At 65.3% G+C, this 114746-nt stretch carries 101 protein-coding genes (1 of these 101 running past the window's edge); 47 read left to right on the top strand and 54 right to left on the bottom strand.

All coding sequences use genetic code 11. The annotated features are described in order from the left end of the window. The 5 genes from purT to DMX06_RS15895 all read right to left on the bottom strand — a co-directional run. A protein-coding gene (gene purT, locus DMX06_RS15915; RefSeq protein WP_110738363.1) for a formate-dependent phosphoribosylglycinamide formyltransferase crosses the window boundary here: on the bottom strand, positions 1-415 show its 5' portion. 767 nt of this gene lie to the left of the window's left edge; the window shows 415 of its 1182 coding nt (coding positions 1-415); it begins with the start codon at positions 413-415; its stop codon lies beyond the left edge, outside the window. A 119-nt stretch (positions 416-534) separates the two neighbouring features. Further along, positions 535-1002: a VUT family protein gene (locus DMX06_RS15910; RefSeq protein WP_050704194.1), complete on the bottom strand. Its 468-nt coding sequence runs from the start codon at positions 1000-1002 to the stop codon at positions 535-537. Positions 1003-1144: 142 nt separating this feature from the next. Next, positions 1145-1342: a DUF1289 domain-containing protein gene (locus DMX06_RS15905; protein ID WP_110738362.1), complete on the bottom strand. Its 198-nt coding sequence runs from the start codon at positions 1340-1342 to the stop codon at positions 1145-1147. Then, positions 1332-1856 carry a gamma carbonic anhydrase family protein gene (locus tag DMX06_RS15900; protein ID WP_110738361.1) on the bottom strand — a complete coding sequence of 175 codons (525 nt, stop codon included), beginning with the start codon at positions 1854-1856 and terminating at the stop codon, positions 1332-1334. The genes DMX06_RS15905 and DMX06_RS15900 overlap by 11 nt, the downstream gene beginning before the upstream one ends. Before the next feature lie 42 nt (positions 1857-1898). Continuing rightward, on the bottom strand, positions 1899-2498 hold the full coding sequence (locus DMX06_RS15895) for a CoA pyrophosphatase (protein WP_110738360.1): 600 nt from the start codon (positions 2496-2498) through the stop codon (positions 1899-1901). A gap of 137 nt (positions 2499-2635) precedes the next feature. Here DMX06_RS15895 and DMX06_RS15890 point away from each other — a divergent pair, with 137 nt between their 5' ends. From DMX06_RS15890 to DMX06_RS15875, 4 genes are all read left to right on the top strand, one after another. Next, complete coding sequence (locus DMX06_RS15890; protein WP_110738359.1) at positions 2636-3190, top strand: NUDIX hydrolase; 555 nt, start codon at positions 2636-2638, stop codon at positions 3188-3190. A 20-nt stretch (positions 3191-3210) separates the two neighbouring features. After that, positions 3211-3774, top strand: coding sequence for a L,D-transpeptidase family protein (locus DMX06_RS15885; RefSeq protein WP_110738358.1), 564 nt, complete (start codon positions 3211-3213; stop codon positions 3772-3774). Between the two features lie 231 nt (positions 3775-4005). Continuing rightward, positions 4006-8037: a hemagglutinin repeat-containing protein gene (locus DMX06_RS15880; RefSeq protein WP_181427841.1), complete on the top strand. Its 4032-nt coding sequence runs from the start codon at positions 4006-4008 to the stop codon at positions 8035-8037. Positions 8038-8136: 99 nt separating this feature from the next. Next, complete coding sequence (locus DMX06_RS15875) at positions 8137-9843, top strand: ShlB/FhaC/HecB family hemolysin secretion/activation protein (protein ID WP_110738356.1); 1707 nt, start codon at positions 8137-8139, stop codon at positions 9841-9843. 1 nt (position 9844) lies between these two features. Here DMX06_RS15875 and DMX06_RS15870 read toward each other — a convergent pair whose 3' ends face one another. From DMX06_RS15870 to DMX06_RS15815, 12 genes are all read right to left on the bottom strand, one after another. Further along, entirely contained in the window at positions 9845-10504 is a 660-nt protein-coding gene (locus DMX06_RS15870) for a general secretion pathway protein GspN (RefSeq protein WP_110738355.1), read from the bottom strand. Next, entirely contained in the window at positions 10501-10887 is a 387-nt protein-coding gene (gene gspM, locus DMX06_RS15865; RefSeq protein ID WP_110738354.1) for a type II secretion system protein GspM, read from the bottom strand. Before gspM ends, DMX06_RS15870 begins: the two co-directional genes overlap by 4 nt. Next, on the bottom strand, positions 10884-11945 hold the full coding sequence (locus DMX06_RS15860) for a GspL/Epsl periplasmic domain-containing protein (RefSeq protein ID WP_110738353.1): 1062 nt from the start codon (positions 11943-11945) through the stop codon (positions 10884-10886). Before DMX06_RS15860 ends, gspM begins: the two co-directional genes overlap by 4 nt. Beyond that, positions 11942-12532, bottom strand: a complete 591-nt coding sequence (locus DMX06_RS15855) for a prepilin-type N-terminal cleavage/methylation domain-containing protein (RefSeq protein ID WP_110738352.1) — start codon at positions 12530-12532, stop codon at positions 11942-11944. Before DMX06_RS15855 ends, DMX06_RS15860 begins: the two co-directional genes overlap by 4 nt. Further along, positions 12529-12897: a type II secretion system protein gene (locus DMX06_RS15850; RefSeq protein ID WP_110738351.1), complete on the bottom strand. Its 369-nt coding sequence runs from the start codon at positions 12895-12897 to the stop codon at positions 12529-12531. Before DMX06_RS15850 ends, DMX06_RS15855 begins: the two co-directional genes overlap by 4 nt. Further along, the gene (gspH, locus tag DMX06_RS15845) at positions 12894-13331 is read right to left on the bottom strand and encodes a type II secretion system minor pseudopilin GspH (protein WP_110738380.1); all 438 of its coding nucleotides are present in this window, start codon (positions 13329-13331) and stop codon (positions 12894-12896) included. Before gspH ends, DMX06_RS15850 begins: the two co-directional genes overlap by 4 nt. 145 nt (positions 13332-13476) lie before the next feature. Next, positions 13477-13911 carry a type II secretion system major pseudopilin GspG gene (gspG, locus tag DMX06_RS15840; RefSeq protein ID WP_110738350.1) on the bottom strand — a complete coding sequence of 145 codons (435 nt, stop codon included), beginning with the start codon at positions 13909-13911 and terminating at the stop codon, positions 13477-13479. A 14-nt stretch (positions 13912-13925) separates the two neighbouring features. After that, on the bottom strand, positions 13926-15122 hold the full coding sequence (gspF, locus tag DMX06_RS15835) for a type II secretion system inner membrane protein GspF (RefSeq protein WP_110738349.1): 1197 nt from the start codon (positions 15120-15122) through the stop codon (positions 13926-13928). A gap of 2 nt (positions 15123-15124) precedes the next feature. After that, positions 15125-16573, bottom strand: a complete 1449-nt coding sequence (locus DMX06_RS15830) for a GspE/PulE family protein (RefSeq protein ID WP_110738348.1) — start codon at positions 16571-16573, stop codon at positions 15125-15127. After that, on the bottom strand, positions 16573-18525 hold the full coding sequence (gspD, locus tag DMX06_RS15825; RefSeq protein WP_110738379.1) for a type II secretion system secretin GspD: 1953 nt from the start codon (positions 18523-18525) through the stop codon (positions 16573-16575). The genes DMX06_RS15830 and gspD overlap by 1 nt, the downstream gene beginning before the upstream one ends. A 3-nt stretch (positions 18526-18528) precedes the next feature. After that, positions 18529-18936, bottom strand: coding sequence for a pilus assembly protein PilZ (locus DMX06_RS15820; RefSeq protein ID WP_110738378.1), 408 nt, complete (start codon positions 18934-18936; stop codon positions 18529-18531). 8 nt (positions 18937-18944) lie between these two features. Next, positions 18945-20588 (bottom strand): lipoprotein UxpA, encoded by a 1644-nt coding sequence (locus tag DMX06_RS15815; protein ID WP_110738377.1) that lies wholly within the window; start codon positions 20586-20588, stop codon positions 18945-18947. A gap of 218 nt (positions 20589-20806) precedes the next feature. On the opposite strand from DMX06_RS15815, the gene DMX06_RS15810 reads away from it, so the two are divergent. After that, on the top strand, positions 20807-22858 hold the full coding sequence (locus tag DMX06_RS15810) for a PhoX family protein (protein ID WP_110738347.1): 2052 nt from the start codon (positions 20807-20809) through the stop codon (positions 22856-22858). Positions 22859-22933: 75 nt separating this feature from the next. Here DMX06_RS15810 and DMX06_RS26330 read toward each other — a convergent pair whose 3' ends face one another. From DMX06_RS26330 to gspK, 3 genes are all read right to left on the bottom strand, one after another. After that, positions 22934-23104 (bottom strand): hypothetical protein, encoded by a 171-nt coding sequence (locus DMX06_RS26330; protein ID WP_181427840.1) that lies wholly within the window; start codon positions 23102-23104, stop codon positions 22934-22936. Next, the gene (locus tag DMX06_RS15805) at positions 23094-24392 is read right to left on the bottom strand and encodes a hypothetical protein (RefSeq protein ID WP_110738346.1); all 1299 of its coding nucleotides are present in this window, start codon (positions 24390-24392) and stop codon (positions 23094-23096) included. The genes DMX06_RS26330 and DMX06_RS15805 overlap by 11 nt, the downstream gene beginning before the upstream one ends. A gap of 135 nt (positions 24393-24527) precedes the next feature. Beyond that, the gene (gene gspK, locus DMX06_RS15800) at positions 24528-25493 is read right to left on the bottom strand and encodes a type II secretion system minor pseudopilin GspK (protein WP_110738345.1); all 966 of its coding nucleotides are present in this window, start codon (positions 25491-25493) and stop codon (positions 24528-24530) included. A 136-nt stretch (positions 25494-25629) separates the two neighbouring features. On the opposite strand from gspK, the gene tatA reads away from it, so the two are divergent. The 3 genes from tatA to tatC are packed head-to-tail and all read left to right on the top strand — an operon-like array spanning position 25630 to position 26869. Next, positions 25630-25848 (top strand): twin-arginine translocase TatA/TatE family subunit, encoded by a 219-nt coding sequence (tatA, locus tag DMX06_RS15795; protein WP_062574996.1) that lies wholly within the window; start codon positions 25630-25632, stop codon positions 25846-25848. Next, positions 25848-26135 (top strand): Sec-independent protein translocase protein TatB, encoded by a 288-nt coding sequence (gene tatB / locus DMX06_RS15790; protein WP_110738344.1) that lies wholly within the window; start codon positions 25848-25850, stop codon positions 26133-26135. The genes tatA and tatB overlap by 1 nt, the downstream gene beginning before the upstream one ends. Further along, the gene (gene tatC / locus DMX06_RS15785) at positions 26135-26869 is read left to right on the top strand and encodes a twin-arginine translocase subunit TatC (RefSeq protein ID WP_110738343.1); all 735 of its coding nucleotides are present in this window, start codon (positions 26135-26137) and stop codon (positions 26867-26869) included. Before tatB ends, tatC begins: the two co-directional genes overlap by 1 nt. Positions 26870-27010: 141 nt before the next feature. Here the strand turns inward: tatC and DMX06_RS15780 are convergent, their stop codons facing one another. Next, entirely contained in the window at positions 27011-27253 is a 243-nt protein-coding gene (locus DMX06_RS15780) for a DUF3077 domain-containing protein (protein WP_028691619.1), read from the bottom strand. Beyond that, complete coding sequence (locus tag DMX06_RS15775) at positions 27250-27489, bottom strand: hypothetical protein (RefSeq protein WP_110738342.1); 240 nt, start codon at positions 27487-27489, stop codon at positions 27250-27252. Before DMX06_RS15775 ends, DMX06_RS15780 begins: the two co-directional genes overlap by 4 nt. 545 nt (positions 27490-28034) lie before the next feature. On the opposite strand from DMX06_RS15775, the gene DMX06_RS15770 reads away from it, so the two are divergent. From DMX06_RS15770 to nagE, 5 genes are read left to right on the top strand one after another with little or no spacing between them, the layout of a single operon-like run. Beyond that, on the top strand, positions 28035-28766 hold the full coding sequence (locus DMX06_RS15770) for a GntR family transcriptional regulator (protein ID WP_110738341.1): 732 nt from the start codon (positions 28035-28037) through the stop codon (positions 28764-28766). An 11-nt stretch (positions 28767-28777) separates the two neighbouring features. Further along, positions 28778-29866 carry an N-acetylglucosamine-6-phosphate deacetylase gene (gene nagA / locus DMX06_RS15765; protein ID WP_110738340.1) on the top strand — a complete coding sequence of 363 codons (1089 nt, stop codon included), beginning with the start codon at positions 28778-28780 and terminating at the stop codon, positions 29864-29866. Next, complete coding sequence (locus DMX06_RS15760) at positions 29863-30885, top strand: SIS domain-containing protein (RefSeq protein WP_110738339.1); 1023 nt, start codon at positions 29863-29865, stop codon at positions 30883-30885. The genes nagA and DMX06_RS15760 overlap by 4 nt, the downstream gene beginning before the upstream one ends. 18 nt (positions 30886-30903) lie before the next feature. After that, positions 30904-33447 (top strand): phosphoenolpyruvate--protein phosphotransferase, encoded by a 2544-nt coding sequence (gene ptsP / locus DMX06_RS15755; protein ID WP_110738338.1) that lies wholly within the window; start codon positions 30904-30906, stop codon positions 33445-33447. Between the two features lie 12 nt (positions 33448-33459). Beyond that, the gene (nagE, locus tag DMX06_RS15750) at positions 33460-35121 is read left to right on the top strand and encodes an N-acetylglucosamine-specific PTS transporter subunit IIBC (protein ID WP_110738337.1); all 1662 of its coding nucleotides are present in this window, start codon (positions 33460-33462) and stop codon (positions 35119-35121) included. Between the two features lie 127 nt (positions 35122-35248). On the opposite strand, the gene DMX06_RS15740 is transcribed toward nagE, so the two are convergent. Both DMX06_RS15740 and purL read right to left on the bottom strand, forming a co-directional pair. After that, on the bottom strand, positions 35249-35560 hold the full coding sequence (locus tag DMX06_RS15740) for an NIF3 1 (protein WP_023632229.1): 312 nt from the start codon (positions 35558-35560) through the stop codon (positions 35249-35251). A 2-nt stretch (positions 35561-35562) separates the two neighbouring features. Continuing rightward, positions 35563-39462, bottom strand: a complete 3900-nt coding sequence (purL, locus tag DMX06_RS15735; RefSeq protein WP_110738335.1) for a phosphoribosylformylglycinamidine synthase — start codon at positions 39460-39462, stop codon at positions 35563-35565. A gap of 325 nt (positions 39463-39787) precedes the next feature. On the opposite strand from purL, the gene mltF reads away from it, so the two are divergent. Beyond that, positions 39788-41245: a membrane-bound lytic murein transglycosylase MltF gene (gene mltF / locus DMX06_RS15730; RefSeq protein ID WP_110738334.1), complete on the top strand. Its 1458-nt coding sequence runs from the start codon at positions 39788-39790 to the stop codon at positions 41243-41245. A gap of 295 nt (positions 41246-41540) precedes the next feature. Here the strand turns inward: mltF and tadA are convergent, their stop codons facing one another. The 8 genes from tadA to DMX06_RS15685 form a co-directional block, all read right to left on the bottom strand. Continuing rightward, positions 41541-42020 (bottom strand): tRNA adenosine(34) deaminase TadA, encoded by a 480-nt coding sequence (gene tadA, locus DMX06_RS15720; RefSeq protein WP_110738332.1) that lies wholly within the window; start codon positions 42018-42020, stop codon positions 41541-41543. Continuing rightward, the gene (locus tag DMX06_RS15715) at positions 42020-43402 is read right to left on the bottom strand and encodes a multicopper oxidase family protein (protein ID WP_110738331.1); all 1383 of its coding nucleotides are present in this window, start codon (positions 43400-43402) and stop codon (positions 42020-42022) included. The genes tadA and DMX06_RS15715 overlap by 1 nt, the downstream gene beginning before the upstream one ends. A 472-nt stretch (positions 43403-43874) precedes the next feature. Then, a complete protein-coding gene (locus DMX06_RS15710) occupies positions 43875-45359 on the bottom strand; it encodes a Fic family protein (protein WP_110738330.1) in 1485 nt (494 codons plus the stop codon). After that, positions 45356-45991 carry a DUF4062 domain-containing protein gene (locus tag DMX06_RS15705; protein ID WP_110738329.1) on the bottom strand — a complete coding sequence of 212 codons (636 nt, stop codon included), beginning with the start codon at positions 45989-45991 and terminating at the stop codon, positions 45356-45358. Before DMX06_RS15705 ends, DMX06_RS15710 begins: the two co-directional genes overlap by 4 nt. Positions 45992-46139: 148 nt before the next feature. After that, complete coding sequence (guaA, locus tag DMX06_RS15700; RefSeq protein ID WP_011535447.1) at positions 46140-47717, bottom strand: glutamine-hydrolyzing GMP synthase; 1578 nt, start codon at positions 47715-47717, stop codon at positions 46140-46142. Between the two features lie 77 nt (positions 47718-47794). Beyond that, positions 47795-49264, bottom strand: coding sequence for an IMP dehydrogenase (gene guaB / locus DMX06_RS15695; protein WP_050704157.1), 1470 nt, complete (start codon positions 49262-49264; stop codon positions 47795-47797). Positions 49265-49351: 87 nt separating this feature from the next. Continuing rightward, positions 49352-49909: a sugar ABC transporter ATPase gene (locus DMX06_RS15690; protein WP_110738328.1), complete on the bottom strand. Its 558-nt coding sequence runs from the start codon at positions 49907-49909 to the stop codon at positions 49352-49354. Positions 49910-49959: 50 nt separating this feature from the next. Continuing rightward, positions 49960-50715 carry a sulfite exporter TauE/SafE family protein gene (locus tag DMX06_RS15685; RefSeq protein ID WP_110738327.1) on the bottom strand — a complete coding sequence of 252 codons (756 nt, stop codon included), beginning with the start codon at positions 50713-50715 and terminating at the stop codon, positions 49960-49962. 97 nt (positions 50716-50812) lie between these two features. Here DMX06_RS15685 and DMX06_RS15680 point away from each other — a divergent pair, with 97 nt between their 5' ends. The 4 genes from DMX06_RS15680 to leuA all read left to right on the top strand — a co-directional run bounded on the left by DMX06_RS15680 (position 50813) and on the right by leuA (position 56200). Continuing rightward, entirely contained in the window at positions 50813-51691 is an 879-nt protein-coding gene (locus tag DMX06_RS15680) for a LysR family transcriptional regulator (RefSeq protein WP_110738326.1), read from the top strand. A gap of 208 nt (positions 51692-51899) precedes the next feature. Continuing rightward, positions 51900-53279, top strand: coding sequence for an exodeoxyribonuclease VII large subunit (gene xseA / locus DMX06_RS15675; protein WP_110738376.1), 1380 nt, complete (start codon positions 51900-51902; stop codon positions 53277-53279). 3 nt (positions 53280-53282) lie between these two features. Further along, positions 53283-54110: a M23 family metallopeptidase gene (locus DMX06_RS15670; RefSeq protein WP_110738325.1), complete on the top strand. Its 828-nt coding sequence runs from the start codon at positions 53283-53285 to the stop codon at positions 54108-54110. Between the two features lie 416 nt (positions 54111-54526). Next, the gene (gene leuA / locus DMX06_RS15665; RefSeq protein ID WP_110738324.1) at positions 54527-56200 is read left to right on the top strand and encodes a 2-isopropylmalate synthase; all 1674 of its coding nucleotides are present in this window, start codon (positions 54527-54529) and stop codon (positions 56198-56200) included. A gap of 306 nt (positions 56201-56506) precedes the next feature. On the opposite strand, the gene DMX06_RS15660 is transcribed toward leuA, so the two are convergent. From DMX06_RS15660 to zwf, 3 genes are read right to left on the bottom strand one after another with little or no spacing between them, the layout of a single operon-like run. Then, positions 56507-57181 (bottom strand): bifunctional 4-hydroxy-2-oxoglutarate aldolase/2-dehydro-3-deoxy-phosphogluconate aldolase, encoded by a 675-nt coding sequence (locus DMX06_RS15660; protein WP_110738323.1) that lies wholly within the window; start codon positions 57179-57181, stop codon positions 56507-56509. Positions 57182-57198: 17 nt separating this feature from the next. Beyond that, positions 57199-57912, bottom strand: coding sequence for a 6-phosphogluconolactonase (gene pgl, locus DMX06_RS15655; protein WP_110738322.1), 714 nt, complete (start codon positions 57910-57912; stop codon positions 57199-57201). Further along, positions 57899-59368 (bottom strand): glucose-6-phosphate dehydrogenase, encoded by a 1470-nt coding sequence (zwf, locus tag DMX06_RS15650; protein ID WP_110738321.1) that lies wholly within the window; start codon positions 59366-59368, stop codon positions 57899-57901. Before zwf ends, pgl begins: the two co-directional genes overlap by 14 nt. Before the next feature lie 191 nt (positions 59369-59559). On the opposite strand from zwf, the gene hexR reads away from it, so the two are divergent. Further along, entirely contained in the window at positions 59560-60423 is an 864-nt protein-coding gene (gene hexR, locus DMX06_RS15645) for a DNA-binding transcriptional regulator HexR (protein WP_181427842.1), read from the top strand. On the opposite strand, the gene DMX06_RS15640 is transcribed toward hexR, so the two are convergent. From DMX06_RS15640 to edd, 11 genes are all read right to left on the bottom strand, one after another. Then, a complete protein-coding gene (locus DMX06_RS15640) occupies positions 60416-61270 on the bottom strand; it encodes a D-hexose-6-phosphate mutarotase (RefSeq protein ID WP_110738320.1) in 855 nt (284 codons plus the stop codon). The two genes, hexR and DMX06_RS15640, sit on opposite strands and share 8 nt — an antisense overlap. A 118-nt stretch (positions 61271-61388) precedes the next feature. Then, positions 61389-62732, bottom strand: a complete 1344-nt coding sequence (locus tag DMX06_RS15635; RefSeq protein WP_110738319.1) for a carbohydrate porin — start codon at positions 62730-62732, stop codon at positions 61389-61391. A gap of 79 nt (positions 62733-62811) precedes the next feature. Beyond that, on the bottom strand, positions 62812-63960 hold the full coding sequence (locus DMX06_RS15630) for an ABC transporter ATP-binding protein (protein WP_110738318.1): 1149 nt from the start codon (positions 63958-63960) through the stop codon (positions 62812-62814). A 3-nt stretch (positions 63961-63963) separates the two neighbouring features. Next, the gene (locus tag DMX06_RS15625; protein ID WP_110738317.1) at positions 63964-64809 is read right to left on the bottom strand and encodes a carbohydrate ABC transporter permease; all 846 of its coding nucleotides are present in this window, start codon (positions 64807-64809) and stop codon (positions 63964-63966) included. Further along, positions 64802-65710: a carbohydrate ABC transporter permease gene (locus DMX06_RS15620; protein WP_110738316.1), complete on the bottom strand. Its 909-nt coding sequence runs from the start codon at positions 65708-65710 to the stop codon at positions 64802-64804. Before DMX06_RS15620 ends, DMX06_RS15625 begins: the two co-directional genes overlap by 8 nt. Before the next feature lie 144 nt (positions 65711-65854). After that, positions 65855-67141: an ABC transporter substrate-binding protein gene (locus DMX06_RS15610; protein ID WP_110738315.1), complete on the bottom strand. Its 1287-nt coding sequence runs from the start codon at positions 67139-67141 to the stop codon at positions 65855-65857. A gap of 115 nt (positions 67142-67256) precedes the next feature. Then, positions 67257-68474: a D-mannose isomerase gene (locus DMX06_RS15605; RefSeq protein WP_110738314.1), complete on the bottom strand. Its 1218-nt coding sequence runs from the start codon at positions 68472-68474 to the stop codon at positions 67257-67259. A gap of 219 nt (positions 68475-68693) precedes the next feature. Continuing rightward, positions 68694-70148 carry an ATP-binding protein gene (locus DMX06_RS15600; RefSeq protein ID WP_110738313.1) on the bottom strand — a complete coding sequence of 485 codons (1455 nt, stop codon included), beginning with the start codon at positions 70146-70148 and terminating at the stop codon, positions 68694-68696. After that, the gene (locus DMX06_RS15595; protein ID WP_110738312.1) at positions 70132-70854 is read right to left on the bottom strand and encodes a response regulator; all 723 of its coding nucleotides are present in this window, start codon (positions 70852-70854) and stop codon (positions 70132-70134) included. The genes DMX06_RS15600 and DMX06_RS15595 overlap by 17 nt, the downstream gene beginning before the upstream one ends. A gap of 128 nt (positions 70855-70982) precedes the next feature. Then, complete coding sequence (locus DMX06_RS15590) at positions 70983-71939, bottom strand: glucokinase (RefSeq protein ID WP_110738311.1); 957 nt, start codon at positions 71937-71939, stop codon at positions 70983-70985. Beyond that, positions 71936-73762: a phosphogluconate dehydratase gene (edd, locus tag DMX06_RS15585; protein ID WP_110738310.1), complete on the bottom strand. Its 1827-nt coding sequence runs from the start codon at positions 73760-73762 to the stop codon at positions 71936-71938. The genes DMX06_RS15590 and edd overlap by 4 nt, the downstream gene beginning before the upstream one ends. Before the next feature lie 266 nt (positions 73763-74028). Here edd and gap point away from each other — a divergent pair, with 266 nt between their 5' ends. The 7 genes from gap to DMX06_RS15550 all read left to right on the top strand — a co-directional run bounded on the left by gap (position 74029) and on the right by DMX06_RS15550 (position 82181). Further along, positions 74029-75030 (top strand): type I glyceraldehyde-3-phosphate dehydrogenase, encoded by a 1002-nt coding sequence (gene gap, locus DMX06_RS15580; protein WP_110738309.1) that lies wholly within the window; start codon positions 74029-74031, stop codon positions 75028-75030. Between the two features lie 241 nt (positions 75031-75271). Continuing rightward, entirely contained in the window at positions 75272-75784 is a 513-nt protein-coding gene (locus tag DMX06_RS15575; RefSeq protein WP_110738308.1) for an RNA polymerase sigma factor, read from the top strand. 93 nt (positions 75785-75877) lie between these two features. After that, positions 75878-76840 carry a FecR family protein gene (locus tag DMX06_RS15570; RefSeq protein WP_110738307.1) on the top strand — a complete coding sequence of 321 codons (963 nt, stop codon included), beginning with the start codon at positions 75878-75880 and terminating at the stop codon, positions 76838-76840. Between the two features lie 125 nt (positions 76841-76965). Continuing rightward, positions 76966-79572, top strand: a complete 2607-nt coding sequence (locus DMX06_RS15565) for a TonB-dependent receptor (RefSeq protein ID WP_110738306.1) — start codon at positions 76966-76968, stop codon at positions 79570-79572. Positions 79573-79719: 147 nt separating this feature from the next. Next, the gene (locus DMX06_RS15560; protein ID WP_028691979.1) at positions 79720-80325 is read left to right on the top strand and encodes a biliverdin-producing heme oxygenase; all 606 of its coding nucleotides are present in this window, start codon (positions 79720-79722) and stop codon (positions 80323-80325) included. A 49-nt stretch (positions 80326-80374) separates the two neighbouring features. After that, positions 80375-80788: a YbaN family protein gene (locus tag DMX06_RS15555; RefSeq protein WP_062575031.1), complete on the top strand. Its 414-nt coding sequence runs from the start codon at positions 80375-80377 to the stop codon at positions 80786-80788. Between the two features lie 58 nt (positions 80789-80846). Then, positions 80847-82181, top strand: a complete 1335-nt coding sequence (locus DMX06_RS15550; protein WP_110738305.1) for a CoA transferase — start codon at positions 80847-80849, stop codon at positions 82179-82181. Positions 82182-82272: 91 nt separating this feature from the next. Here DMX06_RS15550 and arcD (DMX06_RS15545) read toward each other — a convergent pair whose 3' ends face one another. Then, the gene (gene arcD / locus DMX06_RS15545; RefSeq protein ID WP_110738304.1) at positions 82273-83700 is read right to left on the bottom strand and encodes an arginine-ornithine antiporter; all 1428 of its coding nucleotides are present in this window, start codon (positions 83698-83700) and stop codon (positions 82273-82275) included. Between the two features lie 425 nt (positions 83701-84125). On the opposite strand from arcD (DMX06_RS15545), the gene arcD (DMX06_RS15540) reads away from it, so the two are divergent. From arcD (DMX06_RS15540) to DMX06_RS15480, 13 genes are all read left to right on the top strand, one after another. Next, a complete protein-coding gene (gene arcD, locus DMX06_RS15540; protein WP_110738303.1) occupies positions 84126-85553 on the top strand; it encodes an arginine-ornithine antiporter in 1428 nt (475 codons plus the stop codon). Positions 85554-85586: 33 nt separating this feature from the next. Beyond that, positions 85587-86840 (top strand): arginine deiminase, encoded by a 1254-nt coding sequence (gene arcA / locus DMX06_RS15535; protein WP_110738302.1) that lies wholly within the window; start codon positions 85587-85589, stop codon positions 86838-86840. A 68-nt stretch (positions 86841-86908) separates the two neighbouring features. After that, entirely contained in the window at positions 86909-87919 is a 1011-nt protein-coding gene (locus DMX06_RS15530) for an ornithine carbamoyltransferase (protein ID WP_110738301.1), read from the top strand. 136 nt (positions 87920-88055) lie between these two features. Then, entirely contained in the window at positions 88056-88985 is a 930-nt protein-coding gene (gene arcC, locus DMX06_RS15525; RefSeq protein WP_110738300.1) for a carbamate kinase, read from the top strand. A gap of 56 nt (positions 88986-89041) precedes the next feature. Next, entirely contained in the window at positions 89042-89410 is a 369-nt protein-coding gene (locus DMX06_RS15520; protein WP_110738299.1) for a DUF5064 family protein, read from the top strand. A gap of 193 nt (positions 89411-89603) precedes the next feature. Further along, positions 89604-91112, top strand: coding sequence for a sigma-54-dependent transcriptional regulator (locus tag DMX06_RS15515; RefSeq protein WP_110738298.1), 1509 nt, complete (start codon positions 89604-89606; stop codon positions 91110-91112). A 177-nt stretch (positions 91113-91289) separates the two neighbouring features. Further along, positions 91290-92495 carry a sodium/glutamate symporter gene (gltS, locus tag DMX06_RS15510; RefSeq protein ID WP_110738297.1) on the top strand — a complete coding sequence of 402 codons (1206 nt, stop codon included), beginning with the start codon at positions 91290-91292 and terminating at the stop codon, positions 92493-92495. A gap of 278 nt (positions 92496-92773) precedes the next feature. Continuing rightward, positions 92774-93157 (top strand): glycine cleavage system protein GcvH, encoded by a 384-nt coding sequence (gene gcvH, locus DMX06_RS15505; RefSeq protein WP_110738296.1) that lies wholly within the window; start codon positions 92774-92776, stop codon positions 93155-93157. 9 nt (positions 93158-93166) lie between these two features. Beyond that, positions 93167-96022 (top strand): aminomethyl-transferring glycine dehydrogenase, encoded by a 2856-nt coding sequence (gene gcvP / locus DMX06_RS15500; protein WP_181427839.1) that lies wholly within the window; start codon positions 93167-93169, stop codon positions 96020-96022. Between the two features lie 154 nt (positions 96023-96176). Continuing rightward, positions 96177-97553, top strand: a complete 1377-nt coding sequence (locus DMX06_RS15495) for an L-serine ammonia-lyase (protein ID WP_110738294.1) — start codon at positions 96177-96179, stop codon at positions 97551-97553. Positions 97554-97579: 26 nt separating this feature from the next. After that, positions 97580-98701: a glycine cleavage system aminomethyltransferase GcvT gene (gcvT, locus tag DMX06_RS15490; protein WP_110738293.1), complete on the top strand. Its 1122-nt coding sequence runs from the start codon at positions 97580-97582 to the stop codon at positions 98699-98701. A gap of 347 nt (positions 98702-99048) precedes the next feature. Continuing rightward, positions 99049-99261, top strand: coding sequence for a cold-shock protein (locus DMX06_RS15485; protein WP_050704121.1), 213 nt, complete (start codon positions 99049-99051; stop codon positions 99259-99261). 90 nt (positions 99262-99351) lie between these two features. Next, the gene (locus DMX06_RS15480) at positions 99352-99840 is read left to right on the top strand and encodes an RDD family protein (protein WP_110738292.1); all 489 of its coding nucleotides are present in this window, start codon (positions 99352-99354) and stop codon (positions 99838-99840) included. 216 nt (positions 99841-100056) lie between these two features. On the opposite strand, the gene lptG is transcribed toward DMX06_RS15480, so the two are convergent. Together lptG and lptF are read right to left on the bottom strand one after the other, a co-directional pair. Continuing rightward, positions 100057-101118 (bottom strand): LPS export ABC transporter permease LptG, encoded by a 1062-nt coding sequence (lptG, locus tag DMX06_RS15475; protein WP_110738291.1) that lies wholly within the window; start codon positions 101116-101118, stop codon positions 100057-100059. Next, positions 101111-102226 (bottom strand): LPS export ABC transporter permease LptF, encoded by a 1116-nt coding sequence (lptF, locus tag DMX06_RS15470; protein WP_110738290.1) that lies wholly within the window; start codon positions 102224-102226, stop codon positions 101111-101113. Before lptF ends, lptG begins: the two co-directional genes overlap by 8 nt. Positions 102227-102519: 293 nt before the next feature. Between lptF and DMX06_RS15460 the strand changes: the two genes are divergently transcribed. From DMX06_RS15460 to rlmF, 5 genes are all read left to right on the top strand, one after another. Beyond that, a complete protein-coding gene (locus DMX06_RS15460; RefSeq protein ID WP_110738289.1) occupies positions 102520-104013 on the top strand; it encodes a leucyl aminopeptidase in 1494 nt (497 codons plus the stop codon). A 50-nt stretch (positions 104014-104063) separates the two neighbouring features. Beyond that, positions 104064-104492, top strand: coding sequence for a DNA polymerase III subunit chi (locus DMX06_RS15455; RefSeq protein WP_110738288.1), 429 nt, complete (start codon positions 104064-104066; stop codon positions 104490-104492). A gap of 5 nt (positions 104493-104497) precedes the next feature. Beyond that, positions 104498-104872 carry a DNA polymerase III subunit chi gene (locus tag DMX06_RS15450; RefSeq protein ID WP_110738287.1) on the top strand — a complete coding sequence of 125 codons (375 nt, stop codon included), beginning with the start codon at positions 104498-104500 and terminating at the stop codon, positions 104870-104872. Between the two features lie 150 nt (positions 104873-105022). Next, a complete protein-coding gene (locus DMX06_RS15445) occupies positions 105023-107869 on the top strand; it encodes a valine--tRNA ligase (RefSeq protein WP_110738286.1) in 2847 nt (948 codons plus the stop codon). 162 nt (positions 107870-108031) lie between these two features. Further along, positions 108032-108982 (top strand): 23S rRNA (adenine(1618)-N(6))-methyltransferase RlmF, encoded by a 951-nt coding sequence (rlmF, locus tag DMX06_RS15440; protein WP_110738285.1) that lies wholly within the window; start codon positions 108032-108034, stop codon positions 108980-108982. Between the two features lie 50 nt (positions 108983-109032). Here the strand turns inward: rlmF and DMX06_RS15435 are convergent, their stop codons facing one another. Then, positions 109033-109314 carry an HU family DNA-binding protein gene (locus DMX06_RS15435; RefSeq protein WP_110738284.1) on the bottom strand — a complete coding sequence of 94 codons (282 nt, stop codon included), beginning with the start codon at positions 109312-109314 and terminating at the stop codon, positions 109033-109035. Positions 109315-109705: 391 nt separating this feature from the next. On the opposite strand from DMX06_RS15435, the gene yejK reads away from it, so the two are divergent. From yejK to DMX06_RS15420, 3 genes are all read left to right on the top strand, one after another. Further along, complete coding sequence (yejK, locus tag DMX06_RS15430) at positions 109706-110713, top strand: nucleoid-associated protein YejK (RefSeq protein WP_062360406.1); 1008 nt, start codon at positions 109706-109708, stop codon at positions 110711-110713. A 420-nt stretch (positions 110714-111133) separates the two neighbouring features. Continuing rightward, positions 111134-111376, top strand: a complete 243-nt coding sequence (locus DMX06_RS15425; RefSeq protein WP_046854291.1) for a hypothetical protein — start codon at positions 111134-111136, stop codon at positions 111374-111376. Between the two features lie 119 nt (positions 111377-111495). Beyond that, on the top strand, positions 111496-111759 hold the full coding sequence (locus DMX06_RS15420; protein ID WP_050704112.1) for a DUF3077 domain-containing protein: 264 nt from the start codon (positions 111496-111498) through the stop codon (positions 111757-111759). Positions 111760-111834: 75 nt separating this feature from the next. On the opposite strand, the gene DMX06_RS15415 is transcribed toward DMX06_RS15420, so the two are convergent. The 4 genes from DMX06_RS15415 to DMX06_RS15400 all read right to left on the bottom strand — a co-directional run bounded on the left by DMX06_RS15415 (position 111835) and on the right by DMX06_RS15400 (position 114695). Then, positions 111835-112125 carry a GIY-YIG nuclease family protein gene (locus DMX06_RS15415; RefSeq protein WP_110738283.1) on the bottom strand — a complete coding sequence of 97 codons (291 nt, stop codon included), beginning with the start codon at positions 112123-112125 and terminating at the stop codon, positions 111835-111837. A 43-nt stretch (positions 112126-112168) separates the two neighbouring features. After that, on the bottom strand, positions 112169-112627 hold the full coding sequence (locus DMX06_RS15410; RefSeq protein ID WP_110738282.1) for a nuclear transport factor 2 family protein: 459 nt from the start codon (positions 112625-112627) through the stop codon (positions 112169-112171). A 105-nt stretch (positions 112628-112732) separates the two neighbouring features. Next, positions 112733-114013, bottom strand: coding sequence for a CynX/NimT family MFS transporter (locus DMX06_RS15405; RefSeq protein WP_110738281.1), 1281 nt, complete (start codon positions 114011-114013; stop codon positions 112733-112735). A 13-nt stretch (positions 114014-114026) separates the two neighbouring features. After that, positions 114027-114695: a FadR/GntR family transcriptional regulator gene (locus tag DMX06_RS15400; RefSeq protein ID WP_110738280.1), complete on the bottom strand. Its 669-nt coding sequence runs from the start codon at positions 114693-114695 to the stop codon at positions 114027-114029. Between the last annotated feature and the right edge of the window lie 51 nt (positions 114696-114746).

The following is a 114746-nucleotide window of genomic DNA, read 5'->3' as shown; positions in this document are numbered from 1 at the left end:
CATAGGTGTCGGCGAAGTGGTACGGCGAAGTCGGCAGGTCGAGTTCTTCGGCCGCCAGGCGGCGGATGCCTTCGCGGTTCATGGTCAGCTGGGTGGCGCGGGCGGTAGGCACCACGTTGAAGCCTTCGTTTTCCAGCTCGACCAGGGTGGCGGTGGCGATGGCCTCGATCTCGGGCACGATGTAGTGCGGCTTCTCGGCCTCGATCACCGCACGCAGGGCGACACCGTCGAGCATGTTGATCACGTGGCTGCGGTGCGCGACCTGCATGGCCGGCGCGTTGGCGTAACGGTCCACGGCAATCACCTCGACGCCCAGGCGCTGCAGCTCGATCACCACTTCCTTGCCCAGCTCGCCGCAGCCGCACAGCAGTACACGGGTCGCGGTGGGCGACAATGGGGTTCCGATACGGGTCATTTCAGGTCCTCGAAGGCGTCCGGGGCCGCGCCACGCTGGCTGCCGCCCGCTGAAAAATGGACCGGTATTCTACAAGATTCCGTGGGAGCGGGCTTGCCCCGCGATAGCAGCGACGACGATCAGCCGGCCAGCGCCGCGCGCCGTGCCCGCCAGGCCATGATCAACCACACCGCCGTCACCCCGGCAAATTTCGAGGCCAGCGCCGTGCCGATCACTGCGGGCGTCAACGCGCCGATCATGCCGAAGAAGATGAAGGTGTCCACCGGGATGCTCAGCGCCGAACTCAGCCACAGGCGGTCGCGCAGGGGCCGGCGGGTGACGCTGAACACCAGCCAGTCGATCAGTTCGGAGACGAAGAACGCGGTGGCGCTGGCCAGGGCGATGGCCGGCTCCGACGTCGCGTAGGACAGCACCAGCGCCACCAGCATGGCCAGCAGCGCACCGTGGCCGTAGCGGGTCTGCACCATGTCGCGCAGGATGAACACCAGCCCGCCCCAGGCAGACCAGATCACGTCCAGGTGCGGCGCACTGGAGAAGGCGTAGTTGATCAGCACCACGCTGCTGATGTAGGCGATGAGATAGAACATGGTCTGTGTGTTCGGTGGGCCAGCCGCACAGAGTACTTGAATTTAAAGTCAACGCCAGACTCTTCGCGGGTAAACCCGCTCCCACAGGAGGGGTGCGATCCCTGTGGGAGCGGGTTTACCCGCGAAGATGCCCACGCAGATTCTACGATCCGATGATCAGCCCGGCCGCCAGCGCCCGCTCATGGCACTTCTTCAGCACCTCCCGGCGCTGCTCGTTGTCCATCCGCCCCCAGCGGGTAATCTCGTCCACCGTGCGCTGGCACCCGGTGCAGATATCCTGCTCGTCCAGCGCGCAGATGCTGACGCAGGGCGAGGCCACGGGCCGTTCGTCAGTCTTCATCGATCACCAGCTCGCGCGCATAGCGCTGGGCGTTGTGCACGTAGTGCGCGGCGCTGGCCTCGAGCATGCGTTTCTGCTGCTCGGTGAGTTCACGCACCACCTTGCCCGGCGAGCCCATCACCAGCGAACCGTCGGGGATTTCCTTGCCTTCCGGGATCAGCGCGTTGGCGCCGATGATACAGTGCCTGCCGATACGCGCCCCATTGAGAATCACCGCGTTGATGCCGATCAGGCTGTAGTCGCCCACGTTGCAGCCATGCAGCATGGCGTTATGGCCGATGGTCACGCCCTTGCCGATGTTCAGCGGCGAACCCATGTCGGTGTGCATCACCGTGCCGTCCTGGACATTGCTGTCCTCGCCGATGTCGATCAGCTCGTTGTCGCCGCGCAGCACCGCGCCGAACCACACGCTGGCGCGAGCCTGCAGGCGGACCTTGCCGATCAGGGTGGCGTTGGGCGCGGTCCAACTCTCGGGATGGGTTTCGACCCGCAGGTCGCCCAGGCGGAATTTCATGTATCGCTCCTCACGGTTTGAAGCCGGCGGGGTGTGCCCCGCTCAGTTCTTGATGAAACGCTCGGGTGGGTGGTGCAGGCTGATGCCGGCATCGAACAGCAGGTTGACCAGCTCGACGATCATGATCGCCGACAACCCCCAGATCTTGTAGTCGCCGTAACGGTAGCTGGGCACGTACCAGCTGCGCCCCTGGTAATCGATGCGGTGGGTGTGCTCGCGGGGATCCTGGCGGAAGAACTCCAGCGGCACGGTGAACACTGCGGCAATTTCCGCGTCGTTGGCGCGGTACTCAACATAGTCGGGGATCAAACCGACGAACGGTGTCACCTTCAGGCCGTGCAGCGAAATTACCGGGCTGAGCGGCCCGATCACCTCGACCAGCCCGGGCGGCAGGCCGATTTCTTCCTCGGCCTCGCGCAGGGCGGTGAACACCAGGTCGGGGTCTTCCGGATCGCGTCGACCGCCTGGGAAGGCAACTTCACCGCCGTGGGTCGACAGGCCCTTGGCGCGCAGGGTCAGCACCAGCTCCGGCTCTTCGCTGCGGGTAATGGGCAGCAGCACCGCCGCTTCGGGGAAACGACGATCCGTCTCCAGTGACGCGGGGGTATGGTTGCTCATTCGGCGAAGAAGCTCGTCCAGCATTACGCACTCTCGTGTCCAAGGCCTGCCGTGCATGATGCACCAAAGCCGCGAGGCACCCAAGCCCCGCCCGCAGGCCGCTTGCGGTGGGCGGGCCGGGCGCGCCAAGATAGTCCGACCCCATTGGAATGAATGTAAGCATGAAATTCTGCAGCGCGTGCGGCCAACCGGTCACCCAGCGGATCCCCGAAGGCGACAGCCGCCTGCGGTATGTCTGCGACCATTGCCAGACCATCCACTACCAGAACCCCAACATCGTCGCCGGGGTGCTGCCCACCTGGGGTTCCCAGGTGCTGCTGTGCCGGCGCGCCATCGAGCCGCGCCGGGGCTTCTGGACCCTGCCCGCCGGGTTCATGGAGAACGGCGAGACCCTGGACGCCGCCGCCCGTCGCGAAACCGTCGAGGAAGCCTGCGCCCGGGTCGCCGACATGAGCCTGTACCAACTGTTCGACCTGCCGCACATCAATCAGGTGCATGTGTTCTTTCGCGCCGAACTGGCCGACCTGGACTTCGCCGTGGGGGTCGAGAGCCTGGAGGTGCGCCTGTTCGAGGAACACGAGATCCCCTGGCGTGAGCTGGCTTTCCGCACCGTCACACGCACACTAGAATGCTATTATCGCGACCGCATCAGGCAGCACTACCCGATAGGCCATGAATACCTGCCGCCGATGAACGTTTCGTCGCCCACCACTTAAGTCTTCAGGGATACGGTTTCATGCGCTGGCTGCTTGCCCTCTTCTGCCTCAGTGTCGCCTCGGTGTCGCAAGCCGCCTTCACCGAGACCATCATCCGCAAGACGCCGTCGGCCGTGCCGTCGCCGGTCCAGCCCGCCGCTGGCAGCGCCCAGCAGGAGCGGCTGATCGACAAGGTGCTGGTGATCAAGTCCGAACGCCGCCTGCAATTGATCAGCCGCGGCGAGCCGCTCAAGACCTACCGCATTTCCCTGGGCAAGCAGCCCAAGGGCGCCAAGCAGCGCGAGGGCGACAAGAAGACCCCCGAAGGCCTGTACTGGCTGGACTGGCGCAAGGTCAGCGACCGCTACAACCTGGCCATGCACATCTCCTACCCGAACATCACCGATGCCGCCAAGGCACGCAACGAAGGCGTGGCTGCCGGCAGCATGATCATGATCCATGGCACGCCGATCAACGAGGAATACCCCGAATGGTACTTCCACACCCTCGACTGGACCGAGGGCTGTATCGCCATGCGCAACGACGATATGCGCGAGGTGTGGAGCATGGTCAAGGACGGCACGTTGATCGAAATCCGGCCCTGATCCTTTCGACAGTATCTGATTACGACGAAGGCCTGTCTTGCTCACGCAGGGCAGGCCTTTCTCTTTCGACTTCAAACTCCGTTTCCGTGTTTCGCCGCTCACTTTTCCTACATGTTAAGTGGCATTCCTTCCTACAAAGCGATGGCATTGAGCCACATAAATGCCACTACTAGTCTTCTTAAAATTCCCGCAAATGATTGCTCGATTTCGTACATCACTTGCGAGGTTCTCATGCAAATACCTGCCCCCAAGACCAGTCCCGACACTTTACGCTGGGCTGTCTTTCTCGCCCTGCTGGGCAGCACCCAGGTCCAGGCGCAAGGCGCCCTGACCCCGGCGCCGGGCCCTGGCGGTACCCCGATCATCGACAATGGCCACGGCGTTCCGGTGATCGATATCGTTGCCCCCAATGCCAGCGGCCTGTCGCACAACCAGTTCCTCGACTACAACGTGGGCAAGCAAGGCCTGGTGCTGAACAACGCCCTGCAAGCCGGGCAATCGCAACTGGCTGGCCATCTGGGCGCCAATCCGCAATTCCAAGGCCAGGCCGCCTCGACCATCCTCAACGAGGTCATCAGCCAGAACGCCTCGAGAATCGAAGGCGCGCAGGAAATCTTCGGGCAGAAAGCCGATTACCTGCTCGCCAATCCCAACGGCATCACGGTCAACGGCGGCAGCTTCATCAATACGACCCGCGCCGGCTTCGTGGTGGGTAATGCGCACGTCCAGGATGGGCTGGTCAAACATCTCGACAGCCGTGATGCCAGCGGCGCCCTTAATGTGCTGGGGCGTGGCCTGAGCAATAGCGAAGGCGCCTTGGAGCTTATCGCCCCACGTATCGATGCCAAAGGTTTGCTGCTGGCCAAGGACAACCTGAACCTCACCGTCGGACGTAATACCGTCGATGCCGAAAGCCGCACAGTGCTGCAGCATCTGCCTGGCGTATCCGGATCCATTGACGCCAGCCTGCTCGGCTCGATGCGCGCCGGTCAGATCCGCATCGTGAGCACTGCCGAGGGCGCGGGTGTGCAGATTGGTGGCATGAACCTCCACGCGGAACGTGGTGACCTGAGCATCCAGTCGGCCGGTAACTTGGCGGTACAAGGCGACGAACTAATTCAGGCCAACCTCACCAGCAGCAACGGCAAGCTGGCGCTGAGCGCTGCGCACGACTTGCAGTTCAATGCGGCCAATGGCAAGGGCCGGCAAATCGAGCTCAACGCTGGCAAGAACCTCACCCTCGATACCGTCACCCGTGAAACCTTGCAGAGCGATCCCGTCGATTGGGCGAAGCAGAGCTGGTTCGTCACCACCGAAAGCCGCAAGGGCATTACCGAGACCACCGATCGCAAGATGGTGAGCAGTCGCCTTGTGGCGCAGGACAATCTGGACCTGCTGGCAGGTAATGACCTGACGCTGACCGCCGCACAGCTTGAAGCAGGTAACACCCTGAACCTACGCAGTGGCGACAAGATGACGATCGGCGCCGGCCTGGAAACCCGCGATACCAAGGAGCAGCACAGCCACAGCATTTACCTGGACCGCACAGACACTGACGGCACCTCGCACACAGAACAGGTCAAAGCCAGCACGCTCAAGGGTAACAAACTGGTTGCGCATGCCGGCAGTGACATGCAGATCAGTGGCTCCCACCTCAATGCCAAGCACCACCTCCAGCTGGACGCCAAGGGCAACTTGACCATTGAAAGCGCCGAGGAAAACGACCATAGCCATCGCATCACCGGCGTTCGCGACTTCGTTGCCAGCGCTGGGGAAACTGCAACGGATTCAAACCAGTATTCCGCGAAAATCGGTTACGAGCATTTGCACAAGGATGAAAAGACAGCATCGACTCGCCAGGTGGCGAGCGCGATCAGTGCTGGTACCGTTTCCTTGGCCAGTGCTCGCAAGCTGACGATCAAGGGCTCCGACGTTCAGGCGAATGCCGGCAATCTCACCGCCAACGCCAACGACATCGAACTTGCAGCGGCCTACGATAACGAGAGCAGGCACACCCTGGACACTACCCGCGGCGCGGCGTTGAGCGCCACCATCGGGACCGAGCGTATCGGCGTGAGCATCGACGGCTATCATGGCCCGACCGTCAAGCTCCAAAGCCAGTCCACAGCTCAACGCAGCGTGCTGAAGTCCAGCGGTGACATGAAGATCGATGCCGCAAGGTTGGTTACCTCAGCCGCCCAGGTACAGGCGCAAGGATCGCTGGAAATAAATGCTGACACGATCGACAACCGTGCGGCAGCCGACACAACGGTACGCGAGACCCTCCTGAGCAAGTGGGATGGAGGCCTGGGTGCCAGTGTCGACTATGCATACGTCACAGATCGCGCCAAATACGCCTTCGACCATTTGCGCCAGTTGGCTACAGGGCAGAAAGCCGAATCCACGCTCAACGATTCGCAAAAGCCTAACCTGGAGGCGAAGCTGGCCCTGGAGCACCAGTCGCTCAAGCAGCGGGATACCACCAGCACCGCGCAAGTCAGCTCATTCGACGCAAGCCGTGTCATCGTCCAGGCCTATGACAGCATCAAGGATGAGGGCACCGAATACAATGCCAAGGCGGGTGTCCTTCAGATCGAGGCTGGCGAGCACCAGATGCTGGCTGCCAGTGATCGGACCACCAGCGAGACAAGCCAGGTCAATGCAGGCGGTAGCCTGCGCCTGGATAGCAAAACCTTGTCGGATATCAACGGCAAGCTTGAAGGCCATGGTGGCTCCGAGGCGAACCTGAAGGAAACCACGGTAGCCCGCGTCGGCAGCCTGCAGGGCAAGCACGGTGTTCAGGTTGCGCTCACGGGTAACGGTCATTACGAGGGCACCCGCATCGACGGCGGCGAGGGTGCGGTCCGCCTGGATAGCCAAGGTGACCTGACCCTAGCGGCTGCTCATGACCGCACCGTGGAGAAAACCACGACACTGGACGCAGGCCTGGCGCTGAAAGCGGGTGTCAATCTGATCGGAGCCAATGGAGGGGCGCAGGGGACTCTCAAACGCCACACGCACGAAACTCAGAACAGCAAGGCGCGAGTAGCGCAAATCGACAGCAAGCGTGAGGTTGGGCTTTCCAGCCATGGCGACCTGCGTCTGGAGGGAACACGCATCGGTAGCGGCACCGCGGCCACCGGCGATATCACGCTGCACAGCGAGGGCCTGCTGACCGTGGCCGCAGCCGGCGATACCGAAACCAAGGTGGGCGGTACCTGGGGTGGCAAACTGGATGGCTCGGGGAGCGCTGCGGGTGGCGGCCTGGGCGCTGAAGGCACCTTTGGCCGGACCAGCCAGGAAAAGCGTACGGCCGTCGGCGCGACGTTCGACAGCAACGGGGCGGTGCAGCTCACAAGCCTGGCCAGCAATGATGTTGCCCTCAACGTGCAAGGGTTGCAGGCCAGTGCTCGGAAGATCGGCCTGGAGGCCCGCAATGGTGGCGTGTTGATCGAAGCCGCGGACAACACCGAACAACGCGACAACCTCGAGGTCACCCTCGGCGCCGGAGCCAAGCTTTCAGCAATAGGACTGGGGAGCGCGAACGCCCTGGTCAAGCTTGACCTGGACACGCGCAACAACACGACCTGGAGCGACAGCCGTCTGCGCGCCGACATGGTCGAGTTACAGAGCAAAGGCGATACCCGCATCCAAGGTGCCCAGGTCGAAGCCCATCATGTCGCAGGCGAAATCGGTGGCGATCTGCTGGTGGCGAGTCGCAAGAACCAGACTGACGCCAAGACCCTCAATGTCGATATCAAATTGAACCAGAAAGACGCCGCAGACGCTTCCGGTGATACCAAGCCATCACTGGCGGACGCCTTCGACAAAGGCGACATCGGCGAAATCGTCGGTGCGCTCTGGAGCACGGTCACCGACAAGGTCACACCGGCAATCAAGGGAGGCCTCTCCAGGAAGCTGGACGATACCGTCACACAACAGACCACCCTCTCCGGCACCCAGGGCATCGACCTGGACGTCGGGGGCACAACCCATCTGGTCGGCGCCAAAGTGCAGGCCAGCGATGGCAAGGTCGACGCCGGGAGCAGCATTACCCGACAGAACCTCAGCGGCCGCGACTATCAGAAGGATACGAAGGTCAACGTAGACCTCACGCCTGGGGGCCTGACAAAGAGTGCGGTCGACTTCTTCACCAGCCTGTTCCATGGCAAGGGTGAAGGCAACAGCAAGCCGTACGAAAGCAGTGGCCACGACACCACCACCGAGTACGTCTCGCAGATCGAGCAGGGCCGCAAGCACTGAGGCACGAACACCTCACAAGCAGCGGCCCACCAGCCGCTGCACTGCCCCATCCAACCCTGAATCGCCGACCTGGCGAGGACCGGTATCGGACCCAGACCCATGAACATCCGTACTTTCAGCCGCGTCTCATACCGAGCCACGAGCATCCTGCTCGCCAGCATCTTCCTGGCCTGCCCATCGGCGGTAGTAGCGGCTCCACGCTGGATCGATCCGGCCAGCCAGGACCTACGCGACCAACAGCAGTCACTGCGAAAACTGGAACAGGACCGACGACTCGAACGCTGGGAACATTCACGGCCCACCGACAGAGCAGACCGAAGCGAAACACCGTCCACCGAACAGGGTCAACGCTGCTGGGCAGTGAGTGGCGTGCGACTGGCGGGCAACCGAACACTTCGGTCCCAGCACCTTGAACCCACCGTACGCGCCTTGTCGTCCTCATGCATGGGCTTCGCAGAAATCGACCGATTGCTCAAGGCAATCACCCTGCAGTACGTGGAGGCCGGCTATCCCACCAGTCGCCCCTACGTTGCACGCGCCCCTGAACATGGCGCCCCACTGGATATCGTGATTGTCGAGGGTTTCATAGAATCGATCGAATTCACCGACCAAGGCCTGCCCCTGTCACTGCGCAACGCGTTTCCAGGCACACTCGGCCGCCCCCTGCATTTGCCGGACCTCGAGCAAGGCCTCGACCAACTCAATCGTCTGCGCGCCTACGACCTGGAAATGGCCCTGCTGCCCGGGGAGTTGCAAGGGGGCACCCGTGTCGTGATCGAACCTCGGCGGGTCTCCTCACGCCTGCACCTGGACGCCAGCATCGACAACCGTGGCGGTGAAACGACCGGCCGCCATCGCCTGAACCTGGGCCTGGGCCTGGACAGCCCGCTGGGTTTGAACGACGACCTGCGCCTGTCGTTCAACCGGACCGTTTTCGAAGCACCGGGACAAACCGAAGGCTTGAGCCTCTATTACAGCCTGCCTCATGGTCCCTGGACCTTCAGCCTCAACGCCAGCCAGATGCGCTACGGTGCCCCGGTGCCCAGGACCCGCTACCGCAGCAATGGCGAAAACGAGTTTTTCGGCCTTGGCGCAGAGCGCGTGCTCTGGCGCAATCGCCAAGGCATGCTCAGCGCCAGCACCCGGGTAGACCGCAAATCATTGACCAACCGCTTCGGCCCGAGGGTGCTGGCCCTGCAGAGCCCGACCCTGACCAGCGTCGATGCCGGCCTCAATCTGCTGTGGCTAGAGAACGGGCTATGGAACCTCTACCTGGGCGTGAGCAAGGGCGTGGACTGGTTCGGCGCCGACCAGCCTCACCACAACAAGCGTGCGCCCCGTCCGGACTTCACAAAATACCGCGCCAACCTGCTGCACCTGCATCAAGGCCCTGCCGAGCGCCCGTGGCGTTGGCAGAGTGAACTGGCCCTGCAGTACAGCACCGATGTACTGCCCGCGATCGAACAGCAACAGCTCAGCGATCACTCGGCCGTGCGTGGTTTTCGTCAGCACAACGTGGCAGGCGCCAGTGCCGCCGTCTGGCGCAACACCCTCAGCCAGCCGCTGCCCTCGGGTTGGACCTGGCCTGTGCAAGCACGCCCATCGATAGGCCTTGACCACGGCTGGGCCCGCTACATGCGCGTGAGTCCCTCCCAGCGCCTTACCGGAGCCTCGGTGGGTATTGAACTGAGCGTCCCACGCAGCAGCCTGCGCCTGGACTACCAGCGTGCGCTGCATGCCAGCGATCGACGGCGCAAGGCTTTGGAACAGGGTTTCTGGGTAGCCCAGTGGTCCCTGAGCATTTGAGCTACCAGCTCAGCCGGCGCTGCCCAACGCTGTCTTCCGGCCCCAGCCATTGCAGGCCGCGCAGTACCGGTGTCAGGCCGGCATCGGCCGACATTGCGAAGTCGAGCTGCGCCCGTCGCGCCACCAGGTCGGCCTCCAGGCCGAGCTGGTGCTGGCCTTGGCGAATCAGCCCCGCGACCAGCCGCCAGCCCTGGCGGCAGTCCATTTCCAGCGTCCCCTGCCCCAATCCCAGGGACCACGGGGCGCTCAAGGCCAAGTCGGCCACCGTGATCCGCCCTTCGGCGGCCAGGCAACGCTGCCCCGAGCCTTGCAAGCTGATGCCTCCTTGCCACTGCCCGGTCAGGCGGTATCGCTGGGCAACGCCGGGCTGCGGGCCCACTGCCTGCAGAGCGACCTGCCAGCGCCAAGGCCAGCCGCTGAGGCGCCCTTGCCAGCCCTGGCCTTGAAAGCCCAACCGCACCTGCAGGTCGCGCTGCCACGGTCGCCACGTCCATTGCACCGGTCCCGCAGCACCCAGCCGCTCGGCCTGCCCTTGCCACAAACTGCCGCTTACGCCCTCGGCCGGTAGCCCGAACCCCGCGACCAGCCAACGCGCCGGCAGCTCGGCCAACAGTGTCAGGCAGAACACCAGCGCCACCCACAGCCCAGCCCGCCACGTCATGGCCGCAACCGCACGGTAAAGCGCAGCCCCTCGGTGTCCCGCTCCAATCCCCACTGCAACGGCTGCGCGCCATCATCGCGCAGGGCCTGCAACCAGCCTTGCAGCGCCTGGGCATCGGCCACCTTGCCACGCGCCAGCCAACCTTCGTCCTCGGGCTGCACTTCGGCCAGTTCGATGTGTCGTGCCTGGGCCGACTGGTGCAGCCCTTCCAGGGTCAATGCCGGTTGCTGCGATTGCGCCGCCAGCGATTCGGCCAGTGCCCGCCACTGCGCCTGTTCGCGCCAATAGGCGATACCCTCGCGCAGTGCCAGCAGCATGACCAACAGCACGACGACGCCCCAGGCCAGCGATAACCGATGCTGCTGCAACCATTCGCGGCTCATGCTGCGCTCCCCAGGTCGAACACCACACGGCGCGCTTCGTCTTCCACCTGTACCGGCACACCGATCGCCGTGGCCATGTCCTGCCACGGTGCGACGGCGCCCTCACCTTCCAGCTCCAGGAGCCAACGCTGGCCGTCGAACCGTACCGCCCGCACTTGCCAGCCCGGATGATCGTTCAACCAGGCATGGACCTGCGTCTGCAACGCGTCGAGCAGACGCAGGCGCACCTGGCTTTCACGGGCATCGTCCTGCAGGCGCTTGAGCGCCAGCGCCGCCTGGCGCGGCGTCGCCTGGGCGCCGGTCACCACCAGCACCTGGGCTCGATAAACCTGGGTCTGCCGCCACTGGAGCGCGCACCACAGCCCGCCCCATGTCAGGGCCAACGCCAGGCAGGCGACGGCCAGGCGTGAGTGCCCTCGCTGCAACCGTGGGCGTGAGCGAGTGCGTCGTGCCTCGAACACACCGGGCAGGCCATCGAGCGGCGCCAGTACCTCTGGCCATGGGCCCTCGATGCATTCGGCGCCCTCGGCCGGCCAGCCAAGCACCGGTGGTTGGCCAAACACCTGCGGCCAGGCCAGCCAATGCGCCAGGCCCTTGTACAGACTCATCGCCCCTCGCCGCCAATGCCAACCCGCTGCGCCCACGCTGTCGGGCAACAACTGGAATTCAGCCCAGCAACGCTCAACCGGCAGCGCCCATGCATCACACTGCGCACGCCATTCGCTCAACCGCGCCCGCGCCACCACCAGCAGTTGCAAATGTCCCGCATGACGCCCGATACAGGTACACAGCACCTCATCGGCGCCTTGCAGCAAGCGGTCCTCGACCAGCAACGGCCATTCCTCGCGCTTGAGCCCGGGCGGAGCGGCCAGCTGGAAATGGCTGCAATGCTCGCCGGGGACAATCAGGGCGACGCGGGCCTCGAGCCCTGACGGTGGTTCACCCTGCCCCTGGCGCACGGGACTGCCCTGGATCACCAGCAGCCACTCCCACACCTCGCCTGGGCGCAGCAGCAGCCAGGGTTGTGCCGGTACCCGGCGACGCCAATCAAGGTTCATGAGCGCCCCCAGGGCAGAACGAAGGTGCAGGTAAACGGTGCTCCATCACGCACTAGCTCCACGCGTACACCCCGCCCGGGGTGCGCCGGTTGTTCGGAAGGCCAGGCCAGCCAGCGGCCAGACTGGTGGTAGAGGATATTCATCGCGCTGACCCGCTCCAGTCGTTCGCGCATCACCCACTGTGGGGTCGAGGCGGCGTAGAGGTCGGCCGAGGTTTCCAGCAGCAGGCGTTGTTCGCGAGGCTCGAAACGCAAACGCTGGCGCTGCAGGCGCGAGCCGCCCTCGGCCTGGGGCCAGGCTGCGGCGGCCACCCACAGCAACTGCTGGCGGTCGGGTTGCCAGTCGAGCCAGCGTGGTGCCAGCGGCAGGCGCTGTTCATACAGGCGCCGCAGCACCGGGCTGTCTAAGCGCCGCTCCAGCGCCAGGCAGAAATCCAGCACGCCGGCTTCGCGCACCTGTTCGTCGAGCCGCTCGCGCACCTTCAGCCAACCGTTGACCAGCGCCGACAGCATCACCCCGAGCAAGGCGGTAAGGGCCAGGGCCACCAGCAGTTCGATCAGGGTCATGCCCGCCTGGCGCCGTTTCATGGTCGCTCCAGGAACACGGTGTACTGCCCCAGCGGCAGGCGCTGGTCGCGGTCGGCATGCAGCAGCAGTTCGCCACGACGCAGGTCGCGCACGCCGGTGCGACGCAGCTGCACCTGCCAATGGCAGGCCTGCCCGCCCTCCACCAGCACGCCGCTGTCCTGGTTGGCCGCCGGCCAGTACTGCTCGACCGCGAAACGCGCCTGCAGCTCGCGGGCGCACAGCAGGCCCAGGCGATGCTGCTGCACAGTGTCCTGCACGGCCAAGCGCTGGCGCAGGACCTGGCTGGTGATCACCGCCAGGACCGCGGCGATGCCCAGGGCCACGCTCACTTCGAGCAAGGTGAACCCTCGTTGTCTGCGTTTCATGGCATCACGCTCACGCGTAACTGGCCGCTGCGGTCCCAGTCCCAACGCCGGCCGCCCTCGGCCCAACGCCAGCGCACAGTGCCCGGGCGGGCCCAGCCATCGGGGGTGAACAGCAGCGCGGGCGTCTGGCTGGCCGGCCAGTCCGGGCGCAGGCCCTTGGGCCAATCGCCCAGTGCCACGGTTTCCACCTGCCATTGATCACCCTGGCGGCGCACGAATTCAGGTCGCTGGCCGTTCCAGCGGATCCCCCGCAGTTGCCCGGCATGGCGCGCCAGGTCGGCCTGGGCCACGGTGGCGGCGGCCAGGCGGTCGAGGGCCTGGTCGACGCTGCTCCTGCCGCTGTCGAGCCAGGCCACGGCCAGGCTGGTCATCAGCGAGGCGATGGCCATCACCACCAGCAGTTCGAGCAGGCTGAAGCCGCGTTGATGGCACAGGAAAGTCGGGGCTGCTTTGCAGCCCTTTCGCGACACAAGGCCGCTCCTACAGGCGACCGCGCTTCCCTGTGGGAGCGGCCTTGTGTCGCGAAAGGGGCGCGAAGCGGCCCCGACAATGCCAAGCCGGACACCCATTCCAGTCACCTCAAAGCGCCCAGTTGCCCAGGTCGGCATCCTGGCCTTCACCACCCGGCACGCCATCGGCGCCCAGCGAATAGACATCGACCCGGCCATGCTCACCGGGCATGCGGTACTGATACGGTGTGCCCCACGGATCTTCCGGCAATCGACGGATATACCCATCGCTGCGCCAGCTGCGCGGCAGCGGTTCCTGGGTCGGCTTCTTCGCCAGCGCCGCCAGGCCCTGCTCGTTGCTGGGGAAGCGCAGGTTGTCCAGGCGGTACATGTCCAGCGCCTGCTCCAGGGTCGCAAGGTCGGCCATGACCTTCTGCTTCATGGCCTTGTCCTGGTTGCCCAGCACGCTGGGCGCAACCACGGCGATCAGCAGGCCGATGATGAAGATCACCACCATGATTTCCATCAGCGTGAAGCCACGTTGGCGGTTGCGTCGTTGTTGCATGAGAAGTCTCCTTGTCACAGTTGCAATCCCTGGTTGAGCTGCATGATCGGCAGCAACACCGCCAGCACGATGAACAGCACCACCGCGCCCATCACCAGGATCATGAGTGGTTCGAACAGCGCCATGGCGGTGTCCACCTGGCGGGCGAAGCCGCGTTCCTGGTCATCGGCCACGCGCTCGAGCATGTCAGCCAGGGCGCCGCTGGCCTCGCCGCTGCCGACCATGTTCACCAGCAGCGGCGGAAACTGGCCGGCGCCGTCGAGCGCCCGGTGCAGGCTGGTGCCGCCCTGCACCTGCTGGCGCACCTGCGCCATGGCGGCATGGATACGCAGGTTGCCGACCGTCTCGGTGGCCACCTGCAGGGCTTCGAGCAGGGCCACGCCACTGCCGCAGAGAATCGCCAGGCTGCGCGCCAGGCGCGCGCTTTCCAGCACCTGCAGCACCGCCCCGACACGCGGCAGGCGCAGCAACAGGTCGTCGCGACGCAGGCGCCAGTGCGGCTTGCGCAGCAGCCAGCCGCCGGCAACGGCCAGCCCGATCGCCAGCGCCAGCAAGTACGGCCCGGCATGCACCAGCCCCTGGCTGATGCCGATCAGCAGCGAAGTAATCAGCGGCAGGCTCTGCCCGGAATGGGCGAACTGCTCGGTGAGCTTGGGCACCACGAAGGTCATCAGGCCAATCACCACCGCCAGCGACACGCCCATCAGCACCACCGGATAGATCAGCGCGGTGCGCGCCTTGTGGCGCTGGCGCTGGACTTGCTCCAGGTGATCGGCCAGGCGCGCCAGCACCTGGCCCAGGCGCCCGGAGCGCTCGCCGGCCTCGACCAGCGCGCAGTACAACCCGGTGAACGGCGCGCCTTGGCGTGCCAGGCTACGGGCCAGCCCCAGGCCTTCGGCGAGTGAACCCCGCAGGGTCACCAGCACCGCATGCAGGGCCGGCTGGCGCAGTTGCCGCTCCAGGGTGGCCAGGGCATCGACCAGTGGAATGCCGGCACCGACCAGGGTCGCCAGCTGCCGGGTCAGCTCGCACAGCTGGGCGCGGGTCAGGCGCTGGCGACGGGGCTGCGCGCTGTCGTGGCGCTGCAACTGCCGGGCGAACAAACCCTGCTCGCGCAGCAACTGGCGCGCATGCCGCTCGCTGTCAGCCTGCACGCTGGCCTTGTGCGCCTTGCCGTTCATGTCCACGGCCTGGTAGCGATAGGTCGGCATGCTCAGCCCTGCACCACGCGCAGCACTTCGGCCAGGCTGGTGTCGCCACGGGCCAGGCAGTCACGGGCCTCAGCCACCAGGCTCTGCCGACGGCCATCCAGGTAGGCCTGCATGGCCAGCTCGCTCTGGCCGTCGTAGAGCAAGGCGACCAGCCCGGCATCCAGTTCGATGAACTCATACAGCCCCAGCCGGCCGACATAGCCACTGCCCTGGCAGTGCTCGCAGCCCACCGGGTGATAGCTCTCGCGCAGGCTGCCCAGCTCCGGCCACAGTTCGCGCTCGGCGCCTTGCAGCGGCTGGACCACCGCGCAGGCACACAGCCGCCGCACCAGGCGCTGGGCCAGCACGCCGCGCAGGCACGAGGCGATCAGGAAGGGTTCGATGCCCATGTCGCGCAGGCGGGTCACCGCGCCCACGGCGCTGTTGGTGTGCAGGGTCGACAACACCAGGTGACCGGTGAGGCTGGCCTGCACGGCGATCTGCGCGGTTTCCTGGTCGCGGATCTCGCCGAGCATGATCACGTCCGGGTCCTGGCGCAGGATTGCGCGCAGGCCGCTGGCAAAAGTCAGCCCGGCGCGGGGGTTGATGGCGGTCTGGCCGATGCCGGCGATGGCGTACTCGACCGGATCCTCGACGGTGAGGATGTTGCGGCTGCCGTCGTTCAGACTGTTGAGGCTGGCGTACAGCGTGGTGGTCTTGCCCGAACCCGTGGGGCCGGTGGACAGCACGATGCCGTTGGGCCGCGCCAGGCAGCCGCGCAGGCCGCGCAGCACGGCGACGGGCATGCCCAGGTTGTCCAGCGCCAGCAGGCTGGCCTGCTTGTCGAGCACGCGCATCACCACTCGCTCGCCATGGATGCCGGGCAGGGTCGATACCCGCACATCCACCTCGCGCCCGGCGGCGCGCAGGGTGATGCGACCGTCCTGGGGCTGGCGCTTCTCGGCGATATCGAGCCTGGCCATGACCTTGATCCGCGACACCAGCATCGCCGACAGCGCCCGCGGCGGGCGCAGCACCTCGCGCAGGTGGCCGTCGACGCGCAGGCGCACCACCAGGCTCTGCTCGAAGGTCTCGATATGGATATCCGAGGCACGCAGGCGCAAGGCCTGGCCGAACAGGCCGTTGATCAAGCGGATCACCGGGGCTTCGTCGTCGCTTTCCAGCAGGTCCTCGATGCGCGGCATCTCGCTCATCAGGCTGTCCAGGTCGACCTGCTCGCCTATGCCTTCGATCAGCGCCTCGGTCGCCGCCTCGCCGGCCTGGTAGAGCTGGCCGAGGCGCTCGTCGAAGTTCGCGCTGTCGAGCTGCTCGACGCCCATCGGCTGGCCATGCACGCGCAACAGCTCCTGCAACTGGTCGCTGTCGGCGTCGCTGCGCAGCCACAACTGCCAGCCGCCTTCGGTCGGCGCCATGGCCATGCCGCTCTGGCGCGCCAGGCGATAGGGCAGCATCACCAGTCACCGCCTTCGAGGCGCGCCCGGCTGGAAGGGAACACTTGCAACAACGGCAGACCCTCGGCCAGCGACGGCAGCTTGAGCGGCGTGTTCTGTTGCAGGCTCTGGTACTTCTGCTGGCTCAGGCCAGCCAGGCTCTCACCGTCACGCAGGATGCGCGGGCGAATGAACACCATCAGGTTCTGCTTGGTGTTCTTGCTGGCGTCGGAGCGGAACAGCCGGCCCAGGTAGGGAATGTCGCCGAGCAACGGCACCCGCTGGTTGCTGGTGGAGAGCTCGTCGCTGATCAGCCCGCCGAGGATCACCAGGCCGTTGTCCTCGACCATCACCTTGGTCTTGATCTCGCGCTTGTTGGTGATCACGTCGCTGGCGGCGCTGGAATCGGCGATCGACGACACCTCCTGGACGATGTCCAGGCGCACGCTGTTGTCGATATTGACCTGCGGCTTGATGCGCAGCTTCACCCCCACCTCCTTGCGCTCGATGGTCTGGTAGGGGTTGGCGTTGTTCTGGGTGACGGAGCCGGTGACGAACGGCACCTCCTGGCCGACCAGGATCGACGCCTCGGCGTTGTCCAGGGTCAGCAGGGTCGGCGTGGACAACAGGTTGAAGCCGCTCTTGCCCTTGAGCGCGTTGACCAGCATGGCGAAGTTGAAGCCACCGCCGATATGGCCGATGCCGGCGGTGGCGCCGGTGGTGGCCGACAGCAGCTTGCCGAGCTTTTCGTTGTCGCCGCTGCTGGCGGCACCGGCGATGCTGGCGATGTTCACCCCGTTGCCGCCGAAGTTGACGATGCCGGCGCCGAACTTCTCGTCGGCGAACAGCCACTGCACGCCCAGCTCCTGGGCGCTGCTGTCGGACACCTCGGCGATGATCGCCTCGACCACCACCTGCGCCCGGCGGATGTCCAGTTGCTCGACGATGCTGCGGAAGGCGGCCAGCTCGCTGTCCGGGCCGACCATCACCACGGCGTTGGTACCCTCCTCGTATTCCAGGCGAATCCCAGAATCGCTGGCCGTCGGCACCGGCGCCGCGTCCTTGCCCTCGCCTTCGGTGGCCGGCACCGCGCCGGCCTGGCTCAGGCCTCGCAACACCTTGACCACCTCGGCGGCATTGGCGTGGCGCAGGTACATGACCTGGGTATTGCTGCTGCGCAGGTTGTCGCCGGGCCGGTCGAGCTGGGCCAGCAAGGCCCGCACCCGCTCGCGGCTGTCGGCGCTGCCGCGCACCAGCAAGGCGTTGCTGCGCGGGTCGGCGACCACCTGGGCGGCATCGCTGCCCTGCTCGCGGGCCAGCAGGCGGGTCACCAGGCCCGCGGTGTCGGCGGCGCTGGCATGCTTGAGCGGGATGACCTGCAACGGCTCGTCGCTGACCTGGTCGAGCTGGCGCAGCAGGCTGTCGATACGCTCCAGGTTGCTGCGCCAGTCGGTGACCACCAGCAGGTTGGCGGCCGGGTACGGCGTGATCACGCCCACCCGAGGGTCGATCAGCGGCTTGAGGATACCGAGCATCTGCTCGCTGGCGGCGTTGCGTACGTTGAACACGCGGGTGGCCACACCATCGCTGCCCTCGGACTTCTTGCCGGCGCTTTCCACCGGCACCGGCTCCAGGCGCGCGGCCTGGTCGGGGACGATCTTCACGCTGCCGTTGGGCAGGTCCACGGCGGCGAAGCCCTGGGCCCGCAACTGGGCCAGGAAGATGTCGTAGATGGCGTCGGCGTCATGCCGATCGACCGTACGCACGGTGACCTTGCCCTGCACCCGTGGGTCGACGATGAAGGTGGTGCCGGTAATGCGCGACACGCTGTTGATGAACTCACCCAGCTCGGTGTCGACGAAATTGACCTCGTACAACGGCGTGCCGTCGTCGGCGAACACCTCCGGCTCTTCGGCCCGGGCCAGGGACATGCCGAGCATCAGCAGCCCGGCCAGACAGTACCTTGCGATCATCATTCATCCTTGGCGCTTGAAGCCGGTCACGGCGGGGCGTGGCGGCCAGGGCAGGCGCTCGCGCCGCCCGTTGTTGTCGAAGATCAGGCCATCGGCGTCGATGTCCTGCAGCACGATGCCCGGCGCCAGGCGCTGGCCGCGGCCGAGGGTGTGCACCTGCTGGCCATGGCGCAGCACCACCACGCTGGCCGACAACGGCTTGGCCTTGAGCCCGCCCAGGTAGGCCAGGGGCAGGCGGGTGATAGGGATACTTCCGTCATCGACGGGGGCTTGCCAGTGCTCCACCAGCAGGCCCGGCAGCGCGACGTCCGCCTGAGCCGGTGGGCTGGCCGGCAGCGGCTGGCGGCTGAGCAGCAGCACACATTGCGCCGCCAGCCAGCCGGCCAGGCTCAGCAAGGCGAAGCTGACCATGCGCGAGGTCACGCCGCCACCTGGTGCGGGCGCCAGCCCGGATGGCCCTGGACGTAACGCACCGCCGGCAATTGCAGGGTTGCCAGCGCCCAGCCCGGCGTCTGCCGGGTCAACCAGGCTTCCAGGGTCTGCCACAGCGGTACACCAGCCTGGGCGTCGAAGTGCAGGCCGAAGGTGCGGCACAGGCCCTCCACCGGCTGCAGGCCGATGATGCGCTTGCCGTTGGGGCTGTAGCTCACCTGCCAGTTCTGGCTTTGCCAGCGCGGCAGGTCCTGGCTGTTGTCCAGCAGCAACGGGTCACCGAACAGTTGCTCGGCGGCGTTCTCCAGCACCTGTTCGACCTGGCGCGCCGGGGCTTCGACCACCGGTGCGGGGTAGCCACCGGTGAGGCTGATCAGGTGTTCACGGGTAATCGGCTCTCCCGCCCGCAGCGGGAAGTCATAACGCAGGCCGGGCAGCAGCACCGGCATGCTCGAATCGTCGGCCAGGGCCTGGTGCAGCAGACGGTCCCAACTGCCGCCACGGGTATCGCGACGCCACAGCGCTTCGGGAGCGCGGGCCAGGGGCTGCTCGAGCCAGGCGGCGTGGCCGCTGCGCTGACGTTGCAGCTCGCCGCGCAGCTGGCTGGCGCGGGCCTGGGCTTGCGCGCCAAGGCTGTGCTCGAAGGCCGGGAAGAACCGCGCCTCGAACTGCCACTGGCCACCGGCCTGGCGGCAACGCAGGCGAAACGCGCCACTGGCCCGGCAACCGGCGAACAGCACCGGCACCCGCCGGCCACTGGCCTGGCTCGCCAGTACCGGCGCGGGCCACAGGTCCTGGCCACGGGCGCACAGCAGCACATCCACTTCCGGCACCCGCTCGGCCAGCCACAGACCGGGGCCGGTACCGACATCCGCCAGCGCCACCACCAGGTCGGCCTCGCGCCGGGCCTGCTGGAAGCTCGGTTGCAGCGACTGGTACCACTGTTTCAGGGAGGCTTTCTGGTCCTGGGCGTAAGGGTCGGTGACCCCCACCACCGCAATGCGCACACCGCCGCGCTGGAACACCTTGACGCCTTCAATGCCGAGCGCCTTGGCCTGGGTTTCGGCCAGTCCGGCGCCGAGGGTAATAGAGGAAGACTGGCGATAGAGTCCGGCGCTGCGCTGCGGCCACAGCACCCGCTCATCGCTGCTGACCCGTGCCTCGCTGCCGAGCAACTGGCTGCCCTGCACGCCGCTTTCGCCCTGGGTGAGGTAGGCCAGGCCACTGCCGTTCCAGCACTGGCCGTTCTCCAGGGTCAGGCAGTGCTCACTGCCGGCTTCGGCACGCAATTGTTCGAGCAGTGCCGCGAGCACCGCGTAACCGCCAGTACGGGCCTGGCCGGCCAAGCCCGCGTCGAGCAACGGCGCCAGTTCCGGCTGCCCGGCGCTGGCGTTGGGCCCGCTCATCCACGGCGCGCGGCCCAGATGGCTGACCGGCCCCAGGCGCGTGGCCGGCACCACGGCCTGACCTGGCTGACGGGCATCGAGGGTATCGGCCACATACAGCAGGTCCAGCGCCCGGTCGCTGCCGCCACGCGGCCCCGGCAGCGCGGAACAGGCGCCGAGCAGCGGTGCCAGCGCACCGACGCCCATCCACCCGATCACCTCGCGCCTGCCCACACTGCTTGCCATCGACTCCGCCATCCCTGTTCACGTTGGGCCCCGGATATTGCGGCGTTGGCGTGACAGTTTGATGGCAGAAATCCGCTGCTAATTCCAAAACAGCCTTGATTAGGCCTTTAGTAATAGCAGCGCGTTTTAAACGCCCTTTAACATTTCTGCCAATCAATCGACATACTTGCCGTCTACAGTCGCGGTTTCCTTCAACTCAGCCAAAAAAGGACACCCTGATGAGTCGAGATACCGGCGATAACCTGGACCGGAACCTGAGCGGCAACCTGCCGATGGCCAGTGTCATGGACACCTACCTGAGCCGCCGCGCCGTGGTGCGCGGCAGCCTCGGCGCCGCCATCGCCATGATTGCCGGCACCGGCCTGACCGGTTGCTTCGACGGCGGCGGCGGTTCCGACAACGACGATCCGGCGCCACCCACCCAGCCGGAAAAACCGAAACTCAAGCTGGGCTTCAATTCAATCCCAGGCTCGCGCACCGATGCCTGCGTGGTCGCCGCCGGCTACAGCGCCTATGTGCTGGCGCCCTGGGGCACGCCGCTGAACGCCACCGCCAATCCCTGGAAAGCCGACGGCAGCAACACCTCCACCGACCAGGCCAACGCCATGGGCATGCACCACGATGGCATGCACTTCTTCCCCATCAACGGCAGCTCCAGCGATGGCCTGCTGGCGATCAACTTCGAGTACATCGACACCGCCGCCCTGCACCCGGCCGGCCCTACTACCGTCGCCGGCAAGCGTCCGGTCGAGGAGGTGCGCAAGGAGATCAACGCTCATGGCGCGGGCGTAGTGCGTATCAGCAAGGTCGCCGGGCGCTGGCAGGTGGTCGACAACGACCCGCTGAACCGCCGCTTCACCACCGTCTCGCTGATGGATATCGCCGGCCCCCTGCGCGGCACCGACCACGTCAAGACCAAGTTCTCGCCCACCGGCACCCAGTGCCGCGGCACCAACAACAACTGCGGCAATGGCTACACCCCGTGGGGCACCTACCTGACCTGCGAGGAGAACTGGCCCGGCATCTTCGTCAACAAGGGCACCCGCCCGGCCAACCAGGTGCGCATCGGCGTCTCCAGCAGCAGCGGCCAGTACAAGTGGGAAACCGCGGCCGGTGACGCCAGCGAAGTGGCCGGCGAGTTTGCCCGCTTCGACATCACCCCCACCGGCGCCAGCGCCACCGACGACTTCCGTAACGAAGCCAGCACCTACGGCTACATCGTCGAGATCGACCCGTACACCAGCAACACCCTGGCAGTGAAGCGCACCGCCCTGGGCCGCTTCCGCCACGAAGGCTGCTGCCCGGGCCTGCCGGTGGCCGGCAAGCCGCTGGTCTGGTACACCGGCGACGACTCCAACAACGAGTACCTGTACAAGTTCGTCTCCGACGCGCTGTGGGATCCGGCCGACGCCAACCCGGCCGACCGCCTGGCCACCGGCGCCAAGTACCTGGACAAGGGCAAGCTCTATGTGGCCCGCTTCGACGCCAACGGCACCGGCGCCTGGCTGCTGCTCGACGTCGCCACCCCGACCACCGGCGGCAGCACCCTCGGCGCGCTGTTCACCGATTTGCCGGGGATCATCCTCAACACCCGTGGCGCTGCCGACGCCGTGGGCGCCACGCCCATGGACCGTCCGGAGTGGACCGCCGTCAACCCGCTCAACGGCGACGTCTACCTGACCCTGACCAACAACAGCGCGCGCACCGCCGCCAAGGTCGACGCGGCCAACCCGCGCGGCCCGAACCGCCACGGCCACATCATCCGCTGGCACGACAGCGACGACCACAAGACCTTCACCTGGGACATCTTCGTGTTCGGTGCCAACGCCGCCGGCACACCGGACATCAACCGCTCGGGCCTGACCGAACTGAACCAGTTCGCCAGCCCCGACGGCATGAGCTTCGATAGCCGCGGCGTGCTGTGGTTCGAGACCGACAACGGCGAGGCCACCCTGACCAGCTACACCAACGACCAGGTGCTGGCGGTGATCCCCACTGACCTTGTGGACGCCAATGGCAAGCAGATCCCGGTCAACGCCACCAACCAGGCGGCCCTGCGCCGCTTCTTCGTCGGCCCGAACGGCTGCGAGGTGACGGGGATTGCCTTCACCCCGGACAACAAGACGATGTTCGTCAACATCCAGCACCCGGACAACTGGCCGACTACCGACAAGGCCACCGATGTCACGCCGACCGGCACCTCGGTGCGGCCACGGGCTTCGACGGTGGTGATCCAGCGTAACGATGGCGGGGAGATCGGTACGGCCTGATCGAGCCGACCGGCGCTCCCTCGGTGACAAACGAAAAAGCCGCCCATGGGCGGCTTCTTTCGATTCGGCGGAGGCTCAGTACACCTCAAGGCTCCAGCCCACCGGCTCGACAGGCTCCCCCTTGAGGATCTTTTCTGCCCGCTCGGCCATTGCCTTGGACAACTCCTCGCCTGTCATCTCACGCTTCTTCGCAGTGTTGGCGGGGGTCGGTTTGCGAACCAGTGGTGTACGCAGCTCAATTCTCATATTCATGCTCCTTGTCGCAAGCAACGCCTTGCGCGCCAGCGTGGCCTGCCTCAGGCGAGGCTAGCATCTTGCCCAAATGGTAGCAAACAGGGTTCATCAACTGCACGAACAGGTCTGCACGATCCGCATTCATCAGCATGTTCTCGGCATTCTTGCTGACGTTCAAGACGCCCATCAATACGCCTTGATGATAGAGGGGCAGGCTGATCAGCGATTTTGCATGATCAAGCTTGCGGTAGTAATCCTTTACCTGTTGCTCGTATCTGGGATTGATTTCGCTGTTGGTGATTTTCTGATTGGCGAACCACAGTGCCATGGTTTCATTGATGTTCGGGACATAGCCTGGTTGACCAGTCGCCGCCGCTCGCGCCGGCCCCGGGAGGTTTGGATGATGGTAAGAAGGGTCATAGCACGCCGTGCGAGTGAACGGCAGGCAGATCTGCTCGGCGGACGCATCGGGACGCCCAGGGCATGACGAGTTGACGGACAGCCCGGTATCCTGGATGAACAGGATGCCCGAGCAGCGCTCGATCACCACGTCATAAGATTGGTTGTGCAGAAAGAACTCATATTGCAGCAACCAGTCCTGCAATGCGTATGAGTCCTGGCTGCCGAAGGCTGTCGCGCCATCACCCAAGGCCAGGTCGCGTACCGGCGTCAGGGCAATTTCATCCTGGTACAGGACCCGCATGATGTTCGCATGGTAGGTAACAAAACGGTTGGATGCCGAGACGCCATCCCAGAGCCTGGTAAGGCTCAGGATGATCGACATGATGATCCGAATGCGCTGTACGATCGTTTCCGGGCTGAGCGTGCGAGCCTCTTGCTTGGTCAACTGACGCAACTCGCCGATCGTCCTCAGCGCATCCACATAGTCGTTGATGAACTGCCGGGGAGGCAGATTGGTCAGGCGCCCTTCCATCTCACGGCGTTGACGCTCCAGGTCGGCCTCCTTGCGACGTGCGATATCCGTCAAACCCAGCTCGCGCAGCCACACCAGCAAAAGCGCAACCACCGTCAGGCAGAGCGCGATGATGGAGTGTGCGAAGGTTTCCGGCACAGGGAGCGATGTGTCGTCGATCAGGTACTTGCACTGTTCGAGGATCGGTGTGCTGCAGATCGATACGAAGCCTGCACTGCCGACGGAGAACACCGCCAGCAGGATCGACCCGGCGGCAGACGCAAAGCACTTCGAGAGCCCTGTCCGGAAACGCCCGTCAATGGCCACGCCGTCACTCAGGGCCTGGAAGGTTTTCTCGCCCCAACTGGGGCGGGTGGTGTTCAGCATGAGAGGCGAGTACCCAGTAGAACATGTCGTCGGCGGGTAGCTTAGCCGCCCGCGTCACCGGCCATGCTGAACGGATCGACTCATCCGACATTTCCTACGATACATAGCGAATTTCCAACCATTAGCAACAAAGTCTCACCCAGCTACAGGCTCCCGCCCCCTGACCCGCACCTGCTGCGCCGGCACCCGCGCATGCCACTGCACCACGCCCAGCGCCTCGATCTGGAACTGGCTGCGCAGCGTGCGCCCCTCTTCCTCGAACGACAACTGCAGCACGAAATGGCCGCTATTGAGCAACAACCCTTCGCTTAGCCTGGCGAAGGTCTCGTCATCCACCGCGCCCAGCGCCTGGCGCAATGCCGCGGCATCCACATAGCCCGCCGCCGGCCGGCCGCTGATGATGCGGCTGAGCATCGAACGGGAAAACTGCCCCTCGTACAGGGCCTCCAGCAACGGCAGGTGCTCCAGCCCCAGGGCGTTGGCATTGAGTCGCCAGCCACCGGTAGATGGCAGTGCGCAGAGCATTCGGTAGCGGCCTTGCCGGCCAATGTCCGGCTCCAGCAGCAGGTTGAGCTCACTGGTGTCGAGCATCGGCTGGTTGGCCGCCAACCGGGGTGGCTGCTGGCGCAGGTACTGGGCACTCTCGGCTCCTTGCAAGCGGGCATCGCTGTCGGCGTCCAGCCAGTCGGCCAGGGCATCGACCATCCGCTCGGCGGCCATGTCGTCGCCGAGCAAGTGGCGTAGCTGGCGCTCGGCCCGTGGACCATCGTCGCCCAGCAGGGCATTGACGTTGAAGCAACCGTGCTGGTCGATCACCCGCAGTTGCGCCTTGCCGGCGCCGAAGTCATAGGCCAGCGGCTGCCCGCGCAGGGCCTGCCAGAACAGCGGGCTGGCCCGCCAGGCCGGATCGCGCAGGGCCTGGGAGGCATAGGCAAGCCCGGCCTGCTCCATCGCCCGCACCTGTACCCGCTGGTGTAACAGGCGCACCTCGTCCACCTGGCGCCGGCCATCTTCCACCAGCCAGGCCAGCCCCGCCGCGAGCATCGCCAACACCACCAGCACCATCAGCAGTGCCGCGCCCTGTTGTCGCCTGCGCCCCATCCTTGTCTTCCTGTCAGCGGTAAAAAACGCCAGTCAACACGGCGGTTGTTGCAGCCAGATGGCAGTCATGTGCCCGTCATCTGTGCAGGGCAGGATTGGCCTTCCTTTTTCTTTGGCCTGACAGGAGTGGTCTTACATGGGTGGCATCGGAATCTGGCAATTGGTGATCGTGCTGTTGATCGTCTTCCTGCTGTTCGGCACCAAGCGTCTCAAGGGGCTGGGCAGTGATGTCGGCGAGGCGATCCAGGGCTTTCGCAAGTCCATGGGCGGTACTGCCGACAATGGCGTCGAGCAGCAACCCCAGGTGCTGAACAATCAGCCGGTGCAGCAGGCGCAAACGGATCGTCAGGCCTGATGTTCGAGATCGGCTTCACCGAACTGCTGCTGGTCGGCATCGTCGCCTTGCTGGTGCTCGGCCCCGAGCGCCTACCGGTGGCGGCGCGCACCCTCGGCCGGGGGCTGGGCCAGGCGCGCCGGGCGCTGAATGCGTTGAAGGCGCAGGTGGAGCGGGAGATCGACATGCCCGCCCTGGATGCCGCGCCATTGCAACGCCTGGAGCAGGAGATCCGCCAGGGTATCCAGCTCGACACGGCGCCGGCCAATGACCCGACCCCGGTCGCCCATACCAAGGAAAGCGCCTGATGACCCTCGCCCTCGACCAGGCGGCGCGCATGCCGCTGACCGACCACCTGCGCGACCTGCGCAAGCGCCTGGTACGCTGCCTGCTGGTGGTCGCGCTGGTGTTCTGCGGCTTGTTCCCCTTCGCCCAGACGCTGTACACGCAGATCTCCGAACCGCTGCGCCGCTACCTGCCCGAAGGCGCCAGCATGATCGCCACCAGCGTCACCTCGCCGTTCCTCACGCCGTTCAAGCTGACGGCGATGTGCGCGCTGTTCGTCGCCATGCCGCTGCTGCTGCACCAGGCCTGGGGCTTCATCGCCCCGGGGCTGTACCGCCGCGAACGGCGCATCGCCTTGCCGCTGCTGGTGTCGAGCATCCTGCTGTTCTACGGCGGCTTGGCCTTCGCGTTCTTCCTGGTGTTCCCGATGATGTTCGGCTTCTTCGCCAGCGTGACCCCGGACGGGGTGGCGATGATGACCGACATCGGCTTGTACCTGGACTTCATCATGGCGCTGTTCCTGGCGTTCGGCCTGGCCTTCGAGATCCCGGTGGCGACCTTCATCGTGGTCTGGGCGGGGCTAACCGACGTAGCCACGCTGCGGCGCAGCCGGCCCTATGTGATCGTCGGGTGCTTCGTGGTGGGGATGATCCTGACGCCGCCGGATGTGTTTTCCCAGACCATGCTGGCGGTGCCGATGTGGGTGCTGTTCGAGGTGGGGTTGCTGGCGTGTGGGTTGGTGCGCCGGGTGGGGTAGACCGATGGATTGCCGGGGCTGCTGCGCAGCCCTTTCGCGACACAAGGCCGCTCCCACAGGATATGTGCCAGTTCTGCCATGGTGCGGTCCCTGTGGGAGCGGCCTTGTGTCGCGAAAGGGCCGCAAAGCGGCCCCCGGGTATCATGAGGTCTTCCTGTTCAACCCCACCTCCATGTCATCGATCAGCGCCTTGGCCATGGCGCTGAGGATCCGCGCCGAGCTGCCGGCCAGCAGGTCACCCTCCATTTCCGCCTCGCAGGTCAGGTGGCGGATGCAGCCAAGCAGCACCGACAACTCGCTGAAGGCGTCCTCGAAGGAAACGCCTGGCTCGACCTTGAACAGGTCCAGGCAGACCGTGCGGCCTGCGGTGTGGCCGCGGGTCATGGTCGGGGCTCCGGTTTGTGTTCGAGCAAGGCGCAGGCCAGTTGGCCGAGGTAGTCGCTGGCGGTGAACAGGCAGTCCTGGGCTTCTCCGGGTTCGGTCTTGAAGTAGATATCGAGTACATCGGAAATGGCGGTGGCCACTTCGACGGCGGCGGTCATGGCCTCATCGCGGGTGAGCATGGAACGGATACTGATGAAGGGTGCGAGACGGGGTGGGTCAGGTACGCGTTTTTTCATTGGGAAGTTCCTTCGTGATTATCAGGAACCGCCACTTGATCGTTCTCACATGATTGGGTGGCAGCCGTACACGGTGTGAGAACCCGGTCACGAAGAAAACCGGTCAGGCAGAACCTGCCCGCGCACGGCTGCCATAGCAGAGCGGCGTTCTTCGTGATTCGGGTTCTCACACCCGGTCACCAAATCTGGCGACCCGATGAAGTTATCCCTGGGGTATTTCCCCGACAACGCGGCGGCTTCCGGCAAGCGCGTAGGATAGTTCCCAAGCTTTGCTGGCTGAAGCATTAGGTTTCAGGTTCGGAAATGTCTGACAGCCTTCAAGATCGCCGGGGCTGCTGCGCAGCCCTTTCGCGACACAAGGCCGCTCCCACAGGATATGTGCCAGTTCTGCCATGGTGCGGTCCCTGTGGGAGCGGCCTTGTGTCGCGAAAGGGGCGCAGAGCGCCCCCAGAATCAAATACGAGATTCCTGATCAGACCAGTGGTATTGACCTGGTATTAAAGTGGTATTAATTTCCCACCCAACAACAATACCGGACACCGCCCATGCGTCCTCTATCGGCCCTGCGCCCCGACGACACCAGCGCCACCCCGCTCTACCTGCAGCTGGCGCGCAACCTTGAGCAGGCCATCCACGCCGGCCAATGGACCGCCGACCAGGCGCTGCCCTCGGAGCGCACCCTCAGCGAAACCCTGGACATCTCCCGGGTCACCGCGCGCAAGGCCCTCGAAGTCCTGCTCGAACAAGGCCTGATCCACCGCATACAGGGCTCCGGCACCTTCATCACGCCACGCCTGGAACAACCTCTGTCACGCCTGTCGAGCTTCAGCGAAATGCTGCGCATGAAAGGCTTCGTGCCCAGCTCCCAGTGGCTCGAGCGCAGCATCGGCACCCCGAGCAACGACGAACTGATCCGCCTCGGCCTGTCGCCCACCGACCAGGTGGTCCACCTCAAGCGCCTGCGCAAGGCCGACGATATCGTCATGGCGGTGGAGGTCAGCACCCTGCCCGCCCGTCTGCTCGGCGACCCGCAGGCCATCGGCGATTCGCTCTACCAGCACCTCGACCGGCTCGGCCGCCCGGTGGTCCGTGCCCTGCAACACATCCGCGCCATCAACGCCGGCGACGAGCTGGCCGCTCAGGTGGGTATCGCCCCCGGCACCGCCATGCTGCTGATGACCCGCATCGGCTACCTCGACGACAACACCGCCATCGAGCTGACCGACACCTACTGCCGCAACGACTACTACGACTTCGTCGCCGAACTGCGACGCTGACCGGAGCCCCCATGGACATCGCCAACATCCTCACCCCCGACGGCTGGGTGCGCGGACAACTGCACCTGGAAAACGGCCGCATACGGGCCATCGACGGCACGCCGTGCGACCCGCAGGCCAACGACTTGCCGTACCTGCTGCCCGGTTTCATCGACCTGCACGTGCACGGCGGTGGCGGCAGCGACATCATGCAGGGCGGCGACGCCTTCGCCACCATCGCCCGCACCCACCGTCGCTTCGGCACCACCTCGCTGCTGGCCACCACCATGACCGCGCCCCGCGAGGAGCTGACCCGCGTGCTCGCCGAACTGGGCGAACACCTCAGGCAACCGCGCCAGGGCGCGCGCATCCTCGGCGTGCACCTGGAAGGCCCGTACATCAACCCCGGCAAGCTCGGCGCGCAGCCGAACTTCGCCCACCAGGCGCTGCTCGACGAGGTCGAGCAATACCTGGCCCTGGCGCCGATCAAGGTCATCACCATCGCCCCGGAGGTCGCCGGCCACCTGCCGCTGATCCAGACCCTGAGCCAGCGCGGCATCCGCCTGCAGCTCGGCCACACCCTGGGCAGCTACGAAGAAGGCGTGGCGGCCCTGGAGGCCGGTGCCACCAGCTTCACCCACCTGTACAACGCCATGAGCCCGCTGCACCACCGCGAGCCGGGCATCGTCGGCGCGGCCCTGGCTCACGCCCGCTATGCCGAGCTGATTCCCGACCTGCTGCACGTGCACCCCGGCGCCATGCGCGTGGCCCTGCGCTCGATCCCGTGCCTGTACTGCGTGACCGACTCCACCGCCGCCGCCGGCATGCCCGATGGCGAATACCGCCTGGGCAGCCACACCGTGACCAAATGCCTGGGCGGCGTGCGCCTGCCCGACGGCACCCTGGCCGGCAGCACCCTGACCATGGACCAGGCCCTGCGCAACCTGGTGAAGATCGGCCTGCCGCTGGCCGAAGCCTCCGAGCGTCTGTCACTCCATCCCGCCGATTATCTCGGCATCGCCGACCGTGGCCGCCTGCAACCGGGCGCCTGGGCCGACGCGGTGCTGCTGGACCGCCAACTGAACCTGACCGCCGTGATGATCGAAGGAGAAACCGCATGAGTTCAAGGATGCTCGAAGAAGCCCGCGCCAGCGCCGAGGTCGTCGAACGTCAGACGCAGACGCTGGACCCACGCCTGCAAACCCTGGCCGAACAGCTACGCCGGCTCGATCCGCAAGTGGCGCTGACCGTGGCCCGAGGCAGCTCGGACCACGCCGCCAGCTACTTCGCCTACATCGCCATGCAGCAACTGGGGCTGCCGGTGGCTTCGCTGCCGATGTCGGTGGTGACCCTGCAGCAGGCACCGCTGCGGGTGCGTGGCCAGGTGGCGCTGGGCTTCTCGCAGTCGGGCCAGAGCCCGGACCTGGTCGACAGCCTGCGGCGCCTGGGCCAGTGCGGGGCGACCACGGTCTCGCTGGTCAACGCCGAAGGCTCGCCCCTGGAGCAGGCCTGCCAGCACCACTTGCCGCTGTGCGCAGGCCCTGAGCTGTCGGTGGCGGCGACCAAGAGCTTCGTCGCCACCCTCGCTGCCAGCGCCCGCCTGGTCGCCCACTGGGGCCAGGACCGCGCCCTGCTGGAAGCCGGCCTTACCCTGCCCGCGCAACTGCGCGAGGCCGCCGCGCAGGACTGGAGCCCGGCCATCGACACCCTGCGCGATAGCGAGCGCCTGATGGTGATCGGTCGTGGCGCAGGCTTTGCCATCGCCCAGGAAGCCGCGCTCAAACTCAAGGAAACCTCGGTGATCCAGGCCGAGGCCTTCAGCAGCGCCGAAGTGCGCCATGGCCCGATGGCCCTGATCGATGCACAGTACCCGCTGCTGGTGTTCGCCCCGCGCGGCGTCGAGCAGGCTGGCTTGCTGCAGCTGGCCTCCGACATGCGCCAGCGCGGCGCCCGCGTGTTGCTGGCGGCACCGGCCGATATCGCCGGGCGCAACCTTACCCTGAGCTGCGCCGAACACCCGGCCCTGGACCCGCTGCTGGCGATCCAGAGCTTCTACATCATGGCCGCGGCCCTGGCCGAGGCCCGCGGCCTCGACCCCGACCAGCCGCGCCACCTGAGCAAAGTGACCTGCACGCAGTGAAGCCGCGAGGAACAGCGCATGCCCGACAATAACAAGATCATCCTCCATGCCCCGCTCGCCGGACCGCTGGTACCGCTGGACCAGGTACCGGATCCGGTGTTCAGCAGCGGCACCTTGGGCGACGGCGTCGCCATCGACCCGTTGAACGACGTGCTGCACGCGCCCTGCGCGGGCGAAGTGGTGCAACTGGCGCGCACCGGCCATGCGCTGACCCTGCGCGCGGTCAACGGTGCGGAAATCCTCCTGCATATCGGTGTCGACACCGTGCAGCTGCAGGGGCGCGGTTTCTCGCCGCTGATGACGCTGGGCGACCAGGTGACCCAGGGGCAACCGCTGGTGCGCTTCGACATGGACCTGGTGGCGCAGCACTGCGTCAGCCTGGTCACCGTGATGCTGGTCAGCAATGGCCCGGGCTTTGGCCTGACGCGGCTGGAGACAGGCACTGCGCACCTGGGCGCGGCGTTGCTGGAGGTCGAGGCCACGGGCAGCGAAGCTGACATACCACCGGTCAGCCATGAGCGTGCAAGTGGTCATGCCCGGGTTGCTCATCACGGTGGCCTGCACGCCCGCCCCGCCGCCCTGCTGCGCCAGACCGCGCAAGGCTTCCAGAGCCATGCCGTACTGCGTTTCGCCGAGCGCGAGGCCGACCTCACCAGCCTGGTGGCGGTCATGGGCCTGGGCGTTGGCGAAGGCGCCGAAGTCGAACTGATCTGCACCGGGCCGGACAGCCAGGCCGCGCTGCAGGCATTGATCGCCGCCATGCAGACCGCCTCGGTCGCTGAGCACCATGCCACCCACGTGCCCACCAGCGCCGCCACGCCCAAGCCCAATGCCGAGCCCGGCGTGCTCAACGGCGTCTGCGCCGCCCCCGGCCTCGCCCTCGGGCCACTGGCGCGCCTGGACGGCATCAGCCTGCCGGCGGACAGCGGCGATAACGACCCCGCCGAGCAGCACCAGGCGCTGAACACTGCCCTGGCCGAGGTCCGCCATGCCATCGACCGCGACTGGCGGCACCTGCCTCGCGGCCAGGAGGACGCGGCGGCGATCCTCGAGGCCCACCTGGCCCTGCTCGACGACCCGGCCCTGCTCGGCGACGCCCGCCAGCATATCGCCGGTGGCGTCGCCGCCAGCCATGCCTGGAGCCGCGCCATCGAGACCCAGTGCCAGGTCCTGCGCAGCTTGGGCAACCCGTTGCTGGCCGAACGCGCCAACGACCTCTATGACCTGCAGCAGCGAGTGCTGCGCGCCCTGCTCGGCGAAACCCGGCAACTGCGCCTGCCGCCGGCGGCCATCGTCGTCGCCCACGAACTGACGCCCTCCGACCTGTTGCTGCTCGCCCGCCACGATGTCGCCGGGCTGTGCATGGCCGCCGGTGGCGCCACCTCGCACGTCGCCATCCTCGCCCGTGCCCGCGGCCTGCCGTGCCTGGTGGCCGTGGGCGAAGCGCTGCTCGACCTGCCCGCCGGCACGCCGCTGGTGCTGGACGCCGACCAGGGCCGCCTGGAAACCCAGGCCGACCCGCAACGCCTGGCCGAGGTCCATTGCCACCTGCAGCAACGCCGCGAAATCCGCCAGCGCCAGCAGGCCGCCGCGCAGCAGAGCGCCCGTACCCGCGATGGCCAGCTGATCGAGGTCGCGGCCAACGTCGCCAGCGCCGACGAGGCCGCCCAGGCCCTGGCCCAGGGCGCCGACGGCATCGGCCTGCTGCGCAGCGAGTTCCTGTTCATCGACCGCCCCACCGCACCGGACGAGGCCGAGCAGCGCAACGCCTACCAGGCGGTGCTCGACGCCATGGCCGAGCGCCCGGTGATCATCCGCACCATCGACGTCGGCGGCGACAAGCAGCTCGACTACCTGCCCCTGCCGGCCGAGGCCAACCCGGTGTTGGGCCTGCGCGGCATCCGCCTGGGCCAGGTCCGTCCGGAGCTGCTCGACCAGCAACTGCGCGCCCTGCTCCAGGTCAGCCCGCAGCGGCGCTGCCGGATCATGCTGCCGATGGTCACCGAGGTCGACGAGCTGATCGCCATCCGCCAGCGCCTGGACCGGCTGGCCGCCGAGCTGGGCGTGACGGCGCGCGCCGAACTGGGGGTGATGATCGAGGTGCCGGCCGCGGCGCTGCTCGCCGAGCGCCTGGCCGAGCACGCGGACTTCTTCTCCATCGGTACCAACGACCTGTCCCAGTACACCCTGGCCATGGACCGTGACCATGCCGGACTTGCGGCGCGGGTCGATGCCCTGCACCCGGCACTGCTGCGCCTGATCGAGCTGACCTGCCAGGGCGCGGCGAAGCACGGTCGCTGGGTCGGCGTGTGCGGCGCGCTGGCCTCCGACCCGCTGGCCACGCCGGTACTGGTCGGCCTCGGCGTAGCCGAGCTGTCGGTCAGCGCGCCGCAGATCGGCGAGATCAAGGCTCAGGTCCGCCAGCTCGACGCCAGTGCCTGCCGCCGCTTCAGCCAGAGCCTGCTGGGCCTGGCCAGCGCCGGCGCCGTACGCCAGGCCTGCCGCGACTTCGCCGCGCAATCCCACGCCCAACCTGCGGCCCCCGTGGCCCTACAACAATAATCGGAGCGCACCATGTACCAGCACTTCATCCAGGGCCTGCAGCGGCTCGGCCGCGCCTTGATGCTGCCCATCGCCATCCTGCCCATCGCCGGCCTGTTGCTGCGCCTGGGCGACACCGACCTGTTCGACATCGCCCTGGTGCATGACGCCGGGCAAGCGATCTTCGCCAACCTGGCACTGATCTTCGCCGTCGGCATCGCCGTGGGCTTCGCCCGCGACAACAACGGCACCGCGGGCCTGGCCGGCGCCATCGGCTACCTGGTGCTGGTGGCGACGCTGAAGGTGATCGATCCGAAGATCGACATGGGCATGCTCGCCGGCATCATCTGCGGCCTGCTCGGCGGCGGCCTGTACAACCGCTTCAAGGACATCCAGCTGCCGGACTACCTGGCGTTCTTCGGCGGCCGGCGCTTCGTGCCGATCGCCACCGGGGTATCGGCAGTGTTCCTCGGGCTGCTGTTCGGCCTGATCTGGCCACCGATCCAGCACGGCATCAACGAGCTCGGCCAGCTGATGCTGGAGAGCGGCAGCATCGGCGCGTTCTTCTTCGGCGTGCTCAACCGGCTGCTGATCATCACCGGCCTGCACCATATCCTCAACAACCTGGTGTGGTTCGTGTTCGGCAGTTTCCAGGCGGCCAGCGGGCAGGTGGTCACCGGCGACCTGGCGCGCTTTTTCGCCGGCGACCCCAACGCCGGGCAATTCATGGCCGGCATGTTCCCGGTGATGATCTTCGGCCTGCCCGCGGCTTGCCTTGCCATGTACCGCCATGCCCTGCCGCAGCGGCGCAAGCTGATCGGCGGGGTGCTGCTGTCGATGGCGCTGACCTCGGCGCTGACCGGGGTGACCGAGCCGATCGAATTCGCCTTCATGTTCCTGGCGCCGCTGCTGTACCTGATCCATGCGCTGCTGACCGGGCTGTCCATGGCCATCTGCGACCTGCTGGGGATCCGCCTGGGCTTCACCTTCTCCGGCGGCGGCATCGACATGGCCCTGGGCTGGGGGCGTTCGAGCAACGGCTGGCTGGTGTTCCCGGTGGGCGTACTCTACGGGTTGGTCTACTACTTCGTGTTCGACTACTGCATCCGCCGTTTCGACCTGAAGACACCCGGCCGCGAGGAACAGGCGGCCAGCCAGGCCGAGGGCAGCGATGCGCCACGGGCCCGGCGCTACATCGACGCCCTCGGCGGCGCGGCCAACCTGCAGGGCGTGGATGCCTGCACCACGCGCCTGCGCCTGGTACTGGCCGACCGCAACCTGGCCCGCGACCAGGAGTTGAAGGCCCTGGGCGCCCTCGCGGTGGTACGCCCCGGTACCGGTGGCAGCCTGCAGGTGGTGGTGGGGCCGATGGCCGATGCGCTGGCCGACGAGATTCGCGCAGAACTGCCCCATGCACGGGTGGCGGCACCGCTTGCCGAGAAGGCCGCGGTGGCCACCGAGACGGTCGTCGCGGATGAATGGCTGCAGGCCCTGGGCGGGCGCGAGAATGTACTGGAGGCGCAGTGCGTGGCCTCGAGCCGAGTGCGAGTGCGGGTCAGGAATGAGGCCAAGGTAGAGCAGGAACGCCTGGCCGCCCTGGGATGCCTGGGGGTGAGCCCGCAGGCAGGTGGGGTGTGGCATCTGGTGGTGGGAGCGCGAGCTCCTGGATTGAGCCAGGCGCTGCAAGACATGTAGGAGCGGCCTTGTGCCGCGAAAGGGCCGCAAAGCGGCCCCAGAATTCCGGCGTTTTCGTCAAGATTGCCGGGGCTGCTGCGCAGCCCTTTCGCGACACAAGGCCGCTCCTACAGCGATGGCACTAGCCTTAGAAATCGGCCAGCGGCCAGACCTCATAAGCCGGCGTTTCATACGGGTGGCTCTGCTTGAGCGCGGCGACCACCTGGGCGATCAGCGCATCAGCCACCACCAGTTCCACCTTCCACTCCTCGACCACTTCGACCTGGCCGGTCTGCCCGAGGTACGGCTGGCTGCCGTGCAACGGGCGGAACTGGCCCTGGCCGAGGGTCTGCCAGGCGCAGTGGTCGTAGTCGCCGATGCGCCCGCCTCCAGCGGCGAATACGGCGGCCTTGACCACCTCGACATGGCTGTCGGGGACGAAGAAGGCGAGCTTGTACACCCTCAGTTCACCCACACCCGCGCATTGCGGAACATGCGCATCAGCGCCGCGTCTTCCTGCCACTCATCCGGGCGCCAGGAGTTCTGCACGGCGCGGAACATACGCTCCGGGTGCGGCATCATGATGGTCACGCGGCCGTCGCGGCTGGTCAGGCCGGTGATCCCGCGCGGCGAGCCGTTCGGGTTGGCCGGGTAGGCTTCGGTGACCTTGCCGTGGTTGTCGACGTAACGCAGGGCCACGCAACCGGACAGGTCGGCTTCCAGCAGAGCCTCTTCGCTAGCAAACTCGGCATGGCCTTCGCCGTGGGCGATGGCGATCGGCATGCGCGAACCGGCCATGCCCTGCAGGAAGATCGAGTTGGATTTCTGCACCTCGACCATGGCCACGCGGGCCTCGAACTGCTCCGAGCGGTTGCGCACGAAGTGCGGCCAGTACTCGGTGCCCGGGATCAGCTCGTGCAGGTTGGACATCATCTGGCAACCGTTGCACACACCCAGGGCGAAGCTGTCGGTACGCTCGAAGAAGGCCTGGAAGGCATCGCGGGCACGGGCGTTGAACAGCGCCGACTTGGCCCAGCCTTCACCGGCACCCAGCACGTCACCGTAGGAGAAGCCACCGCAGGCCACCAGGCCCTTGAACGCTTCGAAGTCGACACGGCCGGCGAGGATGTCGCTCATGTGCACGTCGATGGCGGCAAAGCCTGCGCGGTCGAAGGCCGCAGCCATCTCGACCTGGCCGTTGACGCCCTGCTCGCGCAGGATCGCCACTTGCGGGCGCACACCCTTCTTGATGTACGGCGCGGCGATGTCTTCGTTGACGTCGTAGCCCAGCTTGACCGACAGGCCCGGGTTGTCTTCTTCGAGCAGGGCGTCGAATTCCTGGTCGGCGCAATCGGCGTTGTCGCGCAGGCGCTGGACCTGGTAGCTGGTCTCGGCCCACTGGCGCTGCAGCAGGCGGCGGTCGCCGTTGAACAGCTCTTCGCCTTCGAAGTTGATCAGCACTTCACCGTTGTTGATCGGCTGGCCGATCACGGCGACGCAATCCTCGCCCAGGCCAGCGGCGCTGAACTGCGCCAGCACATCCGGCGTGGCGTCCTGACGGACCTGGATCACCGCGCCCAGCTCTTCGTTGAAGAGGATGGCCGCGACTTTCTCGCGCTTGCTGGTCAGGTTGCCCAGTTCCAGCTCCAGGCCACAGTGGCCGGCGAAGGCCATTTCCAGCACGGTGGTCAGCAGGCCGCCGTCGGAACGGTCGTGGTAGGCCAGCAGGTGGCCGTCTTCGTTCAGGCCCTGGATCACGGCGAAGAACGCCTTGAGGTCCTCGGCGTCATCGACGTCCGGCGCCTGGGCGGCCAGCCTGCCGTGGGTCTGCGCCAGGATCGAGGCACCCATGCGGTTCTTGCCACGGCCCAGGTCGATCAGGATCAGGTCGGTTTCGCCCTTGTCCATGCGCAGCTGCGGGGTCAGGGTCTTGCGGATGTCGGTGACCGGGGCGAAGCCGGTAATGATCAGCGACATCGGCGAGGTAACGCTCTTCTGCTCGCCGGCTTCGCTCCACTGGGTCTTCATCGACATCGAGTCTTTGCCAACCGGAATAGTGATGCCCAGCTCCGGGCACAGCTCCATGCCGACGGCCTTGACGGTGTCGTACAGGCGGGCGTCTTCACCCGGGTGACCGGCGGCGGACATCCAGTTGGCCGACAGTTTGATGTCGGACAGCTTCTCGATGCGCGAGGCGGCCAGGTTGGTCAGGGTCTCGCCGATCGCCATGCGGCCAGAGGCCGGGGCGTCGAGCAGGGCCAGCGGCGTACGCTCACCCATGGCCATGGCTTCACCGGTGTAGACGTCGAAGCTGGTGGCGGTGACGGCGCAGTCGGCTACCGGTACCTGCCATGGGCCGACCATCTGGTCGCGGGCCACGAGGCCGGTGATGGTACGGTCGCCGATGGTGATCAGGAAGCTCTTGCTGGCCACGGCCGGGTGGCGCAGGACGCGCTCGACCGAGTCCTTGAGTTCCAGGGTGCTCGGGTCGAACTCATCGCCCAGCTCCGCTTCGCGGGTGACCGAGCGGTGCATGCGCGGCGGCTTGCCCAGCAGCACGTCCAGCGGCATGTCCACCGGCGTGTTGGCGAAGTGGCTGTCGGTAACGGTCAGGTGCGGTTCTTCGGTGGCCTCACCGACCACGGCGAACGGGCAGCGTTCACGCTCGCAGATGGCCTGGAAGCGCTCGAAATCTTCGGCGCTGACCGCCAGCACGTAGCGCTCCTGCGACTCGTTGGACCAGATCTCGTGCGGGGCCATGCCCGGCTCGTCGTTGGGCACGTTGCGCAGTTCGAAGCGGCCACCGCGGCCACCGTCGTTGACCAGTTCCGGGAAGGCGTTGGAAATACCACCGGCGCCGACGTCGTGGATGAAGGCAATCGGGTTCTCGTCGCCCAGCTGCCAGCAGCGGTCGATGACCTCCTGGCAACGGCGCTCCATTTCCGGGTTCTCGCGCTGCACCGAGGCGAAGTCCAGGTCGGCGGAGCTGGCACCGGTAGCAACCGACGAAGCGGCGCCGCCGCCCAGGCCGATCAGCATGGCCGGGCCGCCGAGCACGATCAGCTTGGCGCCGACGGTGATCTCGCCCTTCTGCACATGGTCTTCACGGATGTTGCCCATGCCGCCGGCGAGCATGATCGGCTTGTGGTAACCACGCACCTCTTCACCGTGCGGGGTGTTGATGCCCTGCTCGAAGGTGCGGAAGTAGCCGGTCAGCGCCGGGCGGCCGAATTCGTTGTTGAACGCGGCGCCGCCCAGTGGGCCTTCGATCATGATGTCGAGGGCGTCGACGATCCGCTCGGGCTTGCCGTAGGGCTTCTCCCATGGCTGCTCGAAGCCCGGGATACGCAGGTTGGATACGGTGAAGCCGGTCAGGCCGGCCTTGGGCTTGGCGCCACGGCCGGTGGCACCTTCGTCGCGGATCTCGCCGCCGGAGCCGGTGGAGGCGCCGGAGAACGGGGCGATGGCGGTCGGGTGGTTGTGGGTCTCGACCTTCATCAGGATGTGCACCGGCTCCTGTACCGCGCCGTACTGGCGGGTCTCAGGGTTCGGGAAGAAGCGGCCGGCGACGCTGCCGACGATCACCGAGGCGTTGTCCTTGTACGCAGACAGCACACCTTCGCTGTGCATCTGGTAGGTGTTCTTGATCATGCCGAACAGGCTCTTCTCCTGCGCCTGGCCGTCGATATCCCAACTGGCGTTGAAGATCTTGTGGCGGCAGTGCTCGGAGTTGGCCTGGGCGAACATCATCAGTTCGATGTCGTTCGGGTTGCGCTTGAGCCCCTGGAAAGCATTGACCAGGTAGTCGATCTCGTCTTCGGCCAGGGCCAGGCCCAGGTCGATGTTGGCCTGGGCCAGCGCGTCGCGGCCACCGGCGAGGATGTCCACCGAGGTCATCGGCTTGGGCTGGGCATGACTGAACAGGTCGCCTGCGTCTTCCAGCCTGGCCAGCACGCGCTGGGTCATGCGGTCGTGCAGCTCGGCGGCAAGCAACTGGGCGTCGGCGTCGGAGATGCTACCGGCGACGTAGTAGGCAATTCCGCGCTCCAGGCGCTGGATCGACTGCAGGCCGCAGTTGTGGGCGATGTCGCTGGCCTTGGATGCCCAGGGCGAGATGGTGCCCAGGCGCGGCACGACCAGGAACAGGCGGCCGGCTGGCTCCTGCACCGGCACGCTCGGGCCGTACTTGAGCAGACGGCCCAGCACCTGCTGCTGGTCGGCGGTCAGCTCGCCGTCGACGTCGGCGAAGTGGGCGAATTCGGCATACAAACCAGTAACAGCGGGGACTTTCTGGCTCAGTTGCTCGAGTAATTTACCGTGGCGAAAGGCAGAAAGGGCAGGAGCGCCGCGCAGGATCAACATCGTCGGGACAGCCTCAGGAAGGGGTGTGCTTAGAGGCCGTGCATTCTAGCCTAATTCGCAGGCTTTCGGCACCCGCTCAAAGCCAATGCTGCCGGGCGGTGGAACCGGACTTTCGGGTCAAAAAAATCCCGGGCATTTCATCGTGGGAACGGGCTTGCCCCGCGATGACACCTACCGGCAAAGAGACTGCCTGAGCAGGCGAATCGCGGGGCAAGCCCGCTCCCACGACCTGCTCCGCCCTGTCGCAGGCACAGCAACGTGCTACCAGACAACCCACATATTGTCGAGATATGGCGCCGCCGGTCCTTTGCGTATACTGCACCCTATGTTCGCCCACACTGCTTTGCGCCAGCGATGCGCCAAATGGCTCCTCGCAACCGGACTCTTCCTGATGCTCGGTGCCTGCGTTGAAAAACCCAGCACCCTCGAACGCGTCAAGGAGGATGGCGTATTGCGCGTGATTACCCGCAACAGCCCGGCCACCTATTTCCAGGACCGCAACGGCGAAACCGGTTTCGAATACGAACTGGTCAAGCGCTTCGCCGAAGACCTGGGGGTGAAGCTCGAGATCGAGACCGCCGACAACCTCGACGAGCTGTTCGACCAGCTGGGCAAGCCGTCCGGCCCGGTACTGGCCGCCGCCGGCCTGGTCAGCAGCGAACGCCGCGCCGCCCAGGCGAAATTTTCCCATCCCTACCTGGAGGTGACCCCGCAGGTCATCTACCGCAATGGCCGCTCGCGGCCGACCAGCGCCAAGGGCCTGGTGGGCAAGAAGATCATGGTGCTCAAGGGCAGCAGCCACGCCGACCAGCTCGCCGAACTGAAAAAGCAGAACCCGGGGCTGGAATACGAGGAGTCCGACGCCGTCGAGGTGGTCGACCTGCTGCGCATGGTCGACGAGGGCCAGATCGACCTGACCCTGGTCGACTCCAACGAGCTGGCCATGAACCAGGTGTACTTCCCCAATGTACGCGTGGCCTTCGACCTGGGCGACACCCGCGACCAGCGCTGGGCGGTGGCAGCCGGCGAAGACAACAGCCTGCTCAACGAGATCAACGAGTTTCTCGACAAGTCGCAGAAGAACGGCACCCTGCAGCGCCTGAAGGACCGTTACTACGGCCACGTCGATGTCCTCGGCTACGTCGGCGCCTACACCTTTGCCCAGCACCTGCAGCAGCGCCTGCCCAAGTACGAGAAACACTTCAAGACCAGCTCCAAGGTCGAGCAGGTAGACTGGCGCCTGCTCGCCGCGATCGGCTACCAGGAATCGATGTGGCAGCCCGAGGTCACCTCCAAGACCGGCGTGCGCGGCCTGATGATGCTGACCCAGCGCACCGCCCAGGCCATGGGCGTGTCCAACCGCCTGGACCCTAAACAGAGCATCCAGGGCGGCGCCAAGTACTTCATGCTGGTCAAGGACCAGCTCGACGACAGCATCAAGGAGCCGGACCGCACCTGGTTCGCCCTGGCCGCCTACAACGTCGGCAGCGGCCACCTGGAAGATGCCCGCACCCTGGCCAGGCGCGAAGGCCTGAACCCGAACAAGTGGCTGGACGTGAAGAAGATGCTGCCGCGCCTGTCGCAAAAGCAGTGGTACAGCAAGACCAAGTACGGCTATGCCCGCGGCGGCGAGCCGGTGCACTTCGTGGCCAACATCCGCCGCTACTACGACATCCTCACCTGGGTCACGCAGCCGCAGCTCGAAGGCCAGGTGGCCGAGGGCAACCTGCATGTGCCGGCGGTGAACAAGGACAAGCCGGCGGAACAGTCGCCGCCGATGTAATCCCGGCTTCCCCTGGCGCCTGTCGTGGCCTCTTCGCGGGTAAACCCGCTCCCACAGGTTCTGCACAGCCCCTGTGGGAGCAACTGTCTTGCTCAATTTTTAGAATCTGGCGCGATCCCTGTGGGAGCGGGTTTACCCGCGAAGCAGGCGACGCGGTACCTGGCACCGGCTGCGCCGGTGTTCGCGGCTGAAGCCGCTCCCACAGCGACCGTGCAGCCCTCAAGGCACGCGCCACACCTGTGGGAGCGGGTTTACCCGCGAAAGGGCCGGTACAGGCGATACAAGATTGCCAGAACTACGCCTTGGCCCGCCGCGCCTTGAAGAACTCACTCAAGATCACCCCGCACTCCTCTGCCAGCACCCCACCCTCGAACATCACCCGATGGTTGAGGAACCCCTGGCTGAAGAACTGCCCCTGGCTCTGCACGATCCCCGCCTTGGGCTCCAGTGCCCCATAGACCACCCGCGCCACTCGCGAATGGACGATCAGCCCCGCGCACATGCTGCACGGCTCCAGCGTCACGTACAGGGTGCTACCCGGCAGTCGGTAATTGCTGGCGGCCTTGGCCGCGGCCCGGATCGCCACCATTTCGGCATGAGCGCTGGGGTCGCTGTCGATGATCGGCCGATTGAAGCCCTGACCGATCACCTGGCCGTGCTGCACCAGCACCGCGCCCACCGGCACCTCGCCCAGGGCCGCGCCCTGGGCCGCCAAATCGAGGGCCAGGCGCATGAACTCCTGGTCGCGGCTGCGATCGATGATCTGCGGTCGCATCAGACCACCGCGATCGCGGCCATCAGGCCGGTTTCCATGTGGTCGATGACGTGACAGTGGAACATCCAGGTGCCCGGGTTATCCGCCACCAGCGCCACCTGTGCCCGCTCGTTCTTGCCCAGCAGGTAGGTGTCGGTGAACCATGGCTCGACGATCTTGCGCCGATTGGAGGCGATCACCTTGAAACTCATGCCATGCAGGTGGATCGGGTGCTGGTACTGGGTCATGTTCTTCAGCTCGAGAATGTAGCTCTTGCCCTTCTGCAGCGTGGCGATCGGCCGGTCGGCGCAGGTCTTGTCGGTGATGTCCCAGGCCTGGCCGTTGATCTGCCACAGGCTCGGCGGCTTGCCGTTCTCGGTGTTCACCGAGACCTTGCCGACCCATTCAAAATTGAAGTTGAGCTTTTCGGCGTTCTCCAGGTCCGGCTCGGCGACCGGATTCGGTGGCAGGGCCTCGGGCCAGTCGCCGGGCGCCTCGCTGCTGGCCACCGAGCGCAAGGTACCCAGGCGCACGAAGCCGTCCCGCAGGGAGACCTCCTCGCCCGCCTCGGGAATGCGGATCGCCAGGCAGATGCGCATGCCCGGCCCGAGCCAGTACTCGTCGTCAAGCGGCCGTGGGGTTACCGGGTTGCCATCGAGGGCATAGATCATCGCCTCGCAGTTGCCCTTGAGGTTCAAGCGGTAGGTCCAGGTGTTGTCCAGGTTCAGCAGGCGCACCCGCACTACCTGCCCGGCCGGCAGCTCGGTAACCGAGTCGGCCTGGCCGTTGATGGTGATCAGGCGCCCGGCGGTACCGTTGCGGGCCGCCTCGCGGGGGATGCTGAACGGCAGCCAGGCACCCTGCTCGTCCACGTGCCAGTTCTTCAGGCTCAAGGTGCGCTCATGCTGGAAGCCGGTGGGTTCGCGCTCCTCGACGATCAGCGGTCCGACCAGGCCGCGGCCCAGCTCCTCGGAGCTGCTGACATGCGGGTGATACCAGTAGCTGCCGGCATCCGGCACCTTGAACTTGTAGTCGAAGTATTCGCCGGGCTTGACCGGCAGCTGCGAGACATAGGGCACACCGTCCATCTCCAACGGCAGGCGAATGCCGTGCCAATGGATGGTGGTCTCGACCGGTAGATGGTTGATGAAGCGCACCCGCAGCCAGGTGCCCTGGCGCACCCGCAGCTCGGTGCCTGGCGCCGACGGACCGAAGGCCCAGGCCTCGGTCTTGAAGCCCGGCACCAACTCGACGTCCAGGGGGGCTGCGATCAGCTCGTAGTCGTGTCCGGCGTTGTCGTCCTCGACCTTGCCCAGCCAGTAGCGTGCCGCGCCTCCGGCGCCCAGGCCTACCACCACCAGGCCGGTCAGGCCCTTGAGCATTTGTCGACGGGTAAAGGACATCGGTGCGGGTACCTCATTTCAGCGCGATCAAGCTGCCAGCAGGGCTGGCGATGAAGGGCGAATACGATACACCTGCATTTGAGAAAGATTAAGTGAAGTCTTGTCGCAGGGTTGTCATATCGCCGCTTACCTGCGCCTGAAGCCAGGGCTCTTCACTGCTGCAATTCCCCGATGATCTCTTCGCTGGCCAGGCGACGCAGCCCCCTAGGACACAGTCCCCTATCACTACGATCTGGGGAATGCTGTCTGCCATGGCCATCCAGGCTCCTGCGGCAAAAGCGCTTGCCGCATCTGGGAACAATCGTATCCGCCGGCCAGATACGATAAAGGCGCCTTCATGGCTCTAGTCGTGACCACTCGATGGTGACTCAAACAACTCCTTCAGCTACGGGCTGGCCCCATGAAACACTGTTTCGTCATGACTCATCAGGGACGCCTGCTTTTCGACCTAGCCATTCGTGCAGCCGAGCAATCAATCATGACTGCCGACTAGTGCTTGTAAGCACTTCCCCAATGAAGTGAGCGTATAACGTTGCCTGCTACTTGTAGGCTTTTCGGGCAAGGTCATTCTCACTGCATCAATCGCGAGCGCCGGTTGCAGATAGTGTTTTCGGAAATGTTCACTATCCCTGAGTCCCAACGCCTGCTGGAGTTCTCGACGCGACATCTCTCCAACCAACGCTTCCATGACCCTCATAACTTCCGGGGTAACTTCCGGGGCGACTTCCGGGGTAACTTCCGGGGTAACTTCCGGGGCGACCTCCGGGGTGGCTTCCGGGGCGACCTCCGGAGCCCGAAGTGTCAGCGTCACCCCATGAGCATCACTCTGCCACTCCGGTGGTGGCAACCCCTGATCAGCGAGAGTACGACTGATCAATAGCCCCCCTCGCCCCAGCTTCTCCATAAACCCTTGAAGATATAGGACATGCGCGATATCGGGATTGCGCAAGACCGAGATCTGCCCTGTTTCAAGCCCTTCAGGTGTAACGCCTTCAGGCAAAGCCCCGGAGTTCCAGACTTCAACGCGACGAGGGAAGACCTGCACCCTGATTCCGCCCCTGAAGTCAGCGTAGTTACGATGAGCGAAAGCATTCACCAGCGCTTCTCGAAGCGCTGAGTCCGGGTAGATACCACGATCCTGGCGCACCAAAGATTCACTGTTGAATTGGCTGAGACTCGAAGTATTGCGGCGCACAAATGCGAAAACGTTTTCCAACACAGCAACCAGCGGCCCCTCGAAGCTCTTGAAATCGCCATACTTGTCGTCAGTTTTCTCGCTAGAATAGGCGGCACAACGCACGCGCACCTGTGGGTGGCGTAACGCCGGACTACGCGCAAAGAGTACGTCACCGCCATTGGTCAGTCGGCCGTACCTCATCACTCCCCAGCGCTCAAGCGCCTGCTCAACGTTAATCTCGCTCTCATTCCAGTGTGCATGGAGACTGCTTTTGACACGCTGGATGGCCCGCACGATCTCTGCTTGATCAAGGTCGTCATCGGGATCGGCATCGGAGAATCGTCGCTCCCAGCGTTCTGGTTCGACTTGACGGCGCAAAATCATGTCGCGGAGCGTGGCAACATCGGCATGACGCGTCAGCTCACCTTCACGGATCAACACCTCATCGCGATAGCTGTACGGCACATCCCTGCCTGCAGGCACTTCTACTACCCACAGCGTCTTGCCCGCTACCTGCTGGGCCTCGAAAGAGACCAACGCCGCAGGCGCGAGACCCTGTACTACCTGCTGTTCGAGCTTGAGCAATGCACGCCGATCATCGTTATGCTTTACGCCGACAAGTTCGCCATTCGCGCCCACCCCCAGAACAAGGTACCCGCCACCCGAATTCAGAAAGGCACATACATGCCTCCCCACTACGGCGGCATTTGCAGTGGCCTTGAACTCGATGGTCTGGCCTTCTCCCAACGCTAGCAGACGCGCCAATTCTTCTGCCTTCATGGATGCACCCCATTGGTTTGCACCGCAGCCAGCAAAGCATCTGGATCCCTGAAGTTCTCATTCAGGAAGCTCTCTATTTCCTGCACACGGGCGAACTGCGCCGAGGCGAACAGCAAGGCTTCTTCATCGGTGCCATATTCCTGCACCCAGTTGCCTGGCCGCTCACTCAAAGGCCTGGTATCAAGAATGGCGTCTTCGTACAGATCGATCACACGCAAGTCTCCCAAACTGCGAGCGCCCCTCTTAAGGCTGAGCGATGCGCGCTTTTCTCGATCACCGTAGCCCAGATCACGCAAAAAACGGCGGGCGAACACCACACTCTGGTGGGCAAGAAGCCACCGAGGCTTCTTGCAGGCAATGGCACGCTGCAGCTCCTGATGGGTAATGGAAAGGTCGTTGCCATCACGACCTGTACCGTACTCTGGTGTGATCAACCCGAGAAACAGATCGCAGGCTTCAACTGCAGCCAGGCAGTTATCAAAGGCTGTGCGATCCGAGCGCACGGGTAGCGTACCGCGATGCGACATCCAGACCTCGTAGCCAAACTCAGTCAATGTCATGTAAACGCGGTTCAGCAGATCTTCAATGCCGTAGACAGTAGATGACACCAATATGGTTGGGCGCTTGGCCATTACACAGGCTCCTTGCCTCTGGACCTCACCGGTAACGGCCGGTGTGCTGGCAGCAGGGAGAACTGCCAAGAATGGAAAAGCAAAGCCCGCAATCAAGCGGGCTCTACCAAATATCAATATGCACAGGTGGCCAGCACCAGGAGGGGGATCATTCCCACTCGATGGTGGCCGGCGGCTTGCTCGACACGTCGTAGGTGACGCGCGAGATACCGTCGATTTCGTTGATGATACGACCGCTGACGGTTTCCAGCAGCTCGTACGGCAGGTGTGCCCAGCGCGCGGTCATGAAGTCCACGGTCTCGACGGCACGCAAGGCCACGACCCAGGCGTAGCGACGGCCGTCACCGACGACGCCCACCGACTTGACCGGCTGGAACACCACGAACGCCTGGCTGGTCTTGTGGTACCAGTCGGCCTTGCGCAGTTCTTCGATGAAGATGTGGTCGGCACGACGCAGGATGTCGGCGTATTCCTTCTTCACTTCACCGAGGATACGCACGCCCAGGCCCGGGCCCGGGAACGGGTGGCGGTAGACCATGTCGTACGGCAGGCCCAGCTCCAGGCCGATCTTGCGCACTTCGTCCTTGAACAGCTCGCGCAGCGGCTCGACCAGCTTGAGGTTCATTTCCTCCGGCAGGCCACCGACGTTGTGGTGCGACTTGATCACGTGGGCCTTGCCGCTCTTGGCGCCAGCCGACTCGATCACGTCCGGGTAGATGGTGCCCTGGGCGAGGAACTGGATGTTCTCCAGCTTGCTGGCCTCGGCATCGAACACGTCGATGAAGGTGCGACCGATGATCTTGCGCTTCTTCTCAGGGTCCGCTTCGCCTTCCAGGTTGTCGAGGAACTGCTTCTCGGCATCGGCGCGGATCACCTTGACGCCCATGTTCTCCTTGAACATGGCCATCACCTGGTCGCCTTCGTGCAGGCGCAGCAGGCCATTGTCGACGAACACGCAGGTCAGCTGGTCGCCGATGGCGCGGTGCAGCAGCGCGGCAACCACGGACGAGTCGACGCCGCCGGACAGGCCCAGCAGGACGTTGGCCGAACCGACCTGGGCGCGCACCTGGGCGATGGCGTCCTCGACGATGTTCGAGGCGGTCCACAGGGCTTCACAGCCGCAGATGTCCTGGACGAAGCGCGACAGGATGCGACCGCCTTGCTTGGTGTGGGTCACTTCCGGGTGGAACTGCACGCCGTAGTAGCCCAGGGCGTCGTCGTACATGCCGGCGATCGGGCAGCTCGGGGTGCTGGCCAGTACGCTGAAGTTGCCCGGCATCTGGGTGACCTTGTCGCCGTGGCTCATCCACACGTCCAGGCCCAGCACGCCGTCATCATCGACGTGGTCTTCGATGCCGTCGAGCAGGCGGCTCTTGCCGACCACATCGACGCGGGCATAGCCGAACTCGCGCAGGTCGGAACCTTCGACCTTGCCGCCCATCTGCTCGGCCATGGTCTGCATGCCGTAGCAGATGCCCAGTACCGGGACCTTCAGATCGAACACGGCCTGCGGGGCACGTGGGCTGTTGGCTTCGTGGACCGACTCGGGGCCACCGGCCAGGATGATGCCGCGCGGGTTGAATTCGCGGATCGCTTCATCGTCCATGTCGAACGGGTGCAGTTCGCAGTACACGCCGATCTCGCGCACGCGGCGGGCGATCAGCTGGGTGTACTGGGAACCGAAATCGAGGATCAGGATGCGGTGAGCGTGAATGTCGAGGGCCATGACTCAATCTCGTCAGTGGAAATCGGAAACGACGCGGGGCTGTGTATGACAGCCCCGTTCGGTAATTGCTGGAAGCCTTAGCCTACGCGGTAGTTAGGGGCTTCTTTGGTGATCTGCACGTCATGCACGTGGGACTCGGCCATGCCGGCACCGGTGATGCGCACGAACTCCGGCTTGGTGCGCATCTCTTCGATGGTCGCGCTGCCGGTGTAGCCCATGGACGAACGCAGGCCGCCCATCAGCTGGTGGATGATCGCGGCCAGGGCGCCCTTGTACGGCACGCGGCCTTCGATGCCTTCCGGTACCAGCTTCTCGGCACCGGCCGAGGAGTCCTGGAAGTAACGGTCGGAAGAGCCTTGCGCCTGTGCCATGGCACCCAGCGAGCCCATGCCGCGATAGGCCTTGTAGGAACGGCCCTGGAACAGTTCGACTTCACCCGGGGCTTCTTCGGTACCGGCGAACATCGAGCCCATCATCACGCACGAGGCGCCGGCAACGATGGCCTTGGACAGGTCACCCGAGAAACGGATGCCGCCGTCGGCGATCAGCGGCACGCCAGTGCCTTCCAGTGCGGCGGCGACGTTGGCGATGGCGCTGATCTGCGGCACGCCGACACCGGCGACGATGCGGGTGGTGCAGATCGAGCCTGGGCCGATACCGACCTTGACCGCGTCGGCGCCGGCTTCAGCCAGGGCCTTGGCGGCGGCACCGGTGGCAATGTTGCCACCGATGACCTGCACTTGCGGGTAGGTTTCCTTGACCCAACGAACGCGGTCGATCACGCCCTTGGAGTGACCGTGGGCGGTGTCCACCACCACCACGTCGACGCCGGCTGCAACCAGGGCGGCTACGCGCTCGCCGGTGTCCTTGCCGGTGCCGACCGCGGCGCCGACGCGCAGGCGCCCCTGGTCGTCCTTGCTGGCCAGCGGGTAGGCCTTGGCCTTCTCGATGTCCTTGACGGTCATCATGCCCTTGAGGGCGAACTTGTCGTCGACGATCAGGACTTTTTCCAGGCGGTGCTTGTGCAGCAGCTCGCGGACTTCGTTCTTGTCGGCGCCTTCGCGGACGGTGACCAGACGCTCTTTGGGGGTCATCACGTCGCGGACCTTGGCGTCCAGGCGGGTTTCGAAGCGCACGTCACGGGAGGTGACGATGCCAACCAGGTCGCCGTTCGCCAGCACCGGCACGCCGGAGATGTTGTTCAGGCGGGTCAGGTCGAACAGGTCGCGCACGGTGGCGTCGGCGTCGATGGTGATCGGGTCCTTGACCACGCCAGCCTCGAACTTCTTGACCTTGCGTACTTCGCCGGCCTGCTGCTCGATGGTCATGTTCTTGTGGATGATGCCGATGCCGCCTTCCTGGGCCATGGCGATGGCCAGGCGCGCCTCGGTCACGGTATCCATGGCGGCGGAGACCAGGGGAATGTTCAGCTCGATGCCACGAGTCAAACGGGTCTTGAGACTGACTTCATTGGGCAGTACCTCGGAGTAGCCAGGTACAAGGAGGATATCGTCGAAGGTCAGGGCTTCTTGGCTGATACGCAGCATCGCGGGGGCTCCCGGAAGGGGAAAAATGGAAGCGCGCCATTATACCCATCCATGGCGCGCCGCTCAATGCAAAATAAGGGCCTTCGGTCAGCCTTGCGGCAGTTTTACCTGCACCACCGCCACCGGCTGGTCCAGCCAGTCGGCGAAGCTGTCGAGGAAGGCCTGGGTGAATCCGGCCTCGCCCCAGTTGTTGAAGATGAACCCCAGGTTGGAAAAGGCACACGGCTGCAGGTAGAGGAAGCCATTGATGTCGTCCTCGAATCCGCACAGCGGGCAGGTGAAGTTGTCGCTCACCCCCGGCATCCATTCCTCCAGGCTCTCGAACAGCGGCTCGCCCACCTCCCGCCGGCATTCCGGGCAGCCGGCCTCCTCGAGAAATCCGTCGGTAGGGGTATAGATGCAGCGCTTGAGCATCACCTCAAGGCCATTGACCTGTGCGCCGAACGGCAGCTTCTCGGGGTGCAGGGCCACCTTGCGCGCCCCTTCGGCCAGGGCATGGCCCATACGATTGCCGGTGCGACCGCAGGTGCTCAGTTGCTCCTCGACGATCTTCTCGCGCACCAGCCAGCGCAGGATGGCGCGGGCACGGGCTTCGTGAACCGGCACGGTGGACAGCTTGGGGACGATGATGCTCTGGGTGTTCATGCTTGGGGCGGGCCTGCGAACTGCGGTAATCATTCGATTCTACCGTCTGCTCAGGCGCTCAGGTAGCGACCGATCAATGCCAGGCCGCTGGCCAGCACCAGCCAGGTGACCAGGCGCACGAAGGCCTCGCGGGACAACCTCAGGGTCAGCCGTCGGCCCAGCCAGGTACCGATGAACATCACCGGCAGCAGGCAAGCGGCCAGCAGCAACAAGCTGGTGTCGGCATACACCCCGGCGATCAGGAACAGCGACAGGCGCACCACCGTGCTGCAACTGATCAGCGCGACCTGGGTCGCCCGTACCTGCTCCTTGGCCTCCAACCGTGCGCTGAGGTAGATCGCATACAGAAAACCACCACTGCCGAACATCGCGCCGAACAACCCGCCCACCGTGCCCATGGGCACCGCCCAGGCGCCCGACAGGCTCGCCGGCCGCACCTTCACCGCCAAGCCATAGACCGCGTAGGCGGTGACGAACAGCCCCATCAGCAACAGCAACACATCCGACTTCAGGCGCAGCAGGAACACCACGCCCAGCGTGCAGCCCACGGCCATGAACGGCAGCAGCCGCAGTAACTCGCCGCGCACCACGTCACGCCGCGACGGCAGCAGGTTGCCGAAGGCGGCGACGAAGTCCAGCAACACCAGCAACGGAACGATCCGCGACAGCGGCATGAAATGGATCAGCACGGGGCCGGCGACCAGCGCGGTGCCGAAGCCGGCGATGCCGAAGACGATATAGGCCACCCCCACACCCAGCAGGATGGGTAGCCAGTCGAGCGTGGAAAACGACAATTGAGCGAGCATCGCGACAGTTCCTCGGGAGACCACTGAAGGTTAGCCAGCGACAAGCCATGCCGACTAATATGCCTTTACGCCATGAGGCATCTGGAAAAGGCATGACATGACTTCGATCCGTCAGCTGCGCTATTTCGTCGAAATTGCCGAGGCCGGCAGCTTCAGTGCCGCCGCAGAGCGGCTGTACATCGCCCAATCGGCCCTCAGCCGACAGATCAAGGAGCTGGAGCTGCACCTGGGGTCCGCACTGTTCGAGCGCACCGCTCGCCAGCCACGGCTTACCGCCGCCGGGCTGGCCTTCCTCGACCGCGCCCGACGCCTGCTGGCTGACCTGAACAAGGCCGAACGCCTTGCCCGCGAGGTCGGCCAGGGCCTGCGCGGCAGCCTGCGGCTGAACCACTCCAGTACCGTGCCATTGACTGGGCAACTGCTGCAGCGCCTCGGCACCTACCTCGAGGACAACCCCGGCGTCTCCCTGGAGATCGCCCAGCAATCGTCGGAGGCGCAACTGGAGGACATCGCCGAGGGCCGCCTGGAAATCGGCCTGCTGCGCCTGCCAGTGCTGCGCCAGCATGAGGGCGTGGAGCTGCATGCGTTGTTCGACGAGCCCCTGCTGCTGGCGGTGGCGGCGAACCACCCACTGGCCGCGGCGACCCATGTTCGGCTGGGGCAACTGCGCGAGGAGCGCTTCATTTCCATTCCCCATCGCCAGCGCGGCGGGTTGAGCTACCTGTCGGCGTCTTTGTGCATGAACGAGGGATTCTTCCCCCAGGCGGCGCAGGTGGTGTCGCGCAAGACCACGCAACTGCAACTGATTCAGGCCGGGTTTGGGGTGGCGTTGTTGCCGGCAAGCATGCGCGAGATCGCCCCGCCCTCGGTCACCTTCGTGCCGCTGGCCGAGGCCTGCCAAAGTACCGTGGCGCTGGCTTGTCGGCGGGATGCCGGGGAGCTGGTGCAGCAGTTTGTGGCGGCGATGAAAAAGTGAGGTCTCGGCGCAAACACCCTGTAGGAGCGGCCTTGTGCCGCGAAAGGGCTGCAAAGCAGCCCCGGCAATCTCTACGGCAACGCTGAAGAACTGGGGCTGCGTCGCAGCCCTTTCGCGGCACAAGGCCGCTCCTACAATGATCGCGCCATGCCGCGACGACCGGGCCAGGAACAGACAACCGGGACCGATGTCCTTTATGATGCCCGGCATGATCAGAGACCCTTTCGAACGACTCGGCCTGGACCGCGAGGTCCTCACCGTCAGCCAGCTCAACGGCCGCGCCCGCGTGCTGCTCGAGGACGTGTTCCGCAGCGTCTGGGTGGAAGGCGAGATTTCCAACCTCGCCCGCCCGGCCTCCGGCCACATGTACTTCACCCTCAAGGACAGCGGCGCGCAGATCCGCTGCGCGCTGTTCCGGCAGAACGCCGCCCGCGTGCGCCAGGCCCTGCGTGACGGCCTGGCGGTAAAGGTGCGCGGCAAGGTTTCGCTGTTCGAGGGCCGCGGCGACTACCAGCTGATCCTCGACACCGTCGAGCCGGCCGGTGACGGCGCCCTGCGCCTGGCCTTCGAGGCGCTGAAGGAAAAGCTCGGCGCCGAGGGACTGTTCAGCACCGACCGCAAGCAGCCGCTGCCGGCCCACCCGCAGCGCATCGGCATCGTCACCTCGCCCACCGGCGCGGTGATCCGCGACATCATCAGCGTGTTCCGGCGCCGCGCGCCGCAGGTCGAACTCAACCTGATCCCCACCGCCGTGCAAGGCCGCGAGGCCATCGCGCAGATCGTCCGCGCCCTGCAGATGGCCGACCGACAAGGCTTCGACGCGCTGATCCTGGCCCGTGGCGGCGGCTCGCTGGAAGACCTCTGGTGCTTCAACGAAGAGGCCGTGGCCCGTGCCGTGGCCGCCTGCGTGACGCCGATCGTCAGCGCCGTGGGTCATGAGACCGACGTGTCGATCAGCGACTTCGTCGCCGACATGCGCGCCCCCACACCATCAGCCGCCGCCGAGCTGCTCGCCCCCGACAGCAGCGGCCTGCAACAGCGCCTGGACAGCCTGCAGCGACGGCTCTTGCTGCGCATGCAGAGCCGCCTGGCCCATGACCGCCTGCGCGTGGAGGGCCTGGCCCGGCGCCTGCGCCACCCGGGCGAACGCCTGCGCCAGCAGGCCCAGCGCCTGGACGACCTGGACATGCGCCTGCGCCGCGCCTTCGCGCTCGACATGAGCCAACGCCATCAACGCCTCGGCCGCCTCGACACGCGCCTGGCCGCGCAGCACCCGGGGCGCAACCTGAAACTGCTCAAGCAGCGCCTGGACAGCCTGGCCGAACGCCTGCCACGGGCCATGCGCGAAGTGATCAAGGATCGCCGCCAACGCTTCCAGGCGCAGTTGCAGACGCTGCAGGTGGTCAGCCCATTGGCGACCCTCGCCCGCGGCTACAGCATCCTCCTCGACGAGCGCGGCCAGGCTATCCGCAGCGCCGCGCAGACCCACAACGGCCAGCGCCTGACCGCCCGCCTCAACGAAGGCGAGCTCAAGGTGCGGGTCGAGGACAACCACCAGACTCCGGTCACCCTCTCGCTACTGGACTGACACATGCCCCGCCTGTTCGCGCCCCTGCTCGCCCTTGCCCTGTTGCTGCCGCTCACCGCGGCCCAGGCCAGCTACATCACCCGTACCCTCGACAAGCCGGTACCCGGCGGCGTGGCCGTGATCGACCTGGGCCCCTCCACTAGCGCCCCCACGGCCCGCTTCGACGGCAAGCCGGTGCTGGTGGTGAAGGAACAGGACAACTGGCTGGCCATCGTCGGCATCCCCCTCACCCAGAAGCCCGGCAGCGCCGTGCTCACCCAGGGCGGGCGCAGCATTCCTTTCAGCGTGGGCAGCAAGAAGTACCCCGAGCAGCACATCACCCTGAAGAACAAGCGCCAGGTCAACCCCGAGCCCGAGGACCTCAAGCGCATCGACCGCGAGCTGGCCGAGCAGGTCAAGGCCTACCGCAGTTTCAGCCCGACCCTGCCGAGCAACCTGATCCTCGACAAGCCGGTCAACGGCCCGCTGTCGAGCAAGTTCGGCGTGCGCCGCTTCTTCAACGGCGAGGAACGCAACCCCCACGCCGGCCTGGACTTCGCCGTGCCGGCCGGCACGCCGATCAAGACCCCGGCCAATGGCAAGGTGATCCTGGTGGGCGACTACTTCTTCAATGGCCGCACGGTATTCGTCGACCATGGCCAGGGCTTCATCAGCATGTTCTGCCACATGTCGAAGATCGACGTGAAACCAGGGCAGGTACTGCGCCGTGGCGAGGTGGTCGGCCGCGTGGGCTCCACCGGCCGGGCCACCGGGCCGCACATGCACTGGAACGTCAGCCTCAACGATGCGCGGGTGGATCCGGCGATCTTCATCGGCGCGTTCCAGCCCTGAGACCTGTGCCATCTGGGCCGGCCTCTTCGCGGGTAAACCCGCTCCCACAGGAATTGCGCTGTACCTGTGGGAGCGGGTTGACCCGCGAAGAGGCCGGCACGGCCAACATCAATCCCTTTTAGTTGCGCCATCGAAATACTGCGCAAAAACAAATAATCATGCCGTAAATATCGGCAATAAAATCTCGCCTAATAGCATTTTTTAAGCATTTCTCTCAATTTCCCCGCAGTGCTTGCCATCCCCCAACCCACTGGTTAGGGTTGAGCCTATGAACATCTTCAGCACCTTGCTCCGACAACATCGCAGCCTCTGCCTGGTCAGCGCCCGACTACCAGGGTGAATCGCGTCGCCTCGCCTTTTTCTCTCGTTTTCGTTTGGCAGGCCCGATCACGGCCGCACATAAAAGGATTGCTTTCATGACCATGCTCAAAGACCCATCGAAGAAGTACCGCGCGTTCCCGACCATCGACCTGCCCGACCGTACCTGGCCGTCGAAGACCATCACCCAGGCGCCGATCTGGTGCAGTTCCGACCTGCGTGATGGCAACCAGTCGCTGATCGAGCCGATGGACTCGGAGAAGAAGCTGCGGTTCTGGAAGACCTTGGTGCAGGTGGGCGTGAAGGAAATCGAAGCCTCGTTCCCGTCGGCCTCGCAGACCGACTTCGACTTCGTGCGCACCCTGATCGAAGACGGACACATCCCGGACGACACCACCATCCAGGTGCTGACCCAGGCCCGTGAAGACCTGATCGCCCGTACCTTCGAATCCCTGCGCGGGGCCAAGAAGGCCATCGTGCACCTGTACAACGCCACCTGCCCGTCGTTCCGCCGCATCGTCTTCAACCAGGACAAGCAGGGCGTGAAGGACATCGCGGTCAACGCCGCCAAGCTGTTCGTCAAGTACGCCGCGCAGCAGCCGAACACCCAGTGGACTTTCCAGTACTCGCCGGAAACCTTCAGCGCCACCGAACTGGAGTTCGCCAAGGAAGTGTGCGACGCGGTGATCGAGGTGTGGAACCCGACCCCCGAGCACAAGATCATCCTCAACCTGCCGGCCACCGTCGAAGTCGCCACGCCGAACGTCTACGCCGACCAGATCGAATGGTTCTGCCGTAACATCAACCGTCGCGACAGCGTGATCATCAGCCTGCACACCCACAATGACCGTGGCACCGGCATCGCCGCCACCGAGCTGGGCCTTATGGCCGGCGCCGACCGCGCCGAAGGCTGCCTGTTCGGCAACGGCGAGCGCACCGGCAACGTCGACCTGGTGACCCTGGCGCTGAACCTCTACACCCAGGGCATCGACCCGCAACTGGACTTCTCCGACATCGACGGCGTGCGCAAGGTCGTCGAAGAGTGCAACCAGCTGCCGGTACACCCACGCCACCCGTACGTCGGCGATCTGGTCCACACCGCCTTCTCCGGCTCGCACCAGGACGCCATCCGCAAGGGCTTCACCAAGCAGCAGGAAGGCGAACTGTGGGAAGTGCCGTACCTGCCGATCGACCCGGCCGACATCGGCCGCAGCTACGAGGCGGTGATCCGCGTCAACAGCCAGTCGGGCAAAGGTGGCATCACCTACCTGCTCGAGCAGGAGTACGGCATCAGCCTGCCGCGCCGCATGCAGATCGAGTTCAGCCAGGTGGTCCAGGGCGAGACCGACCGTCTCGGCCTGGAAATGACCGCCGAGCAGATCTACAAGCTGCTGCAGAAGGAATACCTCCAGGCCAATGCGCCGTATGCGCTGGTCAGCCACCGCCTGCAGGAAGAGAACGGCAGCAGCCACGTGCAGGTGGAAGTCTCCGGTGAAGGCGAGACCACCCTGCACTGGCACGGTAAAGGCAACGGCGCCCTGGAAGCGCTGGTCGCCGGCCTGCCGGTCAGCGTGGAGATCATGGACTACAACGAGCACGCCATCGGTGCCGGCACCAACGCCAAGGCGGCGGCGTACATCGAGCTGCGCGTGGCCGGCGGGCGTCCGGTGCACGGCGTGGGCATCGACGAGAACATCACCACCGCCAGCTTCAAGGCGCTGTTCAGCGCGCTGAACCGGTCGCTGAGCCAGCAGCAGGCGAAAGCAGCGTAAGCCATCGCCGATGAACGAAGCCCGCATCCGTGATGCGGGCTTTTTTTGCCTGTTGCAGGCAACCCCATTTGCCTTGCATCCCCCCTGTGGGAGCGGCCTTGTGTCGCGAAAGGGGCGCGCAGCGGCCCCAGGATTTCAGCTCTCATGCAAAGATCGCTGGGGCCGCCTTGCGGCCCTTTCGCGACACAAGGCCGCTCCCACAGGGAGATGCGTGAACTCCGGCCACCCTGCAAGGCGCAACTCCAGGCAAAAAAAAGGGGCGCCGACCAAGCGCCCCACAAGCCGTGTAGCACACAACGAAATCTGTCAGTCCAGCAGCGCCATCGCCTCGGCGCTGCACGCCTCGATCCGCGCCCAGTCGCCGTTCTTGATCCAGCTGCTGTCGAGCATCCAGGTGCCGCCCACGCACATCACATTGGGCAGGGCCATGTAGTTGCGCACATTGGCCGGGTTCACCCCGCCGGTCGGGCAGAAGCGAATGTCGCCGAACGGGCCGGCAAAGGCCTTGATCGCCGCCACGCCACCGCTGATCTCCGCCGGGAACAGCTTGAAGCGACGGTAGCCCAGGGCATAGCCCATCATGATCTCGGACGGCGTGCTGATGCCCGGCAGCAGCGGAATGTCGCTGTCCACGCCCGCTTCGAGAATGTCCTGGGTGATGCCTGGGGTAACGACGAACTGCGCGCCTGCGGCCTCGACGGCGGCGAACATGTCACGGTCGAGCACGGTACCGGCACCGACGCACAGCTCCGGACGTTGCTCACGCAGTACCTGGATGGCCTTCAGCCCGTGCTGCGAGCGCAGGGTCACTTCCAGGGTGCGGATGCCGCCGGCGGCCAGTGCATCGGCCAGGGGCAGGATGTCTTCCTCACGGGCGATGGTGATCACCGGCAGGATGCGCGCCTTGTCGCAGATCGCGTCGATCCGCGCGGCTTTGTCGGCCATCGAGAGCAAAGGCTGTGGGCGTTCGAGGGTGGTCATGACAATGGGTCCTTGGCTCATGGGCACCAGTAGATGTCCAGGGGGTCGTGAAGAAAGGCGCGAATCGGCATTTCGGTTGGGTCTTCTGCTGCCAGGGCGGCATGCAGGGTGGCGAGCTTGCCCGCGCCTTGCACGGACAGGGCGATGAAGCCGGCGCTGGCCAGCAGCGCGCGGGTCATGCTCAGGCGCTGGTGCGGCACGCTCGGCGCCAGCATCGGCAGGCAGCGACGCTCGCCGACCTTGGCCAGGCCCTGGCGCAGGTTGGGGCTGGCCGGGAACAGCGAGGCCGTGTGGCCGTCATCGCCCATGCCCAGCACCAGCACATCGATCGGCGGCAGGTCGGCGAGCACCTGGTCGGCCTGCTCGGCGGCGGCCTCCAGGGTCGCGGCGCTCTGGTACAGGCCGATGAAACGCGCCTTGGCCGCCGCGCCCTTGAACAGGTGGCGGGCCAGCAGGCCGGCGTTGCTGTCGTCGTGCGCCACCGGCACCCAGCGTTCGTCCGCCAGGCTCACGGTGACCTTCGACCAGTCCAGCACCTCTGCCGCCAGTTTCTCGAGAAACGGCACCGGGCTGCGGCCGCCGGACAGTACCACGCAGGCCTGGCCCTTGCTGGCGATGGCCTGGCGCAGGCGCTCGGCCACATCATGGGCCAGGGTTGCCGCCAGGGTTTTCGCATCAGCCAACTGATGCGCCTTCACCGTCGCCGGCAGTTGCAGTTCAGATATCGCCATACCAGGCCCTCCCATCGCGAGTGATCAATGCAATCGAGCTCATCGGCCCCCAGGAGCCGGCCGCATAGGGCTTGGGCGCGTCACCGCTGGCCTTCCAGCCGGCGATCAGCTGATCGCACCATTTCCAGGCGTATTCGATCTCGTCCTTGCGCACGAACAGGTTCTGGTTGCCGCGCATCACTTCCAGCAGCAGACGCTCGTAGGCGTCCGGAATCCGCGCGCTGCGCCAGGTGTCGGAGAAATTCAGCTGCAACGGGCCGCTGCGCAGCTGCATGCCCTTGTCCAGGCCCTGCTCCTTGGTCATCACCCGCAGCGAAATGCCTTCGTCCGGCTGCAGGCGGATGATCAGCTTGTTGCCGATCTGCAAACGCTGTTCCGGGGCGAAGATGTAGTGCGGGGTTTCCTTGAAATGAATGACGATCTGCGACAGCTTCTGCGGCATGCGCTTGCCGGTGCGCAGGTAGAACGGCACGCCCGACCAGCGCCAGTTGCGGATATCGGCGCGCAGGGCGACGAAGGTCTCGGTGTCGCTCTGGGCGTTGGCGTTGTCCTCTTCCAGGTAGCCCGGCACCGGCTTGCCGTCGCTGAAGCCGGCAATGTACTGGCCGCGCACCACATGGGTGCTCAGGCCTTCGCCGGTGATCGGTGCCAGTGCCTTGAGCACCTTGACCTTCTCGTCGCGGATGCTGTCGGCCGACAGGTCGCTGGGCGGGTCCATGGCGATCAGGCAGAGCAGTTGCAACAGGTGATTCTGGATCATGTCGCGCAGCTGGCCGGCCTTGTCGAAGTAACCCCAGCGGCCCTCGATGCCGACCTTCTCGGCAACGGTTATCTCCACATGGGAGATGGAATTCTGGTTCCACTGGGTTTCGAACAGGCTGTTGGCAAAGCGCAAGGCGATCAGGTTCTGCACCGTTTCCTTGCCCAGGTAGTGGTCGATGCGGTAGACCCGGCTCTCGGGGAAGAACCGCGCCACGGCGTCGTTGACCCGGCGCGACGACTCCAGGTCATGGCCGATGGGCTTTTCCAGCACCACCCGGGTACGCGACGCCAGGCCGGCCTTGTCGAGGTTCTCGCAGATCGCGCCGTAGACCGCCGCCGCCGTGGCAAAGTAGGCGATCAGCGGCTGCCCGCCCGGCGCCTGTTCGGCCAGGGCCTGGTAGCCCTCGGGCTCGACGAAGTCCAGGTGCAGGTAGCTCAGGCGCCCGAGGAAGCGCCCCAGGGAAGTGGCATCGATCTCGGCCTCCGGCACATGCCGGCGCAGATGAGCTTCGATGTTGTCCAGGTGCTCCTGCACGCTGCCCGGCTCGCGGGCCAGGGCCAGCAGGCGGGTGTCCGGGTGCAGGAGGTCGGCGCGGTCGAGCTGGTAGAGCGCGGGAAACAGCTTGCGCAACGCCAGGTCGCCGAGGGCGCCAAAGAGGGCGAAGGTGCAGGGTTCGACACTGATCGCAGCCATGATGTTGGTTCTTTTATAAATGTTGGACTAGGAATACCGGTTTCAACCCTGCTTTTCAAGGGTTAATGTAGTAAAAACCACAACATCGAATACAGCCATTACAGACAAGTGGTGTGACAATCTTACCGACAGTACGATACACGCCACCGCAAAAAGCCTGCTTCCCGACCCAAGGACACACCATGGACCGCGTGCGCAACCTCCTGGAACAGATCCAGGGCCGCCTCGACGAGCTGAACAAGGCCGAACGCAAAGTCGCCGAAGTCATCCTGCTCAACCCGCAACAGGCCACCCGCTTCAGCATCGCCGCCCTGGCCCAGGCGGCCAAGGTCAGCGAACCGACGGTCAACCGCTTCTGTCGCTCGTTCGGCGTCAGCGGCTACCCCGAGCTCAAGCTGCAACTGGCGCAGAGCCTGGCCAGCGGCGCCGCCTATGTCAGCCGCGCGGTAGAGGCCGACGACGATCCGGCCGCCTACACCCAGAAGATCTTCGGCAGCGCCATCGCCTCGCTGGACAGCGCCTGCCAGGCGCTCGACCCGCAGCAGGTCAGCCGCGCCGTGGACATGATGATCCAGGCCCGGCAGATCCACTTCTTCGGCCTCGGCGCCTCGGCCCCCGTGGCCCTCGATGCCCAGCACAAGTTCTTCCGCTTCAACCTTGCCGTGTCGGCCCACGCCGATGTGCTGATGCAGCGCATGCTGGCCTCGGTGGCCCACACCGGCGATCTGTTCGTGATCATCTCCTACACCGGGCGCACCCGCGAACTGGTCGAGGTGGCGCGCCTGGCCCGGGAAAACGGCGCCTCGGTGCTCGGCCTGACCGCCGCCGGCTCGCCCCTGGCCCAGGCCTGCAGCCTGAGCCTGCACATCCCGCTGCCGGAAGACACCGACATCTACATGCCGATGACCTCGCGAATCATCCAGCTCACCGTGCTCGACGTGCTCGCCACCGGCATGACCCTGCGCCGTGGCGTGGACTTCCAGCCGCACCTGCGCAAGATCAAGGAAAGCCTCAACGCCAGCCGCTACCCGATCGAGGACGACGACCTCAGCTGAGCCGGTGCGCCTGCAGCCGCAGGTGCGCCCGCTCCCCCGGCGCCAGGCTCAGGCCCTCGCCACTGCCGCTGGCCGCCTCGACGCAGACGAAGCCCTGGCATTCGCGCCCGGTCACACCCATCAACGGGCGATTGCCCGGATGCCAGACCACGGTGTCGTCGCTGTCGCCGGTGTCGATGCACAGCTCGCGCTGCCAGGCCGGGTCCTGCAACTGCACACGGGGTGTGCCGGGATAGACCTTCTGGCAGCCGCCCTTGAGGGTCAGCGCGCCGTCCTCGCGGCAGGCCTGGCGATTGAGGCGATCGTAGCCTTGGATATCCTCGAGCCCGGACAGCGCTATCTTCGACACGTCGCTGATCCGCCAGTAGGCCAGCAGCGCATGGCTCAGCTGGCAGGGCTCGCTGTCCTGGTGCTCGGTGCTCAGGCTCAGCTCCATGCTGGCACCGAGCCGGGCGTGCAGGTCGACCTGCCAGTCGCACAGGTCCAGGCGCCACTTCAGGGTCACGCCCCGCTCATCCTCAAGGCTGTCCACCAGCTTCCAGTCCAGCAGGCGCGCCCAGCCGTGGGCCGGCCACAGGTCCTCGCTGGGATGACGGCCATACCACGGCCAGCACACCGGCACGCCACCGCGGATGGCGCCCACTTGCGGCCACTGCTCGGCGCACCACAGCCAGGGCTTCTCGCCGGCCGGCTGGAAATGCAGCAGTTGCGCGCCCTGGCGGCTGAACACCGCCTGGCAGCATGGGTGGTCGATGATCAGCACATCGCGCTGCTGGTAACGCTCCCACTCGAAGGTCGGCCTGGGCCGTTGCGAGGTGAAGAAGCGATGTAGCGGATGTTCAGGCATGGTTCCAAGCTCTTTTGTTGTTCGAGATAGCGCTGTCTCGCTCCGTGCCCGCTAACCACTGCTGGCCAGTGGTTAGCGGGAGGTCGAGATGGATGGCGTAAATTTACAACAATTTTTCTCAGAATGACGACTGAATCTTCAACCCCGCGACCAGCGCGTTGTCGACATCGTCCACCCCACCCGGGCTCTTGATGTATTGCAGGTTCGGCCGCACGGTCAGCCAGTTGGTGACGTGGAAGCCGTAGTAGAGCTCGGCGTTGTACTCGGTGCGCTGCAACGGCACGAAGCCCGGATTGTCGTAGTCGTTGATACCGCTCTGGGCATTGAGCAGCTCGGCGCGCTTCTTCACGTCGTCATTGACGTGGATGCGGGCGATGCCGAAGCCGATGTCGTCCTTGGGCCGGGCATCGAAGGCGCCTTTGTAGACCAGGCCGACCTGCTGGTAGTTGTCGACCACGTTGGTGGCCTTGTCGTGCACGGTGAAGTTGGCGAACAGGCTCAGGCCGCGATTGACGTCGCCGGCATGGGCGGTGACCTGCTGCTGGGCCACCACCCACCAGCCGTGCTTGCTGGAGTGCGACTTGAACGCCGCGCCGGTCAGCGCCTGTGGGTTGCCGTTGATGTCGTCATACACATCGTCGGCCTTGGCGGTGCTGTAGTAGTAGCCCAGGCGGTACTCACCCGGCAGGCCGTTGACCTTTGGCGACCACACCGCCTCCACCGGCAGGATCGCGCCCTTGGTGCCGCTGCCGCTGAGCTTGAAGCCGTTGCCGGTCTCAAGGTTCGACGGGTTCTGCTCGTAGGCGCCGACCTGGACGAAGAATTCCGGGGTGATGTTGTACTTGACCCGCAGCGCCCACTGGCTGACCGGCCAGTTGTACCAGATGCCGCCGACCCAGTTGCCCACCTGCGAGCCGCAGAACGCCAGGTTCTGGAAATCGCAGGGGAAGCTGTTGAAGTCCTCGCCCTCGCCGAAGCGGCCGAATTTCACATCCAGCGCGCCGTCGAAGTACTTCTGCTTGATCCACATCTGGGTCAGGCGCCAGGTCTGGCCCCGGCCCCAGACTTCCTGTACCGAGCTGAACTGCCCGGCGCGCGGGTCGCTGATGCGATCGTTGGACAGGTTGCGGCCACTACGCTCGGTGATTGCCAGCTTGAACTCGGTGTCCTTCCAGCCGAAGATTTTCTCCAGGTCCAGGTGCGCGCCCAAGGCGAACTGGTCGCTGTAGCGCGCGGTCTTGTCGTCGTTGTAGCCGCCGTGCAGGTTGCCGGCCACCTCGCCGACGTAGTCGAGAGTGAAGTCATAGCCCTTCTCCAGCAACTCGGTGCGGGTGCCGCCCCAGTCGCCGGTCATCCATTTCGATTCCGACGAGAAAGCCTCGGCGGCCTGGGCCCCACTGCTGCCGACCACGGCCAGCAGTGCCAGTGAGCCCAGCGTCCTGATGCGATTGCGATGTTCCATCCCTTTGCGTCCTCTTTTCTTGTTATTAACAGAACGAATCAACGGCCAGGTCTTTTCCCACAGGGTATGACCGCCGTCCTTAACGGCCTTTGAAACGCGTCACGTTGTCCTTTACGGCGGTGGCGGCAAGGTCCAGGCGTTCGCCGCTACTGGCGTCGAACAGCAGCACCCGCGCCGGGTCGAACTGCAGGTTGAGGCTATCGCCGACCCGGCATGCCACATCCGGCGCCAGGCGGCAGCAGACCTTGATCTGGTTGAGGGTGACAAACACAAGCAGGTCCGGGCCGGTGGGCTCGGTGACCTGAACTTCGGCGCGAATGCCCGGCAGGCCATTGCCCTGCTCCGCGCCCAGGGTGATCTGCTCCGGGCGCACGCCGAGGATGATCTCGCGGCCTTCCAGCTCGTCCGCCGCCACGCCCAGCGGTAGCTCGCAGCGCGCCTGGCCGCTGTCGAGCAGCGCCAGCACGCGGCCGTCCTGCCGGGTCAGGCGCACCGGGATGAAGTTCATCGGCGGCGAACCAATGAAGCTGGCGACGAACAGGTTGGCCGGATCGTTGTAGATCTGCTGTGGCGTGCCGAACTGCTGGATGATGCCGTCCTTCATCACCGCCACCTTGTCACCGAGCGTCATCGCCTCGATCTGGTCGTGGGTGACGTACACCGTGGTGGTTTTCAACCGCTGGTGCATCAGCTTGATCTCGGTGCGCATCTCCACCCGCAGCTTGGCGTCGAGGTTCGACAGCGGCTCGTCGAACAGGTAGATCTTCGGCCGGCGCGCCAGCGCCCGGCCCATGGCCACGCGCTGTTGCTGGCCGCCGGACAGCTGCCCGGGCTTGCGCTCGAGCAGGTGCTCGATCTGCAGCAACTTGGCGACCCGTGCCACCTCCTCGTCGATGGCGGCCTGGGGCATCTTGCGGATCTTCAGGCCGAAGGCGATGTTGTCGCGCACGTTCATGGTCGGGTACAGCGCATAGGACTGGAACACCATGGCGATGTCGCGGTCCTTGGGGCTCATGCCGCTGACGTCCTCGTCATCGATGAGGATCGCCCCGCCGCTGATGCTTTCCAGCCCGGCGATGCAGTTCATCAGCGTCGACTTGCCGCAGCCCGAGGGGCCGACCAGGATCAGGAACTCGCCGTCCTTGATCGCCAGCTGGATGTCCTTGAGCGTGTCCGGCAGGCCCACGCCGTAGGTCTTGTGCACATTGCGAAGTTCGAGTGTTGCCATGACTTACCCCTTGACCGCGCCGGCGGTCAGCCCGCGCACGAAATACTTGCCCGCGACCACGTAGACCAGCAGCGTCGGCAGCCCGGCAATCATCGCCGCAGCCATGTCGACGTTGTATTCCTTGGCCCCGGTGCTGGTGTTGACCAGGTTGTTCAGGGCCACGGTGATCGGTTGCGAGTCGCCGCTGGAGAACACCACGCCGAACAGGAAGTCGTTCCAGATCTGGGTGAACTGCCAGATCAGGCAAACCATGATGATCGGCGTCGACATCGGCAGGATGATCCGCCCGAAGATGGTGAAGAACCCGGCGCCGTCCAGGCGCGCCGCCTTGACCAGCGCCTCGGGAATGCTCACGTAGTAGTTGCGAAAGAACAGCGTGGTGAAGGCCAGGCCGTACACCACATGCACCAGCACCAGCCCGCTGGTGGTGCTGGCCAGGCCCAGCTTGCCGAGGGTGAACGAGGCCGGCAGCAGCACGGTCTGGAACGGCAGGAAGCAGCCGAACAGCAACAGGCCGAAGAACAGTTGCGAGCCACGGAAGCGCCACATCGACAGCACGTAGCCGTTGAGCGCGCCGATGGCCGTGGAAATCAATACCGCCGGCACGGTGATCAGGATCGAGTTGACGAAGTAGCCACTGACCGTGGCCCAGGCCTTGCTCCAGCCAATGGCGGTGAACGCGGTCGGCCAGCTCAGCAGGTTGCCGCTGCCGATGTCCTCGGGGGTCTTGAAGCTGGTCAGCAGCATCACTACCAGCGGCACCAGGTACAGCAGCACGGCCAGCAGCAGCAGGGCGTGGATGGCGATGCGGCTGAGGTTCAGTGCGGGTTTGTCGGTCAGGCTAGTCATGGCGTTTGCCCCGCAATTCGGAATACAGGTACGGCACCAGGATCGCCAGGATGGCGCCGAGCATCAGGATCGCGCTGGCCGAACCCATGCCCATCTGCCCGCGGCTGAAGGTGAACGAGTACATGAACATGGCCGGCAGGTCCGAGGAGTAGCCCGGGCCACCGGCGGTCATCGCCGCCACCAGGTCGAAGCTCTTGATGGCAATATGCGAGAGGATCATCAGCGAGCTGAAGAACACCGGGCGCAGGCTGGGCAGCACCACGGTCCAGTAGATGCGCGGCAGGCTGGCGCCATCGAGCTGGGCGGCGCGGATGATCGACTGGTCGACGCCGCGCAGGCCGGCGAGGAACATCGCCATGATGAAGCCCGAGGCCTGCCACACCGCAGCAATCACCAGGCAGTAGATCACGCGGTCGGGGTCGATCAGCCAGTCCAGGCGAAAGCCTTCCCAGCCCCAGTCGCGCAGCAGCTTGTCAAGGCCCATACCGGGGTTGAGCAGCCACTTCCAGGCGGTACCGGTGACGATCATCGACAGGGCCATGGGGTACAGGTAGATGGTGCGGATGAAACCTTCGCGGCGGATGCGCTGGTCGAGCAGCACGGCGAGGAACACGCCGATAGCCAGGGTGATGCCGATGAACAGGCCGCCGAACAGCAGCAGGTTCTTGCTCGCCACCCACCAGCGGTCGTTGTCGAACAACCGCGCATACTGCGCCAGGCCCGCCCACTTGTAGGTAGGCAGGAAGGTCGAGGTGGTGAACGAGAGGACGAAGGTCCACAGGATGTAGCCGTAGAAGCCCACCAGGACGATGAACATGCTCGGCGCCAGCACCAGTTTCGGTAGCCAGCGCTGCAGCGCATCCAGGGGGGAGGCCCGCAGGCGGGCGGTTGCTGTGGTCATGATTGCACACCTGGAAAAGGGTCAGCACATCACCTGTGGGAGCGGGTTTACCCGCGAAGCAGACACTGCGGTGCCTGGCACCGGCTATGCCGGTGTTCGCGGGTAAACCCGCTCCCACAGGGATCTCGCCAGCCTCGGCGTTGGCTATTGGGCGGCTTTGACTGCCGAGTAGAGCTTCTTCGCCGCATCCGCAGGATCGGCCTTCGGATCGTTGATGTAGTTGGTCACCACATCGAAGAACGCCCCCTGCACCGCCAGCGTGGTCGCCATGTTGTGCGCCATGCTCGGTTGCAGGCCACCGGACTTGGCGTCAGCCAGGAAGTCCTTGGCCGCGGTCTGGGCGCAGCTGTCGAAGCCGTGCTTGCCCATGTCAGCGAGCATGTCGTTACGCACCGGGATCGAGCCCTTGTTGGTGCTGAAGACCTTCTGGAACTCCTCGCCCAGCACCTTGCGGGCGATGTCCTGCTGGCCCGCCGCGGTACCCTTGTCCTTCTGCTTGAACACCACCAGCGAGTCGATGTTGTAGAGGAAGGCCTGGTCGGTGCCGGGGAAGGCCACGCACTGGTAGTCCTTGCCGGCGGTTTTCTTAGCCAGGGTCCATTCGCTCTTGGCCCAGTCGCCCATGATCTGCATGCCGGCCTTGCCGTTGATGACCTTGGCCGCCTCCAGGTTCCAGTCCTGGCCCTTTCCGTCAGGGTCCATGTAGGTGGCGACCTTCTTCAGCTCGGTGAGCGCCTTGACCATCTCGGGGCCGGTCAGGGCCTTTTCGTCCAGCTCGACCAGGGCCTTCTTGTAGCCGTCGACGCCCATCACCGAGAGCACCACACTCTCGAACACAGTGCTGTCCTGCCACGGCTGGCCACCGTGGGCGAGCGGGATGAAGCCGGCGGCCTTGAGCTTGTCACCGGCGGCGTAGAACTCCGCGAGGGTGGTCGGCGCCTTGTCGATGCCGGCCTTCTTGAACACTTGCGGGTTGATCCACAACCAGTTGATGCGGTGGATGTTCACCGGCACGGCCACGTAGCTGCCTTCGTACTTCACGGTGTCGGCAACCTTCTTGTCGAGCAGGCTGTCCCACTTCTCTTCCTTGGCCACGTCCTTGAGCACATCGGTGTCGAGCAAGCCGGTGGATGCCCAATCCTGGATATCCGGGCCCTTGATCTGCGCGACTCCGGGCGGGTTGCCGGCCACGGCGCGGCTCTTGAGCACGGTCATGGCGGTGGCGCCACCGCCACCGGCCACGGCGCCGTCCTTCCAGGTGAAGCCGTCCTTCTCGACCTGGGCCTTGAGCACATCGACCGCGGCCTTTTCGCCGCCGGAGGTCCACCAATGGACGACTTCCACGCTGCCTTTGGAGTCGGCAGCCTGGGCACTGAGGGAGAACAGGGAGGCGAAGGAGATCGCGGCGGCGAGACGAAGCGTCGAATGCATGGGAATACCTTTCTTGTTGTTATGCGAGGCAAGACTGTCGCTTGCATGGCATGGAGTGTAAGGAGCCCGCGCCCGGCGCCAGGTAACGAACGGATGCGCGAATGTCATCATCTGGTTACATGGCCAGGGCCGTGGCCAGGCTCGGCGCCAGCGGCAGGCGCGGTAGCAGCAGGGCCTGGTAGGCGTGGTAGAGGTCGGGCTTGCCGCCCCAGATGCGCGCACTGGGCAGCAGCGCCGGGTCCAGCTCGTGGTGCCAGCTGCCGTGACCGCGGTCGATGAAATGGCTGGCGATGAAGTCCCAGAAGCAGCGATACCAATGTTCGTATTGCGCCTCGCCGGTACGCCGCAACAGGGCCGCGGCGGTGGCGCTGGCCTCGGCATGCACCCAGTGCAGGCGCTCGCGCACCACCGGGCGGTTGCGCCAGTCCAGGGTGTAGACCAGCCCCGATGCGCCATCGGCCTGCCAGGCATGCTTGCAGGCGCTGTCGAACAGTCCCCTGGCGGCAGGCAGCAAGGACTCCGGCGCGGGCAGTTGCGCCCGTTGCAGGGCCGCTTCCAGGTGCAGTACCAGGCGTGCCCATTCGAAGGCATGACCGGGCGTGGTGCCGTAGGGGCGGAAGCCGTCGGCGGGGTTGTCGCGGTTGTAGTCGGGCAATGCCTGCCAGTGCTCGTCGAAATGCTCGGTGACCCGCAGACCATCGGCGGCAGCCTGGCCAAGGATCAAGCGCTCGACCATTCGCAGGGCGCGGTGCAGCCACAGCGTGTCACCGGTCACGTCGGCCAGGGCGAGAAACGCCTCGACGCCGTGCATGTTGCTGTTGGCGCCACGGTAGGCTTCTGCCTGCTGCCAGTCGCGGGAGAACGACTCGCGCAGGGCACCCTCCTCCTCGCACCAGAAGCGCTGCTCGATGACCCGGACCACGGCATCCAGCAGTGCCTGGGCCTGTGTGACATCCGCCACCACCGCCGAACTGGCGGCAAGGGCGACGAAGTCATGCAGGTAGGCGGCCTTGCCGGTGTCGCCGTGACCTTCGGGCTGGGCGTACCAGCCGTCGTGCTCCTGGTCGCGCAACGGGCCCAGCAGGGCCTCGACGCCATGCTCGACCAGCTCGCGGCAACCCGGAACGCCCTGGATATGCGCCAGGGCGAAGCTGTGGGTCATGCGCGCGGTGTTCATGGTCTCGGCCAGGGCGCAACGGGGCAGGCGGCCTTCGTCATCGAGGTTGCCGAAACCCTGGGGCAGGCGCGAAGCCCTGGCGAAGGCGAGCAGGCGCAGGGCCTCGGCGTCGAGCCAGGCATGGTGTGTCGGGGAGTCGATCCAGCGGTTGGCCATGGGCGTGGTCTTCCTTGTTGTTGTCAGCCGATTCTAGTCAGCCGTCCTGGCTGGCATGTCACGAAGGCCTGCCGAATTGTCACCATGTAGTGACATCAGTCCCCTGTAGGAGCGGCCTTGTGCCGCGAAAGGGTTGCGAAGCAGCCCCAGCAATTTCAGATCCCTGGGGCCGCTCTGCGGCCCTTTCGCGGCACAAGGCCGCTCCTACAGGGGATCGCGTCATTCGGCTGTACGCGGCAGGTACAAGGTCACCCGCAACCCACCTTCACGCAGATTCAACAGGCTCACCTCTCCCCCATGGCTATGGGCGATATTGCGTGCAATCCCCAGCCCCAGCCCATACCCCTGCTGCTGCCCGGCCAGCCGGAAGTGCGGCTCGAACACCTGCTCCAGGCGCTGCTCCGGCACCCCCGGCCCCTGGTCATCCACTTGGAGGACGAAGCTTTCGGTACTGTCGAGGATCCGCAGGTGTGCCCGCTCGCCGTACTTGATGGCATTGTCGATCAGGTTGCCGATGCAACGGCGCAGGGCCAGCGACTTGCCGGGATACGGCGCCAGCGCCTGCCCTTCGAGGGTAATGCGGCCGTCGCCGATATAAGGTTCGGCAAGCATCTCCAGCACCTGGTTGAGGTCGATCGGCTCGATGTTCTCGTGAATGTCGGTGTCCTTCACGCACTGCAACGCGCCCTTGACCAGCAGCTCCAGTTCGTCGAGGTCGCGGCTGAACTTCGCTTGCAGCTTCTCGTCCTCGAGCAGCTCGACCCGCAGGCGCAGGCGTGTGATCGGCGTGCGCAGGTCATGGGAAATGGCGCTGAACAACTGGGAGCGCTCGGTGAGGTAACGGCTGATGCGCTCGCGCATGCTGTTGAACGCCCGCCCCACCTCGACCACTTCGCTGCCGCCGCCCTCGGCCACCGGAGCCACGTCGGCGCCCAACGACATTTCCCGCGCCGCCCGCGCCAGGCGCTTGAGCGGCCGGCTCTGCCAGTGCACCAGCAGGCCGATGAACAGCAACAGCAAGGAGGTGGTCAGGGCAATGAAACCGATCTGCTGTCGTGGCAGACGTTCGGCTTCGAGGCTGGTGTACGGCTCAGGTAGCAGGGAGGCGATGTACAGCCACTCTCCTTCGCCCAGGCGGATCTGAGTCACCAGCACCGGCGGGTTGAGCGGTTCCAGGGTCAACGAATAGTGCGCCCACGAACGGGGCAGCTCATCGAGCTTCAAGCCGCTGTTGAAGATCCGCAGGTCGTCCGGGCTGACGAACTCGACGGAGATTTCCATCTGCTGGCCCAGCCGCTCGTGCAACACCTGCTGGAACACCTCGATCACCGCCTGCTTGCGCGGGGTGACGGGCAGCACCGGCATCTCCAGCGGCCTGACGTTGAGCGAGACGAAGAAGCGCGTCCCGCCCATGCTGCGCAACTGGTCGAGGACCATGGGCCGGTAGGCCACCGGCAGCGAACGGAAGTAGCTGACGCTGGCGCTCATCGAGTGGGCCAGGCTGCCGGCGCTGGCACGCAGGCCCTGCAGCTGGCTGGCGCGCAATTGCGCCACCCAGATCAGGCTCGACAGCCCCTGGGCCAGCAACACCACCAGCAGGGTCAGCAGCAGCATGCGCCCCAGCAGCGAGCGCGGCAGCAGGCGCCAGCGGCGCTCGCTAGGCCGGGCAGACATTGGCCGCCAGCAGGTAGCCGCTGCCGCGCACGGTACGGATCAGCCGAGGGGGTTTTTCCGTGTCGCGCAGGCGCTGGCGCAGGCGGCTGACCGCCATGTCGACGATACGGTCCAGCGGCATCGGCTCGCGACCACGGGTGGCGTTGCCGATGGTGTCGCGGTCGAGGATCTGCTGCGGGTGGTCGAGGAACAGCTTGAGCAGGGCGAAGTCGGCGCCGGAGAGGATCACCTCCTCGCCATCGCGATGGAACAGCCGATGGCTGACCGTGTCCAGGCGCCAGTCGTCGAAGGCCAGCACCGCGCTGGCCGGCGCCGCCTGGCCGAAGTCGGCGCGGCGCAACAGGGCCTTGATGCGGGCCTGCAGTTCACGTGGGCTGAAGGGTTTGCCGAGGTAATCGTCGGCGCCCAGCTCCAGGCCGATGACCCGGTCGGCCTCGTCGGAGCTGGCGGTCAGCATGATGATCGGCACCCGCGCCTGGCGCGGGTGCTGGCGGACCCAGCGGCACAGGCTGAAGCCGTCCTCGTCGGGCAGCATCACGTCGAGGATCACCAGGTCGTAGGGGTTGGCGTCCAGGGCACGGCGAAAGCCCTGGCCGTCGGGCTCGGCATGGACCTGCAGGCCGCAACGGGCCAGGTAGGTCTGCAACAGTTCGCGGATATCCTGGTCGTCGTCGACCATCAGGATCGATTTGCCGGCAGTGCTCACAATGGTCAGTCCTCTTGTAAACGCAGGTCTTCATGCCTGCTGTACGGGGCCCTGTGGGAGCGGGTTTACCCGCGAATGCGTCGGTGAAGCAACTACAGTATTCGCGGGTAAACCCGCTCCCACAGGGATCAGTGATCCAACGCCTGCTGCAAGGCCACCCCGGCCCCCAGCAACCCGGAAAACTCCGCCGTCACCAGCCATACCGGCACCCCGGCAAAATAACCGCTCATGCAGCCCTTGTCGGCGAAACTCGCGGCGAATCCGCTGCCCAGGAACAACTCGGCGAAACGCGGAATCACCCCTCCGACAATGTAGACCCCACCCCGGGCGCCCAGGGTGAGCACGTTGTTGCCCGCCACCCGCCCGAGGAAACGGCAGAACTGCTCGATCACCGCCAGTGCCCGTGGCTCGCCGGCCAGGGCCGCGTCGGTGATCTGCGCCGGAGTCTTGTGCGTCGGCGTGGCGCCGTCGAGCACACAGATCGCCTGGTACAACCGCACCAGCCCACCGCCACTGAGCACCGTCTCGGCGCTGACATGGCCGATCTGTCGGTGAATCTCCTGATGGATCGCCGCCTCGCGAACATTGCCCACCGGCAGGTCGACATGCCCGCCCTCCCCCGGCAGCGCCAGCCAGTGCTCGCCCAGGCGCAGCAGGCTGCCCACGCCCAGGCCGGTGCCGGGGCCGATCACCAGCGCCGGGCGCGACGGGTCGGCGAGGCCTGCGCAGACCTCGCGGAACTCACCGTCGCGCAGGCGCGTCATGCCCAGGGCCATGGCGGAAAAATCGTTGATCAGCAACAGGCGCTCGACCTGCAGCGTCTGGCAGAACGCGCTGCGGCTCAGGCGCCAGTGGTTGTTGGTGAAGCGGAATTCGTCGCCGTCCACCGGACCTGCCACCGCCAGACACACCGCCACCAGGCCGCCACGGGCGATACCCTGGTCGGCCAGGTAGGCCTCGATGGCCTGCTCAGGGCTGGTGTAATCGGCGGTGGCCAGCACCTGGACCGCCTGCAGCTCGTTGTCGCGCCATAAGGCAAAACGTGCGTTGGTGCCGCCGATGTCGCCGACCAGCAAGGCCTTCATTTGAGGTTCTCCAGGGCCGAGGTGAAGGCGCTCGCGCCCTGTTCGGCCGAGCTGAACGCCACGCGCATGAAGCCGAACAGCTCGCGCCCGCAGCCCAGGTCGTTGCCCGTGGGCGGCTCGGGCAGCTCACGGCTGGCCAGCTCCTCGGCCGAGACCATGATCCGCAGCGTGCCTTCGGCACCATCGACGCGCACGATATCACCATCGCGCACCCGCGCCAGCGGGCCACCGTCGAAGGCTTCCGGGCAAACGTGGATGGCTGCCGGGATCTTGCCCGAGGCACCGGACATGCGCCCGTCGGTGACCAGCGCCACCTTGAAGCCGCGGTCCTGCAGCACGCCGAGGAACGGTGTCAGCTTGTGCAGTTCGGGCATGCCGTTGCAACGCGGGCCCTGGAAGCGCACCACGGCGACGAAGTCGCGCTCCAGCTCGCCGGCCTTGAACGCATCGGCCAGCGCCTGCTGGTCGTGGAACACCCGGGCAGGCGCCTCGACCACGCGATGCTCAGGCGCGACCGCCGATACCTTCATCACACCGCGCCCCAGGTTGCCTTCCATGACCCGCAGGCCGCCCTCGGCGGAGAACGGCCGCGCCACCGGGCGCAGGATGCTTTCGTCGAGGCTGTCCTTCGGCCCCTCACGCCACACCAGCCGGCCATCCTCGAGGAACGGCTCCTGGGTGTAGCGACGCAGGCCATGCCCGGCCACGGTGTTGACGTCCTCGTGCAGCAGGCCCGCGTCGAGCAGCTCGCGAATGAGGAACGCCATGCCGCCGGAGGCCTGGAAGTGGTTGATGTCGGCCTTGCCGTTCGGATAGACGTGGGACAGCGTCGGCACCACCTCGGACAGATCGGCCATGTCCTGCCAAGTCAACTGGATGCCGGCGGCCTGGGCGATGGCCGGGATGTGCAGGGTGTGGTTGGTCGAGCCGCCGGTGGCGTGCAGGGCGACGATCGAGTTGACCAACGCCTTCTCGTCGACAATCTCGCCAATCGGCATGAAGTTGCCACTGGCCTTGGTCATCCGCGTGACCTGGCGCGCGGCCTCGGCGGTGAGGGCATCGCGCAGCGGCGTGTAGGGATTGACGAACGAAGCACCCGGCAGGTGCAGGCCCATCACTTCCATCACCAGCTGGTTGGTGTTGGCGGTGCCGTAGAAGGTGCAGGTGCCCGGGCCGTGGTAGCTCTTCATTTCCGATTCGAGCAGTTGTTCGCGGGTGGCCTTGCCCTCAGCGTAGCGCTGGCGCACATCGGCCTTTTCCTTGTTGGACAGGCCCGAGACCATCGGCCCGCCCGGCACGAAGATCGTCGGCAAGTGGCCGAAGCGCAACGCGCCCATCATCAGGCCGGGAACGATCTTGTCGCAGATGCCCAGCATCAATGCGGCGTCGAACATGTTGTGCGACAGGGCGATGGCGGTGGACATGGCGATCACCTCGCGGCTGGCGATGGCCAGCTCCATGCCCGGTTCTCCCTGGGTGACGCCATCGCACATGGCCGGCACGCCGCCGGCGAACTGGCCAACCGAGCCAACTTCGCGCAGGGCCTGCTTGATCTGCTCGGGGAAGTGCTGGTACGGCTGGTGCGCCGAGAGCATGTCGTTGTAGGCCGAAACGATGGCCACGTTGGCGGCGTTCATCAGGCGCAGGGTCTGCTTGTCCTCGCCGCCACAGCCGGCCACGCCATGGGCGAAGTTGGCGCACTGCAGGCTGGCGCGCATGGGTCCGTCACTGGCCGCCCCACGGATCAGCTCAAGGTAGCGTTCACGGGTACGGCGGCTGCGGGCGATCAGCCGTTCGGTGACCTCAAGGATGCGCGGATGCATGTACTGGACTCCAGGCTAACTGTGGGGCGGCCTCCACTGGCCATTTCCCCTCCAAACGATTGCGACCTAGGCTCTAGAAAAAGGTGCCTGGACCGTTCGAAATGGGGCTGACCCGACCACTCGTTGTATGTTTAAACAAAATACTGCCAGCAAAAAGGCTTGTTTTCTATCTCTCGGTGAATAATCTTGTAATTCCAACAACAAAACCGTTTCAGTGAAGCTGCTCTTTGTGCCACAGGCTTCACCCGACTGCCAGAGGTAACGCCATGACCCTACGCATCGCCATCAACGGATTCGGCCGCATCGGACGCAACGTCCTGCGCGCACTGTACACGCAGGGCTACCGCCAGGACCTGCAGGTCGTCGCCATCAACGACCTGGGCGACAGCGCGATGAACGCCCACCTGCTCAAGTACGACAGCGTCCACGGGATTTTCGACGCCAGTGTCGAGGCCGACCACGAAAGCCTCACCGTCAATGGTGACCGCATCGCCGTCAGCGCCATCCGCAACCCCGCCGAACTGCCCTGGAAGACTCTGGCCATCGACGTGGTGTTCGAGTGCACCGGGCTGTTCACCGAACGCGCCAAGGCCGCAGCCCACCTGACGGCCGGCGCCGCCAAGGTGATCGTCAGCGCGCCGGCCAAGGGCGCCGACGCCACTGTGGTATACGGGGTCAACCACGACGTGCTGCGCGCCTCGCACCAGATCATCTCCAACGCCTCGTGCACCACCAACTGCCTGGCGCCGATCGCCCAGGTGCTGCACCGCGAGTTCGGCATCGAGCAGGGCCTGATGACCACCATCCACGCCTACACCAACGACCAGGTGCTCACCGACGTCTACCACAGCGACCCGTACCGCGCCCGCTCGGCCACCCAGTCGATGATCCCGAGCAAGACCGGCGCCGCCGAGGCGGTGGGCCTGGTGCTGCCGGAACTGGCCGGCAAGCTCACCGGCATGGCCGTGCGGGTGCCGGTGATCAACGTGTCGCTGGTCGACCTCACGGTCAACCTCAAGCGCGAGGCCAGCGCCGAGGAAGTCAACCAGCTGTTCCTCGAGGCCAGCCGCCACTCGCGCGTGCTGGGCTACAACGCCCTGCCGCTGGTGTCGTGCGACTTCAACCACAACCCGCTGTCGTCGATCTTCGACGCCAACCACACCCGCGCCAACGGTCGCATGCTCAAGGTGCTGGCCTGGTACGACAACGAATGGGGCTTCTCCAACCGCATGCTGGACAACTGCCTGGCGCTGTTCAACGCCAGGTGAAGTTTTGCGCGATCCCCTGTAGGAGCGGCCTTGTGCCGCGAAAGGGCCGCAAAGCGGCCCCAGCTCTTGTTGCATCGACGCTGAAACCCTGGGGCTGCTTTGCAGCCCTTTCGCGGCACAAGGCCGCTCCTACACGGGCCGCGCTAGCCGCAATATTTACCTGATCGTGACATTTCTGCGCTTGACCTTGAGCATGGATGATAAGCATTATCATTCACCCGAAAAGCGACCAGGTTTCCCCGTGAGTCAGTCCCGGTTCAACTCAGTGTTCCTCAACCAGCGCCTCACCCTGCTGCGCACCTTGCAGCGCATGGTGGGCAACCCCAGCACCGCCGAGGACCTGCTGCAGGAAACCTACCTGCGGGTCACCCGTGCCCTGGGCGAGCGGCCGATCGAGCACCTCGAGCCCTTCGTTTTCCAGACTGCCCGCAACCTGGCCCTGGACCACCTGCGCGCACGCCGGGTGCAGGCGCGCACGCTGGTGGACGACGTGCCCGAACAGGTCCTGCACAATGTCGCCGCCCCTTCGGCCAGCAGCGAGGACGCCGCCCACGCCGAGCAGTTGCTCAAGCACCTGAGCGTCAGCCTCGGCCAACTCAGCGAGCGCCAGCAGCGCATCTTCATCCTCAGCCGCCTGCACGGCGCCAGCTACCTGGAAATCGCCGAGCAGTTGAGCGTCTCGGCCAGCACGGTACAGAAGGAACTGAAACTGATCATGGCCATCTGCATGGGCGTGGCCGATCGTCACCAGTGACGCGACCGCTCGCCGCTGGCCAGCGCAAAGCCCTTGCCATGGGCGGGGTCTGCATTGATCATGCGCAAAAAATGCCCGAAGCAAGGATCCCCCGTGACCGACCGCCCCACGCCTCGCCCGTCACCCGCCGAGCCTGATGCCCGCGCCCGTGCCCGCGAGGAGGCGCTGGACTGGTTGATCCGCCTGCAGTGCGCCAGCGAAGACGATACCCGCGCCTTCGAGCACTGGTTGGGAGCGGAGCCGGAGAACGCCGAGGCCTATGTCGAAGCCGAGGCCTTGTGGAACGGCGCCTCGCTGCGCCAGGCCGCCGGCCAGCTGCAGCACAGCCGCAAGCGCTCGCTCGCCGGGCGGCTGCGCAGTCACTGGAAACCGCTGGCCACCGCCGCCGTGCTGCTGGTCGGGCTGTTCACCTTCGGCAACCTGCCGGTGCGCCTGCAGGCCGACCACCTGACCGTGGTCGGCGAGCGACAGCGCCTGGACCTGGACCCGGGCGCCAAGGTGCTGCTCAACACCAACTCGGCCTTCGCCAGTGACGAGCGCGAAGGCCGCAAGGTTGCCCGCCTGCTGCAGGGCGAGGCGTATTTCCAGGTATCCAACGCCAGCCAGCCGCCCCTGGAAGTCCAGGCCGGCCCATTGCGCGCCAGCGTGCGCGACACCGACTTCGCCGTGCGCTACCTCGATGGCGAGGCCCAGGTGCGGGTGCAGCGCGGCGATGTCGACCTGCAGGCCGCGAGCGACCAGCGCATCCGCCTGAGCGCCGGCGACAGCATCAGCGTCGGCCCCAAGGGCTTCGGCCAGCGCCAGCGCCCCGACATGAGCAAGGACCTGGCCTGGATCGAAGGCCGCCTGGTGTTCGAGAACTGCCCGCTGAGCCAGGTGCTCGCGGAAGTCCGCCGCTACTACCCGGGTTGGATCATCAACCGCAACGCCCACCTGGAGCAGGTCGCGGTCACCGGCAACTACCGCCTCGACCAGCCGCTGGAAACCCTGCGCGCCCTCGCCCACATCACCTCGGCGCAACTGCACGAGTACCCTGCCGTGGTGATTCTCAACTGACCCGGTAAGTTTTTTTACGCGATCGCCCTGCCTCGCCCGTCTCGTTATAGCCAATACGATTGATTCTCGTTCGAAAACGAGAGCAAGCACCGCCTATAACTTACGCGCGACAGGGAGCGCTTTCGATGCCCACAGGTCAGACCCGCCCGTCCTCTTCTTCCCGCCGTCGCGGGCAATTGTCCCTGCTGACCCTGGCCCTGCTCGCCAGCGGCGCCTGCAGCCTGCCGGCGCTGGCCGTGGAACCGGCCCAGGCCAGCAGCCCGCGCATGGGCGACTACCGTTTCGCCATCGCCCAGCAGCCGCTGGTCGAGGCCATCAACGCCTTCAGCAAGGTGACCGGCTGGCAGGTCGGCTTCAGCGCCGAGCTGGCCGACGGCGTGGCCTCGCCGGGCGTGCAGGGCTCGCTGGCCCCGGAGATGGCGCTGCAACGCCTGCTGCGCGGCACCGGCCTGGGCTACCGCAAGATCGGTAACGGCAACGTGGTGCTCGAGCGCCAGTCCGCCGGCAACGCCATCGCCCTGCAACAGGTGACCGTCAGCGCCACCCGCAGCGCCCAGGATGTCAGCCAGGTGCCGAGCACCGTCAGTGTGCAGACCCGCGAGCAGCTGGATCGGCAGAACGTCAACGACATCAAGCAACTGGTGCGCTACGAGCCCGGCGTTTCGGTGTCCGGCACCGGCCAGCGCAGCGGCCTGAACGGCTACAACATCCGTGGTATCGATGGTGACCGGGTGCTGACCCAGGTGGACGGCGTGTCGATTCCCGACAGTTTCTTCAACGGCCCCTACGCCCAGACCCAGCGTAACTATGTCGACCCCGAGATCGTCAAGCGCGTGGAGATCCTGCGCGGCCCGGCCTCCGTACTCTACGGCAGCAACGCCATTGGCGGCGCGGTGAGCTACTACACCCTCGACCCGGAAGACATCATCAAGCCAGGCAAGGATGTCGGCGCACGCCTGAAGACCGGCTACAGCTCCGCCGACGAAAGCTGGCTGACCTCGGCCACCGTAGCGGGCCGCCAGGGTGATTTCGACGGCCTGCTGCACCTGAGCCAGCGCAATGGCCATGAGACCGAGTCCTATGGCGGACACGGCGGCGCCGGCATCAACCGGACCAAAGCCAACCCTGAAGACGTTCGCACCACCAACGTGCTGGCCAAGCTGGGCTGGAACTACGCCGACGACGCGCGGTTCGGGCTGACCTACGAGCACTACAAGGATGATCGCGACCAGAACATCCTCAGCGCAGTGGGCGGACCGTTCAACGGCGGCTCGCCCCTGGGCATGTACCGCAGCCGCACCGGCAACGATACCGTCACCCGCGAGCGTTTCGGCATCAATCATGAATTCGGCCTGGATTCGCTGGTCGCCGACCACGTCAAGTGGAGCCTGAACTACCAGATCGCCAAGACCGACCAGGCAACCTCGGAAATCTACTTCCCGTTCAGCCGCACGGTGCTGCGCGAACGCGACACCACCTACAAGGACCGCCAATGGGTGCTTGATGCCCAGCTGGACAAGGCGTTGCGCATCGGTGAAACCGACCACCTGCTCACCTACGGCACCACGCTCAAGCATGAAAAGATCACCGGCCTGCGCACCGGCAAGGGCACCTGCCTGGTGGTGGGCGGCGCCTGCCGATTCATCGGCCAGATCAGCCCGGCCGACACCCCGGCACCGGTCAGCGACTTCCCGGATCCGACCGTCAACACCTACAGCCTGTTCGCCCAGGACGAGATCCGCTGGAACAACTGGACCTTCCTGCCGGGTGCTCGCTACGACTACACCCGCATCGATCCGAAGATGACCGCCGAATACCTGCGCGGCGTGCAGAGCACCAGCCCCACCGGGCAAAGCCGTCTGAACGACGACGACAAGAAATGGCACCGCGTATCGCCCAAACTGGGCGTGACCTATGCCTTCAACGACAACTACACCTGGTACGGGCAGTACGCCGAAGGTTTCCGCACGCCGAGCGCCAAGGCGATCTGGGGCCGCTTCGAAAACCTCGCCGGCGGCTATGTGGTCGAGCCCAACCCGGGGCTGGAGCCGGAGAAGAGCAAGAGCTACGAAACCGGCCTGCGTGGCCACTTCGACGCCGGCAACTTCGATATCGCGGTGTTCTACAACAAGTACCGCGATTTCATCAACGAAGAGGCCGTGCAGTCGACCAACCTGGGGACCTCCTTCCAGGCCAACAACATCAAGCACGCCACCATCAAGGGCGCCGAAGTCAAGGGCCGACTCAACCTGGACCGCTTCGGCGCGCCTGATGGCCTGTACACCGTCGGCTCCATCGCCTATGCCTACGGGCGCAACGACGACACCGGCCAACCGCTGAACAGCGTCAACCCGCTAACCGGCGTGTTCGGCCTGGGCTACGAGCAGATTGACTACGGCACCCAGCTCAGCTGGACCGTGGTCAAGCGCAAGAATCGCGTGGACGACACCAAATTTTTCGCCCCCGACGGTTCCAGCTCGAACTTCCGCACCCCCGGCTACGGCGTACTGGACCTGACCGGCTTCTACCGGATCACCGACGACCTGACCATCAACGGCGGCGTGTACAACCTGGCCGACAAGAAGTACTGGCAGTGGGACGACGTGCGCAAGTACGCCATGGTCGGTGACCAGAACGGTGTGGGCGAAGCGGCCGTTACCCAGCCGGCCAACCTGGATCGCTTGACAGCCCCTGGCCGCAACTTCGCCATCAATCTGGTGTGGGATATCTGATCGGCTGATAAGGGCGGCGCCCGCGATGCAGGTGCCGCCCGTTTCAAGTCATGAGAATGATTTCACTTCGCAGGTGAGGTTTTTTTACTGTCCCGCGTCTTCTGTTTCGTCTTGTCACTAGACGCCCCATTTTCCAAGGATGCCCCCATGACCGCCCCTTCCACCGAACGCGCCGCCCTGCGCTCCCAGCGCCTGAACCAGGTCACCCACGCCCCGCACACCGAGCTGGACGCCCTGGTCAAATCGCACAAGCCGTTCGACAGCCGTGAAAGCTTCGCCCGCTTCGTGGTCGCCCAGTACCTGTTCCAGTCCGAGCTGCAGGCGCTGTACACCGACCCGCAACTGATCGCCATCGTGCCGGACCTCGCCGCGCGCTGCCGCGCCGAACAGGCCCGCCTGGACCTGGCCGACCTCGACACCGAAGTACCCGCGCCCTTCGCCGGCGCCCTGGGCAAGCCAAGCCTGGGCGAGGCCCTGGGCTGGATCTTCGTCTCCGAAGGCTCCAAACTGGGCGCCGCGTTCCTGATCAAGCGCGCCGTGGCCCTGGAGCTGTCCGAGACCTTCGGTGCCCGTCACCTGGGCGAGCCGGCCGGTGGCCGTGCCGAAGGCTGGAAGCAGTTCACCCGCATCCTCGACAGCCTGGAGCTGTCGCCCGAGGAAGACGCCGCCGCCGAACGTGGCGCGGTCGCCGCCTTCGAGCGCTTCACCGAGCTGCTCAAGCATGCCTACGCCGCCGACGCCGCGCTGGCCTGACACGCTTTACCCGGCCGCCTGCGGGCGGCCACACCGTTGCAGTGAGACCATGACCCGAATCGCCCGCTCGAAACTGTCCCGCCTGCTCTACGCGATCCTGGCCTACGTCAGCCTGGGCATTGGCCTGGTGGCCATCGTCATTCCCGGGCTGCCCACCACCGAGTTCATCCTCCTCGCCGCCTGGGCCGCGACCCGCAGCTCGCCGCGCCTGTCCGCCTGGCTGGAGAACCACCGGCTGTTCGGTCCGATTCTCTACAACTGGCGCAACGGCAAGGTGATCCAGCGCCGCGCCAAGGTCAGCGCGACCATCAGCATGCTGCTGTGCGCCGGCCTGATGCTGACCTTCCTCGAGCACCACTGGCCGGTGTTCCTCGCCATCACCGGCATGACCCTGGGCAACCTGTGGATCTGGTCGCGCCCGGAACGTCCGACGCCACCAGGCGCTGTCGAACTGCAAGGTTGATTCATTTGCGCTGCGGCGCCGGATGTACTGCAATGGGCTCCACGAAGGAGGATCCGGCATGCAGCCATTGCTCGACACCATCGCCCATTCACTACAACTCTCCCCCACCGCCGTAAGCTGGCACGGCATCGGCGCCCTGCCCTCCACATTTGCAGTAACCGAACTGGCCGCCGCCAGTCTCGCCGCCTGCGGACTGGCCCTGGCCGATCTGCTCCAGGGCCAGTCGGGCCACTGCCCCCTGGTGCACATCGACCGCCGCCTGGCGTCCTTCTGGTTCGCCACCAGCCTGCGGCCTGGCGGCTGGGAGCCACCGCCGCTGTGGGATGCCATCGCCGGTGACTATCAGGCCCGCGACGGCTGGATCCGCCTGCACACCAACGCGACGCACCACCGCACCGCCGCCCTGCGGGTACTGGGTGCCCAAGCCGACCGCGCCAGTGTCGCCAACGAGGTCGCCCGCTGGGACGCCGATGCACTGGAAGCTGCGGTAGTGGGAGCCGGTGGCTGCGCGGCGCGGATGCGCAGCTGGCCCGAATGGTGCGCGCATCCGCAGGGTTTGGCAGTGAACCAGGAACCGCTGATCCTGCGCCAGACCTTCACCGCAACCACCCTGGCCTGGCGCGGCAGCGCAGATCGACCGTTGGCCGGCATCAAGGTCCTCGACCTCACCCGCATCCTCGCCGGCCCCACCGCCACCCGCCTGCTGGCCGCTTTTGGTGCCGACGTGCTACGGATAGACCCGCCTGACTGGGAAGAGCCTGCGGTGGCCGCCGAGGTGACCCTGGGCAAACGCTGCGCCCGCCTGGACCTGCGTACCCTGGCCGGCCGTCAATGCTTCGATCGCTTGCTGGTCGAGGCCGATGTGCTGGTACATGGCTACCGCGCCGATGCCCTCGAGCGGCTCGACCTGGGTGTCGAACGACGACGCCAGCTCAACCCCGGGCTGATCGATGTGAGCCTGAACGCCTATGGCTGGAGCGGACCCTGGCAAGACCGTCGCGGATTCGACAGCCTGGTGCAGATGAGCACCGGCATCGCCCGCGAAGGCATGCGCTGGCGCCAGGCGGATCGGCCTGTACCGCTGCCGGTGCAGGCGCTGGATCACGCCACTGGATACCTGATGGCGGCCGAAGTGATACGAGCGCTGGGACGAGGCGAGGGATGCCGATCCAGGCTGTCACTGGCACGCACGGCGGCATTGCTGATCGAACGAGGGACCGTGGAAGAGGACCTGGCATTGGCCGCGGAGTCGGCGCTGGACATCGATCCGCGCATCGAATGCACGCCTTGGGGCGCAGCACAGCGGATCAAGGCGCCGTTGAAGGTGGGTGAGGCTACCATGAGCTGGGCGCGTGGAGCCTGCGAGCTTGGCTCAGCGCCTGCCCAGTGGTGACTGCGGGATCCCCTGTAGGAGATCGCCCGGCCGTTCGGGCTGCGCTGTCGCGCAGGGAACTGTCCCCCTGTGGGAGCGGCGCCAGGCCTGATCACAGGCTCAACAACCCTGAATACAGGGCATACGCCGCCAGCCCCGCCCCCGCCAGCACCGCCGCGAAGATCAATTTCTCCCACGCAGTGAACAGCACCTGCCCCTGCTCGTGCTTGGCCCGGGCGAACAGGATCACCCCGGGCGCATACAGCAGCGCCGACAGCAGCACGTACTTGAGCCCTCCGGCATACAGCAGCCAGACCGCGTACAACAGCGCGATCGCCGCCACCAGCAGGTCCTTGCGCCGCAGCCCCGCCTGTCCCTGGTAGCCTTCACCGCGGCAGGCCAGCAGCACGGCATAGGCCGCCGACCAGAAGTACGGCACCAGGATCATCGATGACGCCAGGTAGATCAGGCTGGTGTAGGTCCCCGCCGAGAACAGGGTGATCAGCAGGAAGCCCTGGATCATCACATTGGTCAACCACAGGGCGTTGGCCGGCACCTGGTTGGCGTTCTCCCGCGCCAGGAAGCGCGGCATGGTCTTGTCCCGGGCGGTGGCATAGAGAATCTCGGCGCACAGCAGCGCCCACGACAGCAATGCACCCAGCAGCGATACCGCCAGGCCGATGCTGATCAACAGCGCCCCCCAGGGCCCGACGATATGCTCCAGCACCGACGCCAAGGAGGGGTTCTGCAAGCCAGCCAGCTCCGGCTGGGTCATCACCCCCAGCGACAGCACGTTGACCAGCACCAGCAGCGCCAGCACGCCGAGAAAGCCGACCACGGTGGCCTTGCCCACGTCCGAGCGGTGCAGCGCCCGCCCCGAATAGACACTCGCGCCCTCGATGCCGATGAACACGAACACCGTCACCAGCATCATGTTACGCACCTGCTCCAGCACGCTGCCGAACTGCGGATTGCTCAACCCCCAGATGTCGCGGGTGAAGATGTCGGCGCGAAAGGCGAAGGCGGCGATGACGATGAACATCAGCAGCGGCACGACCTTGGCCACGGTGGTCACCTGGTTGATGAAGGCGGCCTCCTTGATGCCGCGCAGCACCAGGAAATGCACCGCCCATAGCAGCAGCGAGGCGCAACCGATGGCCACCGGTGTGTTGCCTTCGCCGAACACCGGAAAGTAGAAGCCGAGGGTACTGAACAGCAATACGAAGTAACCGACGTTGCCCAGCCAGGCACTGATCCAGTAGCCCCAGGCCGAGGAGAAGCCCATGTAGTCGCCGAAGCCGGCCTTGGCGTAGGCATACACCCCGGAGTCCAGCTCCGGCTTGCGGTTGGCCAGGGTCTGGAAGACGAAGGCCAGCGCCAGCATCCCCACCGCGGTGATGCCCCAGCCGATCAGCACCGCTCCGACATCGGCGCGGGCAGCCATGTTCTGCGGCAACGAGAAGATCCCGCCACCGATCATCGAGCCGACCACCAGCGCGATCAGCGCACCTAGGCGCAGTTTCTGTCCCGGTTCGCTCATAGGACTCCTCGTGCGCGGGCGCGCGTGAACGTATTGGCCGACACTATTGTTACAAGTTTTTTATCAAATAAAGCCATTAAACCTATAGCACTCATAACCATGCTGTCTATACCGACACCTTAATAAAAACCACATTAGTCGACTACTTTGCGGATCGTCTAAACCCGTCGCTATTTGCTGTGAAAAATTTGCGAAAACCGCAAAACGGACTAACTTCTCAGTTCGCAGGCGAAACGGAGCGTTTGCTCTAGAAGGGCATGGAGGTGCCAGCGCACAAGGCCTGCGTCAGAGCTGTCGGCATCCTCCAGGAGGCGTGTGAAGGATTTTTCTGATCTTCATGCGGGCATGAACTGATCTAAGTCAGCGAATGATCCAGGCGTCAGATTTATTCTGAGGTCAACTTTCTCCTGGTACGGAGTCGTTAAATGTCTGATTCTCCCGGAAAACTAAAACTAGGTGCACTCGTTGCACTTGTCGTCGGCTCGATGATCGGTGGCGGGATCTTCTCGCTGCCCCAGAACATGGCCGCCAGCGCCGGCGTCGGCGCCGTGCTGATCGGCTGGGCCATCACCGCGGTGGGCATGCTCACCCTCGCCTTCGTCTTCCAGACCCTGGCCAACCGCAAGCCCGATCTTGACGGCGGGGTGTACGCCTACGCCAAGGCCGGTTTCGGTGACTACATGGGCTTCTCTTCGGCCTGGGGCTACTGGATCAGCGCCTGGTTGGGCAACGTCGGCTACTTCGTGCTGCTGTTCAGCACCCTGGGGTATTTCTTCCCGGTATTCGGTGAAGGCAACACCCCGGCGGCGGTGATCGGTGCTTCGATCCTGCTGTGGGCCGTGCACTTCCTGGTGCTGCGCGGCATCAAGGAAGCCGCGTTCATCAACCTGGTCACCACCGTGGCCAAGGTCGTGCCGCTGGCGCTGTTCGCGCTGATCTGCCTGTTCGCCTTCAAGCTCGATGTGTTCACCGCCGACATCTGGGCCGTCGGCACGCCAGAGCTGGGCAGCGTGATGAACCAGGTGCGCAACATGATGCTGGTCACCGTGTGGGTGTTCATCGGCATCGAGGGCGCGAGCATCTTTTCTTCCCGTGCGGAAAAACGCTCAGACGTCGGCAAGGCCACGGTCATCGGCTTCGTCACCGTGCTGCTGTTCCTGGTGCTGGTCAACGTGCTGTCGCTGGGGGTGATGACCCAGCCGGAGCTGGCCAAGCTGCAGAACCCGTCGATGGCCGCGGTGCTGGAACACGTGGTCGGCCACTGGGGCGCGGTGCTGATCAGCGTCGGCCTGATCATCTCGCTGCTGGGCGCCCTGCTGTCGTGGGTGCTGCTGTGCGCCGAGATCATGTTCGCCGCCGCCAAGGACCACACCATGCCGGAGTTCCTGCGCCGCGAGAACGCCAACCATGTACCGGCCAACGCCCTGTGGCTGACCAACGCCATGGTGCAGATCTTCCTGGTCATCACCCTGTTCTCCAACAGCACCTACCTGTCGCTGATCTACCTCGCCACCTCGATGATCCTGGTGCCCTACCTGTGGTCGGCGGCCTATGCCTTCCTGCTGGCCTGGCGCAACGAGACCTACGAACAGGCCCTGGCCGAACGCAAGAAAGACCTGATCATCGGCGGCATCGCCCTGCTCTACGCGATCTGGCTGCTGTACGCCGGCGGCGTGAAATACCTGCTGCTCTCGGCCCTGCTCTATGCCCCTGGCGCGATCCTGTTCGCCAAGGCCAAGCGCGAGGTCGGCCAACCGATCTTCACCAGCGTGGAAAAACTGATCTTCGCCGCCGTGGTCGCGGGCGCCCTGGTGGCGGCCTATGGCCTGTACGACGGCTTCCTGACTCTCTGACCCCCACGTCTTCGCTTTACAGGAGGATTCACCATGTCCACTGAGAAACAGAAATACGGCGTCCATTCCGAAGCCGGCAAACTGCGCAAAGTGATGGTCTGCAGCCCGGGCCTGGCGCACAAACGCCTGACCCCGAGCAACTGCGACGAACTGCTGTTCGACGACGTGATCTGGGTCGACCAGGCCAAGCGCGACCACTTCGACTTCGTCACCAAGATGCGCGAGCGCGGCGTCGATGTGCTGGAGATGCACAACCTGCTGACCGACATCGTCCAGCAGCCCGACGCACTGAAGTGGATTCTCGACCGCAAGATCACCTCCGACACCGTCGGCGTCGGCCTCACCAATGAAGTGCGCAGCTGGCTCGAAGGCCTCGAGCCACGCCACCTGGCCGAGTTCCTGATCGGCGGCGTGGCCGGCCAGGACCTGCCGGAAAGCGAAGGCGCCAGCGTGGTCAAGATGTACAACGACTACCTGGGCCACTCCAGCTTCATCCTGCCGCCGCTGCCCAACACCCAGTTCACTCGCGACACCACCTGCTGGATCTACGGTGGCGTGACGCTCAACCCGATGTACTGGCCGGCGCGACGCCAGGAAACCCTGCTGACCACCGCCATCTACAAGTTCCACAAGGAGTTCACCAACGCCGACTTCCAGGTCTGGTACGGCGACCCGGACAAGGACCACGGCAACGCCACCCTCGAAGGCGGCGACGTCATGCCGATCGGCAAGGGCGTCGTGCTCATCGGCATGGGCGAGCGCACCTCGCGCCAGGCCATCGGCCAGCTGGCACAGAACCTGTTCGCCAAGGGCGCGGTGGAGAAAGTCATCGTCGCCGGCCTGCCGAAATCCCGTGCCGCGATGCACCTGGACACCGTGTTCAGCTTCTGCGACCGCGACCTGGTCACGGTCTTCCCGGAAGTGGTCAAGGAGATCGTGCCGTTCATCATACGCCCGGACGAAAGCAAGCCGTATGGCATGGACGTGCGCCGCGAGAACAAGTCGTTCATCGAGGTGGTCGGCGAGCAACTGGGGGTCAAGCTGCGCGTGGTCGAGACCGGCGGCAACAGCTTCGCCGCCGAGCGTGAACAGTGGGATGACGGCAACAACGTGGTGGCCGTGGAGCCCGGCGTGGTCATCGGCTACGACCGCAACACCTACACCAACACCCTGCTGCGCAAGGCAGGGATCGAGGTCATCACCATCAGCGCCGGTGAACTGGGCCGGGGCCGAGGCGGCGGCCACTGCATGACCTGCCCGATCGTCCGCGACCCTATCGACTACTAAACGTCCATCCCCCGGCCGCACCTACCCGGTGCCGGCCGGGCCGATCACCGAATCCAAGGAGAACCGTCATGGCGTTCAACATCCACAACCGCAACCTGCTCAGCCTCGAACACCACAGCACCCGCGAGCTGCGCTACCTGCTGGACCTGTCCCGCGATCTCAAGCGCGCCAAGTACACCGGTACCGAGCAGCAGCACCTGAAGGGCAACAACATCGCCCTGATTTTCGAGAAGACCTCGACCCGCACCCGCTGCGCCTTCGAAGTCGCCGCCTACGACCAGGGCGCCAACGTCACCTACATCGACCCCAACTCCTCGCAGATCGGCCACAAGGAGAGCATGAAGGACACCGCCCGCGTGCTCGGGCGCATGTACGACGCCATCGAGTACCGTGGCTTCAAGCAGGAGATCGTCGAGGAACTGGCCAAGTTCGCCGGTGTACCGGTGTTCAACGGCCTGACCGACGAATACCACCCGACCCAGATGATCGCCGACGTGCTGACCATGCGTGAGCACAGCGACAAGCCGCTGCACGACATCAGCTATGCCTACCTGGGCGATGCCCGCAACAACATGGGCAACTCGCTGCTGCTGATCGGTGCCAAGCTCGGCATGGACGTGCGCATCGCCGCGCCCAAGGCCCTGTGGCCCCATGACGACCTGGTCGAGCGCTGCCATAAATACGCCGAGGAAAGCGGCGCACGCATCACCCTGACCGAAGACCCGAAAGCCGCGGTCAAGGGCGTCGACTTCGTCCACACCGACGTCTGGGTATCGATGGGCGAGCCGATCGAAGCCTGGGGCGAGCGCATCAAACAGCTCAAGCCCTACCAGGTGAACAAGGAACTGATGAAGGCCACCGGCAACCCACGGACCAAGTTCATGCACTGCCTGCCAGCGTTCCACAACTCCGAGACCAAGGTCGGCAAGCAGATTGCCGAGCAGTACCCGGACCTGGCCAACGGCATCGAAGTGACCGATGACGTGTTCGAGTCGCCGGCGTGCATCGCCTTCGAGCAGGCGGAGAACCGCATGCACACGATCAAGGCGATCCTGGTGTCGACCCTGGCTGACCTCTAAGGCCATCCTCGATCCCTGTGGGAGCGGGTTCACCCGCGAAAGGGCCAGCCCAGACGACATCGCTGGCCCTGCTGACGCATTCGCGGGTAAACCCGCTCCCACAGGATCGTCACTCCCCGTTTAAAGGACATTCCCCATGCGTATCGTTGTTGCATTGGGCGGCAACGCCCTGCTGCGCCGCGGCGAGCCGATGACCGCCGACAACCAGCGCGCCAATATCCGCACCGCCACCGAGCAGATCGCCAAGATCCACCCCGGCAATGAACTGGTCATCGCCCACGGCAACGGCCCGCAAGTCGGCCTGCTGTCGCTGCAGGGGCTTTCGTACAAGCCGGATGAAGCCTATCCGCTGGACGTGCTCGGTGCCGAGACCGAAGGCATGATCGGCTACATGATCGAACAGGAACTGGGCAACCTGCTGGCCTTCGAGGTGCCGTTCGCCACCCTGCTCACCCAGGTGGAAGTGGACGCCAACGACCCGGCGTTCAAGGACCCGACCAAATTCATCGGCCCGGTCTATGCCAAGGACGAGGCCGAACGCCTGGCCAAGGAAAAAGGCTGGGTGGTCAAGCCCGACGGCGACAAGTACCGCCGCGTGGTGGCCAGCCCGAAACCCAAGCGCATCTTCGAGATCCGCCCGATCAAGTGGCTGCTGGAGAAGAGCAGCATCGTCATCTGCGCCGGCGGCGGCGGCATCCCCACCATGTACGACGAGAACCGCAAGCTCAAGGGCATCGAGGCGGTGATCGACAAGGACCTGTGCTCGGCGCTGCTGGCCGAACAGCTGGAAGCCGACCTGCTGATCATCGCCACCGACGTCGACGCGGCGTACATCGATTTCGGCAAGCCGACCCAGAAGGCCATCGCCCAGGCCCATCCTGACGAGCTCGAGAAGCTCGGTTTCGCTGCAGGCTCCATGGGGCCGAAGGTCCAGGCCGCCTGCGATTTCGCCCGCCACACCGGCAAGGTGGCGGTGATCAGCTCGCTGGAGAACATCGAAGACATCGTCAAGGGCACCGCCGGCACGCGGGTTTCCACCGCCAAGCCCGGTATCAGCTACCGTTGAATGCAGTTGGCGGGTGCCTGGCGCCCGCCGTTTTCAACCTTCCGAAGGAGTCTGCCATGGCCCAGTACGCGCCCGGTCATGTACACATTGAGCGCACCGCGCTGAACACGAACGACCACAGCTACGACCTCAATATCGAATACGAGGCGGCGACCGACCCCAAGGAAGGCAGAGGTATCCAGTTCCGCATGCATGGCAACATCGAGGGCAAGGCCGTCGATGAGAAATTCTTCCTGGCCAAGGACCAGGTGCTGCCGAGCTTTCTGATGCAGCTGAGTCGCAAGGCCCAATCGTTCCTGCCGCCACCGAAGAAGTTCGAGAACCTCGGCTCTCCGCACAAGCTGTATGACTATATGTTCGAAGACATTCGCAGCAAGCTGGATGTGAAATCGGGCGACCCGATCAAACCCGAGCATCTGGAGTAATTGCTGGGGCAGCTGCGCAGCCCTTTCGCGACACAAGGCCGCTCCCACAAGTATCTCACCGCTTATGGATGCGATGTTTTACCTGTGGGAGCGGCCTTGTGTCGCGAAAGGGGCGCATAGCGCCCCCGGCAATGTTGGGTTGGTCACGGCTCCCAAGGCATACTACGGCCTCCCTCGGCCATAATTGCCCCCCATGCGCATCCACGTCAGCTTCATCGACCGCGTCGGCATCACCCAGGAAGTCCTGGCCCTGCTCGGCGCCCGCAACCTCAACCTCGATGCCGTGGAGATGGTCCCGCCGAACGTCTACATCGACGCCCCGACCCTGAGCCCGGCCGTGCTCGAGGAGTTGCACGACGCCTTGTTCGAAGTGCACGGGGTGCGATCGGTGGAAGTGGTCGACATCCTCCCCGGCCAGCGCCGTCACCTGCAGCTCGACGCCCTGCTCGCCGCCATGAGCGACCCAGTGCTGGCGGTGGACAGCGCAGGCCTGGTGCTGCTGGCCAACCCGGCGCTGATCGCCCTGTGCGGGCGCGAGTCAGCCGGGCGCTCGGTGGGCGAGCTGTTCGGTGACCCGGATCTGCTCCAGGCCCTGCTGGACAACAACTTCCACCTGCCCATGCGCGAGATGCAGCTCAACGGCCAGAGCCTGCTGCTCGATGCCACACCGATCACCCACGCCGGCGGCCTGCTGACCCTGTATCCGCCGAACCGCATGGGCGAGCGCCTGTCGGCGCTGCATCACGATCACGCCGAGGGTTTCGACGCCATGCTCGGCGACTCACCCGCCATCCGCACCCTCAAGGCCCGCGCCTTGCGCGTGGCCACCCTCGACGCGCCGCTGCTGGTACACGGCGAGACCGGTACCGGCAAGGAGCTGGTGGCCCGTGCCTGCCACGCCATCAGCAGCCGCCATGCCGCGCCGTTCCTGGCGCTCAATTGCGCCGCGCTGCCCGAGAGCCTGGCCGAGAGCGAACTGTTCGGCTACGCTCCGGGCGCCTTCACCGGTGCACAACGCGGCGGCAAGCCCGGGCTGATGGAGCTGGCCAACCAGGGCACGGTGTTCCTCGACGAGATCGGCGAAATGTCGCCGTACCTGCAGGCCAAGCTCCTGCGGTTTCTCAGCGACGGCAGCTTCCGCCGGGTCGGCGGAGACCGCGAGGTGAAGGTGGACGTGCGCATCATCAGCGCCACCCACCGTGACCTGGAGCGCATGGTCGCCGAAGGCACCTTCCGCGAAGACCTGTTCTACCGCCTCAATGTCCTCAACCTGCAAGTGCCGCCGCTGCGCGAGCGCGGCCAGGACATCCTGTCACTGGCGCATTTCTTCATGCAGCAGGCCTGCACCCAGATCCAGCGCCCGACCTGCCGACTGGCGCCTGCCACACATCCGGCACTGCTGGCCAACCCCTGGCCGGGCAACGTGCGCCAGCTACAGAATGTGATCTTCCGGGCTGCGGCCATCTGCGAAAGCAACGTGATTGATATCGGAGACCTGGACATCGCCGGCACTTCGGTCGCCCGTGGGCAGGACGGCGAGGTGGAGAGCCTGGAGCAGGCAGTGGGCGACTTCGAACGGGAACTGCTGCAGCGTTTGTATGCCAGCTATCCTTCGACCCGGCAGTTGGCCGGACGCTTGCAGACATCGCACACCGCCATTGCCCAGCGCTTGCGCAAATACGGCATTCCAAACAAAGCCTGAGGGGTATCGCGCGGATCGTTGTGGACCACACCCGAGCCCATACGAAAAGCCCGCGCGATCTTTCAGAATACCCCTACAAGCAAACCAATTCTTTCCGAATCCTGACACGTACCATGTCGACTCTGTCCTGGAGGCGCATCCCAGCAGCCTCCGCACCATGTCGAAAGAGTACGTTGAATGCTTGAACTCGATTTTTACGGAACCCTAGTAGCCGCCTCACTGGTCCTTCTGCTCGGACGTGGCCTGGTTCAACGGATTGGCTTTCTACGCACCTACAATATTCCCGAACCGGTCGCAGGCGGTTTGGTAGTCGCCCTTGTCCTGCTGGGCCTGCGCAGCCTGGACGTCAGGGTTCAGTTCGATACGTCTCTGCAATCGCCCTTGATGCTGGCATTCTTCGCCACCATCGGCCTGAACGCGGACATCGCCAGCCTGAAAAAAGGCGGACGCATCGTCGCGACGTTCCTGCTGGCGGTCGTGGGGCTCCTGCTCGTGCAGAACGCCATGGGCATCGGGCTGGCCAAGGCATTGGGCCTCGACCCATTGATGGGCCTGCTGTCCGGCTCGATCTCCCTGTCGGGCGGCCACGGCACGAGCGCCGCGTGGGGCGCGACCTTCAGTGAAACCTACGGGTTGGCCTCCGCCACGGAACTGGCGATGGCCTGTGCCACGTTTGGCCTGGTGCTGGGTGGCCTGATCGGTGGCCCGGTCGCACGCCTGCTGATCAAAGGCATCCAGACGCCCGGCATCCAACAGGCAACGCCGCAGCTGCCAAAAGGCTTCGAACAACCGAACAAGGAGCGCCTGATCACCCCTTTTTCCCTGGTTGAAACCATCGCCCTGATCGCCGTCAGCCTGCTGGCCGGCTCGCTGCTCAACGGCCTGCTCCAGGGGACCGCTTTGGAGCTGCCGACCTTCGTCTGCGTGCTGTTTGTCGGCGTGCTGCTGCGCAATGCGCTTTCGGCGCTGGGCCTTTACCAGGTGTTCGAGCGGGAGGTTTCGGTGCTGGGCAATGTCAGCCTGTCGCTGTTCCTGGCAATCGCCCTGATGTCGTTGAAACTATGGGACCTGGCGTCCCTGGCCTTGCCATTTTTGATTCTTCTGGCAACGCAGACACTGGTCATGGCGCTATTCGCGATCTTCGTGACATTCAGGGTGATGGGACGCAACTACGATGCGGCGGTACTGGCTGCGGGGCACTGTGGCTTCGGCCTCGGGGCCACGCCAACGGCCATCGCCAACATGCAAGCCGTCACGCAACGCTATGGGCCTTCGCAGCTGGCATTCCTCGTCGTTCCCATGGTGGGCGCGTTCTTCATCGATATCATCAATGTCATCGTGATCAAGTTCTACCTGGCTTTGCCACTGTTTGCCGCGAGTTGACCGCAGGAAGCACGTATTGAAATCGATACGCCGTATCGAAACAAATACAGACGCACTGAAGGGCGTCTGTGCAAGGACTTGATCCTACAACACTTTGCATTTCAGGCCTGGATGTATCGATTTCGTTCCACGAAAGCTGACACAAGACAACCAGCACTAATTAAGTAACTGATTTATAAGGACTTTTACAAGCTGGCCACATTATTGCTAGGGGAATTCCAACCTTAAGAGCGCGGAGCCTACCGCGCCCAACGCCCCCTGCTTCCCGAGGAATTCCCATGAGCGAGTTGCGTTTCACCGAAGATCACGAATGGCTGCGCGTCGAAGCCGACGGCAGCGTCACCGTGGGCATCACCGCCTACGCCCAGAACGCCCTCGGCGACGTGGTCTATGTGCAACTGCCGGAACTGCAGCAGTACGACAAGGGCGCCGAAGCCTCCACCGTGGAGTCGGTGAAAGCCGCGAGCGGTGTGTACATGCCGCTGAGCGGTGAAGTGGTCGCGGTCAACCCAGGCCTGGAGGACAGCCCCGAACTGGTCAACGAAGACCCGCTCGGCGAGGGCTGGTTCTTCCGCTTCATTCCCGCCGACATGAGCCAAGTGGCCGCCCTGCTCGACCAGGACGCCTACGACCGCCTGATCAAAGCCAACGACGACGCCTGAGGAATGACCATGACCATCAACCTCGGCACCGCCAACGAATTCATCGCCCGTCACATCGGCCCACGTGCCGCTGACGAGCAGGCCATGCTCACCACCCTGGGCTTCGACTCGCTGGAAGCGATGACCGCCGCGGTCATCCCCGACAGCATCAAGGGCACCAGTGTGCTCGGCAGCGCAGACGGCCAGAGCGAAGCCGACGCCCTCGCCGCGCTGAAAGCCATTGCCGGCAAGAACCAGCTGTTCAAGAGCTACATCGGCCAGGGCTACTACAACACCCACACCCCGGCACCGATCCTGCGCAACCTGCTGGAAAACCCCGCCTGGTACACCGCCTACACCCCGTACCAGCCAGAGATCTCCCAAGGCCGCCTGGAAGCGCTGCTGAACTTCCAGACCCTGATCAGCGACCTCACCGGCCTGCCGATCGCCAACGCCTCCCTGCTCGACGAAGCCACCGCCGCCGCAGAAGCCATGACCTTCTGCAAGCGTCTGTCGAAGAACAAGGCCAGCCATGCCTTCTTCGCCTCCGCGCACTGCCACCCGCAGACCCTCGACGTGCTGCGCACCCGTGCCGAGCCGCTGGGCATCGAGGTGGTAGTGGGCGACGAGCATGAACTGGGCGACGTCAGCGCCTACTTCGGCGCCCTGCTGCAGTACCCGGCCAGCAACGGTGACGTGTTCGACTACCGCGCAGTGGTGCAACGCTTCCACGCCGCAGGCGCCCTGGTGGCCGTGGCCGCCGACCTGCTGGCCCTGACCCTGCTCACCCCACCGGGCGAGTTCGACGCCGACGTGGCCATCGGCAGCGCCCAGCGCTTCGGTGTACCGCTGGGCTTCGGTGGCCCGCACGCGGCCTACTTCGCCACCCGCGATGCGTTCAAGCGCGACATGCCTGGCCGCCTGGTCGGCGTGTCGATCGACCGCTTCGGCAAGAGCGCCCTGCGCCTGGCGATGCAGACCCGCGAGCAGCACATCCGCCGCGAGAAGGCCACCAGCAACATCTGCACCGCCCAGGTGCTGCTGGCCAACATCGCCAGCATGTACGCCGTGTACCACGGCCCGGCCGGCCTCAAGCGCATCGCCGAGCGTACCCACGCGCTGACCGCGATCCTCGCCACCGGCCTGACCAAGCTGGGCGTGAAAGTGGTCACCAGCGACTTCTTCGACACCCTGACCCTGGCCACCGGCAGCGCCACCAGCGCCCTGCACGACAAGGCCCGCGCCCAGGGCATCAACCTGCGCCAGGTCGACACCGCCCACCTGGGCCTGTCGCTGGACGAAACCAGCAGCCAGGCCGATGTCGAGGCCCTGTGGCAGCTGTTCGCCGACGGCCAGGCCACCCCGGACTTTGCCGCCCTGGCCAACAGCGTCGCCGTACGCCTGCCGGCCGGCCTGCTGCGCCAGTCGGCCATCCTCGAGCACCCGGTGTTCAACCGCTATCACAGCGAAACCGAGCTGATGCGCTACCTGCGCCGCCTGGCCGACAAGGACCTGGCGCTGGACCGCAGCATGATCCCGCTGGGTTCGTGCACCATGAAGCTCAACGCCGCCAGCGAGATGATCCCGGTGACCTGGGGCGAGTTCGGCAACCTGCACCCGTTCGCCCCAGCCGAGCAGAGCCAGGGCTACCTGCAGATGACCACCGAGCTGGAGGCCATGCTCTGCGCCGCCACCGGCTATGACGCCGTGTCGCTGCAGCCCAACGCCGGTTCCCAGGGCGAGTACGCGGGCCTCCTGGCGATCCGTGCCTATCACCGCAGCCGTGGCGACAGCCACCGCGACATCTGCCTGATCCCGTCCTCGGCCCACGGCACCAACCCCGCCACCGCGCACATGGCCGGCATGCGCGTGGTCGTCACCGCCTGTGACGCCCGCGGCAACGTCGACATCGACGACCTGCGCGCCAAGGCCATCGAGCACCGTGAGCGCCTGGCGGCGATCATGATCACCTACCCGTCGACCCACGGCGTGTTCGAGGAAGCCATCGGCGAGATCTGCGCGATCATCCACGACAACGGCGGCCAGGTGTACATCGACGGTGCCAACATGAACGCCATGGTCGGCCTGTGCGCCCCGGGCAAGTTCGGCGGCGACGTCTCGCACCTGAACCTGCACAAGACCTTCTGCATCCCCCACGGCGGTGGCGGCCCGGGCGTCGGCCCGATCGGCGTCAAGTCGCACCTGGCGCCGTTCCTGCCCGGCCACGCGACGCTGGAGAACACTGCGGGCGCCGTGTGCGCCGCACCGTTCGGCAGCGCCAGCATCCTGCCGATCACCTGGATGTACATTCGAATGATGGGTGGCGCCGGCCTCAAGCGCGCCTCGCAGATGGCGATCCTCAACGCCAACTACATCGCCCGTCGCCTGGAAGAGCACTATCCTGTGCTGTACACCGGCGGCAACGGCCTGGTGGCGCATGAGTGCATCCTCGACCTGCGTCCGCTCAAGGACACCAGCGGTATCAGCGTCGACGACGTGGCCAAGCGCCTGATCGATTTCGGCTTCCACGCTCCGACCATGTCCTTCCCGGTGGCCGGCACGCTGATGATCGAACCGACCGAAAGCGAGTCCAAAGAAGAGCTGGACCGCTTCTGCAACGCGATGATCCAGATCCGCGAGGAAATTCGCGCCGTCGAGAACGGCAGCCTGGACAAGGACGACAACCCGCTGAAGAACGCCCCGCACACCGCGGCGGAGCTGGCCGGCGAATGGACCCACGGCTACAGCCGCGAGCAGGCCGTTTATCCGCTGCCGAGTCTGGTGGAAGGCAAGTACTGGCCGCCGGTGGGCCGGGTCGACAACGTGTTCGGCGACCGCAACCTGATCTGCGCCTGCCCGTCGATCGAGAGCTATCAGGACGTTTGATAGCTCCAGGCCTGCCCACACCTGTGAGGCGGGCCTCGGCCCCTGTGGGAGCGGGTTTACCCGCGAATGCGATAGTGAGTTCACCGACGCATTCGCGGGTAAACCCGCTCCCACAAGGTCACCATCAACCCCAAGAGCCGGTTAGGAGATCACCATGTCCCTGAGCGTCTTCGACCTGTTCAAGATCGGCATCGGCCCCTCCAGCTCGCACACGGTCGGCCCGATGCGCGCCGCTGCGCGCTTCGCCGAAGGCCTGCGCCGTGACGGCCTGTTGGCCGGCACGGTCAGCGTCAAGGCCGAGCTGTACGGCTCGCTCGGCGCCACCGGCAAGGGCCACGGCAGCGACAAGGCCGTGTTGCTGGGGCTCGAGGGTGAGCACCCCGACACCGTCGACACCGAGTCCATCCCCGCACGCCTGCAGGCAATCCGCGACAGCGGCCGCCTGCGCCTGCTCGGCGAACACGAAATCACCTTCGTCGAGAAGCAGCACCTGGCGATGATCCGCAAGCCGCTGGAGTACCACCCCAACGGCATGATCTTCCGCGCCTTCGACGCCGCCGGCCTGCAGATCCGCAGCCGCGAATACTACTCGGTGGGCGGCGGCTTCGTGGTCGATGAAGACGCGGCAGGCCATGACCGCATCGTCGAGGACAGCACCGTGCTGGCCTACCCGTTCAAGACCGGCAAGCAATTGCTGGCCCATTGCACCACCCAGCAGTTGTCATTCAGCCAGGTGATGCTGGCCAACGAAGCCGCCTGGCGCCCGGAGGCCGAAACCCGCGCCGGCCTGCTGCGCATCTGGCAGGTGATGCAAGACTGCGTCGAGGCGGGTTGCAGGCATGAGGGCATCCTGCCGGGTGGCCTGAAGGTCAAGCGCCGCGCACCGGCGCTGTACCGCCAGCTCAGCCGTCATCCAGAGGCCAGCCTGCGCGATGCGCTGTCGGTACTCGACTGGGTCAACCTCTACGCCCTGGCAGTGAACGAGGAAAACGCCTACGGCGGGCGCGTGGTCACCGCGCCAACCAACGGCGCAGCCGGCATCGTTCCGGCGGTGCTGCACTACTACATGCGCTTCGTCCCCGGCGCCAATGAGGACGGGGTGGTGCGCTTCCTGCTCACAGCAGCGGCGATCGGCATCCTCTACAAGGAAAACGCCTCGATCTCCGGTGCCGAGGTCGGCTGCCAGGGCGAGGTCGGCGTGGCCTGCTCGATGGCCGCCGGCGCCCTGTGCGAGGTGATGGGCGGCAGCCCGCAGCAAGTGGAAAACGCCGCCGAGATCGGCATGGAACACAACCTGGGCCTGACCTGCGACCCCATCGGCGGGCTGGTCCAGGTGCCCTGCATCGAGCGCAACGCCATGGGCTCGGTGAAGGCGATCAACGCGGTGCGCATGGCCCTGCGCGGTGACGGGCAGCACTATGTCTCCCTCGACAAGGTCATCCGCACCATGCGCCAGACCGGCGCCGACATGAAAAGCAAGTACAAGGAGACCGCCCGCGGCGGTCTGGCCGTCAACATCATCGAATGTTGACCCGAACAAAAAACGAGGAGTCACCGATGTCCGAAACACTGCACAAGACCCCGCTGCACGCCCTGCACCTGGAACTGGGCGCGCGCATGGTGCCCTTCGCCGGCTACGACATGCCGGTACAGTACCCGCTGGGCGTGCTCAAGGAGCACCTGCACACCCGCGAGCAGGCCGGCCTGTTCGACGTCTCGCACATGGGCCAGATCATCCTGCGCGGCAGCGACGCCGCCCGAGCCCTGGAAACCCTGGTGCCGGTGGACATCATCGACCTGCCGGTGGGCATGCAGCGCTATGCCATGTTCACCAACGCCGAGGGCGGCATCCTCGACGACCTGATGGTCGCCAACCTCGGTGACGACACCTTGTTCCTGGTGGTCAACGCCGCCTGCAAGGACCAGGACCTGGCCCACCTGCGCCAGCACATCGGCAGCCGTTGCGAGATCCAGCCGCTGTTCGAGGAACGCGCCCTGCTCGCCCTGCAAGGCCCGGCGGCGGTCAGGGTGCTGGAGCGCCTGGCCCCTGCGGTGGCGAAGATGACGTTCATGCAGTTCCAGCCTGTTCAACTACTCGGCGCCGACTGCTATGTCAGCCGCTCGGGCTACACCGGTGAGGACGGTTTCGAAATTTCCGTGCCGGCCGACAAGGCCGAAGCCCTGGCCCGCCGCCTGCTGGCCGAGCCGGAGGTACAGCCGATCGGACTGGGGGCACGTGACTCGCTGCGCCTGGAAGCCGGCCTGTGCCTGTACGGCCACGACATGGACACCACCACCACCCCGATCGAGGCCAGCCTGCTGTGGGCCATCTCCAAGGTGCGCCGCGCCGATGGCACGCGCGCCGGTGGCTTCCCCGGTGCCGAAACCGTGTTCGCCCAGCAACAGGCTGGCGTGGCACGCAAGCGGGTCGGCCTGCTGCCCCAGGAACGCACGCCAGTGCGTGAGGGTGCGCAGATCGTCGACCAGGCTGGCAAGGTGGTCGGTGAAGTGTGCAGTGGCGGCTTCGGCCCGACGCTCGGCGCTCCCGTGGCGATGGGCTATGTCGATAGCGAACATGCGGCCCTCGACACGGCATTGTTTGCCGTCGTCCGTGGCAAGCAAGTTGCCCTTAAAGTCAGCAAAATGCCTTTCGTGGCGCAACGTTACTACCGTGGCTGAATGAGTGGTTTGGACGGGTTCGACATATTCGTTTTCGAACCTGTCCAATAACTTCTGAACATAGCGCCAGGCCAGGCGCCACGCCGTTTCCGACAAATCGTTCGGTTATCGGGAAAACCCTGATTTTCCCCCACCGCAAGGGCTTGTTTTTCGCTCGGCAGTTGGCGTAGAGTCATCGCACTGTGTTTGCATGGGTCGCAACAGTTCGTGACCTGGGCCAGTAGCCGCAATCTGCTACAACCCGTTCGACGTCTCTTACTTTCCTGCAACCCAGCCCAGTAGTCTTTCACTTACAAGAACGTGAAAGAAACTGTCATCAAAATTCAAGTTTCATAGGAAATAAGACAATGGCTGAGCGTCAGAACGGTACCGTCAAGTGGTTCAATGACGAGAAAGGTTACGGCTTCATCACCCCTGAGAGCGGTGCTGATCTGTTTGTTCACTTCCGTGCCATCGAAGGCAACGGCTTCAAGAGCCTGAAAGAAGGCCAGAAAGTCACCTTCGAAGCCGTGCAAGGCCAGAAAGGCCTGCAGGCTGACAAAGTTCAGGTTGTCGCCTAAGCGATTACCCGAATTCAAAAAGCCCCTGCCAAGTGCAGGGGCTTTTTTTTACCCGTAGAATAGCGGCTTCGCCATTCGGAGCCGTCCTGCATGTCCAAGCCCCTGCTCTCACCCCAGGGTGACTTCCCCCCCGTCGGCCTGGGTCGCCGGCTGGCGGCGATGTTCTATGACTTCCTGCTGTGCACCGCCCTGCTGATCGTCACCGCCGGCGCCTACAAGATGATCCAGATGGCGATCATCGGCCAAGCGCGCATGCGCGAACTGACCGAGGCCGGTGCGCTGGATGGCGATCCGTTGCTGTCGACGATCCTACTGTTCGCCCTGTTCGGCTTCTTCGCCAAGTTCTGGACCCATGGCGGCCAGACCTTGGGCATGCAGGTATGGGGCATGCGCGTGCAGAATGCGGACGGCAGCGCCATCAGCCTGTGGCAGGCGCTGCTACGCTTTTTGGTGTCGATCGCGTCCTGGCTGTGCCTGGGGCTGGGGTTCTTCTGGTCGTTGATCGACAAGCGCCAGCGCAGCTGGCATGACATCTATTCCGAGACGCAGTTGGTGCGTCTGCCCAAGCGCAAGAAGTAACCCAGGCTGACAATGATCGTGTAGGAGCGGCCTTGTGTCGCGAAAGGGGCGCGCAGCGGCCCCAGGATTTCAGCGTTTAAGCAAAGATCGCCGGGGCCGCTTTGCGGCCCTTTCGCGACACAAGGCCGCTCCTACAGAGGACGGGTAAATCCTGATGGTCCTGTTGCGCACAAAAAAGCCGACCCAAGGGTCGGCTTTTTTGTGCAGCTCAGGCCATCAGCCCGCCCTGCGCATCAACCACAAGCCCGCCAGCGCACAGATCCCTGCGGGGATCACCACCGCCAGCAACGGCGGGAAGCCGAACACCTGGCTCGATGGCCCCAGCAGGTCCCCGGCGATGCGGAACACGAAGCCCACCAGCACGCCGGTGAACACGCGCTGACCCAGGGTGACCGAACGCAGCGGGCCGAAGATGAACGAAATCGCCATCAATACCAGCGCCGCGGTGACCGCCGGTTGCAGGACCTTGGTCCAGAACGCCAGCCAGTAGCGCGAGTTGTTCAGTCCCTGGTCGGCCAGGTAGTGGATGTAGTCCCACAGCCCGGTGATCGACAGCGACTCCGGCGCCAGCACCACGGTGTTGAGCAGCTCCGGCGTCACCGAGACGTCCCACACCTCTTCAGGGCTCTTGACCACTTCGGTGTGGTCGCCGCGGAAGTAGGTGGTGGAGACATCGTTGAGCATCCACTTGCCTTCCACATACTGCGCCCGGCGGGCGAAGCTGGAGGTCTGGATCTTGCGCTCGGCGTCGAAGCGGTAGCGGGTCACACCCAGCAGCAGGCCATTGGGCTGCACCGAGTTGATGTGCACGAACTCCTCGCCCTGGCGGTGCCACATGCCGCGCTTGGAGCTTTGCGCCTCGCCACCGCCCTGGGCCAGCGAACGGTCGGCCTGGGCCTTGTTCTCGGTCACCGGGGCCACGTACTCGCCGATCAGCAGACCGACCAGCATCAGCACCAGCATCGGCTTCATCACCGCCCAGACGATGCGACCAATGGACACGCCGGCGGCACGCATGATGGTCAGTTCGCTGCTGCTGGCCAGGCTGCCCAGGCCAATCAGGCAGCCTATCAGGGCCGCCATCGGCAGCATGTCGTAAAGTCGGCGCGGCGCGGTCAGCAGGACGAAGCTGCCAGCGTCCATGAAGGTGTAGGTCGCGCTCAGGTCGTTCAGTTCGTCGATCAGGGCGAACAGCGAGGCCAGGCCGAGGATGATGCCCAGCACGGCGGCGATCGCCAGCAACACGCTCTTGCCGATATAGCGGTCAAGTTTAACCACGGGCCACCTCCGCACGGCGGGCGGCGCGCTTGAGGCGCAACGGCTCCCAGTACATCAGCGCCAGGCCGATCAGCAGGAACAGGCCATGGACCCACCACATACCCAGCGAGATGGGCAGCTTGCCCTTCTCCAGGGCGCTACGCACGGAAATCAGCATCGTCAGATAGGCCATGTACAAAAGGATCGCCGGCAGCAGCTTGAGGAAGCGGCCCTGGCGCGGATTGACGCGCGACAGCGGCACCGCCAGCAACGTCACGACAAACACCAACAGCGGCAGCGACAGGCGCCATTGCAACTCGGCTCGCTCGCGAATGCCTTCATGCCCGAACAGTTCGGACGTCGGGATCGCTTCGCGGTCGGTGACTTCCTCGGCGACTTCCGGCTTGGGCAGCAGCACGCCATAGGTGTCGTACTTGATCGCCCGGTAGTCGGCCTGGCCCGGATTGCCGTCGTAGCGGTAGCCGTTCTCCAGCACCAGGTAGCGGTTGCCGTCGGCCTGCACTTCCTGGTGGCCCTTCTCGGCGACCAGCACCGAAGGCGCGCGGTCCTTGGTCTTGTCCTGGTTGAAGCGCTTCTCGGAGATGAACACCCCGCCGAGCTTGACGCGGTCATCGGACAGTTGCTCGGTGTAGGTCACCCGGGAACCGTCACGCAGGGTCTGGAAACGGCCCGGCACCAGGGTGTCGAACTCGGTCAGGGCATCCTGCTGGGCGATGATCTTCTGCACCTGGGCAACACCCAAAGGCGCCAGGCTCAGGCTCAGCCAAGCGACCAGCAGGGCAACCAGGGCCGCCGGCACCATGGTCACGGTCAGCAGGCGCTGCTGGCTCATGCCGGTGGCCGACAGCACGGTCATCTCGCTTTCGAGATACAACCGGCCATAGGCGAGCAGGATGCCGAGGAACAGCCCCAGTGGCAGGATCAGTTGCAGGAAGCCCGGCAGGCGGAACCCCATGATCATGAACAGCACGCTTGGATCGAGCGCGCCCTGGGCCGCCTGGGCCAGGTACTTGATGAAGCGCCCGCTCATGATGATCACCAGCAGCACGGCGCTGACGGCGCTCAAGGTCACCAGGACCTCGCGGGACAGATAACGAAAGACGATCAAACCAGACACTCCTGGGTTGTCAGGGGCGGAAAGCCAAACGAACGATTCGGACAGCCAAGACCAATGCCGGTTCGCCAAGGCGAACCTCCATGTAAAGTGCGCGCATTATCCTGTGATTGACGGCGCCTGTCACTTGGCCGCGCAGCATGGCGCATATCGGGGTTGTCATCATGGTCGCGGCAGGCTCAAACTGGCAGCTTTTCCGCTGGCAGGCATCGCCCGCCAGCCGCGTTTTCCGAGCGCCTGCGAAAGACAGCGCCCACTGACAGACAGATCATTCGGGGACCCCAGACATGGAATTGGTTGTAAAAAGCGTAGCCGCTGTATCCGTCAAGACCGCGACCTTGGTCGTACCCGTCGGTGAAGGGCGCAAGCTCGGCGCCACCGCCAAGGCCATCGACCAGGCCAGCGAAGGCGCGATCAGCGCGCTGCTCAAGCGTGGCGACCTGGCCGGCAAGCCGGGCCAGACCCTGCTGCTGCACAGCGTGCCGGGCCTGAAGGCCGAGCGCGTGCTGCTGGTCGGCAGCGGCAAGGATGAAGCCCTCGGCGACCGCGCCTGGCGCAAGCTGGTCGCCAGCGTCGCCGGCGTGCTCAAGGGGCTGGGCGGCAGCGACGCCGTGCTGGCCCTGGACGACATCGCCGTCACCGGCCGCGACGGCCACTACGGCAAGTACCGCCTGCTGGCCGAGACCCTGCTCGACGGCAACTACGTGTTCGACCGCTACAAGAGCCAGAAGGCCGAACCCCGCGCCATCAAGAAAGTCACCCTGCTCACCGCCAAGGCCGGCCAGGCCGAAGCCGAGCGCGCCGTGAAGCACGCCAGTGCCATCGCCACCGGCATGGCCTTCACCCGCGACCTGGGCAACCTGCCGCCGAACGTCTGCCACCCGAGCTTCCTGGCCGAGCAGGCCAAGGACCTGGGCAAGGCGCACAAGGGCCTCAAGGTCGAGGTGCTGGACGAGAAGAAGATCAAGGACCTGGGCATGGGCGCGTTCTACGCCGTGGGCCAGGGCAGCGACCAGCCACCACGGCTGATCGTGCTCAACTACCAGGGCGGCAAGAAGAGCGAGAAGCCGTTCGTGCTGGTCGGCAAGGGCATCACCTTCGACACCGGCGGCATCAGCCTCAAACCCGGCGCCGGCATGGACGAGATGAAGTACGACATGTGCGGCGCCGCCAGCGTGTTCGGCACCCTGCGCGCCGTGCTCGAGCTGCAGCTGCCGATCAACCTGGTGTGCCTGCTGGCCTGCGCCGAGAACATGCCGAGCGGCGGCGCCACCCGTCCGGGCGACATCGTCACCACCATGAGCGGGCAGACCGTCGAGATCCTCAACACCGACGCCGAAGGCCGCCTGGTACTGTGCGACACCCTCACCTATGCCGAGCGCTTCAAGCCGCAGGCGGTGATCGACATCGCCACCCTGACCGGCGCCTGCATCGTCGCCCTGGGCAGCCATACCTCGGGCCTGATGGGCAACGACGACGAACTGGTCGGCCAACTGCTGGACGCCGGCAAGCGTGCCGACGACCGCGCCTGGCAGCTGCCGCTGTTCGACGAGTACCAGGAACAACTGGACAGCCCGTTCGCCGACATCGCCAACATCGGTGGCCCGAAGGCCGGCACCATCACCGCCGGCTGCTTCCTGTCGCGCTTCGCCAAGGCCTACCACTGGGCGCACCTGGACATCGCCGGCACCGCCTGGATCAGCGGCGGCAAGGACAAGGGCGCCTCGGGCCGCCCGGTACCGCTGCTCACCCAGTACCTGCTGGACCGCGCCGGCGCCTGATGGCGCATGGCCGGTGGCGTCCACGCGCCACCGGCCGGCACTGAACGATCATGAGCAAAGTCGATTTCTACATCCTGCCCAGCGACTCGCTGTCGGTGCGGCTGGATTTCGCCTGCAAGCTGTGCGAAAAGGCCTGGCGCCTCGGCCACCGGGTCTACCTGCATTGCCAGGACGAAGCGCAGCGCAGCGAGCTCGACCTGCGCCTGTGGCAGTTCAAGGGCGAGGCCTTCGTGCCCCACGACCATGCCGAACAGCACCCGGACGCCATTGTCGCGCTGGGTATCGGCAGCGATGCCGGTGAACACCGTGACCTGCTGATCAACCTGGGCGGCGATGTCCCCGCCTTCGTCGGTCAGTTCGAGCGGGTCGCCGAGATCGTCGTCGAGGAACCGGCCATCCGCCTGGCCGCACGCGAGCGATTCCGTTTCTACCGCGAACAGGGCTATGCTCTGCAAGACCACCGCTTACAGCGACTCTGACGACGATGGACAAGCAGCTGAACTCCCTGACCCATTCCGCCCACCTGCTCGACGACCTCGAGTCGATCCGCGAGCTGCTGGGCGACGCCGACCTGCAACCGCCGCTGCTGACCGAGACGGTGGAGCAGATTCCCCTGTTGCTCGACGAGCCGGCCGCCGCGCCGCCCGTCGCCGAGGCAGCGCCGGTAGCGGCCCCGGCACCTGAAGAGGATGCCCAGGCCCGCCGCCAGGACACCCTGCTACACCTGGACGCCGAACTGCGCGCCGCCGCGCAACTGATCATGCAGGACGTGATCAACGACTTCACCCCGCATATCGAGACCGAGATCAAGCGACGCCTCGATGCGCGGCTGGAGCGCTTGCTCAAGCGCTCAGAATAGCCATTCGTCCCGATCGCGGGCCAAGCCCGCTCCCACGACAACACGTGGGAGCGGGCTTGGCCCGCGATCGGCGCTACACCTGTCTTGAAGCGCGCAGCTTGGTTATACTTCCCGGCTTTCCCGAATTAATGCCTAAGGGTCCCGCCGCGCATGGATAAGACCTACCAGCCGCACGCCATCGAAACTTCCTGGTACAACACCTGGGAGTCCGAGAACTATTTCGCCCCACAAGGTGCAGGCGAGTCCTACACCATCATGATCCCGCCGCCGAACGTGACCGGCAGCCTGCACATGGGCCACGGTTTCAACAACGCGATCATGGACGCGCTGATCCGCTTCCGCCGCATGCAGGGTCGCGACACCCTGTGGCAGCCGGGCACCGACCACGCCGGTATCGCCACCCAGATGCTGGTGGAGCGCCAGCTCGAGGCCAAGGGCCAGAATCGCCATGACCTGGGCCGTGACAAGTTCCTGGAGAAGGTCTGGGAGTGGAAGGATCAATCGGGCGGCAACATCAGCCGTCAGATCCGTCGCCTGGGCTCGTCGGTGGACTGGAGCCGCGAGCGCTTCACCATGGACGACGGCCTGTCCGAAGCGGTCAAAGAGGCTTTCGTGCGCCTGCACGAGGACGGCCTGATCTACCGCGGCAAGCGCCTGGTCAACTGGGACACCAAGCTGCACACGGCGATTTCCGACCTCGAAGTGGAGAACCACGACGAGAAGGGCCACCTGTGGAACCTGCGCTATCCGCTGGCCGACGGCGCCAAGACCGCCGAAGGCAAGGACCACCTGGTGGTCGCCACCACCCGTCCGGAAACCCTGCTCGGTGACGTCGCCGTCGCCGTCAACCCGACCGACGAGCGCTACCAGGCGCTGATCGGCAAGTTCGTCGAACTGCCGCTGGTCGGCCGCCGCATCCCGATCGTCGCCGACGACTACTGCGACCCGGAGTTCGGCACCGGCTGCGTGAAGATCACCCCGGCCCACGACTTCAACGACTATGAAGTCGGCAAGCGCCATAATTTGCCGCTGCTGAACATCTTCGACAAGAACGCCACCGTGCTGGCCGCCGTGCAGGCGTTCAACCTCGACGGCAGCGTCAACGAAGGTATCGACACTTCGCTGCCGGCCCAGTACGCCGGCCTCGACCGCTTCGTGGCGCGCAAGCAGATGGTTGCCGACCTCGACGCCCAGGGCCTGCTGGTCAGCATCGACGACCACGCCCTGAAAGTCCCGAAAGGCGACCGTTCCGGCACCGTCATCGAGCCGTGGCTGACCGACCAGTGGTACGTCTCCACCAAGCCGCTGGCTGAACCGGCCATCGCCGCCGTGGAAGACGGCCGCATCCAGTTCGTGCCCAAGCAGTACGAGAATATGTACTTCTCCTGGATGCGCGATATCCAGGACTGGTGCATCAGCCGCCAGCTGTGGTGGGGCCACCGCATCCCGGCCTGGTACGACGAGGCCGGCCAGGTCTATGTCGGCCGCGACGAGGCCGAAGTGCGCGCCAAGCACAACCTGGGCAGCGAGGTGAAACTGCGCCAGGACGACGACGTGCTCGACACCTGGTTCAGCTCGGGCCTGTGGACCTTCTCCACCCTCGGCTGGCCGGAGCAGACCGAGTTCCTGAAGAAGTTCCATTCCACCGACGTGCTGGTCACAGGCTTCGACATCATCTTCTTCTGGGTCGCCCGGATGATCATGCTGACGATGCACCTGATCAAGAACGAGGACGGCACCCCGCAGGTACCGTTCAAGACCGTCTACGTGCACGGCCTGGTCCGCGACGGCCAGGGCCAGAAGATGTCCAAATCGAAGGGCAACGTCCTCGACCCGCTGGACATCGTCGACGGCATCACCCTCGACGCCCTGCTGGAAAAACGCACCAGCGGCATGATGCAGCCCAAGCTTGCCGAGAAGATCGCCAAGCAGACCAAGGCCGAGTTCCCCGAAGGCATCGCCAGCTACGGCACCGACGCCCTGCGCTTCACCTTCTGCTCGCTGGCCTCCACCGGTCGTGACATCAAGTTCGACATGGGCCGCGTCGAAGGCTACCGCAACTTCTGCAACAAGATCTGGAACGCCGCCCGCTACGTGCTGGACAAGGGCGAGGACTGCGGCCAGAACGGCGAGGCCTACGAGCTGTCGCTGGCCGACCGCTGGATCATCTCGCAGCTGCAGCGCACCGAAGCCGAGGTTACCCGCCAGCTCGAGCAGTTCCGCTTCGACCTGGCCAGCCAGGCGCTGTACGAGTTCATCTGGAACCAGTACTGCGACTGGTACCTGGAGCTGTCCAAGCCGGTACTGTGGGACGAGAACGCCCCGGTCGAACGCGCCCGTGGCACCCGTCGCACCCTGGTGCGCGTGCTGGAAGTCGCCCTGCGCCTGGCACACCCGTTCATGCCGTTCATCACCGAAGAGATCTGGCAGCGCATCGCGCCGTTGGCCGGCATCGAAGGCAAGACCATCATGCTGCAGCCATGGCCTGAAGCGAATGAAAGCCGCATCGACGCCGCCGCCGAAGGCGACATCGAGTGGCTCAAGGAACTGATGGTGGGCCTGCGCAACATCCGCGCCGAGATGAACATCGGCCCGGGCAAGCCGCTGCCGCTGTTCCTGAAGAACGCCAACGCCGACGACCAGCGTCGCCTGCAGGAAAACGAAGCCCTGCTGAAGAAACTGGCCAAGGTCGAGTCGTTCACCGTGCTCGGCGAGCAGGACGAAGCGCCGCTGTCGGCTACCGCGCTGGTAGGTGACCTGCAGGTACTGGTGCCGATGGCCGGGCTGATCGACAAGGACGCGGAGCTTGCGCGTCTGAGCAAGGAGATCCAGCGCCTGCAGGGCGAGGTCCAGCGCGTCGGCGGCAAGCTGTCCAACGCCGCCTTCGTCGACAAGGCACCGCCTGCGGTGATCGAGAAGGAACGCGCCAAGCTGGCCGAGTCGGAGCAGGCCCTGGCCAACTTCACCGAGCAGCATGCGCGGATTGCTGCGCTGTAACAACCTGATAGACCGCTGGGGCCGCGTTGCGGCCCTTTCGCGACACAAGGCCGCTCCCACAGGACGGCGCCAGCTTGAAAGGCGCCGCTATCCTGTAGGAGCGGCCTTGTGTCGCGAAAGGGCTGCAAAGCGGCCCCACTGCCGGCAACACCGGACCCGACCATGACCAACAAACCCACCCTGCACCCACGCAACCGCCACCAGGGCCGCTACGACTTTCCCGCGCTGATCAAGGCACACCCGGACCTGGCCCGCTTCACCATCACCAACCCCTACGGCAAGCCCAGCATCGACTTCGCCAACCCCGAGGCCGTGCGGGTGTTCAACCGCGCCCTGCTCAAGGCCCAGTACGGCATCCAGCACTGGGATATCCCGGCCGACTACCTGTGCCCGCCGATTCCCGGCCGGGCCGACTACATCCACGTGCTGGCCGACCTGCTGGCCGACGACAACGGCGGCGAGATCCCCCGCGGCGCCCAGGTGCGCGCCCTGGATATCGGCGTCGGCGCCAACTGCATCTACCCCCTGCTCGGCCACAGCGACTACCGCTGGCGCTTCACCGGCTCCGACATCGACGGCGTGGCCCTGGCCTCGGCCAAGGCCATCGTCCAGGCAAACAAGCTCGACAAGGCCATCAGCCTGCGCCAGCAAGCGCAGCCCAGGCATATTCTCAGTGGCTTGCTGCAGGCCGACGAACGCTTCGACGTCACCCTGTGCAACCCGCCGTTCCACGCCTCCCGCGAGGAAGCCACCCGTGGCAGCCAGCGCAAGTGGAAGAACCTCGGCAAGCAGGACCCCAAGCGCAAGCTGCCGGTGCTGAACTTTGGTGGGCAGAACAACGAACTGTGGTGCGAAGGCGGCGAGATCCGCTTCGTCAGCCAACTGGTCGCCGAAAGCGCCCAGTACGCGACCCAGGTGCTGTGGTTCACCAGCCTGGTGTCCAAGGCCAGCAACCTGCCGCGCATCGAGTCGGCCTTGAAGAAGGCCGGGGTGAAGGCCCTGCGCATCGTCGAGATGGGCCAGGGGCAGAAGCAGAGCCGCATGGTCGCCTGGAGTTTCCAGGACGACAGCGCACGCCAGCAATGGCATGCCGCGCGCAAATCACAGGCATGAAAAAACCGCGCCCGGGCAAGCCGGGCGCGGTTTCGTCAACACATCAACAATTACTTGTTGATCGAGTCGGTCAGCACTTTGGCTGGAACGAACTTGACGACTTTCTTGGCAGCGATTTCGATGGCAGCGCCAGTCGAAGGGTTGCGGCCGGTACGGGCAGGACGCTCGGAGACTTTCAGCTTGCCGATGCCTGGCAGGGTGATTTCAGCGCCGTTTTCCAGTTGGTCGGCAACGATCTGGCCCAGTTGCTCCAGTGCATTACGCGCGGTGGTTTTCGGCGCGTCGATAGCTTCAGCGATGTCGGCAATCAGTTGGTCTTTGGTCAGTGCCATGGTGGTGTTCCTTCCCTATCAAATCAGAGGTTGTGCAGCATGCTTGGTCGGTGGTCGGGCCAGCCCGGGACAATCCAGAGGCCGCGTCGATCGCGTATGTAGATACGCAAATCGGCGTTTGGTTCGACACCGCGCAAGCGATCTGCCAGCAATGCGCCACCCAAGGGGCGCAAGACCGCGCAAAGCTACCACAGGAATCGAGAAATATCCGCTGTCGACCGCGTTTTTGTTCAGGTTTTTCGGGGGTTTTCAGAAAAATCGCAAATTTTTGAACAAAAAACAAACAACCGACATTTACGCCAACATCTGGCCACTGCACCACCCTCGCCCTGGGTTAAACTGAACGACTTTTGCAGCGCGGCTTTTCACCGCTCACACCACCGAGAATTCCATGCCAATCCGTCATTGCATCGTTCACCTGATCGACAAGAAGCCCGATGGCAGCCCCGCCGTGCTCCATGCGCGCGACAGCGAACTGGCAGCCTCCGACGCCATCGAGAACCTGCTGGCCGACCTCAACGACAGCTACAACGCCAAGCAAGGCAAAGCCTGGGGCTTTTTCCACGGCGAGTCCGGCGCCTACCCGTTCAGCGGCTGGCTCAAGCAGTACCTGGACGAGGAAAAGGACTTCGCCGCCTTCAGCCGCGTCGCCGTCGAGCACCTGCAGAAGCTGATGGAAGAGTCCAACCTGTCCACCGGCGGCCACGTGCTGTTCGCCCATTACCAGCAAGGCATGACCGAGTACCTGGCCATCGCCCTGCTGCACCACAGCGAAGGCGTGGCGGTGAACGCCGAACTCGACGTCACTCCGTCGCGGCACCTGGACCTGGGCCAGCTGCACCTGGCGGCGCGGGTCAACCTGTCCGAGTGGAAGAACAACCAGAACTCCAAGCAGTACATCTCGTTCATCAAGGGCAAGAACGGCAAGAAGGTCTCGGATTATTTCCGCGACTTCATCGGCTGCCAGGAAGGCGTCGACGGCCCGGGCGAAACCCGCACCCTGCTCAAGGCCTTCAGCGACTTCGTGGAGAAAGAAGACCTGCCGGAAGAGTCCGCCCGAGAGAAGACCCAGACCCTGGTCGACTACGCCACCACCCAGACCAAGCTGGGCGAGCCGGTGACGCTTGAGGAGCTCTCCAGCCTGATCGACGAAGACCGGCCCGAGGCGTTCTACGACCATATCCGCAACAGCGACTACGGGCTGTCGCCGGAAATCCCGGCCGACAAGCGCACCCTGAACCAGTTCCGCCGCTTTACCGGGCGTGCCGAGGGGTTGTCGATCAGCTTCGAGGCGCATTTGCTGGGGTCGAAGGTGGAGTATGACGAGGAAGCCGGGACGCTGGTGATCAAGGGCTTGCCGACGCAGCTGATCGACCAGTTGAAGCGGCGCAAGGACTGAAATCGCCGGGGGCGCGTTGCGCCCCTTTCGCGCCCCACAGGCGATCGCGTTTCCCTGTGGGAGCGGCCTTGCGTCGCGAAAGGGCTGCAAAGCAGCCCCAGCGATCTCGAACAGATCACCGAATCATCAGACTTTCCCCATTCCCTGTAGTCCATTTCCCAAACATACTCCCAAGCCCTTTCAAGCCATTGCGGTGGTCTGGGTTGGCCTCTAGTCTCGGGCAGTCGCTGCACATTCAGCGATCGACTTTGACAGGTCGACTAGTCAAACCAAACGGCTTTGCCTTCTATGGCTGCTGTGCATGGGGCACTTCATGTGCGCCGGGTTTTGGTTTGCCTACCGGTCTGTCAACCCATGTACAGCTGCCACCCTCTTGTTTGACAGCAAGCGTGTAGTGGCCCACTTGATAGGCTAACCAACATGCTAAAGATCGTCCCCGATCCACCCCACAACCCTCATTCCCTCGAAGACACCCTCATCCAGGCCACCGAGTACGCCCTGTGCGCCTTGACCGTGGCCCATCATGCCGTGCAGCTCAAACCCAGGTCGCCGGCTGCCGTGCTGATGATGGCGTCGATGCATGAAATGGAGTCGCTGCGTGTGTTGCTCGAAGCGGCATTGATCCAGGTACAGATGCCGGCGCAGGCGCCGACGTTGCATTAAGCCCAATCGCGGGGCAAGCCCGCTCCCACGCCAGCACTCAGTAGGCCTCGGCTGCGTGGGAGCGGGCTTGCCCCGCGATGGCGCCCGCACAGGCACCGACCCTTTCAGGGAGAAAAATCATGACCACAGACAACACCCCCACCACCGTCGGCAAGACCAAGTTCTATCAGGGCGAAGGCATGACCGACCCGCTGTTCTGCATCGAACCCGGCATCCCCTGCCAGCACGCCCGCGACCAGGCCTCGGAACTGATGGGCTGCGTACGTGACCTGACCATCACCGGGATCATGGAGGAAAAGCCCCAGTTGCTCTGGGCCTCGTATTACCTGAGCGCGCTGGCCAAGGCATTGATGGATGATGCCGAACTAGGCATGAAACACTGAACAGGGAACAACGCGGCGCCATAGGTGTGTAGGGCCAAGGCGCTGCAACCCGTCTCGGGTGCCGTGACGAGGACACTACCCCGCGACACCGGCATAGGACGCCACCAACGCCTCCTTCGCCGCCTTGCGCAGCTTCTTCACCAACCGCTCCTGGCGCAAGGCCTCGCCCTTGTCCGGCCATTGCTCCACATACACCAGCGCCTGCGCCGGGCTGGTCTTGAAATAGCGCGCGCCCTGCCCTTTCTGGTGCTTGATGAACCGTCGCTGCGGATCGTCGCTGATACCGCAGTACAACGAGCCATTGGCGGCACGCACCAGGTAGACGTACCAGGGTTTGCAGTCGGGGGAAGGCGTTGTTTCGCTCACGGCTCGGTTCGGTGCAACGGAAGAAGGCCGCCAGCTTAACGCCTCAGCGCGCCTGCTGGAATGCGCGAAGCCCCTTGAACGCCTGCTGGCGCACCTTGTTCTGCAGCATCGGCGTCCAGCCCAACAGCACACCCGGCATACCCAGCGCCTGACGCGCCCAGCGCCACAGGTCGAAGGTATCGTCGTGCTGGCAGATCAGCCCATCGCGGATCACGAAGCGCGCCTGGATATCGTTGACCACCACCCGCCCGGTCTGGCTGAACAGGTAGGTCGCGACCCAGTGCGCGCCATCGCTGCGCACGTCGTCGAAGGTCAGAGTGAAGTCCTTGGCGCGGGCGGTGAGCATCCGCCACATGTCACCGGCGTCACGCCCGCGCAGGGTGCCGAAGACCGGGTCGCGGAAGACGATGTCTTCGCTGTAGCAGGCCACCATGGCCTCGGCGTCCAGGCGCTGGAAGGCCTGGTAGAAACGGGTGATCAGGGCGCTGTTGGCATCGCTCATGGACTGTTCCTGCGCAAGGTGCGAAACCCGCAAGATACTGCCTGGATGCCAGCAACACCATGCCCATTCGCATCGTGAATGACGATCACGGGGCAGGCCAGCGCCTTAAACGTGCTCGCTGCTGACCTGTACATGCAGCGCCCGCCCGGCGCCGAGACCGAACAGGATCGCCCCGACGCCCAGCACCGCGAAAATCCAGCCCACCGCGCTCCAGCCACCGGTCAAGTCATGCACCAGGCCCACCGCGAACGGCCCCATGGATGCCAGCGTGTAGCCCACGCCCTGGGCCATGCTCGACAGGTTCGCCGCCACATGGGCGTCCCCGGAGCGCAGCACGATCAGGGTCAGTGCCAGGGCGAAGGTACCGCCCTGCCCCAGGCCGAGCAGGATCGCCCAGCCCCACAGCCCTTCGATCGGCGCATACAGGCAGCCGAACAACCCGCCCAGGGTCACCAGCATCACCACCACGATGGCCAGGCGCTGGTCCTTGCCACGCGTGGCCAGCCAGGGCGCGCTCAGCGAGCTGATCAGTTGCACGATCACCGAACCGGACAGCACCAGCCCCGCCTCGGTCGGGCTCAGCCCGCGGCCGATCAGGATCGAAGGCAGCCAGCCGAACACGATGTAGGCCAGCGACGATTGCAGGCCCATGTACAGCGTCACCTGCCAGGCCAGCGGGTCGCGCCACAGCCCGCGCACGCGGTAGGCCACCTTGTGCACGCCATGGCCCTGTCGGGACTGGGGCAGCCAGACCAGCATCGCCAGCAGGGCAGGCAGCAGCCAGAAGCCCAGCCCCAGCGCCCAGCTGTCATCGAAGTGGCGGGTCAAGGGCACCGTGGCCCCGGCGGCCATCGCGGCGCCCAGGCACAGCGCCATGGTATAGACGCCGGTCAGGGTACCGGCGTGCTGGGGGAAGTCGCGCTTGACGATACCTGGCAGCAGCACGCCGATGATGCCGATGCTCGCCCCCGCCATCAGGCTGCCGAGGAACACGCCAGTGGCGCCCAGGGTGCTGCGCACCAGGATGCCCAGCGCCAGGGTCAGCAGAATGCCGAAGATCACCCGCTCGCTGCCGAAACGTCGCGCCAGGATCGGCGCCAGCGGTGCGAACAGGCCCAGGCACAGTACCGGCAAGGTGGTCAGCAGCCCGGCTTGCGAAGCGCTGAGCCCCAACCCTTCGGACACCTGGCCGAGCAGTGGCGACATGCTCGACAGCGCCGGACGCAGGTTCAGCGCCACCAGCACCAGGCCCAGCAGCAACAGCCAGGGCCTGCGCAGCACCACGGGCTGTTGCTGGACCTGCTCGTCGTCGGCTTCGGCGTCGATCAGCAGTTCATCGAGCTCCGCCTCGCGGGGAGCGGTATTGCGGGTCAGTTGTTCGGCCATGGCCTTCTCGTTGTCAGGATTCGATGAGGGTCCGGCTCAGGTGCTTGGCCCGCTCCGGATCGCGTTGTTCGAGGGCGTCGAGGATCTGCCCGTGCAGGTCGAACACGGCCTGGCAACGGGGGACGGTGGTCATGTTGTGCTGCAGGGCGGCGCGGACCACGCTGGAGAAATAGCGGTACAGCTCGCTCAGGGCGGGGTTGTGGGCGGCGTCCACCAGGCGCTGGTGGAAGACCAGGTCGCATTCGACGTAGGCGTCGACATCGCCATGGAAGTGCCGCGCGCTGTGCTGCAGGGCCTCGTGCAAGGCCTGCAGGTCGGCGTCGGTGCGGCGTACGGCGGCCAGGCCGATGGCTTCTGCTTCGAGGATATGGCGGGTTTCGCGGGCGTGTTCGACTGCGCAGCGGGACATGACCTGCACGGCCTGCAAGGGGTCCACGGCGGTACGCAGGTAGCTGCCGTCGCCCTGGCGGATTTCCACCAGGCCGCTGAAGGCCAGGACGCGCATGGCCTCGCGGACGGTGTTGCGGCTGATGCCCAGGTCGCTGGCAAGCTCCGGTTCTGTGGGCAAGCGTTGGCCTATGGACCAGGTGCCCTTGGCGATGCGGTCGCGGAGCTGGTCTACGGCTTGTTCTACCAGGGAGCGTTTGACGAGCGGGGTCACGGGGTGGGTGCGTCCAGTCATCGGATGAATTTTCTTTGGGTTGGGCGAAAGCGGTTGGGGGGGGATTTGGCA

Origin of the sequence: Pseudomonas mosselii, assembly GCF_003205295.1 — a bacterium.
GTDB lineage: Bacteria > Pseudomonadota > Gammaproteobacteria > Pseudomonadales > Pseudomonadaceae > Aquipseudomonas > Aquipseudomonas mosselii_B.
The sequence above is the reverse complement of the archived record's forward strand: the minus strand, read 5'-3'. Positions and strand labels throughout refer to the sequence as shown.

What these genes read in the sequence shown, in the direction of transcription:
- DMX06_RS15910 (WP_050704194.1), bottom strand. Translation starts at nt 1,002, where the DNA reads ATGTTCTATCTCATCGCCTACATCAGCAGCGTGGTGCTGATCAACTAC.
- DMX06_RS15905 (WP_110738362.1), bottom strand. Translation starts at nt 1,342, where the DNA reads ATGAAGACTGACGAACGGCCCGTGGCCTCGCCCTGCGTCAGCATCTGC.
- DMX06_RS15900 (WP_110738361.1), bottom strand. Translation starts at nt 1,856, where the DNA reads ATGAAATTCCGCCTGGGCGACCTGCGGGTCGAAACCCATCCCGAGAGT.
- DMX06_RS15895 (WP_110738360.1), bottom strand. Translation starts at nt 2,498, where the DNA reads ATGCTGGACGAGCTTCTTCGCCGAATGAGCAACCATACCCCCGCGTCA.
- DMX06_RS15890 (WP_110738359.1), top strand. Translation starts at nt 2,636, where the DNA reads ATGAAATTCTGCAGCGCGTGCGGCCAACCGGTCACCCAGCGGATCCCC.
- DMX06_RS15885 (WP_110738358.1), top strand. Translation starts at nt 3,211, where the DNA reads ATGCGCTGGCTGCTTGCCCTCTTCTGCCTCAGTGTCGCCTCGGTGTCG.
- DMX06_RS15880 (WP_181427841.1), top strand. Translation starts at nt 4,006, where the DNA reads ATGCAAATACCTGCCCCCAAGACCAGTCCCGACACTTTACGCTGGGCT.
- DMX06_RS15875 (WP_110738356.1), top strand. Translation starts at nt 8,137, where the DNA reads ATGAACATCCGTACTTTCAGCCGCGTCTCATACCGAGCCACGAGCATC.
- DMX06_RS15870 (WP_110738355.1), bottom strand. Translation starts at nt 10,504, where the DNA reads ATGACGTGGCGGGCTGGGCTGTGGGTGGCGCTGGTGTTCTGCCTGACA.
- gspM (WP_110738354.1), bottom strand. Translation starts at nt 10,887, where the DNA reads ATGAGCCGCGAATGGTTGCAGCAGCATCGGTTATCGCTGGCCTGGGGC.
- DMX06_RS15860 (WP_110738353.1), bottom strand. Translation starts at nt 11,945, where the DNA reads ATGAACCTTGATTGGCGTCGCCGGGTACCGGCACAACCCTGGCTGCTG.
- DMX06_RS15855 (WP_110738352.1), bottom strand. Translation starts at nt 12,532, where the DNA reads ATGAAACGGCGCCAGGCGGGCATGACCCTGATCGAACTGCTGGTGGCC.
- DMX06_RS15850 (WP_110738351.1), bottom strand. Translation starts at nt 12,897, where the DNA reads ATGAAACGCAGACAACGAGGGTTCACCTTGCTCGAAGTGAGCGTGGCC.
- gspG (WP_110738350.1), bottom strand. Translation starts at nt 13,911, where the DNA reads ATGCAACAACGACGCAACCGCCAACGTGGCTTCACGCTGATGGAAATC.
- gspF (WP_110738349.1), bottom strand. Translation starts at nt 15,122, where the DNA reads ATGCCGACCTATCGCTACCAGGCCGTGGACATGAACGGCAAGGCGCAC.
- DMX06_RS15830 (WP_110738348.1), bottom strand. Translation starts at nt 16,573, where the DNA reads ATGCTGCCCTATCGCCTGGCGCGCCAGAGCGGCATGGCCATGGCGCCG.
- gspD (WP_110738379.1), bottom strand. Translation starts at nt 18,525, where the DNA reads ATGATCGCAAGGTACTGTCTGGCCGGGCTGCTGATGCTCGGCATGTCC.
- DMX06_RS15820 (WP_110738378.1), bottom strand. Translation starts at nt 18,936, where the DNA reads ATGGTCAGCTTCGCCTTGCTGAGCCTGGCCGGCTGGCTGGCGGCGCAA.
- DMX06_RS15815 (WP_110738377.1), bottom strand. Translation starts at nt 20,588, where the DNA reads ATGGCAAGCAGTGTGGGCAGGCGCGAGGTGATCGGGTGGATGGGCGTC.
- DMX06_RS15810 (WP_110738347.1), top strand. Translation starts at nt 20,807, where the DNA reads ATGAGTCGAGATACCGGCGATAACCTGGACCGGAACCTGAGCGGCAAC.
- DMX06_RS26330 (WP_181427840.1), bottom strand. Translation starts at nt 23,104, where the DNA reads ATGAGAATTGAGCTGCGTACACCACTGGTTCGCAAACCGACCCCCGCC.
- DMX06_RS15805 (WP_110738346.1), bottom strand. Translation starts at nt 24,392, where the DNA reads ATGCTGAACACCACCCGCCCCAGTTGGGGCGAGAAAACCTTCCAGGCC.
- gspK (WP_110738345.1), bottom strand. Translation starts at nt 25,493, where the DNA reads ATGGGGCGCAGGCGACAACAGGGCGCGGCACTGCTGATGGTGCTGGTG.
- tatA (WP_062574996.1), top strand. Translation starts at nt 25,630, where the DNA reads ATGGGTGGCATCGGAATCTGGCAATTGGTGATCGTGCTGTTGATCGTC.
- tatB (WP_110738344.1), top strand. Translation starts at nt 25,848, where the DNA reads ATGTTCGAGATCGGCTTCACCGAACTGCTGCTGGTCGGCATCGTCGCC.
- tatC (WP_110738343.1), top strand. Translation starts at nt 26,135, where the DNA reads ATGACCCTCGCCCTCGACCAGGCGGCGCGCATGCCGCTGACCGACCAC.
- DMX06_RS15780 (WP_028691619.1), bottom strand. Translation starts at nt 27,253, where the DNA reads ATGACCCGCGGCCACACCGCAGGCCGCACGGTCTGCCTGGACCTGTTC.
- DMX06_RS15775 (WP_110738342.1), bottom strand. Translation starts at nt 27,489, where the DNA reads ATGAAAAAACGCGTACCTGACCCACCCCGTCTCGCACCCTTCATCAGT.
- DMX06_RS15770 (WP_110738341.1), top strand. Translation starts at nt 28,035, where the DNA reads ATGCGTCCTCTATCGGCCCTGCGCCCCGACGACACCAGCGCCACCCCG.
- nagA (WP_110738340.1), top strand. Translation starts at nt 28,778, where the DNA reads ATGGACATCGCCAACATCCTCACCCCCGACGGCTGGGTGCGCGGACAA.
- DMX06_RS15760 (WP_110738339.1), top strand. Translation starts at nt 29,863, where the DNA reads ATGAGTTCAAGGATGCTCGAAGAAGCCCGCGCCAGCGCCGAGGTCGTC.
- ptsP (WP_110738338.1), top strand. Translation starts at nt 30,904, where the DNA reads ATGCCCGACAATAACAAGATCATCCTCCATGCCCCGCTCGCCGGACCG.
- nagE (WP_110738337.1), top strand. Translation starts at nt 33,460, where the DNA reads ATGTACCAGCACTTCATCCAGGGCCTGCAGCGGCTCGGCCGCGCCTTG.
- purL (WP_110738335.1), bottom strand. Translation starts at nt 39,462, where the DNA reads ATGTTGATCCTGCGCGGCGCTCCTGCCCTTTCTGCCTTTCGCCACGGT.
- mltF (WP_110738334.1), top strand. Translation starts at nt 39,788, where the DNA reads ATGTTCGCCCACACTGCTTTGCGCCAGCGATGCGCCAAATGGCTCCTC.
- tadA (WP_110738332.1), bottom strand. Translation starts at nt 42,020, where the DNA reads ATGCGACCGCAGATCATCGATCGCAGCCGCGACCAGGAGTTCATGCGC.
- DMX06_RS15715 (WP_110738331.1), bottom strand. Translation starts at nt 43,402, where the DNA reads ATGTCCTTTACCCGTCGACAAATGCTCAAGGGCCTGACCGGCCTGGTG.
- DMX06_RS15710 (WP_110738330.1), bottom strand. Translation starts at nt 45,359, where the DNA reads ATGAAGGCAGAAGAATTGGCGCGTCTGCTAGCGTTGGGAGAAGGCCAG.
- DMX06_RS15705 (WP_110738329.1), bottom strand. Translation starts at nt 45,991, where the DNA reads ATGGCCAAGCGCCCAACCATATTGGTGTCATCTACTGTCTACGGCATT.
- guaA (WP_011535447.1), bottom strand. Translation starts at nt 47,717, where the DNA reads ATGGCCCTCGACATTCACGCTCACCGCATCCTGATCCTCGATTTCGGT.
- guaB (WP_050704157.1), bottom strand. Translation starts at nt 49,264, where the DNA reads ATGCTGCGTATCAGCCAAGAAGCCCTGACCTTCGACGATATCCTCCTT.
- DMX06_RS15690 (WP_110738328.1), bottom strand. Translation starts at nt 49,909, where the DNA reads ATGAACACCCAGAGCATCATCGTCCCCAAGCTGTCCACCGTGCCGGTT.
- DMX06_RS15685 (WP_110738327.1), bottom strand. Translation starts at nt 50,715, where the DNA reads ATGCTCGCTCAATTGTCGTTTTCCACGCTCGACTGGCTACCCATCCTG.
- DMX06_RS15680 (WP_110738326.1), top strand. Translation starts at nt 50,813, where the DNA reads ATGACTTCGATCCGTCAGCTGCGCTATTTCGTCGAAATTGCCGAGGCC.
- xseA (WP_110738376.1), top strand. Translation starts at nt 51,900, where the DNA reads ATGATCAGAGACCCTTTCGAACGACTCGGCCTGGACCGCGAGGTCCTC.
- DMX06_RS15670 (WP_110738325.1), top strand. Translation starts at nt 53,283, where the DNA reads ATGCCCCGCCTGTTCGCGCCCCTGCTCGCCCTTGCCCTGTTGCTGCCG.
- leuA (WP_110738324.1), top strand. Translation starts at nt 54,527, where the DNA reads ATGACCATGCTCAAAGACCCATCGAAGAAGTACCGCGCGTTCCCGACC.
- DMX06_RS15660 (WP_110738323.1), bottom strand. Translation starts at nt 57,181, where the DNA reads ATGACCACCCTCGAACGCCCACAGCCTTTGCTCTCGATGGCCGACAAA.
- pgl (WP_110738322.1), bottom strand. Translation starts at nt 57,912, where the DNA reads ATGGCGATATCTGAACTGCAACTGCCGGCGACGGTGAAGGCGCATCAG.
- zwf (WP_110738321.1), bottom strand. Translation starts at nt 59,368, where the DNA reads ATGGCTGCGATCAGTGTCGAACCCTGCACCTTCGCCCTCTTTGGCGCC.
- DMX06_RS15640 (WP_110738320.1), bottom strand. Translation starts at nt 61,270, where the DNA reads ATGCCTGAACATCCGCTACATCGCTTCTTCACCTCGCAACGGCCCAGG.
- DMX06_RS15635 (WP_110738319.1), bottom strand. Translation starts at nt 62,732, where the DNA reads ATGGAACATCGCAATCGCATCAGGACGCTGGGCTCACTGGCACTGCTG.
- DMX06_RS15630 (WP_110738318.1), bottom strand. Translation starts at nt 63,960, where the DNA reads ATGGCAACACTCGAACTTCGCAATGTGCACAAGACCTACGGCGTGGGC.
- DMX06_RS15625 (WP_110738317.1), bottom strand. Translation starts at nt 64,809, where the DNA reads ATGACTAGCCTGACCGACAAACCCGCACTGAACCTCAGCCGCATCGCC.
- DMX06_RS15620 (WP_110738316.1), bottom strand. Translation starts at nt 65,710, where the DNA reads ATGACCACAGCAACCGCCCGCCTGCGGGCCTCCCCCCTGGATGCGCTG.
- DMX06_RS15610 (WP_110738315.1), bottom strand. Translation starts at nt 67,141, where the DNA reads ATGCATTCGACGCTTCGTCTCGCCGCCGCGATCTCCTTCGCCTCCCTG.
- DMX06_RS15605 (WP_110738314.1), bottom strand. Translation starts at nt 68,474, where the DNA reads ATGGCCAACCGCTGGATCGACTCCCCGACACACCATGCCTGGCTCGAC.
- DMX06_RS15600 (WP_110738313.1), bottom strand. Translation starts at nt 70,148, where the DNA reads ATGTCTGCCCGGCCTAGCGAGCGCCGCTGGCGCCTGCTGCCGCGCTCG.
- DMX06_RS15590 (WP_110738311.1), bottom strand. Translation starts at nt 71,939, where the DNA reads ATGAAGGCCTTGCTGGTCGGCGACATCGGCGGCACCAACGCACGTTTT.
- edd (WP_110738310.1), bottom strand. Translation starts at nt 73,762, where the DNA reads ATGCATCCGCGCATCCTTGAGGTCACCGAACGGCTGATCGCCCGCAGC.
- gap (WP_110738309.1), top strand. Translation starts at nt 74,029, where the DNA reads ATGACCCTACGCATCGCCATCAACGGATTCGGCCGCATCGGACGCAAC.
- DMX06_RS15565 (WP_110738306.1), top strand. Translation starts at nt 76,966, where the DNA reads ATGCCCACAGGTCAGACCCGCCCGTCCTCTTCTTCCCGCCGTCGCGGG.
- DMX06_RS15560 (WP_028691979.1), top strand. Translation starts at nt 79,720, where the DNA reads ATGACCGCCCCTTCCACCGAACGCGCCGCCCTGCGCTCCCAGCGCCTG.
- DMX06_RS15555 (WP_062575031.1), top strand. Translation starts at nt 80,375, where the DNA reads ATGACCCGAATCGCCCGCTCGAAACTGTCCCGCCTGCTCTACGCGATC.
- DMX06_RS15550 (WP_110738305.1), top strand. Translation starts at nt 80,847, where the DNA reads ATGCAGCCATTGCTCGACACCATCGCCCATTCACTACAACTCTCCCCC.
- arcD (WP_110738304.1), bottom strand. Translation starts at nt 83,700, where the DNA reads ATGAGCGAACCGGGACAGAAACTGCGCCTAGGTGCGCTGATCGCGCTG.
- arcD (WP_110738303.1), top strand. Translation starts at nt 84,126, where the DNA reads ATGTCTGATTCTCCCGGAAAACTAAAACTAGGTGCACTCGTTGCACTT.
- arcA (WP_110738302.1), top strand. Translation starts at nt 85,587, where the DNA reads ATGTCCACTGAGAAACAGAAATACGGCGTCCATTCCGAAGCCGGCAAA.
- DMX06_RS15530 (WP_110738301.1), top strand. Translation starts at nt 86,909, where the DNA reads ATGGCGTTCAACATCCACAACCGCAACCTGCTCAGCCTCGAACACCAC.
- arcC (WP_110738300.1), top strand. Translation starts at nt 88,056, where the DNA reads ATGCGTATCGTTGTTGCATTGGGCGGCAACGCCCTGCTGCGCCGCGGC.
- DMX06_RS15520 (WP_110738299.1), top strand. Translation starts at nt 89,042, where the DNA reads ATGGCCCAGTACGCGCCCGGTCATGTACACATTGAGCGCACCGCGCTG.
- DMX06_RS15515 (WP_110738298.1), top strand. Translation starts at nt 89,604, where the DNA reads ATGCGCATCCACGTCAGCTTCATCGACCGCGTCGGCATCACCCAGGAA.
- gltS (WP_110738297.1), top strand. Translation starts at nt 91,290, where the DNA reads ATGCTTGAACTCGATTTTTACGGAACCCTAGTAGCCGCCTCACTGGTC.
- gcvH (WP_110738296.1), top strand. Translation starts at nt 92,774, where the DNA reads ATGAGCGAGTTGCGTTTCACCGAAGATCACGAATGGCTGCGCGTCGAA.
- gcvP (WP_181427839.1), top strand. Translation starts at nt 93,167, where the DNA reads ATGACCATCAACCTCGGCACCGCCAACGAATTCATCGCCCGTCACATC.
- DMX06_RS15495 (WP_110738294.1), top strand. Translation starts at nt 96,177, where the DNA reads ATGTCCCTGAGCGTCTTCGACCTGTTCAAGATCGGCATCGGCCCCTCC.
- gcvT (WP_110738293.1), top strand. Translation starts at nt 97,580, where the DNA reads ATGTCCGAAACACTGCACAAGACCCCGCTGCACGCCCTGCACCTGGAA.
- DMX06_RS15485 (WP_050704121.1), top strand. Translation starts at nt 99,049, where the DNA reads ATGGCTGAGCGTCAGAACGGTACCGTCAAGTGGTTCAATGACGAGAAA.
- DMX06_RS15480 (WP_110738292.1), top strand. Translation starts at nt 99,352, where the DNA reads ATGTCCAAGCCCCTGCTCTCACCCCAGGGTGACTTCCCCCCCGTCGGC.
- DMX06_RS15460 (WP_110738289.1), top strand. Translation starts at nt 102,520, where the DNA reads ATGGAATTGGTTGTAAAAAGCGTAGCCGCTGTATCCGTCAAGACCGCG.
- DMX06_RS15455 (WP_110738288.1), top strand. Translation starts at nt 104,064, where the DNA reads ATGAGCAAAGTCGATTTCTACATCCTGCCCAGCGACTCGCTGTCGGTG.
- DMX06_RS15450 (WP_110738287.1), top strand. Translation starts at nt 104,498, where the DNA reads ATGGACAAGCAGCTGAACTCCCTGACCCATTCCGCCCACCTGCTCGAC.
- DMX06_RS15445 (WP_110738286.1), top strand. Translation starts at nt 105,023, where the DNA reads ATGGATAAGACCTACCAGCCGCACGCCATCGAAACTTCCTGGTACAAC.
- rlmF (WP_110738285.1), top strand. Translation starts at nt 108,032, where the DNA reads ATGACCAACAAACCCACCCTGCACCCACGCAACCGCCACCAGGGCCGC.
- DMX06_RS15435 (WP_110738284.1), bottom strand. Translation starts at nt 109,314, where the DNA reads ATGGCACTGACCAAAGACCAACTGATTGCCGACATCGCTGAAGCTATC.
- yejK (WP_062360406.1), top strand. Translation starts at nt 109,706, where the DNA reads ATGCCAATCCGTCATTGCATCGTTCACCTGATCGACAAGAAGCCCGAT.
- DMX06_RS15425 (WP_046854291.1), top strand. Translation starts at nt 111,134, where the DNA reads ATGCTAAAGATCGTCCCCGATCCACCCCACAACCCTCATTCCCTCGAA.
- DMX06_RS15420 (WP_050704112.1), top strand. Translation starts at nt 111,496, where the DNA reads ATGACCACAGACAACACCCCCACCACCGTCGGCAAGACCAAGTTCTAT.
- DMX06_RS15410 (WP_110738282.1), bottom strand. Translation starts at nt 112,627, where the DNA reads ATGAGCGATGCCAACAGCGCCCTGATCACCCGTTTCTACCAGGCCTTC.
- DMX06_RS15405 (WP_110738281.1), bottom strand. Translation starts at nt 114,013, where the DNA reads ATGGCCGAACAACTGACCCGCAATACCGCTCCCCGCGAGGCGGAGCTC.
- DMX06_RS15400 (WP_110738280.1), bottom strand. Translation starts at nt 114,695, where the DNA reads ATGACTGGACGCACCCACCCCGTGACCCCGCTCGTCAAACGCTCCCTG.